Consider the following 113,736-nt stretch of genomic DNA (forward strand, 5'->3'; position numbering starts at 1 on the left):
TCGGCTACATCGTGCGGTGGGTCAACGACGGCGTCGGGTGTTCCAAGGTGCCCGACCTCCATGGCACGGCGCTGATGGAGGACCGCGCCACCTGCCGGATCAGTTCGCAGCACATCGCCAACTGGCTCCTGCACGGCGTCGTGACCGAGGACGAGGTGGAGGCATCCCTGCGCCGGATGGCGGCGGTGGTCGACGAGCAGAACGCAGCCGATCCCACCTACACGCCGATGTCCCCGGCCTTCGATACCGAAGCGTTCCTCGCAGCCCGCGAACTCGTTCTCGAGGGCGCGGCCCAGCCGTCGGGGTACACCGAGCCGATCCTGCATCGGCGACGCTCCCTGCACAAGCACACCGACACCATGACAAGGACCGCATCATGACCCTGACACTGACAACCGCCCAATCGATCATCGCCGACGCCCTGGACGCGGGCCGGCAGCACGGCTTCAAGCCGCTGACCGTCGTCGTGCTCGACGCCGGTGGTCACGTCATCGCCGCTGCCCGCCAGGACGGCGCGTCGAACAACCGCTTCGAGATCGCGCACGGCAAGGCGTACGGAGCATTGGCCCTCGGCATGGGGTCGCGGGCCATCATGGAGCGCGCGGAGCAGCAGGCGTACTTCATCGCGGCCGCGAGTGCCACCCTGGGAGGTCGGCTCATCCCGGTCCCCGGTGGCGTCCTGGTCCGCGACGACGGAGGCACCATCCTGGGTGCCGTCGGTATCAGCGGTGACAGTTCCGACAACGACGAGACTGCGGCGTCGACGGCGATCGAGGCGGCCGGCCTGAGCGCCCAGGTCTGACGCCTCGTCCCACAGACGAGGGGGAGGGAACCGGATCACTCCGGTTCCCTCCCCCTCGTCGTTCTCGCGCTCGATCTGTTCCCGCGCTCGGCCGCGGGAGTCATCGGAAGTGTCACACCTCGGGGCGCCCCCTGATGGAGGCGGGCCGGCAGCACGGCCTCGAGCCGCTGACCGTCGTCGTGCTCGATGCCGGTGGTCACGTCATCGCCGCTGCCCGCCAGGACGGCGCGTCGAACAACCGCTTCGAGATCGCGCACGGCAAGGCCTACGGAGCATTGGCCCTCGGCATGGGGTCGCGGGCCATCAGCGCGCGGAGCAGCAGGCGTACTCCATCGCCGCCGCGGCGGTCGGCCTGAGCGCCCAGGTCTGACGCCTCGTCCCACAGACGAGGGGAGGGAACCGGATCACTCCGGTTCCCTCCCCATCGTCGTTCTCGCGCTCGATCTGGTCCCGCGCCCGGGCTGCGGGCCGATCCGAGGTGTCACACCTCGGGGCAGCCCCTATCCGCCCTCATGACTGCGGTCTCACGCCGTTCCGGACCCTACGCTGCTCCGCTCCTCCAGCGGTACGTTCTTGCGCATCAGTACCCGGGCCAGCAGGGCCAGGCCGACGATGAGCAGCGCCAGGAGGATGGTGCCAGGGTTGAAACCGAGCCCGTAGATCGAGATGTACGCGACCGCGCCGCTCATGGCGCAGTAGTACATCGTCACCAGGACGGTCTTCCTCAGCAGGTCCCCCTCACGACCGAGGAGGCCCACGGTGGCCGCGGCCGCGACGATGTTGTGGATGGCCACCGGATTACCGCCGGCTCCGCCCACGGCCTGGGCGGCAACCACCAATTCGGGCGGCACGCCGATCCCCGCGCCGGTCGAGAACTGGAACTGGGCGAAGGTCAGGTTGGACACGGTGTTGGACCCGGCCACAAAAGCTCCGAGCGCTCCGATCCACGGTGCGATCAGGGGCCAGGAGCTGCCCGAGATCGCGGCGGCACCCTCCGCGAGGGTCACCGGCATGCTGGCGAGTCCGGATTCGTTGAGGGCCGGGCCCGATTGGATGAGGACCCGCACGAGCGGAACGGCGAAGAGCAGCGCAGCGGCCGTGCCGGCAAGCTGGCGTCCGGAGATCGCCAGGCTCTGAGCAATCTGGGGGCCCTTCATACGGTGCAGCAGGCAGGCGAAGACCGACGCCAGGATGAGGAGGAAGGCCGGTGAGTAGAACGGCTGGATGCTGGTGGTGATCTCGGTGCCGAGGATCCCCGCGAAGGGAATCTGTATCCCTGTCAGGAACTCCTTCAACGGTGCGATGACACGGGTCGCCACGAGGAGGACCGCCATGAGGACGTAGGGTGCCCATGCCCGCACCAGGCTCATCCGGGTGGAGATCTCGGTCGCTGCGGCAGGTTCGATGGTGCCCATCCAGCGCTCGGGCCAGGAGGTGCGGGGGCCGAAATCGAAGGTGTCCTTCGGCATCAGGAAGCCGCGGCTCGAGGTGAACATGACCAGCACCAGCCCGATGAGGCCGCCGAAGAGGGACGGGAACTCCGGTCCGAGGATCCGGGCCACCAGGACGTAGGGGACGGTCATGGCAAGGGACGCGTACACGGCGAACGGCCAGACCACGAGCCCGTCGCGGAATCGCCGCTGGGGGCCGAAGAAGCCGGTGAGCATGGTCACCAGGATCAGCGGGATCAGGATGCCGACGATCGCGTGGATGACCGCCACGTTGAAGCCGATCTCCGAGATGAACTCGGGCATCGTCAGGCCGAGAACACTCGCGCGCTCGGCCACGGCCGGGTCGCCGCCCAAGCCGTTGCCCACACCCACGAGAATCGGTGTCCCCACCGCTCCGAAGCTGACCGGGGTGCTCTGGATGATCAGGCCGACCATGACGGCGGCCATCGCGGGGAAGCCCATCGCCAGCAGAAGGGGAGCCACCACGGCAGCCGGTGTGCCGAAACCGGAGGCACCTTCGATGAACGAGCCGAAGAGCCACCCGATGATGATGGCCTGGACCCGTCGGTCGGCTGAGATGTTGTCGAAACCGGCCCGGATCGTCGCCATCGCTCCACCCACGGTGAGCGTTGAAAGCAACAGGAGCGCGCCGAACACGATGTAGAGAAGGGTCACGGCGACGATCAGGCCCTCGATGGTCGCGGCCATCACCCCGTTGAAGCTCACGCGCCACACCACCAGCGCCACGACGACGGCGACGACGTAGCCGAGGGGCATCGCATATTTGGCGGGCCAGCGGAAGCCCGCCAGGAGCACGCCCACCACGAGGATGGGTGACAGCGCCAAGAGACTAAGCACAGCGAGATTGTCCACAGGAAAGGCCTTTCTGACCTGGATAGGCGAGAGACGAGGTACGAGCTGGTGGGCGGGATGCCCGAGGTCAGATGGCTTTGCCCGGATTCAGAATGTTCTGCGGGTCGAGAGCATGCTTGATCCGGTGCTGGATGTCGCGGGAGACCTCACCGACCTCCGCCGTGAACCAGTCGCGCTTGAGCAGCCCGACCCCGTGTTCGCCGGTCAGGGTGCCGCCGAGGCTCTGGGCGAGCTCGAAGATCCGCCCCATCGCCAGTTTCGGCGCGCCGTCCGTGATGGATTCGTTCTCGTCGACGACGATCATCGGGTGCAGGTTGCCGTCCGCGGCATGCGCGACCGTGTAGAGGTCGACGCCGGTGTCCTCCGAGATGCGCTGGATCCCCGTCACGATCTCCGCGAGCCGATTGCGGGGTACTCCGACGTCGCCGATGGACGTCCGGCCCAGCTTCTCGAGCGAGGGGATCGCGTCCCGGCGCGCCTGGATGAGGGCTTCCGCCTCCGCCGGATCGTCGGCGATCATGACCGATTCCGCGAAGGGCTCGATGGCCTTCAGCACCACGTCGCGCTCGATCTCGGCGCCGAATCCATCGGTCTGAGCCAGCAGGAAGGCTTCACCGCGCCGGCGGTGATCGGTTCCGGTGGCGCGGTCGATCGCGCCCAGGGTGGGGCCGTCCACGAGTTCGAGCACCGAGGGGGTAGCTCGCGCCGCGACCACGGCCGAGGCCGCCGCTGCCGCAGCTTCCACGGTCCCGAAGTAGGCGGCGAGGGTGGCGGTTGCCACCGGCGCCGGGCGCAGCCGGAGCGTCGCCTCGACGACGACGCCGAGGGTGCCCTCCGAGCCGATGAACACCGCGTTCAGGTCGTAGCCGGTGACGGCCTTGATGGTCTGGGTGCCGGTGACCAGTACACGGCCATCAGCCAGGACCACCGTGAGGCTCAGCACCGATTCACGGGTCACCCCGTACTTCGCGCAACGCATTCCGCCGGCGTTGGTCGCGATGTTGCCGCCGATGGAGCAGATGGCGGTGCTGGCCGGATCCGGAGCGTAGAACAGGCCGTGCAGGGCGGCCGCTGCATTGAGCTCGGCGTTGAGTACCCCCGGCTCGACGACGGCGATCTGCTCGACGGGGTCGATACGCAGGATCCGGTTCATCCGCCGCACATCGAGGACGATCTCACCGGCCCTCGCGGCGGCACCGGCGGCAAGACCGGTTCCCGCTCCGCGCGGAACGACGGGAATGCGATGCTCGTTCGCCAGCCTGAGCGTCTCCACCACGTCCTCGACCGACTCGGCCTGGACCACCCCGTCCGGCAGGGTCGGCGGCACATAGCCGGACCGGTCGGTGCGGACGAGTGCGAGCTCCCGGGGGTCCTGGGTGAACCGGGGTAGGGCTGCGAACACCTCGGTCAGGCTGTGGGCGACGGTACTGCTGGTCATCGATCGTCTCCTTTGACGTAGTGCGTCTGCCATGGGCCGCGTCCGTAAGGGGCGGAGGCCACCAGGCCGCGCCTGCGAGGACGAACCCTCGCAGCCAGGGGCGGCAAGCATTGACAGGGGTCACTTCCGCATAACGGAATATCGCTTCTATCTGACGAAAACGCTAGGGGTGAAGGTTGCCGATGTCAATGGTCCGAGCCACCCGCCGTCGCCGAGCGGTCGATGGGCGCGACGAGCGTCCCGGCAGGACCGTCCGACCCCGGGGGAGATTCCCCCGGACACGAACCCGGGCCCTGCAGGGCCCGGCGTCCTGCCACACCTAGTCGGCGACGTTGAGATCGCCGGAGATGGCCTGTGCGGCAGCGGTCAGTAGGGGAACCACACGCTGGGCGAAATCCTCGTCCACGCGCGAGATGGGGCCGGAGACGGAGATGGCCGTCGGGGTCGGGGAGTCGGGCACGGCAACGGCGAAACACCGGACACCGAGCTCCTGCTCGCCGTCGTCGACCGCGTACCCCCGCCTGCGGACCACGGCCAATTCGTCGAGCAGCGCATCGATCGACGCGATGCTCTTCGTCGTCGGCGTGGGCATGCCGGCACGGCCGACGATGCGTCGCACCGACTCGTCATCCAGTTGGGCCAGGATCGCTTTTCCTACCCCCGTGTCGTGGGTGTGGGCGCGGCGGCCGACCTCCGTGAACATCCGCATGGAGTGCAGCGACGGCACCTGCGCTATGTAGACGACCATGTCGGAATCCAGCACAGCCATGTTGGCCGTTTCCCCGAGAGCATCGACCAGGTGTTTGAGCTGCGGGCGAGCGAGTGCGCCGAGCTGTCTGTTCGCGCCTTCCCCGAGACGGATCAATCGCGGGCCGAGGACGTACCTGCGGTTCGGCAGCTGACGGACGTAGCCCTTGCCGAGCAGTGTGCGGAGCAGACGGTGGATGGTGGGCAGCGGAAGATCGGTGGAAGCTGCGAGTTCACTCAGGGTGACCTCGCCCCCGGCGTCGTTGATCAGTTCCAGGAGCTCGAAGACACGCTCGACGGACTGCACGCCCCCGCTTCTGACCGGTGCCTCCATGATCCCTGCTCCTGACCTGTGTCCTGCGCGTAGCTGCCGTCCGATCCCAGCATATCCATATCGTGGAATCTCCCCGGAGGGCGATCCCCATGATCGGGCCGATACCTTCCACGGATGAGCCGGCCCGGTACACCACCAGGACCGTTACTGCCGTCGCCGAGGGCCGAGCCCTATGCCCTTGCCGCCTCCACCCTCGTCCGGACGTCGCACCGTCTACGAGGGACACGGCGCTGGAGGCAGGTCCTACTTTCGCCGTAGTCTCCGTGCCCGAATGCCCCTGGCCGTCGAGAGCGCTGCCTCGGGCTCCGCTTCCCCTCCCGGCACACTCCCGGACCCACGCCGCGGCACTGTCATGGCGGCAACCTCCGTGAGCCGGGGGTGGAGATGGTCGTCGCCGTCGACCGTTCCCGATTGCCACGACAGCGTGAGCCCGTCCGCGGTGTCCTCGAGCGACGCGAGGTTGTTGTCGAACCACGGTCCCCTGATGTTCCGCCAGCGGAACGGTGGGTTGGGGACTTTCACCGAGCGCGCCACGAGGGCCCCGAGAGGTGCCGCCACGGCGTAGGAGAGGATGGCGGTGGAGGAGCGCAGGAGCCGCGGCAGCGGATTGCGGATCGGGGAGCAGACCACCTGGAGGATACGGCTGCCCGACGTCCTGTCCACTTCCGCGACGTACGAGAAGTGGACGTCTCCCGACAGGAAGGTCACCGTCTCCGGTGCCGGGCCCCGGTTGCCGTCCGCCACGTCCGTCGCCATGAGGGCCACGGCGCGGAAGCTGTTCTGGAAGGCGGCCCAGTGTTCGAGATCCATGCCCTGCCGCAGCTTCTCACCCAGCCGCGCGCCCCGCGCGCCCCATGCACCCTGTGCGAGGGCCTCGTCCCACGACTCGATGTGATGGAGCCCCAGCGGCAGGAGGAACGGCAGCGAGGTTCCCACCAGCAGGTGCCGGAATCCGCCCACCATCTTGTCATCCAGCCACGCCGTCTCCTCCTCGCTGAGCAGGGCCCGCGCATCGGGTGTCAGCACGCGGGATACGCGGGAGTCGACCACGATCAGGCGTGTGTCATCGAAGTCGCGGCAGTAGCTCCAGCGGTAGCTGGCCGGGTCCTTGTCCGCCCGGTCGGCGAAGGCGTCGAGCTCCTCGCTCAGGTCGAGCTCGGCGGCGTCGTGATGGTGGACGATCCGTTGCCAGAGGCGGTCCTCCGCGCGCCGGTCCGGTGACAGGTTGCCGAGGTGCTGGTACACCCAGTACGACGCCAGGCCCGCAACGATCCGGTCCTGCCACCAGGAAGTGGCCTCCATCTCCTGCTTCCAGGAGGTGGAGGCGTTCCAGTCATCGCGGATGTCGTGGTCGTCGAAGATCATGGCACTGGGAAGGGTGGACAGCAACCAGCGGTTGGCGCTGTCGGACCAGGCCAGGTTGTACAGGTGGGCGTACTCCTCGTAGTCCTTCAGCTCGGCGCCGGGCTCCTCCTCGATGTCCCTCCGCCCGCGGATGAACTGCTGCATCTCCTCACTGGTGGAATCGGCGTACACCTGGTCGCCGAGGAAGAGCATCAGGTCCGGCCGCGGTGAACTGTCGTCCTTCGTCCGGTTGAGCGCGTACGCACGCATGGCATCGATGCCGTGGGTCCGATTGCCCTCCTTGGTGTGGGGGACGCTCGTGCGGCAGGACCCGAAGGCCAGTCGCAGGGGCTTCCCCGGGGTGCGTGTCGCAATGCTCGACGGCGGGAATTCGGGAACCGATCCAGGGTCCGGCCAGGCCTGGTGTCCGTCGATCTCCACCGTGTAGGGGGTGACGCTTCCCGGCTCGAGTCCGTCCACCTCGACGAGCGCGTAGTGGTGCCCGTGGACCGCGAACGTGCGTGCTTCCCAGGATCGCTGGGCAGCCCGGACGACGACGCGTGCCGCGGCGCCGACCTCCACCCAGACACTTGCCGAGGTGTCGTCGACGTACCGCAGTATGGGGCCAAGGACCAGGGGAGTTGGTGTCATACGTATGTTCTACCCCTCTCCCCGTCGGCCCGCAGGTCGATGTCGACGAGTTTGCCTTTGTGCTGGTCTGAGGACGAAGTGGGAGGCTTGGGGCTCATCCACACGAGAGAAGGTACGGCTCGATGGCTTCCGCTGTGACCCTGATCCGCTCGACCGCCCTTTCGGACATGGTGCAGTACGCCTATGCGGCTACCGCACCGGCTGACGCGCGGCTGGTGTTCCTTGCAGGATCGTGTCCCCTCGATGAAGCCGGCGTCACGGTGGGCGAGGGTGACTATGCGGTGCAGGCGGCGAAGTGCATCGACAACATGCTGGTGGCGCTGGGCGACGCCGGTGCGACTCTCGAGGACGTGATCAGTACACGCGTCCTCGTGGCATCGACCGATCGCGCCGACCTCGTAAGGGTATGGGGTGTTGTACGCGACAGGTTCGGCGGACACGACGTGCCGAGCACGCTACTCGGGGTGACAGTCCTCGGGTACGAGCACCAGCTCGTCGAGATCGAAGCCGTAGCTGCCGTCCGCGACTGATGCGGAGCAGCCCCGTCCACGGATCCTGCCCACCGCGCCCTATGAAGCAACGAACTCGCCGAGCGCGGCCAGGAGGCGGTCGACGTCGTCGTCGTCGTTGTACGGCGCCAAGCCGATCCGCAGGGCGGCGCTGTCCTCGAGATCGAGACGACGGAAGGCCTCGTACGCGTAGAAGGAGCCTGCCGGCGCGAGGATGTTCCGTTCCGCAAGGAACCGGTAGGCGTTCGCGGAGGACCGGCCCGGGAACGTCACCAGCAGTGTCGGTGTCCGATCCCGGGCTTTCGAGTGCAGCGTGACGGCATCACCCAGTCCGGCCAGCCCTGCCTCGATGCGGGAGCGCAACGCGAGCTCGTACTCATCGACCACGTGGGTGGATGCGAGAAGGCGCGCACGGCGGCCGGTTGCGGCGCCGGGCGCGATCGCTGCGAGGAAATCCACGGCCGCCGTGGCTCCGGCCATGATCTCGTACGGGAGGGTACCGAACTCGAACCGCTCAGGCACCTCGTTCGTGGACGGCAGCAGCTTGTCCGGCTGCAGTGATTCCAGCAGGTCCGGGTCGGCCACGAGAACACCGCAATGAGGCCCGAGGAATTTGTAGGGTGAACAGGCGAAGAAGTCGGATCCCAACGCCTTCACGTCGACCGCCGCATGAGCGGTGTAGTGCACCCCGTCCACGTAGACCAGTGCGCCGACCGCGTGAGCGGCATCGGCGATGCGGCGCACCGGCGGTTTGGTGCCGAGCAGGTTCGACGCGGCGGTGATCGCCACCAGCTTCGTGCGCTCGGTGATCGCGGCCGCGACGGACGCTTCGTCGATCTCCGTGGTGTCCGGGTCGAAATCGATCCAGCGCACAGTGGCGCCGACCGCGGCGGCTGCTTGCAGCCAGGGGCGGATATTGGAGTCATGATCCAGGCGTGACACGACGACCTCGTCACCCGGCTGCCAGGTCTTGGCGAGGTGGCGGGAGAAGTCATAGGCGAGCTGCGTTGCGCTTCGGCCATAGACGACACCGCGAGGATGCGCCCCCAGCAGGTCGGCCATCGCCGCCCGGAATCCGCCGACCGCCGATTCGGCGTTGCTCTCCGAGCCCATACCGAAGCCGCGGTTGGACAGCGGCCCGGTGATGGCGTCGGCTATCGCGGTTCCCACGACGGTGGGGGTCTGCGTTCCGCCGGGGCCGTCGAAATACGCGGTGCCGGTGAGCAGGGCGGGGAAGTGCGCGCGGAACGCCGCGATGTCCAGGGTCATGTCGTTACTTTCTCAGGTGAGGGTCGATCCGGAAAGACGCGGGGGCGAGAGCCGTCGTGGGTCAGTTCGAGAGGTTTGCCCTGATCGCGATGAGGGCCAGGTCGAGGAGCGGAGTGGGTTGCCGCAGCGCCGTGGCCCGGTGTGCGTAGTCGCCGAGGATGTGGTCGACCTCTGATGGCAGGCCTGCGGTGAGGTCCCGGTACAGCGATGTGGTGAAGGAGGATCCCGGTTCGGTCAGGAGCGCCACGGCTTGATGGTGCGCCGGACCCGACACGGGGTGTCCTGACCGGGTGGCGACGGCCTCGAGTTCCTCGATTGCCGCGCGTACCGCGCCTTCACCGCCCGCATCGAGGATGCGGCCCACGGGAGCATGGAACAGGCAGTTGATGACGCTGGCAGCGGCGATGAACGCCCATTTGTCCCACAGCGCGCCCACCACGTCATCGGCGACCGAGAAGTCGATGCCCGGGACGTCGAGGGCGTCGCGAATATCGTCCGCGACCGGAGCGTCTGTCAGGGAGCCCGCCATCAAGGAACTCATGGGGGTCCTCTGGTGGACGACGTCACCGTCGAGGGTCGCCACGATGCGGGCCAGCCCGCCCAGTACCTGTCCCGGGTACGCCGCCTGGAGCTGGTCGATGTGCGCCATGCCGTTGAGGACCGGGAGGATGCGCGTGGTCGCGTCGATGAACGGGTGGACGTCGATGACGGCGGAGGAGAAGGCTGTCGCCTTGACCGTGATGAGCACGAGATCGAAGGCGGGAGCCGTGTCCGTGGTCGTGATGACCTGCACCGGGTGAGTCCGGTCGGCATCAGGGGATACGAATCGTAAGCCGTCGCGGCGCAAGGCTTCTGCTTTGCGTTCACGGACGAGATAGGTGACGTCCCGCCCTGCCTCCTGCAGCAGGGTCCCGAAGGCGCCTCCTGTGGCTCCGGCCCCTACAACGAGTATCCGCACAACAACTCCTTCTCCCGGATGACGAACAGCATGACGAACACTCCACCATGATCTGCACGGTGAGCGACCGTCCTGACTGTGACCGTTCCGTGTCGCTGATGTCCTATGACGAGGAGGCGCGGCCGGTCCGGAAGCGGATCCTCCAACGGTCGGTGTCCTCTTCCACAGATATGGATCTGCAGATATGGACTCGCGATCCCGTGTCTGGTTCATGATCGCGGCATGAGAGTGCCTGGAATTCTCCCCGAGGACGCGCCCGACCCTCGGGTCGAGCAGGCCGAGCGCCTGAAACTCATGCCTGTCCCGGTGATGGGACTCGTATCCCAGCCCTCGCTGGGGGACAGGTGTACTGCCCTCGAGGCCTGAACCCGTTCGATGGAGGGCCGTCCGATACGGTACGCCGACCGGGTGATACCGGCGTCGTTCCCTCGCTACTCGCGCAGCTGCTGCACCATGTCGAGGACGACGGCGCGGAGGTCGCCGTCGTTCTCCGCCGCCACCCTGCGCTGGCGCTGGTACCCGGCGCCGCGCTGGAGGATGGTTTCCACGTCCGCGAGTTCGCTGCTGCATCCGAGCTTCGCCGCGATCGGCTCGAGGCGGTTCAGGACGTCGACGAGGTGCTCGGTGACGAGCCGCTCGTTGCCCGCGGCGTCGAGGATGATGATCGCGTCGAGGCCGTAGCGGGCCGCCCGCCACTTGTTCTCCTGGATATGCCAGGGCGGCATGGTGGGGATGCTCCCGCCGGCGTCGAGGGTCTCGGAGAACTCCTGCACCAGGCACTGGGTGAGGGCGGCGACCGCACCGACGTCCTGCAGGGTCGAGAGGCCGTCGCACACGCGCATCTCCACCGTGCCGAGGTTCCCGACCGGCCGGATGTCCCACCGGATCTCGCTGACGGAGTCGATCACCCCGGTGGTGAACATGTCCTGGACGTAGGACTCGTAGGCCGCCCAGTCGTCGAAGTGGAACGGCAGGCCCGCGGTGGGCAGCTGCTGGAACATGAGGGACCGCTGGGAGGCGTACCCGGTGTCCTCGCCGCCCCAGAACGGTGACGACGCCGACAGCGCCTGGAAGTGCGGGAAGTAGTTCGTCAGGCCGTCCACCACCGGCAGTGCCTTGTCGCGCGAATCGAGCCCCACATGCACGTGCACCCCGTAGATGACCATCTGCCGGCCCCACCACTGCGTGCGGTCGATCAGCTTCGCGTACCGCTCCCGGTCCGTGACCTGCTGGGCCTTCGGGGCGCTGAAGGGGTGCGAGCCGGCGCAGAACAGTTCCACGCCCATGGGATCGGTGACCTCGCGGACGGCGGCGAGGGAGCGGGCCAGATCCGCCTTGGCCTCACCGACCGAGGTGCAGATGCCCGTCACGAGCTCCACCGTGTTGAGGAGCAGTTCCTGCTTGATGTGAGGGTGCTCGTCGTCGTCCTGCAGCTCGGGGTGGTTCGTGCTGACCCCCCGCAGCACCTCACCCGCCACGGAGACGAGTTCCCCGTTGTAGCGGTCCACGAGGGCCAGTTCCCACTCGACGCCGAGGGTGGACTGGGCGGACTGCGCGAAGTCGATCTTCAAGGGCTTGCTCCTGGGGCGGTGCGGACGAGGAGGGTGACGTGGTGCCTCGGCAACGCGCCGTCGCGGGAGGGACTCGTCCCAATATTAGTGCCTTGCAGGTGGTCGGAGGGCGGCGGTTCGGGGCCTGCGGACGGGGTGCTGCTGGGATGATGGGGAGGTGCCCATCCTGAACAAAGACATGACGCTCTGCATCTCCCTGGCCGCGCGGCCCAGCAACATCGGCACGCGCTTCCACAACTACCTCTACGAGGAGCTGGGGCTGAACTACATCTACAAGGCATTCACCACCACGGACCTGCCGTCGGCGATCGCCGGACTGCGCGGCCTCGGCATCCGCGGGTGCGCCGTCTCGATGCCGTTCAAGGAGGATGTCATAGCCCTCGTGGACCACCTCGACCCGTCCGCGCAGGCCATCGACTCCGTCAACACCATCGTGAACGACGACGGCGTCCTCACCGCCTACAACACGGACTACCTCGCGATCGAGCGGCTCCTGCGCGAGCACGCCGTGCCGGCGACGCACTCGGTCCTCGTGCGGGGATCCGGCGGCATGGCGAAGGCCGTCGTCGCCGCGCTGAGGGACTCCGGCTTCACGCAGGTCACCGTCGTCGCCCGCAACGAGCGCACCGGCCGGGCGCTCGCGGACCTGTACGGCTTCGGCTGGCAGCCGGAGGTGGGGGAGTCGACGGCGGATCTGCTCCTCAACGTGACCCCGCTGGGCATGACCGGCCCCGACGCCGACGCCCTCGCCTTCCCGCAGGCGGCGATCGACGCCGCGCAGGTGGTGTTCGACGTCGTCGCCTCTCCCTCGGAGACGCCGCTGATCCTCGCCGCCCGTGCGGCGGGCCGGCCGGTCATCACGGGGGCGGAGGTCGTCGCGCTGCAGGCCGAGGAGCAGTTCGTGCTCTACACGGGGATCCGGCCCACCCCGGAGCAGGTCCGGGCGGCGGGGGAGTTCTCGCGCCGGCAGGCCTGAGGGCCGGTGGGGAGCGCAGGGGCTAGAGCCGGTACCACCGGATCCCGAGCGGCTCGAGGGTGATGCCTGCCTGCAGGAGCTCGGATCGGGCGCTGATCAGTTCTAGGGCGCTTGCCGGCAGGCCCGAGAGCGTCAGGGCGCTGATGCCCTGCGGCGTCTCCGCGAAGTTCGCGAACACGACGACGGTGGACTCCTCGCCGTCGAGCAGGCCGGGCCGCTGGTAGCCCAGGACATGCGGGTTGTCCGTGTGGAACGGCACGAGCAGGCCGCCCGAGAACTCCGGTGCCTGCCGACGCACCGTGAGCAGCCGCTGCAGTCCGGCGAAGACCGCGCCGGCGTCCGTCGTCGGGTCCGTCCGTGCGGCGTAGCGGTCCGCCGGGTAGGCGGGGCGGCCCACCCAGCGGCTGTCCTCGGCCTTCGCCGGATCGTCGAGGTAGGAGTAGTCGTTGAGCTGGCCCACCTCGTCACCGAGGTAGAGCAGCGGGATGCCGCCGGTGCTGAGGACGATCGAATGGGCGAGGAGGACCCGCGCCACGGCGGCGTCGTCGTGCGCTTCCAGCCCGGCGAGGGACGCCGTGGTGCCGGAGATCCGGCAGTCCCCGGTGCGGGGGTTGTCCTGGAAGGGCACGCCGCGCGCGAAGCTGCCGGGGAAGCGGTCGACGTAGAAGGCGTTGAGGAACCGGCGGTGGTCGTGGCCGTCGATGCCGAGCTCCGCGGCGTCCTCGTCGGAGAACGTCCAGCCGATGTCGTCGTGGCTGCGCACGTAGTTGACCCAGGCCGTGCCCTCCGGGATGTCGTGTCGGCGCTCGAGGGCCTGGGCGAGCAGCGAGACCTCCCGCGTGGCCAGTGAGTTCCAGATGAGCGCCATCTGCAGTGGGTTGTAGCTGAGCTGGCATTCGCCGCGGTCGATGTACTGCACCACCTCGTCCGGGTGCACGATCGCCTCCGACTTGAACAGCAGCGAGGGGGCGGCGAGGCGGCACACCGCGTTGAAGGCCTGCAGCAGCAGGTGCGCCTCGGGCAGGCTCTCGCAGGTGGTGCCGAGCTGCTTCCAGATGAAGGCGACGGCGTCCATCCGGATGATGTCCACCCCCTGGTTGGCGAGGTAGAGCATCTCGCCGGCCATGGCCCGGAAGACCTTCGGGTTGCGGTAGTTGAGGTCCCACTGGAAGGAGTGGAACGTGGCCCACACCCAGCGGCCGTCCTCGAGCTGCACGAACGAGCCCGGGTGGTCGTCGGGGAAGATCTCCCGGACGGTCCGCTCGTAGGCGTCCGGCATCTGCCGGTCGGGGTAGATCAGGTAGAAGTCTGCGTACTCGGGATCGCCGGCGACGGCCTTGCGCGCCCACTCGTGCTCGTCCGAGGTGTGGTTGAAGATGAAGTCGACCACGAGGGCTATCCCGTCCTCGCGCAGCTCCCGGGCGAGGTCGGCGAGGTCGTCCATGGTGCCGAGGTCCGGGTTCACGTCGCGGTAGCTCGAGACCGCGTACCCGCCGTCGGAGTTCTCCTCGGGAGCCCGGAACAGGGGCATGAGGTGCAGGTACGTGAGGCCGAGTTCGCGGAAGTAGGGGATCCGCGCGCGGAGGCCGGCGAGGTCCCCGGCATAGAGGTCCACGTAGCAGACACCGCCGAGCATCCGGTGCGACTGGAACCAGTCCGGGGCCATGGCACGGGAGGCGTCGAGGGCCTTGAGGTCCGCCGGCCGGTCCTGCCAGGAGGTTGCGGCGTCGAGCGCCACCTGCAGGAGTTCGCCGTCCGCCCCGGGACCGTAGATGCGGTGGAACAGCGCCTGCAGGCGGGGGAACTCCGTGTCGAAGCGGGCCTGGAAGGACTGCCAGTCGGCGTCCGACGTCGTGGGACGGCGGGCCGAGCGGAGCTCTGCCCGGATGCGGTCCTGGGGCAGGGTGTGCGCGGGATCCATCCTGCCAGCCTATTCCAGCGCGAGGGGCGGCGCGGGATGCGCGAAGCGCCGCGCCCCTTCCGGGACGCGGCGCTTCGTGGTCACTGTGGCGGGAACCGCCGGGGATTACTCCGAGACGGGGATGGACTGCGACGTGAGGGAGTCGATGGTCTTCTGCTGCCCGTTCTCGAGGGCCTCCATCAGGGTGCCGGAGCCGCCGATGGCGGCACCGAATCCGTCGGAGACGTCCGTGTAGGTCTGCGTCATGGTGGGGCCCCACGTGAAGTCGGGGTTCACCTGGGCGGAAGCCTCGGAGAAGACCTCGTAGATCTTCTGTCCGCCGTAGTACTCGACGCCGCCGGCGAAGGACTCGAGGTCGGCTGCGGACTTCGCTGCCGGGTACAGGCCGCCGAGCTCGTTGGCCAGGGCCAGCGCTTCGGGGTCCGTGTTCAGCCACAGCGCGAACTGCGCGGCCTCGGCCGGGTGCTCGGAGCCCTTCAGCACGGCCGTCGAGGAGCCGCCCCAGTTACCGGCGGTCTCGCCGCCGTCCTCCCACTGCGGCATCGGGGCGACGGCCCACTTGCCGGCCGTGTCGGGGGCGCCGGTCGAGAGCGTCGTCGCACCCCAGACCGCGGAGACCCAGGTCCACTGGTCGCCCTCGTTGAAGGAGGCGTTCCATTCGTCCGAGAAGGACGGCAGGGTGGAGACGAGGTCCTTGGACAGCAGGTCCTGCCAGTAGGTGGCGACCTCCTCGGACTCGGGGCTGGTCAGGTTGACGTCCCAGCTCTCGCCGTCGTTCGCGAACCACTGGCCGCCGTTCTGCCAGACCATCCCGGCGAACCAGTTCACGTCCGACTTCGGGAAGTTGGTGATGTAGGAGCCCTCGGCCTTGATCTGCTCGGCGGCAGCGGCGTACTCCTCCCAGGTGGTGGGCACCTCGATGCCGGCCTGCTCGAAGAGGTCGGCGCGGTAGTACATGGCCATGGGGCCGCTGTCCTGCGGGATCGCGTAGACGGCGTCCTCCTCGCCGAAGGTCACCTGGCCCCAGGTCCAGTCCACGAACTGGTCCTGGGCGTCGGCGACGCCCTCGCAGCCGGCGAGGTTCTCCAGGCCGTCTTGCACGCGGAAGTTCGGCAGGGCGTCGTACTCGATCTGGCCGAGGTCCGGCGCGTTGCCGGCCTGGATCTGGTTGAAGAAGTTCTGGTACGTGCCCGAGTTGCCGTTGGGTCCGGTCTGCACCTCGACCTGGATGTCGGGGTTGTCCGCGTTCCACAGCTCGACGACCTTGTCCATGCCGGGAACCCAGGTGGTGAACTGCAGGGTCACGGGCCCGTCGGAGGCCTCGCAGGCGCCCGCCTCGGCGCCTGCTTCAGAGCTGTCTCCGCCGGCTGAGCAGCCGGAGAGAGCCAGCGCAGAGATCATGGCAAAGGCCGCGGTGACTTTTCCGTAATGCGCGCGCATTGTCTTTCCTATCGGTTGATTGAGCAGTGCGGTGCGGGGGCGGACGCCCCGGCACCCGTGGTGCTGGTGGGGAGGATGAGGGGTGGCTATTTGACGCTGCCGGCGCCGAGGCCGCTGCTCCAGAACCGCTGGAGGGCGAGGAAGGCGATGATCAGCGGGACGATCGAGACCAGCGCCCCGACGATCACGAGGGACCGCAGCTCGGGGATCTGGCTGATCTGGCTGTTCCAGGCGTACAGCCCCAGGGTCACGGGGAAGAGCGCCTGGTCACGCAGCATGATCAGCGGCAGGAAGAAGTTGTTCCAGATCGCGACGAACTGGAACAGGAAGATGGTCACCAGGGCCGGTGCCATCAGGCGCGTGGACAGGCTGAAGAACGTCCGTATCTCCCCGGAGCCGTCGAGGCGTGCGGCCTCCAGCAGCTCGTTGGGGACACTCGCGGCCGCGTAGATCCGTGCGAGGTACACGCCGAAGGGGCTGACGAGGCTCGGCAGGAAGACGGCCAACATGGTGTTGGTGAGCTCCACCCGGCTGAAGATCAGGAACAGGGGGAGGGCCAGGGCGGTGGCGGGGACGAGCACGCCGCTGAGCACGACGTTGAAGATCGCCTCGCGGCCCCGGAACTCGTACTTCGCGAGGGCGTAGCCGCACATGGCCGCGATGATCGTCCCGATCAGGGCGCCGACGCCGGCGTAGAGGGCGGAGTTCAGCAGCCACCGGCCGAAGAGGCCGTCCCCGTAGGTGAAGAGCCGGCCGAGGTTGTCGAAGAACGTGCCGAGCGAGTTCGCGGTGAACCAGAGCGGCGCCGTGGAGGTGATCTCCCCGCCGGTCTTCGTCGAGGTGGTGAGTAGCCACCAGATGGGGGTCAGGAAGTAGAGGGTGAAGACACCCATGATGAGCATCGCCGCGCTGCGGGACATGATGCTCTGGCGGGGGCCGCGTCCGCGGTCCTCGGCGCTGCGCGCCGTCGCGCTCCCGCCGCGCGGGCGCTTGGGGGCGGTGGCTGGAGCTGCCATCACTGGGATACCTTCCGCTGGGTGGCCTTCAGGAAGACGAAGGAGAGGATGAACGTGGCGAGCGCCAGGACCACCGAGAAGGCGGCGGCCAGGTTGTAGTTGGGGATGGACGCCGTGGTGTAGACCGCGAGGTTCGGGGTGTACGTGCTGCTGATCGCGGAACTGAAGCTGCGCAGGGTCTGCGGTTCGGCCAGCAGCTGCAGCGTGCCGATGATCGAGAAGACCGCCGTGAGGATGATCGCGGGGACCACCAGGGGGATCTTGATGCGCCAGGCGATCTGGATGTTGCTGGCGCCGTCGAGCCGTGCCGCCTCGTAGATCTCGTGGGGGATCGCGAGCAGGGACGCGTAGATGATCAGCATGTTGTAGCCCACGTAGACCCACGTCACGATGTTCGCGATGGCCCACAGCACGAGCTCTGCACCCAGGAAGTCGATGGTCGAGGTCACGGGGCCGAACGGCGAGAGCGACGGCGAGTACAGGAAACCCCACATGATGGCAGCGATCACGCCGGGGACGGCGTAGGGCGCGAAGAACGCGAGGCGGAAGAACTTCTTGCCCCTGAGCAGTGGCGAGTCCAGCAGCAGTGCGAACAGCAGGGCGAGGCCCAGCATGATGGGGACCTGTACGGCACCGAACAGCAGCACCCGGCCCACGGACTGCCAGAAGGCGGTGTTCTGGAAGACCTGCTCGTACTGCACGAGGCCGCCGAAGACCTGCTGGGGCTTGCCGAACGTACCCTCCCGCTCGACGGTGAGCAGCGACTGGATGACCGCATAGACGATCGGGATGGCGTAGAAGGCGATGAAGAGCACCGCGAACGGGGCGATGAACATGGCCACGGCGCGGCGTTGCGCTCCCGAGGAGCGGTTCTTCCGCGCGGCCGGGCGCGCCTTCGGCGACTCGGCCGGAGTACTAATGACGGTCATTTCCTGCATCCTTTCGGCCCGGGGCGGAGCCGTCGGTGGGGATTACTGGGGTGGTGCGGACAACGCGCACTGCGCCCGCGGGAACGACGACGGCGTCGGCCACGGCCTCCGCGGTCAGCAGTTCCAGGCCGGTGACCCGGTGCTTGCGGTCCTCGGTGCCGTGGTTGATGAGGAAGAGGTACTCGTGTCCGTTGCCGCGGCGGGTGACCGTCTCGAGGCCGGACTGCACCTCGGGGACGGTGACTCCGGCGGCGACGGCGGCCCGCAGGAGCAGGTCCCGGAGGACACCGCCGTCGAGCACCGTGCTGACATACCAGGCAGCGCCCGCTCCGAACCGGTTGCGTGTGACGGCGGGGCCGCCGGCGTGGTGGCCGGTCGCGTAGCTCAGCACGGCCTCGGCCGTGGTGAGGCGGACGGCCTCGGACCAGAGGGACGCGGGTGAGCCGTTGTCCAGGGTGAGCGGGTGGGCCGGATCGAGCGGGAAGAACTCCTCGGACCGGAGGCCGAGCAGCTCCCTGAACGCTCCGGGGTAGCCGCCGGGGCGCACCCTCTCGTTCTCGTCGACGATCCCGCTGAAGAACGTGACGACGGCGGAGCCGCCGCCGGCCACGAAGTCGCTGAGGGTCGCGGCGTGCTCGTCGCGGATCAGGTACAGGTTCGGGACCACCACGAGGCGGTAGGCGGAGAGGTCCGCGCCGGGCGCCACGACGTCGACCGTGATGCCGGCGTCCCACAGGGCCTTGTAGGCGGCGTGCACCTGCTCGATGTAGCGGACGTCTCCCGAGGGGTGCGACTCCTGGTCGTGGGCCCACCATGCCTCCCAGCTGAAGACGAGCGCGACGTCCGCATGCACGGTGGTGCCCGCGAGTTCGCGCAGCTTGACCAGCGAGGAGCCGAGTTCGACGACGTCGCGCCAGACCTGCGAGTCCGTCCCGGCGTGGGGCACCATCGCGGAGTGGAACTTCTCGCTGCCCTGCAGCGACGCGCGCCACTGGAAGAAGCACAGGCCGTCCGCACCGCGGGCGAGGTGGGTCAGCGAGGTGCGGATCATCTCGCCCGGACCCTTGGCGATGTTGCGGGGCTGCCAGTTCACGGCGCCGGTGGAGTGCTCCATCAGCAGCCACGGCCGGCCCTGCGCGAGCCCGCGGGTGGTGTCCGCGGTGAAGGCGAGTTCGGTGAGCGGGGCGGCGAGGCGGTGATCCACGTAGTGGTCGTTGGCGATGACGTCCATGGAGGGCGCCCAGGTCCAGTAGTCCTGGTTACGGATGTGCGCGGCGACCATGAAGTTGGTGGTGACGGGAGCTGCGCTGTGGGCCCGCAGCACGGCTTCCTCGGCCGAGTAGTGCGCGAGGAGCTCGTCCGAGCTGAAGCGGTTGAAGTCGAGGGTCTGCGTGGGGTTGGTCGCCGAGAGCGTGAGCCGCGGGGGCAGGATCTGCTCCCAGCCCGAGTACCGCTGGCTCCAGAACGCGGTGCCCCATGCGGCGTTGAGGGCGTCGAGGCTCCGGTAGCGCGTACGGAGCCACCTGCGGAAGGCGTCGGCCGAGACGTCGCAGTAGCACAGGGAGTTGTGGCAGCCGAGCTCGTTGGAGACATGCCACAGGCGCAGCGCCGGGTGGCTGCCGTAGCGGGCGGCGACCTGCTGGACCAACGCGAGGGCGTGCTCGCGGTAGACGGGGGAGCTGGGGCAGAACGCCTGGCGGCCGCCCGGCCAGCGGGCCGTGCCGTCGGCGGCGCGGGGGAGGAGTTCAGGATGCGCGGTGGTGAGCCAGGCAGGGGTCGACGACGTGCCGGTGCCCAGGTTCACCCCGATGCCGTGCTCGGCGAGGAGGTCCATGACGGCGTCGAGGTTCTCGAAGCGGAAGACGCCCGGCTCCGGTTCCAGCTCCGCCCAGCCGAAGATGTTGACGGCCACGAGGTTGACGCCGGCCTCCCTCATCAGGCGGACGTCCTCCACCCAGACGGATGCATCCCACTGCTCGGGGTTGTAATCACATCCGTAGACGAGCTGCCCGTTCCCGGACAGTCCTGCGACGGTGGTTGCGTGTGCCAAACCTGCTCCTCGATGCTGCGGTGCCGATTCCCGGGCAGGTGCCGCAGGAGAGGCCGCGGGCGCGGTCTGTGAACGCTCCCACATTGAGGGGCCATGCTCTCCATCGAGAATCTGTGAACGTTCCCAGAGTAATGACCGTCACATTCCGTGTCAACGCCGGCAGCGCTGCGGAGGCTGCGCCGTCGCCGTCGTGCACGCCGCGTGGGCGGGCCGTCGCCCGGCCATCATCGGGGGATACCCTGCCGCGGGAATTGGCCACACATCGGTACCACGCGCAATGTCTTGCTAAGCAGGGTGATTGGTACCACAGTGAGGTGGAAAACTACGGGGAGGCCGTCCATGAGTACTTCTGCAGAGCATGTGTCCAAGGCGTCCGCCACGGAGGAACCCGAGCTCAAGCGGGTCCTCGGCCCGAAGCTGCTCCTCCTGTTCATCGTGGGCGACATCCTGGGAGCCGGGGTGTACGCGGTCACCGGGACCATGGCCGGGACGGTCGGCGGGCTGGTCTGGCTCCCGTTCCTCCTCGCCTTCATCGTCGCGACCATGACGGCGTTCTCCTACCTCGAACTCGTGACGCAGTACCCCCAGGCGGCAGGCGCGGCCCTGTACACCCATAAGGCGTTCGGCATCCACTTCGTCACCTTCCTGGTGGCCTTCGCCGTCGTCTGCTCCGGCGTCACCAGCGCCGCCACGTCCGCCAACGTGCTGGCGCAGAACCTGTTCGGCGGCTTCGTGGTCAACGGCTGGATGGAGGCGCCGGGGCAGGGGGTGCTCACCGCCGTCGCCCTGGGCTTCATGATCCTGCTCGCCCTGATCAACCTCCGCGGTGTGGGGGAGAGCGTCAAGTTCAACGTGGTCCTGACGCTCATCGAGGTCGCCGCGCTGTGCATAGTGATCGGCGTGGGCTTCTTCGCCATGGCGCAGGGCACCGGCAACGTGGGCCAGGTCTTCGTCTTCACCGACTACCAGGACAAGGGCCTGTTCCTGGCCGTCACGGCAGCCACCTCCATCGCCTTCTTCGCGATGGTGGGCTTCGAGGACTCCGTCAACATGGTGGAGGAGACGCAGAACCCGGAGCGCATCTTCCCCCGGACCATGCTCACGGGCCTCGGGATCGCCGTCATCTTCTACATGCTGGTGGCCGTCTCGGTGGTCACGGTGCTGAGTCCCACCGAGCTGGAAGGCATCCGGGAGGCGGAGGGTGCCGCGCTGCTCGAGGTGGTGCACAAGGGGTCACCCGATTTCCCCATCGACCAGATCTTCCCCTTCCTCGCGGTCTTCGCCGTCGCGAACACCGCCCTGATCAACATGCTGATGGCCAGCCGCCTGATCTACGGGATGGCACGGCAGGGGGTCCTTCCCCGATCGCTCGGCAAGGTGCTCCCCGTGCGCTGCACCCCGTGGGCCGGCATCCTGTTCTCGACGGTCCTGGCGCTCGCCCTGATCCTCTATGTGACCAGCGACCCGGACGGCAACATCGTCGCCAATCTCTCCGGGACCACCGCGTTCCTGCTGCTGTGCGTCTTCGCCGTGGTGAACATCGCGTGCCTGGTGCTCCGCCGCAAGCGGGACGTGAACCGGAAGGTGTTCTTCACCTCCCCGGGCCCGCTGCCCGCCGCGGCCGCGGTCCTGTGCCTGTTCCTCGCCGGGCCCTGGGTGGGACGCGACATCATCCAGTACCAGATTGCCGGGGGCCTCATGGTGATCGGCGTCGTGCTCTGGTTCGTCACCTGGCTGATCAACCGGAGGACCGACACCCCGACGGGGGACCCGGCGGCGATCGACGGGTGAGCGTCCCGCAGCCGCGCTAGCATCGCCTGCATGGAGATCCTTCGCTACGCAGCGTTCACCGACCGGCCCGACGGCGGGAACCCCGCCGGCGTGGTGCTCGACGCCGACGGCCTGGCGGCGCACGAGATGCAGGCCATCGCCGCGGACCTCGGGTACGCGGAGAGCGCGTTCCTCTCCGACCGCCTGCCGGGCCGTGCCACGGTCCGCTACTTCGCCCCCGAGGCGGAGATCCCCTTCTGCGGCCACGCGACGATCGCCACGGGCGTCGCGCTCGCCGAACGCGAGGGGCCCGGGACGCTGGCCCTCTCGACGCCCGTGGGAGTGCTCGCGCTCACCACGGACCGCGTGAACGACCGCCTCGTCGCATCCCTCGAGACGGTCGACCCGTGGGTCGAGGGGATCGACGCGGATTGCCGGGCCGACCTGCTGCGGCATCTCCGGCTCGCCGAGGAGGACCTGTCGGCCGACCTGCCCGTCCTGCTGTCCTTCGCCGGCAACATCCACCCCATCGTGCCCGTCCGTGACGCGGGAGTCCTGCGCGCCCTCGACTACGACTACGACGGACTCAAGACCCTCATGGCCGCGCAGGGCTGGGGCGCGACGGTCGCCGTCGTGCACCGGATCGGCCCGGACGTCTTCGAGGCCCGCAACCCGTTCCCGCCGGGCGGCGTCCGCGAGGACCCCGCGACCGGGTCGGCCGCGGCATCCCTCGGCGCCTATCTGCGGGCGCGGGACGAGCTCGTCCCGCCGGCCACGCTCACGGTGCATCAGGGCGCGGACGTCGGGCGGCCGTCCCTGATCACGGTCGGCATCCCCGAGGCCGGGGGCCTGACGGTCTCCGGCGGGGCGGTGCGGATCACCGCGTAGGAGGCGAGGTCGCGGCGCTCGCCGCCGATCTCCAGGTAGCTGCCGAGGAGCCCCTCGTAGGTGAAGCCGGCACGGCGGGCGGCGCCGAGGGACGCCGCGTTCCACGGCTCGATGTGCAGTTCGACGCGGTACAGGCCCGGCAGGGTCCACGCGAACGACGTCAGCGCCCGCAGGGCGTCGGTCGCGACCCCCCGCCCGCGAGCGGCGGGGGCGACGGCGTACCCGGCCTCGCCGCGCCCGAGGCCGTAGTCGCGCAGCCACAGGCCGATGACGCCCAGGGCCTCGTCCGTGCGGGCGTCGGCGATCGCGAAGGAGAAACCGGCCCCCTCCGGGTGCCGCTCACGCTGGCGGGCGATGTAGGCGAGGGCTTCCTCCGCGCCGGCCAGCGGAGGGAGCGTGCCGATGAGGGGCACGTAGGGATCGGTCGCGAGGTCCCGGACCATGCCGGCGTCCCGGTCCTCGATCTGCCGCAGGACCACGCCGCCGGACGCCGGCGGGATCTCGGGCCAGCCGGGCAGCAGCGGACGCTCCGGCCCGCTCACGGCCGGTAGCCGAACGCGGCCAGGCGGAGGTCGTCATGCGGCCGGAAGCCCAGGGCGCGGTAGAAGGGATGCGAGCGCTCCGCGTCCTCCGTGCCGGCGGCGTCCGTGGTCAGTGCCAGGAACGTGCAGTGGGCGTAGCGTCCCTGGATCTCCTCCAGCAGGGCACGGGCCACCCCGCGGCGCCGGGACGCAGGATGCACGAGGAGGTCCTGGATGTAGCAGATCGATTCCCCGTCGGAGACGGTGCGCGCCAGCCCCACCAGTCCGCCGTCGTCGTCCCACGCCGTCACCACCGAGTGGGACCCTGCGAGGCTCCGCGCGAGCCGGTCGGGATCACGCGTGTAGGCCGTCCACCCCACGGCATCGTAGAGCGCGAGCGCCCGGTCCAGGCCAGGGGTCTCATCCGCGGTGATCCTCACCGGTCCACCGTACCCCTGCGGCCCGCCCCGGCAGCAGTGGCCGGTCAGCGCTGCCTGCGCGCTCCGGCGAGGGCCTCACGGGTCCGCGGAACGACGTCGGGTACCCGCGATCGGCGCGATCAGTGCGTGCGTCACGGCGACGAGGTCCGCCGGGGCCAGCTCGACGTCCAGGCCCCGCTGCCCGCCGGACACGAAGACGGTGGGGTGGTCGAGTGCGGACCGGTCGACGACCACGGGGGATGCCTGCCGCTGGCCGATGGGGGAGATCCCGCCGAGGACGTAGCCCGTCCGTCGCCGGGCGGCGTCCGGATCGGCCATCGCGGCCTTCCGCCGGCCGAGCGCCGAAGCCAGGGCCTTGAGGTCCAGTGACCCGCTGACGGGGACGACGGCGGCGACCAGCGTCCCGTCGACGCTCGCCATCAGGGTCTTGAAGACCCGCTCCGGCTCGACGCCGAGAGCTGCAGCAGCCTCGAGTCCGTAGGAGGAGACGCCCTCCTCGTGGCTGTACGGGTGCGCCGAGAAGGGGACGGCTGCTTCCGTGAGGGCGGCGAGGGCGGGCGTACTGCGTGGTCCCGTGATCTTCCTGCCCACATCACTCCTGCCTGTCATGGCCCGTGCGTGCTAGCAGGCCGTCCCGGTGTCCAGCGCCGTCGCGGGTCCGTAGGCCGACGGATCGCCCCAGGCACCCGTGAACTCGCACGCGAGGATGAAGTCGATCACGAGGCCGCCGGTCAGGACAAGCCCTTCGACGTAATCCACGCCGTCGCGGGTCACGGGTTCCACGCCCTGCTGCTCGAGGGCGGAGACCACGTCCTCGGTGGCGGCGGGGTCCTGGCCGTTCAGGGAGCACCAGTACACGTAGAGGCCCTCGAGCTCGTCGAGGGAGACCAGCGCTCCGTCGGTGGTGACGGTGGTGGTGGCCCGGAGGAAGTGCTCGAGGTGCTGCGTCAGGGGGGAACGGTGCGGGGGACGGATCGAGGATCCGGCCGCGGAAGGTCGTGGGAGGAGGGCTTCCTGGTGGGTCATTGCTGCACGCCCCGATCGGGAATGGTGCTCTGCTGCAGGGTGCCGGGCACGGCGGCCGAGGCAAGGAGAAGAAGAGCCGGAGGAACAGCCGCCTTCTTCTAGACAACTTCCTCCACAGTACTCTGCCGGCACTCCCCTCCACGGAAACAGCCCGTGAACGCTCGGCTACAGTACACGTATGCCCCCGATCCGCACCCGTTCTCGCCGGGCGACCATCAACGACGTCGCCACCGCGGCCGGGCTGTCCCGAGGGACCGTGTCCCGGGTCGTCAACGGTGAACGGTACGTGTCCGACGAGGCGCGCATCGCCGTCGAGGAGGCGATCGCGCGGGTGGGCTACGTCCGCAACTCCGCGGCGAGGAACCTCGTCACGCAGGAGTCCCGGGCCATCGCCCTGATCATCCACGAGCCGCATTCGCTCCTGTTCGAGGACCCCAACATCGGCTCCATCCTCCTCGGGGCGAACGCCGTGCTCTCGAAGGCGGACTACCAGCTCGTCTCCCTCATCATCGACTCCGACCGGGACAGCCGCAGGGTCGCGGACTACCTCAGGGGCGGCCTCGTGGACGGCGCGGTCATCGTCTCCGCCCGGGCCTCGGACCCCATCGCCTCCGCGGTGCGCGACATCGGCGTGCCGGCCGCCTTCGTCGGCCACCCGCCCGGCACGCCGGACCTGCCGTACGTCGCGATCGACAACGCAGCCGCGGCCCGCGCGATCACGCGACGCCTCATGGACACCGGGCGCCGGAGGATCGGCATGATCGCCAGCGCCATGGACCGCGATTCCGGCTACGACCGCTTCACGGGGTTCCGCGACGCGATGGGGGACCGCTTCGACGCGTCCCTGGTGGTCGAGTACCCGCTCTACACCTACGCCGCAGGGCTCGAGGGCATGCAGGAGCTGCTGCGCCGGTGCCCCGGGATCGACGGCGTCTTCGCAGCCTCGGACGCCGTCGCCGCCGGCGCCATGACAGCCCTCCAGGAGTCGGGGCGGAAGGTGCCCGACGACGTCGGGATCGTCGGCTTCGACGACAGCAGCTGGGCCGTGAGGACCAGGCCCCAGCTGTCCACCGTCCGGCAGCCGGCCGACCTGCTGGGCAGTACGGCGGCGGAACTGGTGCTGGCCCAGATCCGCGGCCTTCCGAGCCCCGTGCAGGTGCTCGACACGACCGTCGTCTGGCGCGATTCGGCCTAGCCCGCCCGGGAGGCACGACGACGAGGAGGACGCTCATGTGGATCGGGTTCATCGAGTTCGACGTCCTGCTCGGCGACGTGCATTCGCTGAAGGGCAAGCGCTCGGTGGTGCGCCCGCTCGTGGCGGACCTCCGGCGGAAGTTCGAGCTGTCCGTCGCCGAGGTGGGCCACCAGGACCTGCACCGCCGCGCCCTCGTCGGGGCCGGCCTCGTCGGCGCCGACCGCCGGCACGTGGTGGACGTCCTGGACCGGGTGGAGCGGTACGTCGCGGCGAGGCCCGAGATCGAGCTCCTGAGCGCCCGGCGGCGGCTCCTCACCAGCGAGGACTAGCAGGAAGATCCATGACCTGTGGCTTACCACCCCGTAGTGGCTCTCATCTATTCCGGGACGTTCATCCTCGGGCTGCCACGTCTCGTGCTGTCCATGATTGGAGTGGGGGTCTGCTGCACCGGTAGGTTGCAGGGCTCATAGTGGGTGAGGTTCCGGAAGCCGAGGGCTGAGCCGCGGAGGTGTTCGCGGTGGCCGTTGATTGCTTCGGTGGGGCCGTTGCTGGTGCCTGGTCGGTCGAAGAAAGCGAGGACGTCAACGGCTCGCTGCTTCTGGGTTCGGCCGACCCTGCGGATCTCGATGAGTGCGGCAGGGACACCGCTGGTGATCGAGTCGATGAGGGGCTGCATCATCTGCTTCCCGCGAATCTTGGGCGGTTCCCGGTTCGCGGCGACGATCCGCTGGTAGACACCCAGGAGCACCGGCCGGAACGCGGATTAGAACGCTAACGCCACGAGCTGCCGCGCAACACTCCGCGCTCCTTGCCACCGGAGAATGGGGCCGGATCCCGTAACCCTGGCTCCGGGGCAAGGCCTACGGATGAGAATAACTACCGAGCTGACCTCCACCGTTGCCTGTCCGTCCTGCGGGCAGGAAACCACCATGCAGATGCCTACTGACGCATGCCGGTCTCCCATGAGTCTGGACCGCGGCGACGACGGGGTTCCGGGCTTCGGGTCTCGAGGCCTGCGGCGGCACGTCCCTTCGGGCCGAATGCAACGACAGCCGGTCAGGGGTCTAGCCCACGGAAGAGACGGTGCCCTTGTGTCAGGCGGTGATGAGCGGCAGGCCGCGAAGCAAACCCTGAAGGGCCAGGACGTTACGTGGAATGAACTCAGCCACCGTCAGCCCGACAACGTCGGCGGCGCCCGCCACATCCGCGACGACGCGCTGGACCTGCGCCCGGCTCAAACCATCGGGGACCATCCCCAAACCAAGGACCGCCTCATTGCTGTCCACGCTGTCAACGTCCAAATGGATGGCGACCTTGCTCGCTCCGGTAGCGGCGAGCCACTGCAGAAGCGGTTCGCTCGTCGTCCGCAGGTCTTCCGGGCTGAACGCGTGCAGGCCCCACGCGTCGATATTCGCGTAGGCGTCCTCAAACCACGAATGCAGTCCGGCCAGCGCAACCCGGGCCGGATCGATTGTCGCGGGGAGCATGCTGACGATGCCTTGGTCACCGTGACCGGTCAGAGTCGCCACGGCCATGGCGTGATACCCGTCGTACGCGGTGTCGGGGGTGTCGACGTCGGGGTGGGAGTCGATCCACACGACCGCGAGGTCCTTCCCGTACTTGTTCGCGAGCGCGGCGAACGGCGCCACACTGACAGAGCAGTCGCCTCCGAGGGTGAGGATGCGGTCTACGTCGTGCCGCCCCAGGGCCTCCAGGGCAGCGGCCAGGGAGGCGATGATCGCGGACCTCGACTCGATACCGTCCGTGGACCCCTCATCCGGGTTTCCTCCGTCGACCGGGACGATCTCGGTCGGCCCGCTGTGCGCGGGCAGGATGGCTTCGAGGACGCGGTTACCGACGGTGTAGGCGCGGCGGGCCTCCTCGATGGGAACCTCGGGCATCAACAGGGCAACCACGTCCCGGCCGGCGCCTTGCCACTGCGGCCATACCAGGCGGAGGGTGCGTGCACTGTTCATCGGGTCCGGCTCGGTGTCGGGCGTATTCATGGGAGTTCCCCTTCCCAGCGCTCCAATGACTTGTAACACAGGATTTCGAAAACAACCGTACTCCCCATTCGTTGCAGAATCGACGGTCCCGATCGAGAGGAGTCGAAGTATGCATCCACAGTCGTCCTGACGGCCGTGACCTGCGCTCCGACTGGATCGGCTCAGCCGGAACATGGAGGACGGGACCCGCCTGTTGGGCGACTCCCACCGGCAGGGCTGGTAGATCATCTGTCTGGATCTGGGAGTGGACACGGCAACGATCAGGAATGCGGGCATGTACAACATGGCCCTGGGCTTTGCCGAGATCGAACGTAGGTTCATGGGTCAGCGGGACGCCCGAAGCATGCGACTGACGCCGTATCCAAGTGCAATGAGACCGACGAGTGCGAGGAGAATCGTTCCTGGCCAACCAAGCGCCGGCTCCGACGAGCAGGTCGATACCGCGCCGGATTCGGGTACGTAGTCGATGCACTGCCCGGATCGAAGCCAGTGATTCAGGATGTTCACGAGAACGATCAGCCCGCAGAACAAGAGCCAGGGCAGCTTGGATCGGGGCGCTCGGTCGGGCTTCATGAGCGAAGGCTATGGTGCCGACTGGATGATTACCTCAACCGGTGCGGCTTCGGGATCAGATCGGAACGTAGCCAACCACCTTTTGGGCGTTCGGGGATCGTGCTGCGATCGGCATTCTGTGGACGGGGATCGGCGCGTAGGTTGGTGTGATGCGCGCGATAGAGGTGGATGAGCGGGATTCGACCTGGGAGCGGGACGATGCCCGCTATCGCGTGTACGTGTTCGAGGGAGCGGGCAACGCCGTCACCACGGTCGACCTTCTGGACGCCACGGTGGAGCAAGCGCTGGAAACTGCGACGGAGATGTCGAATGAAGATGCACTGCTGTGGGCTCTCGCACTGGTTGAACATGATTCCCGGGGCATGCGTGGTCTGATCTGGCTGTCGGGCATGGATTACAACGACACCCCCAGCTCGCCCCGCGAGTGGATGCGTCGAGGGCAGATGCAGGACCGGTACCTCAGGGCGAGACACAACCGTGGACTACAGGCGTTGCTTCCGACCGGTCTTCGAGTCGTCCGCGTATTCCCGGAGTGGGTATCCGGGTGGCCTCTTTGGGAGGACTTTTCGGACGAGTACCGCTTGACCGGTTCTGATCTGGGGCTCTCATCTGCGCTCAGTCGTGGACTCTACGAGTGGAACCAGACGTGGCGGGACCGGGGCGTAGATGATCCGGTGCCCACCGGTTGGCGTGCGGCCGGCGAAATCCTCACCCGGCAGCTCCAGGTTGAGTTGAGTGGTGTGGCGGAGGTCAGGCCCGAGTTCCTCACCCAATGAGGGCGTACCCCCGCATGGCGCGCAGTCTCACTACGGAATCGCTCTGCGGGATGGGCGCCCTATTCGCTCTCTGGCAAGAGGAACGCGACCCGCTGCTCTGGAGCCCAGACGTACGTGTCGTCGCAGCAGTATCCCCTGAGCCACGGTTGGCCGTCCACGACACGAAGGTAGAACCCTTTGGGGTACTCCACGTCCTCGCTCACGGACTTGGACGCAACATGAATCGCTCCGGCCGGGCTGCGACCTGCTGACAACACTGAATCCGGCGCGTTCCCTTGATCCATCAGCGACAGGCGCAGGTAAGGTCCGACCACCAAGGGGCAAAGTTCGAGACCCTGGTTCCTTGCAGCCGCGAAAACCTCGGACAGGACCGCACCTTCTGGGAGACCGAGTTGCTCTACGGTTCGCTCCACAATTCGTAGCGTTCGGCCCGCTGGGTCATCAAACATCGGGTGAGCGAGCAACGCCTCTGCATACGCGTTGAGCTGCACGCCCGCATCGCCCAGGGTTCTGACGAGTTGAGTTCGCGATTGCCCGCCTACCTCGACCGTGAAGCTTTCAGCCTCTGCCGCACTCACCATGAAGCCATTCTCCGTCAGTTGCACGGGGACAAGACCACTATTCGGCACCTGCCGATCGGCTCAGGTTCGTCAGCCGATTCCCTAGCGAACACCCCCGCGCCGGACCCGCGTCGTCTTCACCCAGACGGATCTCCAGTGCCCTCAAGAGAATTTCACCGACGGTGTCGAGAACGGGCTTGCTCGTTCGCTGTATGGGTGTAACGGTTTCACTGACGAAAGGACATCACCGTGAAGTACGTGATCATGTTCACCAGCATTCCCGCGCTCGACGCGCAGGTACCTGCGGACAAGCAGCAGGAGGCCTACGGCCGCATGTACCAGTGGTTCGGGGACAACGCGGCGCAGATCGCGGATGGCGGGGCGCAGCTGCAGCCGGTCGAGACGGCCACCACCGTGAAGTACAGGGAGGGCGGAACGGTGGTTGTCGATGGACCGTTCTCCGAGGCCAAAGAGGTTGTCGGAGGCTTCCAGGTCATCGACGTCCCGGACATGGACGCAGCGATCGCCCTGGTGAAGACGTGGCCGGGGCTGGAACTCCCCGGCGTCGGCGTGGAGATCCGCCCGATGGTGACGGACTACAGCCAACTCGAGCAGTGACCGAATCGGATGCCACGGCGGGGCCGAGCGGCGGGGCCGCGGCATCCGATCTTCTCCTCGCGCGGGTCGTGCGTGAGGAGTCCGGCCGGATCGTTGCCTCCTTGGCCGGGTCGCTCGGCCGCCTCGACATCGCCGAAGAGGCGGTGGCCGAGGCTGTCGAGGAAGCGCTGCGCGCGTGGCGGGGCAACGGGATACCGCCGAACCCCGGTGGGTGGCTCACCCAGGCTGCACGTCACAACGCCCTCGACCGGCTCCGCAGAGAGGACCGCTACCGCGAGAAGCTGGCGGGCATGGCACCCGAGGTCGAGTGGGGGTATGCGACTGCGGATCCAGCCGACACCGATTCGTCCGATGAGATCGACGACCGGCTGCCGCTGCTGTTCGGCTGCTGCCACCCCGCACTGTCGCAGGAGGCTCAACTCGCACTCACACTGAGAGCGGTGTGCGGCCTCACCACTGCTCAGATCGCACGTGCCACCTTCAGCACCGAGCCGGCTACAGCGCAGCGCATCGTGCGCGCCAAACGGAAGATCGGCGCCACCGGCATCCCGCTGCGCATCCCCGACGGGCCGGACCGGGCGGAGCGGCTCGACATTGTTCTCACGGTCGTTTCGGTGATGTACAACGAAGCTCATCTCGTTGCCGGCGGCGACGCCACCCCGAATCGCGACCTCGCCGACGACGCGCTGTGGCTGGCAGGCGTGATCGCGGCGGCGCTGCCGCGCGAGGCGGAAGCCCACGGCCTCCTCGCGTTGCTGCTGTTCCACCGCGCGCGCGAGTCGGCCCGGTCCGTGGACGGCGAACTGGTGCTGCTGGCCGATCAGGACCGGTCGAGATGGAACGAAACTCTCATCGTTCGCGCACGCGCCGAGCTGGAACAGGCCGCCCGGTTACGTCGCCCCGGCCGTTGGCAGCTGCACGCGGCGATCGCCGCGTGCCACGCGGATGCCGAGACCGCAGCGGAAACCGACTGGCTGCAGGTCCTCGTTCTCTACGACCTGCTCCTCGGCTACGACCCATCGCCTGTGGTGCGGCTCAATCGCGCCGTCGCGCTGGATCGGGTGGGAGCCCCCGCAGCAGCGCTCAGCGAGGTCGACGCCCTCCAGACACACCTGGGGCGTGCACACCTCTGGCACGCCGTCCGCGCGCACCTACTGAGGCGACTCGGCCGTGACCACGAGGCCCTTGCGGCGGACCTCCGCGCCCTGGAACTCACCGCGAACGACGCCGAGCGCCGACTCCTCGCAACGCGCACCCATCGGTGACCCGTGCCATCACAGGTCTGACAGTCAGCCCTCATCGCCGCCGGCGTGCCCGGGGAAAGACGTCATCCGGGCTCCGGAGGGCGGTGCCGACAGCGACGTAGGACGCGTAGGTGAGCCGGATGAGTCGTGGCACGAGCGCCCCGGCCTTCCCACACCGTCGCGCAAGCCGATCCTCCTCCGGTCACGTCAGAAACCGGCTGAAGGGCCGCCCGGTTGTTCGACACAGCAGTGTGTCGGATGCCGTGACGTGAGACTGGCAACTCGAGCTCCTCGGGACGATGCGTCGGGCTCATGGTTGGATAAGCCATGGGGATTCGGAGGAAAACGCTCATCGGCGCAGGCATCATCATGGCCATTGCCCTGGGGTCGACCGGGTGCACTCTCGACGACGGGGAACGTGAAGGTCCGCCTGTCGTGGTCGGTGAATCGGCGCCGGCGACAGCGGAGCCCATGGACCGTCTGGCCAATCGAATGGTCGGCCTCACCGATCTCCGGGGAGCCCCGCTCTACGTCATCCCGGAAGCCCAGACCCGCACCTACCTGGAGACCCTCGAAAAGCCGCCCCCGGCCGAGGAGTACACACCCTCCGAGTGCGCCCCGGACACACCATTGCCCCTACCGCCGGCTGATCTCGAAGCAGCGATCGGGCGCAACGATTTCGACGACGATGTCGACCTGATCGTGGAAATCTTCACTGCGCCCGACGCCGAAGGACTTGCCGCCTACCTCATCGGCACCGACCCTGAATCGCCGCCGCGCTGCATGGATTTCAGCGTGGCGACCGCCGCGTTCACGCATGACGTCTCCTACACGAGCGTGGAATCAGTGCCGATAGGAGACCGTGCCAGCAGCCTCCGCTACAGCACCACCCAGTACGGTTCGACCACACACCATCTGAGAGTCACAGCACTGAACGGCCCCCTCGCCGCATCGATCCTCCTCTCAACCGTGGAACCCGCGGATCAGACCATGACAGACGCCGTCCTTCGCCTCACCCAACAAGCCGTCAGCTAACGCGAGAGCCTCGTCAAGGAGCACCAGGACAGCCCGTGTAGGCATCGTTGAGCGGGGCGCCGCTGGTGCATCGTGGTGAGATGCGATCGGGTATGCGGAAGTGGAAAGCTTCGGTCACGTCAGTGCTGGCGTTGCTCAGCGAACGGGATCCGTACGGGCTGCAGCCCGGCACGCCGGAGGGTGCGCCCCACGATGAGTACGAGCTCGAGGCAGGCCCCATCGTGAGTCTGTTGCTCAAGAACGGATCAGTCCGTAGTGACGAAGTGGACGCTATCTGGGTGACATGGTTCGAAGAACCCTTGAGCGAGGTCATCGGTGCTGAGGAGATGGGGTCTGCTGCACGGATAGGTGACATCTGATCTGGCTTGCCGAATGATGTGTGCGGCCGGGCGCCAATGTGCCGATGACGTGGGGACTTACTCCCCGTTAGGGTGCGACGACATCGATGATGGCCTTGGTCTTCGACGCCTCACGTTCGGGACCGCCCGGTGCATCCGCGTGATAGGTCAGGACGCCATAGGCCCGCGGAGGAAGATCGGCCCCGACCAAGATCGTGAAGCTGTAATTCCCCGCGGCGTCGGCGATCGCCACCTGCTCATCCATCACCATGCCGTCGGACTGGTAGATGCCCATGTTGATGATGATCTGCTGTCCTGGCCGGTAATCGCTGCCGATGATCGTGAACGAGGACCCTTGGGTGACGGTGGCGCGCACCGCGCCCCACTCGCGCTGAGGCGTCACCACGGTGGTAGTGGGCACCTCGGGCTCGACGGCCGGCGGTGCCACAACGTCGGGCGCGGGCGCCGGCTCGATGGATGGTGCTACGGGCGGAGCCAGCGGCGGCATGGCAGGCGCCTCGACGGCCGGCGGTGCCACGGGAACTTCGGGCGCTGCCTCCTCTGCTGGCGGAGCCGACTCGGTCGACGGCGCGGCAGACGCTGTTGCTGAGGGTGAGGCGGACGGTGCTACGGATGGTTTCGCGGTGGCGCTGGGCGATGCCGAACCAGTCGTGGCAGCAGCGTCAGGAGCCGCGGCAGGCTCGTCGGCAGGGCTGGAACAGCCTGCGAGAAGAGCGGTGATCGCAGCGAGGGCGAGAAGGGAGGGCAGCTTGGTCACGGACGTAATTCCTTGGGACGAGGTGGCGTGGACGACGAGGAATCGCCCGGCAAGAACCCTGCCCTGCTTCATCCCCCGAGGCGGACATTACCTCCGAGTGATCACTCCGGGTATAGCGCGAGGGCGAGGTGTGCAAATCGTTATTCGCGGCGCCTCCAGGCAGTCCATCGCGTCGCCTTGTGACCCAACCGGTAGGCGGCGACAGGGGGTGGTGCTATGCACCGATGGCAAGGGCCCGCCGTCATATCCGACGTAACCGCTAGCTTCAGAGCTTCTTGTGTGACTCCAACAAGCCGTACCGGATGGCGATCCTCCTCGGGGACGCATGTTCCAGAAGCGGGATGGGTCACAAACCGCCCTTTGGGTGCTCAGAAGCAGGTGGTAGCGGCAAGCTCGATGGTCATCGTCGTGTCAGCCGTGTACTGCTGACCGTCAATGGAGTAGGTCACGCGAATTCCCTCCGCTGTTCCTTGCGCTTCGGTCGTCTTGTCGACGGCGACTACAACGTTCGCGGCGGCGTCCGGGGATAATTCGAACAGACCGGGCTGTTGCGCGGTCGCCCATGCAGCCTTTTCCTGTGGGTCCTCAGGTTCCGTTGATCCCGCCCCGAGGACGAAACCGTTCTCTCCATCTATGGGAAATATGTAGCCGTCAAGCAACTCGAGGTTATTCGCCTCAACGAGTGAAATGTCCTTCAGAATGAGTGTTTCATCCCCCTCATTGACGACGACATTGCCAACTGCTGCAGCTCCTTGAGGAGGCTGCACTATGCACAACTCGGAAGGGTCCCCTCCTGCGGAGAGAGGACCATTTTGTGCAGAGCCGCCGCCGGAATACGCGGCTTGTGTACGTATCAGCCCGAGGCAGACGATGACTGCAAGAAGTCTAGGAGCGGTCAGGGGTTGGGCCTTCTATTGAGGCGAGAGCGTAGTGAAGTAACAGTACGTTTAGCCGATCGGCACCAACGGGCGCCACGCGGTCAAGGGTCCCGTTGTGATCTCTCTAAGCGGAGCTAAGGGCGGCTCGGTGATACTGGGTCCTAAGCTCACAGGATGGGCCAAACACTATGGATTGTGTGCCAGGACGAAACGCCGCACAACACTATCTTGGGTGTGTTCGAGACGGAAGCGGAGGCGAGCAGCCTTGCCGACGAGGTTCAGGATCGCTTCCCAAACGGAGTGATCTATTTCAGTTGGGTAGTCGGGACGAGCTACGACGAGGGCACCCGTTACTCCACCTAGGACCTCGGTCGCTGTCGTTGCAACCGCCCGCAGAAGGATCGGTGAACGAAAGGTGTTGTTGGAGAGGGAGTAGCTCTAGTCCTCCTTCGGCATCTAGGGCACGCTGGGGTCCATGCGGAAGGGACGCTAAAAGCAACGACGCCCAACGAGGTGCAGTGTGGGCACGGATGGAACGAGCCGATCATCCGCCCCCTGCTTACCGGCATCGACTCCGAAGCGCCGACGCTCTTCTGACTATGGGAGGGCGCATTCGGCCACTTGGCTTGGTGGTCCGATTCGCGGGCATCCGTCCAGTCTCTGAGTCCCCGCGTCGATCGCCGTGTCAGGGCCGTGTTCTACGCTGTGTCGTGGAGTCCTGTCCGGGGCGTCGGTCGTACCCGACCTACCGTCGTTGGAGCATCATGCCTGTGAGCTCGATCCTGCGCCCCGCCGAGTTTGCTCACCGCGTCCGCAGCGCGTTCCGTGCCCGGGTCTCCGGAGACCCCACCGGGGCACCGGACTGGGTGCGCGACATTGCTCTGGTCGGGGAGGGGCCAGGCTTGTTCGAACCCGACGGCGTCGTCTGGCAGGTCCACGGTGGCCTTTCCACTTTGGTCGGCGGCGTCGCGGCCCTCCTCGGACAGGGCGCACACCCGCTCGCGATGGCCGGGGTCGCACGGCACTCCTCCTACCGCAGCGACCCCTGGGCACGCTGCGCGAGCCGACGAATCACGGTAATTCCAAGCGTCCCACCGATCGAAGTCATCGGAGACATCCTGTTGCGATGACCGCCAGAATCCACCGATCCCTCAGCGGGCGAACTTCGGTCGTCGTGACGGAATGTGCCCTTTGACCGGACGATCAATGGAGATTCGCCGCGCCCGTGCTTTCGACAGAGTTTTCCAACGGGATCAGCGGATCGGACCACTAGCAAGGCTTGTCGAATACGCCCTGGATGAACACCGTGCGCCCGGCGTCGGTGTTGCGCCCGGAGTTACTCATCTTGACGGCTGCCTGTTCTCCCAGCACGAGATGCATTCCAAGCGGAGGAGGGGCGCTGGAGCCGCTCGCACCCGACGCTTGCGCCTTCGCCTGCTGTGCCTTGCGCGCCGCCACGATGTCGGCGGTAATGTCGCGCCAGGTGCGCTCCAGGAGACCTGCACCGCGGATCAACCCGCGGAGGGATTCCGCATCGGCCAGATGGCTCTGGTTGGGGCGGCTCGCCCATGGGACCGGAAGCTCGATCGGCTCGCCGTTCCCAGCGCAGATTTCCTGGCAGACGAACAGCCCGCCCGGCCTGAGTACCCGGGCGATCCCGGAATACAGGCGGCGCTTGTCCCGGATGTTCATCTGCATTTGTATCGTCCACACCACGTCGAAGCTGGACGCGGCGAACGGAAGCTCCAGGGCATCACCCGCCTGAAAGCGGGTGCGATCGGACAACCGCGTCATCCGAGAAAGGGCGTTGGCCACCCCGCAGAATTCAGGCGAGAGATCGATGCCTGTCACGTCGCAACCCAAAGTTGCGGCGAGGTAACGCGCCGGGCCGCCCAACCCGCTGCCCACGTCGAGCACTCGCGATCCTGGCGGAATCTTTGCAAGCTCCACCAATGCGCGCGTGGCCGAACGTCCCGCGGAGTGAAACTCGTCGGCCGGCGCGAGATCTTCGTGCGTGAGCGAGTCCAGGTCCTTGCCGAGAGCTTGCAACCCCGCCACGATTCGCGGCAGAAGTCCGCCCGGCTCGTAGTGACGAAGCATTTCCTCGTGCGAGTCGCCCATGGACGCAAATCCTGCGCGGATTTCGGGGAGCCGTCAAGTAAGCGCTTGCTCCCACCACCCCGTCACCCTCCCTCCTCCGGCAGGAGGGAGGGTCTGGCCTGTGCCCGCGATGATCAGAATCATCCGCTGGTTGCTCACTGCAAGCACCCGCTGCAGCTACCTGTTCGTCAGCGCCATCCTCCACCTGCCGCTGCTGCGCCGCCCGCCTGCCAGCCGGCACGCACCGGCGCGCAACATCGCGCCGCCGGCACCGACGCCCTCACCGACGTCCTGATCTTCCGCAGACGCCCCGCTACGACGCCCCGCTACGACGCCGCGAGCCGGCGCAGCGGTCCGTCCTCGAACGCGTCGAGCAGGGCGCTGATGTCCTTGTAGACCTCCACCGCCCCGGCCTCCCGCAGCTCCGCCTCGCTCGTGCCGCCCGAGGCGAGCCCCACCGACGGGATCCCCAGTGCGGCCGCGGCCTTGACGTCCCAGATCGAGTCGCCGACGAACACGGTGTTCGCCGCGTCGAGCCCGCCGGCCTCGAGCGCTGCCGCCAGGATGTCCGGGGACGGCTTGCTGTTCTCGGCGTCGGAGGAGCTGGTGGCGGCGCTGATGGCGTCGTCGGCGCCGATGATGCCGCGGGACACGGCCACCTCCTGCTGCGAGGAGGAGGAGGCGAGGACCACGGTCAGTCCGTGGTCGGCGCAGCGGCGCAGGAGGTCGCCGGCGCCCTCGAAGGCGCGCAGGCCCGGCCAGTAGCTCGAGAAGAGGGCGCTGTGCGTGGCGTCGAGGTCGGCGTCCTGGCCGGTGTCGCGGTCGTCGCCGAGCAGGTGCGCCACGAGCTTGTCGCCGCCCATCCCGATGGCACGGTGGATCTCGGCCAGCGGCACGTCGTGGCCGAACCGCCGGAAGGCCTGCCACCAGGCCATGGTGTGCTGGTAGTTGGAGTCGACGAGGGTGCCGTCCACGTCGAACAGCACCCCGTGCCGTGTGTCCGCCGCTGTGCTGGTGCCCTCTGCCATGTGCTGCCTTCCGCCGGGGTGGATGTCCTCCCGACCGAGTCTAGGAACCCGGACACACCGGGGTCGTCGCGGATCTCCGGTTGCGGGGGGCGGGGAAGTGTGGCCGCGCTCAGGCGGCGGGGACGGGCTCGACGACGATCGCCACGCGGTCGTCCCCGATGCGCGTCAGGACGAGGGTGGCCTTCTTCCGGCCCTTGCCCGATCCGGTCAGCAGCTGCCGGCGGACCTCCTCGGGGGTCACCGAGGTGCCGCGCTTCTTGATGTCGAGCACCCCGATCCCCTCGGCACGGACCCAGGCCTTCAGCGCCCTGACGTTGTAGGGCCGGACCTCGAGGACCCGGTAGGCGCGTGCGAAGGGGGTGTCGGTGAACGTCGGCGCGCTGATGTAGGCGATCATCGGATCCAGCAGGTGCCCGCCCAGCTGCGCGGCGAGATCCGCCACGAGCTCGGCGCGGATGACGGCGCCGTCCGGCTCGTAGAGATACCCGGCGGGTTCGCCGACGGCGGGTGTGGGCCCGTCGCCGAAGTCCCGCTCCGACACCATCTCCGCGGCGCCCTGCGCCCCGAGGACGAGGGCGGCTCGCCGGACGCGCTCACGGCGGAGCGCGTTGAACCAGAGGGCCACCTCGGTGACGTCACCGTCCACGGAGACCCACTGCGCCTCGCAGGTCGCCGGGATGGACGCGTGCGGCATGCCCGGGCCCATCTTGACGCCCACCGGCATGCCGCCGTCCGCGAGTCCCTGCACGAAGGACAGCGGGGGTGAGAACGCCTCCGGGTCGAAGAGGCGGGACGTGCCCGACGTCGTCGTCGTCCTGCGCGCCGGGTCGAGCCAGACGCCGTCGAATGCCGTGGTGTCGACGGTGGACGCGTCCGCGTTGACGACGCGCGCGTTGGGGAAGGGGAGCAGGTTCATGGTCGCGGCCGCGGCGGTCGTCTCGTCGAGCTCGACGGCGGTGACCTCGCGCTCGAGGGTGGCCAGGGCCATGCTGTCCGCGCCCAGCCCGCAGCCGAGGTCGGCGATCCTGACCAGTCCGGCGTCCACGAAGCGCTGGGCGTGGCGGGCGGCGACCGTCAGGCGCGTGGCCTGCTCGAGGCCTGCGATCGTGAAGATCATGCGCTCCGCGAACGGGCCGAACTTTGCGGACGCCTTCGCGCGGAGCCGTGACTGCGTGAGGGCGGCGGCGACCACCTCGGGGGAGTAGCCGGCCTTCCGTAGCTGCCCGGTGAGGCGCAGGCTGTCGGCCTCGGTGTAGGGGCCGAGGGAGTTCAGCAGTTCCCAGCCCTCCGTGGTCAGGATGTCCGCGATGTTGTCCGACGCCATGCTGCCAGCCTAGGCGAAGTACACGCCGATCCTGTTGCCGCGGATCTGCTCCACCTGGATCTCGACGTCGTACACCTCGCGCAGCACGGCCGGCGTCATGATCTGCTCCGGGGCGCCCTGGCGGATGAGGGCGCCGTCGCGCATCGCGAGGATCGTGTCCGAGTAGCAGGAGGCGAAGTTGATGTCGTGGATGACCAGCACCACGGTCTTCCCGAGGTCGTCGGCGAGGCGGCGGAGCAGGCGCATCATGTCCACGGAGTGCTTCATGTCGAGGTTGTTGAGCGGTTCGTCGAGCAGGACGTAGTCCGTGTCCTGGGCCAGCACCATGGCGATGAACGCCCGCTGGCGCTGCCCGCCGGAGAGCTCGTCGACGAAGCGGTGGGCGAGGTCCGTCAGGTCGAGATAGTCGAGGGCGCGGTCGATGTGCTCGCGGTCCACGACGGTGGGGCGGCCGTTGTTGTGCGGGAAGCGGCCGAAGCCCACGAGGTCGCGGACGGAGAGCCGGACGGTCAGCTGGTTCTCCTGGCGCAGGATGGCCAGGGTCCGCGCGAGGGCGGGCCCCGCCGTCCTGCTGACGTCCAGCCCGTTCACCACCACCGACCCGGCGTCGAGGGGGAGGAGCCGGCTCATCATGGACAGCAGGGTGGACTTGCCCGCGCCGTTCGGTCCGATGATCGAGGTGACGCCGCCCCGGGGGATGGTGCAGCTGACGTCGTCGACCACCGTGGCGGCGCCGTAGCGCTTGGTGGCACGGTCGATGGTGATCATCGGGTACGGCCTTTCATCGGATACGGCCTTTCAGGAGGAGGACGAGGAAGACGATGCCGCCGGTGAACTCGATGACGATGCTGAGCGCGGTGTCGAACGCGAAGACCTGCTCGAGGACGAGCTGCCCGCCGACGAGCGCTATCACGCCGAGGAGGACGGCGACGGGGAGCACCACGGCGTGCCGGAACTGGCTGCAGAGCTGGTACGCGAGGGCTGAGACGAGCAGGCCGAAGAACGTCGCCGGGCCCACGAGTGCGGTGGAGACGGCGACGAGCACCGAGCAGATCACGAGGACGAGCGTCACGGTGCGCCGGTAGTCGACGCCCAGGCCCACCGCGGTGTCGCGGCCGAGGGCGAGGACGTCCAGCCGGTGGCGGAGCCGCCAGGCGGGGACGCACAGCCCGACGACGGCGACCGCGGAGATCAGCAGGAGCAGCGGGTCGACCCGGTTGAAGCTCGCGAAGAACAGGTCCTGCAGGATGATGTACTCGCTCGGGTCCATCAGCCGCTGCAGGAGCGAGGAGGCACCCCGGAAGAACACGCCGAACACGATGCCGACGAGCAGCAGCAGATGGAGGCTGCGCCCGCTGCCCAGGAACAGCCACCGGTACAGCAGCCAGGAGAAGCCGACCATGAGGGACACCTCGAGGGCGAAGCGGACGGGGGCACCCAGGGTGAGGAGCGTCCCGGCGCCGAGCACGAACGCCAGCACCGTCTGGATCAGGATGTAGAGCGCGTCCAGTCCCATGATCGACGGCGTGAGGATGCGGTTGCCGGTGACGGTCTGGAACAGCACCGTGGACACGCCCACGGCGACGGCGACGAGCACCATCGCGCCGACGCGGTTCAGGCGCCGGGGGAGCACGTACGCGAGGTTGCCCTCGAGGCCCACCAGGAGGAACGCCGCGACGAGGGCGGCAGCGGTGACGCCGAGGACCACCAGCCAGGCGGCGGGCGGGATGGACCGCACGGGTCTCCGCGCGGACTGCAGGACGGCGGTCGGCAGGGCGCTGGTCCTAGCGCGCACCGGCGTTCCTCCTCACGAGCAGGGTGATGAACAGGATGCTGCCCACCACGGAGACGATGACGCCCACCGGCACCTCGTAGGGGAACCGGATGATGCGCCCGAGGATGTCGCAGGCGAGGACGAAGACCGCTCCGACGACGGCGATCCAGGGCACGGCGCGGCGCACGTTGTCGCCGATCAGCAGGGACACGAGGTTGGGGACGATCAGCCCGAGGAACGGGATGGCTCCGACCACCACGACGACGACGGCGCTGATGAGGCTCACGAGCACCAGGCCGAGGTTCATGGTGCGCCGGTAGTCCAGCCCGAGGTTCGTGGTGAACTCCTCGCCCATCCCGGCGACCGTGAATCGGTCCGCGCAGAGGTAGCCGACCACGGCGAGGACGGCGACGATCCACAGCAGTTCGTAGCGGCCGCGGACGAGCCCCGAGAAGTCGCCGATCATCCAGGTGTTGAGGGTCTGCAGGAGATCGAACCGGTAGGCGACGAACGTGGTCACCGAGGCGATGACGCCGCCGAGCATGATACCCACGAGGGGGACGATCAGGGTGTTGCGCAGCGGGATGCGGCGCAGGACGGCCAGGAAGAGGGCGGTCCCGGCCATCGCGAAGACGGCGGCGACGAGCATCTTCCCCATGATCGGCGCTCCGGGCAGGACGAGCGTGGCCACGAGGATGCCCGCCGTGGCGGACTCGACCGTCCCCACCGTGGAGGGTTCCACGAACCGGTTCCGGGCCATGAGCTGCAGGATGAACCCGGCGATGCTGAGGGCGACGCCGGCCAGGACGAGCGCCAGCGTGCGCGGCACGCGACTGACGAGGACGGTCTGCCAGGCCCCTGCATCACCGGCCAGCAGATCGGCGGGCGAGACGTCGGAGACGCCGACGAAGAGGCTGGCGACGGCGAGCAGCAGCACGGTTCCGCCGGCCGGCCACAGGGCGGGTGACCGGCGGGAGCCGTGCTGCTGGACCGGCCGCTGCGGCCGGAGGGCGAGTGCTGCCATGGAGGCGCCTGCCGCGGTGCGGTGGGCGGTCAGTCCGTGACGGCGTCGTCGACGGCCGAGACCATGGCGTCGAGGTTGTCCAGGCCGTAGCCGATCAGGTACCAGCTCGCGGAGTCGAGGTAGGTGATGGCGCCGTTCCGCGCAGCAGTCGTCCCGTTCACGAGGTCGTTGTCGAGGACCGCCGCGCCGGCCGCTCCGGCCTCGCCGATGGCAGCGTCGCGGTCGATCACGAACAGGTGGGCGGGGTCGACCTCCGCGATGTACTCGAAGGAGACGGCCTCGCCGTGGGTCCCCTCGTGCGTCACTTCGGCGGCGGGTTCCACGCCGAGCACGTCGTGGATCAGGCCGAACCGGGAGCCGGCGCCGTACGCGGTGACCTCGCCCGCGCTGGTCATCAGGACCAGGGCGTCCCCTGCGGAGGCGGCGGCGTCCTTCGTCCCGGCGATCGCCGCGTCGAGGGCGGCCAGACGGTCGGCGACCTCCTCCTCGACGCCGAAGATCCGGCCGAGGGACTCCGTGTGCTCGGCGAAGCTCGCCATGGGGTCGGCCGCATCGATGCTCAGGTCGATGGTGGGGGCGATCGCGGAGAGGTCGTCGTAGGAGTCGGCGACGCGGCCCGAGATGATGATGAGGTCGGGGGCGGCCGCGGCGATCGCCTCGAAGTCGGGTTCCTTCATGGACCCGATGGCGGTGATGTCCCCTCCCTCGTAGGCCGAGAGCTGCGCGGGCAGGGTGCCCTGCGGGACACCGTCCACCTCGACGCCGAGCGCGTCGAGCGTGTCCAGGGCGCCGAGGTCGAAGGTGAAGACCGTCTGCGGGTCCACCGGCACCTCGGTGGTCCCCTGGGCGTGCTCGATCGGGACGGTCGGGGAGGCTGCGGGCTCGCCGGCGGCGTCGGAGGACCCGCCGCACGCCGTCAGGGCGAGGCTGGCTGCGGCGGCGGCGGCGGCGGAGAGGACGGCGAGGCGCACGTGTGACATGGATGGACTCCGGGGGGAAGGGGCCGGGCGGCCCGCGGACAGCGAGGTAAGGAAAGCCTTACCTCACCGAATGTAGGCGACGTGTGGGAAATTACGCAAACGAAGCGTGACGTATTAGGACGCGGGTCCGTCCCGGCCTGCGCGCACGGTCATGGGCTGGCACTCACCTTGACCGAGTGCCAGCCCTTGCATACAGTCGGAGTTGGCACTCGCTCATGGCGGGTGCTAATCCCGAGGGAAGCGTTCGCCGGCACCGCGACGACGGTTCACGCCCAGCCCGACGGCCCCCAGTCCATTGGTATCGAACGCAAAGGAGAGCCCGTGTCGGTCTCTATCAAGCCGCTTGAGGATCGTATCGTTGTCCGCCCGCTCGAAGCCGAGCAGACCACTGCTTCCGGCCTCGTCATCCCGGACACCGCCAAGGAGAAGCCCCAGGAGGGCGAGGTCGTGGCCATTGGACCCGGCCGCGTCGATGACAACGGCAACCGCGTTCCCGTCGACGTCGCCGAGGGCGACATCGTCATCTACTCGAAGTACGGCGGAACCGAGATCAAGCAGGGCGGCCAGGAGTACCTCGTGCTCTCCGCCCGCGACGTCCTCGCGATCGTCGTCAAGTAACACCCCGATTGGAGAAGCCCCGGCCCGAAGTGGCCGGGGTTTTTCTCGCTGCACAAGCCTGAAAGGAACCAACGAATGGCAAAGCAGTTGGAATTCAACGACGCCGCCCGCCGTGCCCTCGAGGCCGGCGTGGACAAGCTCGCGAACACCGTCAAGGTGACGCTGGGCCCCCGCGGACGCAACGTCGTGCTCGACAAGAAGTGGGGCGCCCCCACCATCACGAACGACGGCGTCACGATCGCCCGCGAGGTCGAACTCGACGACCCGTACGAGAACCTCGGCGCCCAGCTCGCCAAGGAGGTCGCCACCAAGACGAACGACGTCGCCGGTGACGGAACCACCACCGCCACGGTCCTGGCCCAGGCACTCGTCAAGGAAGGCCTCCGCAACGTCGCCGCCGGCGCCGCTCCGGGCCAGCTCAAGCACGGCATCGAGGTGTCGGTCCAGGCCGTCGCCAAGCGCCTGCTGGAGAACGCCCGCGAGGTCGTCGGTCAGCAGACCGCCGACGTCGCCTCCATCTCCGCCCAGAGCACCGAGGTCGGCGATCTCCTCGCAGAGGCCTTCGACAAGGTCGGCAAGGATGGTGTGATCACCATCGAGGAGTCCTCCACCACGCAGACGGAGCTCGTCCTCACCGAGGGCATGCAGTTCGACAAGGGTTACCTCTCGCCGTACTTCGTGACCGACGCCGAGCGCCAGGAAGCCGTCCTCGAGGACGCGCTCATCCTCATCAACTCCGGCAAGATCTCCTCGCTGGCGGAGTTCCTGCCGCTGCTCGAGAAGGCCCTGCAGGCCGGCAAGCCGCTGTTCATCATCGCCGAGGACATCGAGGGCGAGGCGCTCTCCACCCTGGTGGTCAACAAGATCCGCGGCACCCTGAACGTCGTCGCCGTCAAGGCTCCGGGCTTCGGTGACCGCCGCAAGGCCATGATGCAGGACATCGCCACCCTCACGGGTGCGCAGGTCGTCTCGCCGGACCTCGGCCTGAAGCTGGACCAGGTGGGCCTCGAGGTGCTGGGTTCCGCACGCCGGATCACCGTCACCAAGGACGCCACCACGATCGTGGACGGCACCGGCAGCGAGTCCGACGTCGCCGACCGCGTGGCGCAGATCCGCGCCGAGGTGGAGCGCACCGACTCCGACTGGGACCGCGAGAAGCTCCAGGAACGCCTCGCGAAACTCGCCGGCGGAATCGGCGTCATCAAGGTCGGCGCGGCCACCGAGGTGGAGCTCAAGGAGAAGAAGCACCGCATCGAGGACGCCGTGTCCTCGACGCGTGCGGCCCTCGAAGAGGGCATCGTGGCCGGCGGCGGGTCCGCGCTGGTCCACGCCGGCAAGGCACTCGACACCGATCCGGACGTGCTGGCACTCGAGGGCGACGCGGCCACCGCCGTCGGCCTCGTCCGCCGCGCGCTCGCCCAGCCGCTGCGCTGGATCGCCGAGAACGCCGGCCACGAGGGCTACGTCGTCGTCGCGAAGGTCTCGGACCTCGAGGTGGGCCACGGCTTCAACGCCGCCACCGGCGAGTACGAGAACCTCATCGAGGCCGGCATCATCGACCCCGTCAAGGTCACGCGCTCTGCGCTGCAGAACGCGGCCTCGATCGCGGCCCTGGTGCTCACCACGGAGACCCTCGTGGTCGAGAAGCCCGAGGAATCCGACGATGAGGGCCACGGCCACTCGCACTAGTCACAGGGGCTCCGGCCCGCTGCGTCCCTGAAGCACCCCGGCTCTGCGGAGCCGGGGTGCTTCTGCGTCCGGGCTGGTTGGCAGCCGGGCGGCGTCGCTCCTGCCCACCCGCCGCGGCCGCCCCGTGGGCATGGTCGAACATTCCCACCCGACGGGTGCAGCCAGTGGGATCAGGCCGGACAACGACGAGGCCCCGGCACCCAACGGGTACCGGGGCCTGCTCGTGGTGCTTCGGGTCAGGCGTCGACGACGATCGCGTTGACGACGGGCTGGCGGTTGTAGAACCGTCGCATCCAGTTCGCCGTGGCCCGCTCGATGATGTCCTCGGGGTCCTGGCGGCGGCCGCCCTGGCGGTTCGAGGCGGCATCGCGCAGCGCCTTCTCGACGGCGGCGCCGGCCTTGTCGAGGTCCTCGTCGGAGCAGGAGAAGCCCTTGGTGAAGAACTCGGGTGCCTCGACCATGTTGCCGTTGTCGGGGTCGATGATCGCGAGGATCGTGACGACGCCCTCCTCGGCCAGGCGGCGGCGCTCCACGAGGTCCTCCTCGGTGATGCCGCCCACGCTGTCGCCGTCGACGAAGACGAGGCCGGCGTCGACCTTGCCCGAGATGGTCGCACGGCCGCGGACGAGGTCCACGGTCACGCCGTCCTGCGCGAGGACCACGTTGCGGGGATCGACGCCGGTGGCGACGGCGATCTCCGAGTTGGCCCGCAGGTGCCGCCACTCGCCGTGCACCGGCATGACGTTGCGGGGCTTGACGATGTTGTAGCAGTAGGCGAGCTCGCCGGCGCTGGCGTGGCCGGAGACATGCACCTTCGCGTTGCCCTTGTGGACCACGTTGGCGCCGATCTCGGTGAGCGCGTTGATGATGCCGTAGATCGCGTTCTCGTTGCCCGGGATGAGCGAGCTGGCCAGCAGCACCGTGTCACCCTCGGTGATCCGGATGGCGTGGTCGTTGTTGGCCATGCGGGACAGCGCGGCCATCGGCTCACCCTGCGAGCCCGTGCAGATGAGGACCACCTTGTGGTCGTCGCTGCGCTCGAGCTTCTTGAAGTCCACGAGCAGGCCCTGCGGGATGTTCAGGTAACCGAGATCCGCGGCGATGGTCATGTTGCGCACCATCGAGCGACCCACGAAGGCCACCTTGCGGCGGTGGCGGTGGGCGGTGTCGATGATCTGCTGGATGCGGTGGATGTGGCTCGCGAAGCTGGAGACGATGATCCGGCGCGGGGCGGTGCGGAACACGGCGTCGATCGCGGGGCCGAGGTCCTTCTCCGACGTCGTGAAGCCGGGGACGTCCGCATTGGTGGAGTCGGTGAGGAACAGGTCCACACCCTCCGCGCCCAGCCGGGCGAAGGAGCCGAGGTCGGTGATGCGCTTGTCGAGCGGGAACTGGTCCATCTTGAAGTCGCCGGTGTGCAGCACCATGCCGGCCGCGGTGCGGATGGCGACGGCGAGGCTGTCCGGGATGGAGTGGTTCACGGCGACGAACTCGAGGTCGAAGCCGCCCATCGTGCGCCGCTCGCCCTCCTTGACCTGGATGGTCTTCGGGGTGATGCGGTGTTCCTTGAGCTTGGCCTCGATGAACGCCAGCGTGAGGCGCGATCCCACCAGGGGGATGTCGGCGCGTTCCTTGAGCAGGTAGGGCACACCGCCGATGTGGTCCTCGTGGCCGTGCGTGAGGACAACGGCCACGACGTCGTCGAGGCGGTCGCGGATGTAGGAGAAGTCCGGCAGGATCACGTTGATGCCGGGCTGGTGCTCCTCCGGGAACAGCACCCCGCAGTCCACGATGAGCAGCTTGCCCTCGAACTCGAAGACGGTCATGTTTCTGCCGATTTCACCGATACCTCCGAGAGCGACGATGCGCATGGCTCCCTTGGCCAGTTCCCGTGGTGCTTTCAGTGCGGCAGGTCTTTTATTCACAGATCAGGTTTCTCTCGTTGGTGGGGAGCGGCGGGGGATCGGCCGTCAGACGAGCGTCGTCGAGGCCGGTGGACCCGGCGATTCCGTTCTGGTGGTCCCCTGCGTTCGGGGAAGATACTCCTCCTAGAGTACGGGGTTCGGCGCGCGGGCGGGGTCCGGCGGGTCCGCCGCGATGCCGGACGACGACGGCCGGGCAGTAATCTGGAGCTTTGCGTCCCTTTCCCGTGCCCGTCCCGCAGAGGAGGAACAGCGTGGTCCCCACCCTGGTGAGCGCTGCTCCGGCAGGTCCGCCGGTGGCGTCCCGGACGTCGTCCGCCGGCGGCGACACCCGCCGTTTCCGCCCCGAGGTGCAGGGGCTGCGCGCCCTCGCCGTCGCGATGGTGGTGGTCTACCACGTCTGGCTGGGCCGGGTGTCCGGCGGTGTGGACGTCTTCCTGCTCGTCTCCGCCTTCCTGCTGACGGTCACGTTCACACGGAGGCTCGAGGCGCAGCAGCCCCTCGCGCTCGTCGCGTACTGGCTGAACCTGCTGAAGCGGCTGCTGCCCGCCGCCGTCGTGGTCCTCCTGTCCGTCCTCGCCGCGACGGCCGTGTTCGTGCCGAGCTCGCGGTGGCGTGCGGTGTTCGACCAGACGTGGGCGTCGCTGACGTACCGGCAGAACTGGGAGCTGGCGGGCAACGCCGTGGACTACTACGCCCTGGACCACAGCGCGGCCAGCCCGCTGCAGCACTTCTGGTCCCTGTCCATCCAGGGGCAGGTGTTCCTGCTGTGGCCGCTCCTCTTCGCGGCGGCCGGCGCGCTCGTCGCCGTCACGCGCCTGCGTCCGCGGCCCGTGCTGATGGCCCTGTTCGGCGCGCTCTTCGTGGTGTCGCTCGCGTTCTCGGTGTGGCAGACGGGGGCGGACCAGGCGGCGGCCTACTTCGACACGCGCGCCCGGCTCTGGGAATTCGCCCTCGGGTCGCTCGTGGCGCTCGCCCTGCCGTACGTGGTGCTCCCGCGGCGCGTGCGGGTGGTCCTCGGCTGGGCCGGTGTCGTGATGATGCTGGCCTGCGGTGTCCTCCTGCAGGTGCAGCAGCAGTTCCCGGGCTTCGTGGCCCTCTGGCCCACGCTGGCCGCGGCCGCGGTGATCGTCGCGGGCCGCACGGACAGCCCGGCGGGCGTGGACCGCTGGCTGTCCTCGGGGCCGCTCCTGCGGCTCGGCGGTGCGTCCTACGCCCTCTACCTGTGGCACTGGCCGATCCTGGTCGTCTGGCTCGTCGTCGCCGGCCGGCAGGAGGCCGGGCTGCTCGACGGCGCCGTCATCATCGGCGCCTCCCTCGTGCTGGCCGGGCTCACCACGCGCTTCGTCGAGGAGCCCGTGCGCTCGTGGTCCTGGCCCTCCGCGAAGCGCCGGCGCACGGGCCTCGTGGCCGCCCTGGCCCTCGCCCTCGTGGCCGTCCCGCTCTCCGGCTGGGAGTACCGGGTGCAGGCGCAGGAGGCGGCCGTGGAGCAGCAGACGCGCGAGGACAACCCGGGCGCCGAGGCCCTCCACCCCGACTTCGAGTACCGGGGCGCGGAGGACGCGCTGGTGACGCCGCTCGCGAGCAGCCTCGGCGCGGAGTGGGCCGCCGTGGACGGGCCGTGCTCGGACGCCCTGATGCCCGCCGACCCGCAGCTGTCCTCGTGCGTCCAGACGGGGGACGAGGCGACGGCGGAGCGGACCGTGCTGGTGCTGGGCGACTCCCACTCGCAGATGTGGATGACCGCGCTCGGTGCCATGGCCGAGACGAACGACTGGCTCGCCGTGTCCGTGCACCGGCCCAACTGCCGGTTCGTCGATGCACGCGAGAGCGTGGACCCGGAGTGCCACGCATTCAACGAGGCCGTCCGTGCCTACGCCCTGGACCTCGCCCCGGACGCGGTGCTCACCGTCGGGACGCGGACGGACTGGAGTTCACCGGCCGAGGAGGTCCCGGCCGGCTTCGAGGCGGGCGTCACGCCGCTCCTGGACGCCGGCATCCCCGTCGTCGCGCTCCGCGACACACCGCGCTTCGAGGAGGACATGGCCGAGTGCACGGCCCGCCACGCCGCCGACCCCGCGGCCTGCGACGTCCCGGCGTCGGAGGTGCTCGCGCCGTCGTCGCCCCTCCTGCCCCTGGCCGGACGGCTGCCCGGCCTCGACCACGTGGACCTGACCGACGTCGTCTGCGCGGGGGCGACCTGCCCCGGGGTGGTGGGGAACGTCCGCGTGTACATGGACCGCGACCACCTCTCCAGGACGTACGTGGAGACCACCGTCCCGGTCTTCGAGGACCGCTTCACGGCCGCCCTCGGCTGGTGACGTGAGCGCTGTCACCGGAATAGGGCACCTCCCCGATCCGTTCTAGACTGTCAGGGCCCGTCGGCGCATCCACACCGCCGCTCCAGAGCCCGGACACCACCCCCACCGGTCGACATCGAAAGAGGCGCAGCAGTGACCCAGCAGTCAGGCCAGAACGAGACCCACGACCCCTTCGGATTCATCGGCCTGACGTACGACGACGTGCTCCTGCTCCCCGGCCACACCGACGTCATCCCCTCCGAGGCCGATACGTCCTCCCGCATCTCCAAGCGCATCACGGTGAAGACGCCCCTGCTCTCCTCCGCCATGGACACCGTCACGGAAGCCCGGATGGCCATCGCCATGGCGCGGCAGGGCGGGCTCGGCGTGATCCACCGCAACCTGTCCATCCAGGACCAGGCGGACCAGGTGGACCGCGTGAAGCGCAGCGAGTCCGGCATGATCACCAAGCCGCTGACCATCGGCCCGGACGCCACGCTGCAGGAACTCGACGAGCTCTGCGGGCACTACCGCGTCTCCGGCCTGCCCGTCGTGGACGACGCGGGGCGCCTGCTCGGGATCGTCACCAACCGCGACACGCGCTTCGTCCTCGAGCGCGACTTCCCGCGCACGCTCGTCCGCGACGTCATGACGAGGATGCCCCTCGTCACCGGCGCCGTGGGGATCAGCGGCGACGACGCCATCAACCTCCTCGCGAAGAACAAGATCGAGAAGCTCCCGCTCGTCGACGACGAGGGGATCCTCCGCGGGCTCATCACCGTCAAGGACTTCACGAAGGCCGAGCAGTACCCCCTGTCCACCAAGGACGACGACGGCCGCCTCAGCGTCGGCGCGGCCATCGGCTTCTTCGGCGACGGCTGGGAGCGCGCCATGGCCCTCGTCGAGGCCGGCGTGGACGCCCTGTTCGTCGACACCGCCAACGGCCACAGCGCGGGCGTCCTCGAGATGATCTCGCGCCTCAAGGCGGAACCGTCCCTGGCGCACGTCGACATCATCGGCGGTCAGGCCGCCACCCGCGAGGGTGCGCAGGCCCTGATCGACGCCGGCGCCGACGGCATCAAGGTGGGCGTGGGCCCGGGCTCCATCTGCACCACCCGCGTGGTCGCCGGCGTCGGCGTCCCGCAGGTCACCGCCATCTACGAGTCGGCGAAGGCGGCCATCCCCGCCGGGGTGCCCGTGATCGCCGACGGCGGCCTCCAGTACTCCGGTGACATCGGCAAGGCCCTCGTGGCCGGAGCCGACACCGTGATGCTCGGCTCGCTCCTCGCCGGCTCCGCCGAGGCGCCGGGCGAGCTGATCTTCGTCAACGGCAAGCAGTTCAAGACGTACCGGGGCATGGGCTCGCTCGGCGCCATGCAGACCCGCGGCAAGAACACCTCCTACTCCAAGGACCGCTACTTCCAGGCGGACGTGGCCGGCGACGACAAGCTGATCCCCGAGGGCATCGAGGGCCGCGTCGCCTACCGCGGGCCGCTCGCCTCCGTGGCCTACCAGCTGGTCGGCGGTCTGCGCCAGACCATGTTCTACACCGGAGCCCGCACCATCCCCGAGCTGAAGGCCAAGGGGAAGTTCGTGCGCATCACCGCCGCCGGCCTGAAGGAATCCCACCCGCACGACATCCAGATGACGGTCGAGGCACCCAACTACGGCTCCAAGTAGGGCGCCGCGCGTGACCCCCCGGGCGGGAGGGGGCGCGTGAGCGGTCTGCCGCAGCCCCAGGTGGCCGCCCGCCGCAAGCTCCGGCTGGGACCGTACGCCCGCGCCGTCGGGCAGGTCCTGGTGGTCAGCGCGAAGGCGTCGCCGGGCGCCGTGGCGATGAAGGTCGCGGGCTCCCTGATCTCGGCGGTCCTGCCGCTGGTCACCACCTACTACGCCGCGCTGACGACGACGGCGCTGGCCGCCGCCTACGCGGGGGACCCGGATGCCGGGCGGTCCGCCGTCGTCTACGTTGTCGTCACGGCCGTCCTCGGGCTGCTCTGGGGGGCGTTCACGAGCGTGGACCGCTACATCCAGCAGGTGCTGAGCTTCCGCGTCGGCGCGATCGTGGGCGACCGCATGTACGAGCGGTTCCTCGCCCTGGAGTTCTGGCGGTACGACGACAAGGAGACGATCGACCTCTACGACCGCGCCCGCCGGTTTTCCGACTCCTACGCGCGCGTGCTCGACCGCATCGCCGCCATCTTCACGCAGCTGGTCTCCGTGCTCCTCGCCATCGGGGCGCTGCTCCTGGTCAGCTGGTGGATCGCCCTGATCGTGCTGGTGGCCATCATCCCCAGCGTCTACCTGCAGTTCCGGCTGGCGCGCGAGCAGATGGCGCACTGGAACACGCAGGTGGACTCCCGGCGGCAGCGGCGCATGATCGAGACCAACCTCATGAAGCCGCAGCACATCGCCGAGATGCGCCTCTACGGGATCGTCCGGTACCTCATGGACCTACGCTCCACCCTGCGGGACGCCGACGAGAAACGGCGCCTCGACTTCCAGAAGCGGTACATCCCCAAGCAGCTGCTGGCGGACGCCCTGCAGTACGGCGCCGAGCTGCTCGCCCTCGTGTGGATCGTGGGGCAGATCATCGCGCGCGCCCAGCCGGTGGGGCAGTTCCTCTACGTGCAGCAGATCGTCAGCCGGGCCCTCAGCACGGCCAACAGCCTGGTGTCCTCGCTGAGTTCCATCGACGAGGACCTCGCGAACCTGAAGGACTACGAGCAGTTCATGGACTTCCCGCTGTCCACGGCCGCGACGGGACGCCTGGCGGACGCGCCGTCCGCCGTGGAGCTCCGCGACATCCACTTCACCTACGCCGGCGGGGAGGCGGAGGTCCTCAAGGGCATCTCGATGACCTTCGAGCGGGGGACCCACGTGGCCGTCGTGGGCGAGAACGGGGCGGGGAAGTCCACGCTCATCCGGGTCCTCGCGGGCCTGTACCAGCCGAGCAGGGGCACGGTGCTGCTCGACGGCCGGGACCTGCGGGACATCCGCATCGACGACTGGCACCGGCACCTCGCGGTCATGTCGCAGGACTTCCTGCGGTACGAGTTCGCGACGGCGGAGAACAACATCTACTTCGGCGACGTCCACAGGCCGCGCGACGACGGGCGGGTGCGCCGGGCCGCGCGCGACGCCGAGGCCGCGGAGTTCATCGGGAAGATGCCGAACGGGTTCGGGAACTACGTCAGCAACTGGATGGAGGACCCCCGCGGGCGCAAGGGCAGCGGCCTGTCCGGCGGCCAGTGGCAGCGGCTCGCCATGGCCCGCAACTTCTACCGGGACGCGCCGTTCATCGTCCTGGACGAGCCGACGTCGGCCATCGACGCGCTCGCCGAGCACCGCATCTTCACGCGCCTGTTCGCCGACCGCTCACGGACGATCATCGCGATCAGCCACCGCCTGGCGACCATCGAGAAGGCCGACGCCGTGTACATGCTCGAGGACGGCCGGGTCGTGGAGTCCGGCACGCACCGCGAACTCGTGGCGCTGCGGGGCCGGTACTTCAGGATGTTCGAGAGCCAGCTGCCGGACACCTGACCGGTGCCCGGGACCGCGGCCCGGCGCGGGCTCCGCGGAGCTCACCCGGCGACGTCCTCCGCCTGCTCGTGGTCGTCCCGCTCCTCCTCATGGCCGATCGACCTCTCCTCGAGGAACTGGCACAGGGACGCCGCGACCAGGAGTTCCGCGGCGAGGCCATGCAGCTCCGCGGCGGCCAGCTCCGTGTCCTCGCTGCGGGCACCGAACGAGATCGACCACCGCGGGTCGCCCACGGCAACGGGCTGCATGTAGATCTCGGTGGTGTCGTTCCTGAGCGGCACGATCACGAGCCCGGTGTCGGCGCCACCGGCGCCGTCCTGCACCACGACCGAGATGAGTGCGCCGCCCTCCCGGGTGGTCCTGAACTCGTCGATCCAGGTCTCCAGGGTCTGCTTGCTCCGGAACGGCATCCCGTCGTCCTTCCTCGATAGTCCTCGTCCGGTCTCCAGACTATGGGGCCCGGCGTTCCCGCCCGACCGCGCTCGGGGACACGACACCGGCCTGGAGGGCGCGCTGGGCTAACCTAGAGCAGTGACTTACGAGATCGAGATCGGCCGAGGCAAGCGCGGACGCAGGGCATATTCGCTGGACGACGTGGCGGTGGTGCCCTCCCGCCGCACCCGTGATCCGCTCGACGTCTCGGTGCAGTGGCAGATCGACGCCTACCAGTTCGAGATGCCCGTCGTCGCGGCCCCCATGGACTCGGCGATGTCGCCCGCCACCGCGATCGCGATGGGCCGGCTCGGCGGCCTCGGTGTCCTGAACCTCGAGGGTCTGTGGACCCGCTACGAGGACCCGCAGCAGGCCCTCGACGAGATCGCGGGACTGAGCGCGGAGAACTTCAGCCCGGCCGCCACCCGCCGCATGCAGGAGATCTACGAGGCCCCGATCCAGGCCGAGCTCATCACGAGCCGCCTCGCCGAGATCCGCGAGGCCGGGGTGACGGTCGCCGGGTCGCTGACGCCGCAGCGCACCCAGCAGTTCTACAAGACGGTCCTCGCGGCCGGCGTGGACATCTTCGTGATCCGCGGCACCACGGTGTCCGCCGAGCACGTGTCCAAGAACGAGGAACCGCTCGACCTCAAGAAGTTCATCTACGAACTCGACGTCCCCGTGATCGTGGGCGGCGCGGCCGGCTACACCCCGGCCCTGCACCTGATGCGCACCGGCGCGGCCGGCGTGCTGGTCGGCTTCGGTGGGGGCGCGACGACGACGACCCGCCGCGCGCTCGGCATCCACTCGCCGCTCGCCTCCGCCATCGCCGACGTCGCCGGCGCACGCCGCGACTACATGGACGAATCCGGGGGGCGCTACGTCCACGTGATCGCCGACGGCGGCATGGGCGCCAGCGGCGACATCGTCAAGGCCATCGCCATGGGCGCGGACGCCGTCATGCTCGGCTCCGCGCTCGCCCGCGCCGAGGAGGCTCCCGGTCAGGGATGGCACTGGGGCCAGGAGGCCCACCACCCTGAACTGCCGCGCGGCGACAGGGTCAACATCGGCACCGTCGGGCCCCTGCAGGAAGTGCTGTGGGGTCCGTCCCACCACACGGACGGCACGTCCAACCTGATCGGGGCGCTGCGGCGCGCGATGGCCACCACCGGGTACTCGGACCTGAAGGAATTCCAGCGGGTGGAAGTAGTCCTCTCGCCGTACGTCTCGGTCGACTGAACCCCGAAAGGCACCCCGTGAGCGAGAAGCCGCTCGATCTGTACGACGCCGAACTCACCACCCCCGACCTCGTGATCCTCGAGATGGAGGCGGCCTCCAAGGAGGAGGCGGCCGCCCAGCTCGCCGGCCGCCTGTACGCGGCGGGCAGGATCTCGGACCTCCAGGCCTTCCTCGACCAGGTCAACTCCCGCGAGCACCAGATGGCGACGGGCCTGCCGGGCGGCGTTGGCCTGCCCCATGCGCGCAGCAAGTACGTCAACCAGACCTCGATCGCCGTCGGCGTGACGCGCTTCGGTCACAGCCTCGACTTCGGCGCCGTGGACGGTCCCGCCACCCTCGTCCTCCTCATGGCCACGCCCGCGCAGTCCTTCTCGGAGCATCTCGAGGTCCTCGCGACGATCGCCCGCAGCCTGTTCAAGGAGAACTTCCGGGAGTCGCTGCGCCGTGCGCACGACGCAGAGGTGATCGCCGAACTGATCAACTCCTCGCTGGTCTTCTTCGACCACTAGCCGCGGGCGGCCTGTCCGTCAGTCGCTCCGCCACGAGTGCCACAGGGATGCGTACGCGCCGTCGAGCGCGAGCAGTTCCTCGTGCGAGCCGAGCTCGGCGATCCGCCCGCCCTCGACGACGGCCACGCGGTCGGCGTCGTGCGCCGTGTGCAGCCGGTGCGCGATGGCGATGACGGTCCGCCCCTCGAGGACCGCGTTCAGCGAGCGTTCGAGGTCGCGAGCGGCCTGCGGATCGATGAGGGACGTCGCCTCGTCGAGCACCAGGGTGTGCGGATCGGCGAGGATGAGCCGCGCCAGGGCGAGCTCCTGGGCCCGGGCGGGGCTGAGCTCGAACGCCCCCGAGCCCACCTCCGTGTCCATGCCCTCGGGCAGCTGCTTCACCCAGTCGAGCGCCCCGACGCTGCGCAGGGCGTCCTCGATCTCGCCGTCGCCCGCGTCCGCCCGGCCGAGGCGCACGTTGTCGGAGACGGAGCCGACGAACACGTGGTGCTCCTGCGTCACGAGCGCCACCTCGCGGCGCAGGTCGTCCAGCGGCCGGTCCACGAGCGGCACGCCGCCCACCGTGACCGAGCCCGACGTCGGCGGGTGGATCCCGGCGATCAGGCGCCCCAGCGTCGACTTGCCGGCCCCGGAGGGCCCGACGACGGCGAGCCGCTCGCCCCGCACGAGCGTGAGGTCCACGCCGTGCAGCACGTTGTGGCCCGGACGGTAGGCGTATGTGGCGGCCGACACGACGATGTCCTCGTTCGCCGGTTCCGCCGCCGTCGCCTCCCGGTCCGGCTCCACGCCCTTGATGCCGACGATCCGGGCCAGCGACGCGGCGCCCACCTGGATCTCGTCGGTCCACATGATGAGCAGGTCCACCGGGTCGATCAGCCGCACCGCGAACAGTGCGACGGCGGCCACGGCGCCCGGCGTCACCAGGTCCTGGCCCGCGAGCCAGCCACCCCACAGGAGGACGGCCGCGGCGGGCAGCCAGAAGGCGATGTCCGCGGCCGGGAACAGCACCGAGCGCAGCCACAGCGTGTAGCGCTCCGCCCGGTAGCTGGTGCCGAGGGCGTCGTCGAGGTCCGCGCGGCGCAGTCCGCCGAGGCCGAGGGCGTCCACGGTACGGGCGCCCTCGATGGTCTCGGTGATCGTCCCGTTCACGACGGCGTAGGTCTCGCGTTCGCGCATGTACCCGCCGGCACTGCGCCGGAGGTACCAGCGCGTGACGGGCCAGAGCAGCGGCAGCCCCACGAGGAGGGCCAGCGACAGGATCGGGGAGGTGACGACGGCGGCGCCGAGCGTCAGGACGATGGTCACCACCGAGACGACGACCTGCGGCACGCCGAAGCGCACCGTGTGGGACACGGCGTCGATGTCGTTGGTGGTGCGGGCCACCAGATCGCCGGTGCCGGCCTTCTCGACCGTGGAGAGGGGGAGCGCGGTGACGTCCTCCATGAAGTCCTCGCGCAGTTCGGCGAACACGCGTTCGCCGAACACCATGCCGGAGCGGACGGCGTACCGTCGCAGCACCGACTGCACCGCGAGGAACGCGAGCATCCCGAGCGACACGGTCGCCACGAACCCGGGCGTGGTGCCCGCCGCCACGGCGTCGATGAGGAGCCCGAGCAGCAGCGGCCCGGCGAGCCCCGCGACGGCCGATCCGATGTACAGGGCGATCACCATCCCGAGGCCCCGCCGGTGGTGGCGGATCAGGCGTGCGGCTTCGTCACGCACCGCCTTCGGGGCGGCGACGGGAAGCGTGGCCCTACTACTCACTGCGGATCACCACATCTCGATAGGCGGGCGTGCCGGCCATGAGCTCCGCGTGGCCGGCCTGTGCGGCGACGCGGCCGTCCTCGAGGAAGATCACGCGGTCCATGGCCCGCAGCAGGAGCGGGCTCGCGGTGACCACGACGGTCGTCCGGCCGTCCCGGCGCCGCGCCCCGGCCAGCCGGGACGCGATGCGCTGCTCGGTGTGGGCGTCGACGGCGCTCGTCGGTTCCACCAGGACGAGGGTCTCGGCGTCGGTCAGGTACGCGCGGGCCAGGACCAGGCGCTGGCGCTGCCCACCCGAGAAGCTCCGGCCCCGCTCGGTCACCGCGTGGTCGAGGCCGTCCTCGAGGCCGTCCAGGATGTCCAGGGCGCCGGCGTCCTCGAGGGCCGCGAGGATCGCGGCGTCGTCGTGCCTGCCGTGCGGGTCGAGCTGCCGGCGCAGCGGCCCGCTGAAGAGCTGCGGGCTGGCCTCGCTGACCACGATGCGCTCGCGGATGGCAGCGAGCGGCACATGCCGCAGGTCGGCGGTACCCCACCGGACACCCGCCTCCTGGAGGACGGCGTCCTCGAAGCGGCCGAGGCGCGTGACGGCATCCGTCGCGTCGGCGGGGTCCTTCGCGACGACCGCCGTCAGCAGGCCGGGCTCGACGACGACGCCCGAGCGCTCGTCGACGAGCACGGAACCCGACGGCGGGGCGGGGGCCGGCGTCGGGCTCTCGGCGACGTTCGCCCGGACCGCGAGCACGGCGAGGATCTTCCGGGCGCCCACGTGCGCGCGGATGAAGCGCGCCACGGAATCGGCGGCCGCCCGGATGGGGGTCATGAGGAAGATCGAGAAGCCGTACAGCGCCACCAGCTCGCCGGGCGTGATGTCGCCCGAGAGGACCAGAGACGCCCCGACCCACGTGAACACCACGCTGAAGGTGCCCGCGATGAAGACCTGCGACGCCTCGAGGTCCGCGAGGGAGCGCGCCACGCGGATGCCCGAGTCGCGGGTCTCCGCGGACCGGGCCCGGTACCGGTCCACGAAGATGTGCTCGCCGCCGATGCCGCGCAGTACACGCAGCCCCGCCACGGTGTCCGCACCGACCGCCGTCATCCTGCCGGACGCCTCGCGCTGTTCGCGCTGCCGCGCCTGCAGGGGGCGCACCACGAACAGGAGCAGTCCGCAGCACACGGGGACGCCCGCGAGCACCACGACGCCCAGTACGGGCGAGGTCTGCCAGATGAGGGCCGTCACCACGAGCCAGGCCGCGGCCGCGCCGGCGAGGCGCGTCAGGACCTCGTAGACCTCGCCGAGGCGGAAGGCGTCGGAGGCCGCGGTCGAGACGACCTCCCCGGTGGACAGCGCCGTGGGCAGGGCGTCGCCGGTCCTGCTGATCGTGTGGCCCACGAGGCGGACGGAACGGAACGCGGCCTGCATCCAGTTGCTGACCCCGGCGCGGTGCGTGGCGGTGTCGGAGACCGCCTGGACCACCATGAGGCCGAGCAGGGCGCCGGCCCACGCGACGAGCGCCGCGTAGTCACCGCCGATGACGCCGTCGTCGATGGCCCGGCCGAGCACGAAGGGCATCACGGCCTGCGACGTCATCCACACCGTGCCGAGCAGGATCCCGGCGGCCAGCGTGGCCTTCTGGTGGCCCGCGAGCCACAGCAGGTAGCGCGCGGGCGAACGCAGGTCCGGGGGGCCGGTGAGGGGGTAGGGAAAGGAGCGCACGAGGACCAAGCCTAGACCGGATCCGGGTCGAGTGATAGAGATTTCCCAATCAGTTTTCCCGGCCCGGTCCCGGGGCGTTCGATCCGGGCACCATTCGTTGTTCTACAGAGGCACGAAGTACCGTTGAGGTGTGTTGAAGACCGCGCTCAAGCCCCGATGGATCCTCCTGCTGGTCCTCGCGATGGCGATCGCCTCGGTCTTCGTGCTCCTCAGCCAGTGGCAGTTCAACTCCTCGCGACAGGCCCCGCCGCCTGCGCCGAGCACCACCGAGGACGTCCGGCCCCTGACCGACGTGCTCCAGCCCCTCACGCCCCTGTACGCCTCGGGCGCCGACCAGATGGTCTCGCTCGACGGCACGTTCCTGCCGGACACCCGCACCCTGGTCCAGGACCGCGTGCGCGACGGCGAGGAGGGCCTCTGGGTGATCCAGGCGTTCGCCGTCGACGGCGCGGCGACGCCGGCCGGGGATGCCGGGCAGGATGCCGTCATCCCGATCGTGCTCGGCTGGGTGCCCGCCGCCGAGGACGCCTCCTCCCTGCCCGAGCAGGAGGGGCCGGCCGCCGTCGTCGGACGCCTCCTGCCGCCCGAGGCGCCCCTGGTGCAGCGGCCCGTCGAGGGCCAGGTGCCCTCGCTGTCCACCGCCGAGCTGGCCAACCGCTGGGACGCCCGCGCCTACGCGGCGTTCGTGGTGGCGACGACGGTGACCGCCGGGGGAGTGGATGTGCCCTTCGCCGCCGGCATGGAGCCGGTGGTCGTCGGTCCGCAGCCGCAGGAGACGCCCATCAACTGGCTCAACATCTTCTACGCGATCGAATGGTTCGTCTTCGCGGGCTTCGCATTCTTCCTGTGGTGGCGCCTCGTCGCCGACGACCACCGCCGCGCGCTCGAGGACGCCGAGGACGCCGCGGAGGCAGGGGCACAGCCCTCGCCCGGCACCCGATCCGACGCGATGCCCGCAGCAAGCTCCGAGATGAGACCCGACACCGAAGGCGGAATGCACCGTGACTGAGCCAGCTCTCGACCCGACCACCGGATCGGGCCGCACGCCCGCGAAGGGCACGCCGAAGCGGCGGTTCGGCGGCACGCATGCGCAGATCCGCGCCGCCCTCAGGTTCTACAAGGTCCTCGCGTACGCGACCGGTGTGATGCTCCTGCTCGTGGTCGTGGAGATGGTCGCCAAGTACGGGTACGGGACGGAGATCGTCGCCGGGGGCGGCGCGCCCCTGCAGTTCCTGCCCGAGACCGTCGCGGCGACGGCCGGGGGACTGAACCTCTCGACCACCGTGCTGATCGTCCACGGCTGGCTGTACGTGGTCTACCTCATCGCCGACTTCCGCCTCTGGCAGATCATGCGCTGGCCCTTCGGCCGCTTCATCCTCATCGCCCTCGGTGGCGTGGTGCCGCTGCTGTCCTTCGTCGTCGAGAAGCGGATCCACCGGCAGGTGGAGGAGGACCTGGCGGCGCACCCCGAGGCCGCGCCCCGCTACTGAGCGGCTTCACAGAGGCCCGCTGATGCAGCCCGGTCCGCGCGCGCAGACTATTGTTGACGGGTGACTACCCCCGAGAACGGCTCCGAACACCGACCTGTCCTCGTCGTGGACTACGGCGCACAGTACGCCCAGCTGATCGCGCGCCGCGTCCGCGAGGCCGACGTCTACTCCGAGATCGTGCCGCACACCCTGAGCACGCAGGAGATCCTCGCGAAGAACCCGGCGGCGATCATCCTCTCCGGCGGGCCGTCGAGCGTCTACGCCGAGGGCGCGCCCCGCGTCGAGGCCGACCTCTTCGAGGCAGGCGTGCCGGTCCTCGGCATCTGCTACGGCTTCCAGGCGATGGCCGATGCCCTCGGCGGCACGGTCGCGAAGACCGGCCTGCGGGAATACGGCTCCACGGACGTGCGCTCCGACGGCGCGGCCCGCTCGATCCTCAGCGGGACCCCGGAGCACCAGAACGCGTGGATGAGCCACGGCGACAGCGTGCAGTCCGCCCCCGAGGGCTTCGACGTCCTCGCCAGCACCGCCGGCGCGCCCGTCGCGGCCTTCGCGAACGAGGAGAAGGGCCTCTACGGCGTGCAGTGGCACCCCGAGGTCAAGCACTCCCAGCACGGCCAGGCCGTCCTCGAGAACTTCCTCTTCCGGGGTGCCCGCCTGGCCCCGAACTGGACCACCGGCGACATCCTCGAGGAGCAGGTGCAGGGCATCCGCGAGCAGGTCGGGGACGCCCGCGTGATCTGCGGGCTCTCCGGCGGGGTGGACTCCGCCGTGGCCGCAGCCCTCGTGCAGCGCGCCGTCGGTGACCAGCTCACCTGCGTGTTCGTGGACCACGGACTGCTGCGCGAGGGCGAGGCCGAGCAGGTGGAGCGCGACTTCGTCGCGGCGACCGGCGTCAGGCTGTACGTCGCCAACGAGCAGCGCCGGTTCCTCGACGCGCTGGCCGGCGTCTCGGACCCGGAGACCAAGCGCAAGATCATCGGCCGCGAGTTCATCCGCGCCTTCGAGGAGGCGGAACGCGCCATCATGCGCGAGGCGGAGGCGGACGGCGAGTCCATCCGTTTCCTCGTGCAGGGCACCCTCTACCCCGACGTCGTCGAATCGGGCGGCGGCGAGGGCGCCTCGAACATCAAGAGCCACCACAACGTGGGCGGCCTGCCCGAGGACCTGCAGTTCGAACTCGTCGAACCCCTCCGGGCCCTCTTCAAGGACGAGGTGCGCGCCGTCGGCGCCCAGCTCGGCCTGCCGGCGGAGATCGTGGGACGGCAGCCCTTCCCCGGGCCGGGGCTGGGCATCCGGATCGTCGGGGAGGTCACGGAGGAGCGGCTCGAACTGCTGCGCACGGCGGATGCGATCGCCCGCGCCGAACTCACGGCGGCCGGACTCGACAACGAGGTGTGGCAGATGCCCGTGGTCCTGCTCGCGGACGTCCGCAGCGTCGGCGTGCAGGGGGACGGCCGCACCTACGGGCACCCCATCGTCCTGCGCCCGGTGTCGAGCGAGGACGCCATGACCGCGGACTGGTCCCGCCTGCCGTACGACCTGCTCGCGCGGATCTCGAACCGGATCACCAACGAGGTGGACGGCGTCAACCGCGTGGTGCTCGATGTCACGAGCAAGCCGCCGGGAACCATCGAATGGGAGTAGTCGCGCTCCGGGGCGGGCATCGGCCCACTCCGGTCCGCCCGGGCCGCGTTGCTATCCGCGGGGTCCGGACGCTTTTCGGATAGCTTGGAAGACATGCCCATCTGGTCGAGATCAGCACGTGACAATGCAGGGAAGAAGGCGGCGGTGCCGGAGCAGGACCAGCGTGATGCGGCAGGAGAGCCGGCGGATCAGCCGCAGGACGGCGGGCCGGTCGCGGCATCGCAGCAGCAGCCGGCGTCGGCGCCCCAGGCCCCGGCCGCCGGGGACTTCCTCGAGCCATGGCTCGACGGGCTAGGGTCGCAGGCCAGCGGGGACACGCTGCTCCACTTCCGGCCCTCCGCCGGCACCAGCATCGACCTGACCCATGCGCACCCCTCGGGCCTCGCGCAGCTTCTCGCAGGACGGCGGACGAGGCTGTCGACCCTCCTCCGGGACCCGGTGCAGTACAGCGCGGCCAAGGCGGCCGCACGCGCGCTCCGGGCGAAGATCTTCGAACTCGGGACCGAACGCGGGATCGACGTCGGGTACCTGGCCGCCGGCACGGCGTCCTGGCGCTCCGTGGACGATTCCGGGCGGTCGCAGACCCTCAACGCCCCCGTGCTCCTGACCGCCGTGTCCCTGACCGTCCATGCGTCGCAGGACGACTACGAGCTCCAGATCACCGAGCAGGCCCGCATGAACCCGGCGCTGGTCCGCCACCTGCGGTACCAGCAGGGCCTCCAGGTGGACCCGGCGGGCATCGCGCGCCTGGCCTACGGGACGGCCCGGATGGACCCGCATCCTGTCCTCGAGCGTATGCGCGTGCTCAGTGACGGCGTGCGCGGCATGTCGATCGAGCACCGCATCCTCGTGTCGACCTTCGCGGACCTGGCCGGGGTGAAGGGCGATCCCGCCCTGCGCCCCGAGCACCCTGTCCTGGCTGCACTCCTGGCGTCGGCGCGGGGCGACGAGGAGGCTGCGGCATCGCTCACGACGGCGGCCGACGGACTCTCGTTCCCGGCACCCGATGAGCGCGACCCCCAGGACGAGCTCCTGATCCTCGACGCGGACGGCGCCCAGCAGGAGGTCCTCGATCTCGCATCCGCCGGGGTGAGCGTCGTCGTGGCCGCTCCGCCGGGGACGGGCCAGACCCAGACGGCGCTCAACCTCGCGGCCCGGTCCGCGGCCGCCGGTCGCCGCGTGATCGTCGCCGCCGAGCGTCGGGGCACGCTCAACGAATTCGTCCAGGACCTCGACGGCCTGAACCTCGGCTCCCTCGTGCTCCAGCTCGGCAGCCAGACCGGTTCCGCCCAGTTGCGGGAGGCCGTCATCCGCGCCCTGGTGCGGAACGAGAAGGCGGCCGAACCGTCGCTCGACACCCTGCACTCCACGCTGACCGAGCACCGGCACCAGCTGGTCGAGCACGTGCGCAGCCTGCACGACGTGCGCAGCCGGTGGAGGTGCTCGCCCTACCAGGCGATGCAGTCCCTGGCCGGCCTCACGGCGCTCGATCCGGCGCCGTCCACCACGGTGCGCCTCAAGCGCAGCGTCCTCGACTCCATCGCCGACCGCCGGGAGCTGACGGAGCGGCTCCAGCGGGCCGCCGAACTGGGCAGCTTCAGCAAGGCCTCGACCGAGAGCCCCTGGTACGGCGCGCAGCTGCTCAACCGCAAGGAGACCGAGCACGCGCACGGCCTCGCCGAGGAGCTCGCCACCGGGATCCCCGAACTGCGCGGCGAGGTGCAGCGCGTCGCGGAGCACTCGCACATCACCCTCGGCGACAGCTTCAGGGAGTGGGGCGAGCAGCTCGAACTGCTCGTCGCCGTGCGGGGCAGCCTCGACAAGTTCACGCCCGACATCTTCGACCGCCCCGTGACGGACCTGATCTCGGCCACGGCGCCGTCGGCGTGGCGCAAGGAACGCGGCATCGAGATGAGCTCGATGACGCGCTCCCGGCTGCGGCGCGTGGCCAAGGAGTACATCCGGCCCGGCGTCCAGATCTCCGACCTCCACAGCTCGCTGCTCGAGGTGCAGCAGCAGCGCACCCTGTGGACGCGGTACGCCCTCACCGAGCGGCACCCCTCCGTGCCCACCGGGCTGGCCGAGATCCATGCGTCCTACCGCGCCGTCGAGGGACGCCTCGCGGAGCTCACGGCGATCCTCCGGCCCACGGCGGAGCACCCGGACCTCGCCGGACTGGTCCTGGACGGCCTCGAGGCGCGGCTGCGCGACCTCGCCGCGGACAAGGACACCCTAGAGACGCTGCCCGAGCGCACGCTGCTCCTCGACGAGATGCGCGAGCAGGGCCTCGCCGAGCTGCTCACCGACCTCGCCGCCCGGGAGGTGCCCGCCGAGCGCGTGGGCGCCGAGCTGGAACTCGCCTGGTGGCAGTCCGCCCTCGAGGCCATGATCAGCGGGGACGACTACCTCGCGATGTCGGACGGGGCGAGTCTCCGCAAGCTCGAAGCGGAGTACCGGCTCGCCGACAACGCGCACATCGCCTCGGGATCCGCCCGCGTCCGCTGGATCCTCGCGGACCGCTGGCGGGCCGCGGTCGCGAGCCACCCCGAGGACGCCGCGACGCTGCGTCAGGGGCTGAAGGACGACACCCTCACCCTGGAGGTCTTCGCCGCGCTCCACCGCGACCTCGTGGCGGCACTGCTGCCCATCTGGGCCGTGAGCCCGCTGACCATCAGGGGTGCCGTGCCCGGGGACTACCGGTTCGACACCGCCGTCCTCCTCGACGGCGAGTCGATGTCCCTGCAGAGCGCGGTGCCGTGCGTGGCGCGTTCCGCGCAGACCGTGATCTTCGGCGACGACCGCCTGGCCGCTCCCACCCGCTTCAGCATCGAGGTGCAGTCCGCCGACCGCGCCTCGGCCCTCGAGCCCCTGCCCAGCGCCTTCGACGCGCTGCGGTCGGTCCTGCCCGTGCGCGGGCTGACGGCGGTGTACCGGGGTGTGGACCGCGGCCTGGGGACCTACCTGAGCGAGTCGTTCTACGACGGCAAGCTCACCCGCCTGCCGCAGGCCTCCGAGGTCACGGGGGAGGGCCGCGGTCTCGTGGTCGAGTACCTGCCGAACGGTACGGGGATGCCGAGCTCCGAGCACGACGGCGTGGAGAGCGTCGACGTCGAGGTCAAGCGCGTCGTCGAACTCGTTTTCGAGCACATCCGGCACCGCCCGCGGTCCTCCCTCGCCGTCGTCACCGCCAGCGCCCGGCATGCCGCCCGGGTCGGGGAGGCGATCCGCCTGCAGATGGCCGAGTTCCCCTGGGCCGCCGGGTTCTTCACGCCGGGACGGGAGTCCTTCCGGGTCGTGCCCGTCGAACGCGCCGGAGGCCTCGTCCGCGACGACATCATCTTCTCGCTGGGCTACGGCCGGACCCCCCACGGGCGTGCCCTGCACTCGTTCGGTCCGCTGTCCGGTCCCGACGGGCGCCGCAACTTCGTGATGGCGATGACCCGTGCCCGCCGGCTGCAGCACGTGCTGACGTGCTTCCAGCCCGCCGACCTCGACCCGGATCGCCTCACCGCCGGTGCCCTGGACTTCTTCGAGCTGCTCCAGCGCGAACTCGGCGGCGACGCCGGCGGAAGCCGCCCCGTGTCCGGGAGCAACGAGGACCCGCTCGTCGCCGACCTGGTGGACCGGCTGCGGCACCGCGGGGCCGAGGTATGGGACCACTACGCCGGCGTCCTCGACATCGTGGCGGTGCGGCCCGCCGATCTCCGCGCCGACGGGAGTGCTGCCGCTGCGCAGGACGAACGGCCGGCCCCGCTGGCCATCGAATCGGACGGCACCAGCCGCTACAAGTCCATGTCGGTGCGGGAGCGCAGCAGGCTCAGGCCGCAGATCCTCGAACGCATGGGGTGGCGCTACATGCCGCTGTGGACCATCGAGGTCTTCACGGACCCGGACGGCTGCGCGGAACGCGCGTCGGCGCTCATCGGCCTGCCGCCCCGCGAGCCTGCGGACCAGCCGTAACCACGGAAGGACCGCGACAGGATGAGCCACGACGATCAGCCGCCGGCCCGCGAGGCGGCGCCGGGCCAGGCTGTCCCGAAGGACCCCGCGCCCGCGACTGCGCCCGCCATCCCGGTGACCGCGGGCGAGGACGACCCGCGGTCGTGGGGCGACACCCCGGACGATCACGACGCGTGGCTCAGGGAGCAGCGCCCGCCGCACTGGGGGTGAGCCCCACGTCCGACGGCAGCGCGGGCTGCGCCGCGTGAGCGCCGGCTCGTGCTCATGAGCCTGTCGTGAGGACGAGGTGCACGTCCCCGGCGCTGGAGGCTCCGGCGAGCGTCGCGGCGTCCTCCGGGCCCGCCGCGACGACGACGAGCCCGCCGTCGTCCCCGGCGCCCGGCCAGGACCCGCCGCCTGCTTCCGGCGCGGTCCACAGGACGGGGACCGACCGCGCGAGGACCGTCGAGTCGCCCGGGACGTCGAACCCGTTGCCGGTACTGAGGATCACGTCCACGCGCTGTCCGGGAGCGAGGAGCTGGACCGTGGCGGCATCGGCCGGACGGAGCGGGACCGCGACGGTGCCGTGCGCCATCCCGGTCAGCAGGCCCTCACCGACGAAGGCGGTCGCCGGGAACGGGAAGCCTTCCGGCAGGGGAGTGGCCAGCTGCCGGCCCACCACCTCGTCGGCGCGGCGGAGGGTCCCGGCGACGACGGCCTGGTCGGGCACCCGGACGATCGAGACATCCGCGTCCGTCAGGACGGTCCCGACGGCGAGGTCGCGGGCGGCACTGACGACCGCCGTCGTCGGGTAGTCGTCTCCGACGGTCGCTTCGACGGCGACGCCGGCGGCGGCACACAGGAGCAGGCAGGCGAGAAGCCTCCGGCGGCGATGCACCATCCGGTGCAGGCGGTACCGGAGAGGGGCGACCCGGGGGCGGCGGACGGTGTGCATGGACCGACGCTAGGCGGCGGTGAGCCGCCCACGGGGTGGTGCCGCTGCTATGTGGACATCAGCCGCCGTGCACGGCCCGCGGACCGACGATCAGGATGCAGCGCGGTCGGCGCCCGCCGGGGCCGGGGTCGCCGCAGCGCCGGAGGACGAGCCCGCGGACGCGCCGGCGGTACTGGGCGCACCGGAGGCCTCCGAGGACGACGACGGCGTCGCGGGGGCGGAGGTGGCATCCGTGCTCGACGTCGTGGCGCGGGAGTCGTTGCGGTAGAAACCGGAGCCCTTGAAGACCACACCCACGCTGTTGAACTTCTTCCGCAGCGCGCCGTCGCAGACGGGGCAGACGGTCAGGGAGTCGTCGGAGAAGGACTGCTGGATGTCGAAGGTGTGGCCGCAGTCCTTGCAGGCATAGGCGTACATGGGCATGGAGATCCTCCTGGACAGGCTTCGTGGTCCCCGACCGGCACGCTTCCAGCACACGCTGTTGGCACTCTCCGGGGTCGAGTGCCAGTCTACACCGGAGGGTGGGGTGCCCCGACGTCCAGGAGCCCGTCCGCTGTGAAGACGCCCTGGAGGGGCTGGTCGCAGGGCTCGGCCGGGACGGCACCGACGGGCAGGACCTCGGAGCGGTAGACGGCGCCGAGCCGAGGCGGGGCACCGGGCCGCCCGAGCGGATGCCGCGCCAGGAAGCGGTCGTAGTAGCCACCGCCCTGGCCGATGCGCTGCCCGGACCGGTCCACGGCCAGGGCCGGAACGAGGATCAGGGCGACGTCCGGCAGCTCCTCGAACGGCCACCGTGGGCCGACGGGTTCGAACACCGGGGCGCGCACGGAACGCTCGAGCGGGATGCCGGGCGTCCACGCGGTCCAGGACAGCTGGTACCCCGGCTCGCAGACGGGGACGGCCACCCCGAAGCCGAGGCGGTGCAGTTCCCCGAGCAGCGGTGCGGTGTCGGGCTCCGGGTCGACGCCGAGGTAGGCCGCGATCGTGGGGCGGCGGGACGCGGCGCCTCCGGACGGGGCGGCGGTCCTCCCGAGATGCCGTGTCACGGCTAGGGCGAGTGCCTCCGACTGGTCCCGCCGATCCGCCGGGTCCAATGCGGCGCGGGCCTGCCGGAGCGCGCGGCGCAGCCGGGCCTTGGCCGCGCCTGCCTCCGCAGCGGGTCCGGTATCACGGGGAGAAGGGGTCATTCGACCATTGTGCCGACTTCCCGGGAACAGGGGGCCCGTTATGTAGTGTGGTTCCCATGACTTTGCGATCACGCGTGACTAAGGCCGTCATCCCCGCGGCCGGGCTGGGAACCCGCTTCCTTCCCGCGACCAAGGCGATGCCGAAGGAGATGCTCCCGGTCGTCGACAAGCCGGCCATCCAGTACGTGGTGCAGGAGGCCGTGGACGCCGGACTGTCCGACGTCCTGATGATCACCGGCCGCAACAAGCGCGCTCTCGAGGACCACTTCGACCGCGTGCCCTTCATCGAGCAGACCCTCGAGGACAAGGGCGACCACGACAAGCTCGCCGCCGTGCGGCGCCCCTCGGAGCTCGGCGACATCCACTACCTGCGCCAGGGCGATCCGAAGGGCCTCGGCCACGCCGTGCTGCGTGCCAAGCTGCACGTCAACAACGAGCCGTTCGCCGTCCTGCTCGGCGACGACCTGATCGACGAGCGCGATCCCCTGCTGGAGACCATGATCGAGGTGCAGGCGAAGACCGGCGGGTCCGTCATCGCCCTCATCGAGGTGGATCCCCAGCAGATCAGCGCCTACGGGTGCGCGGACATCACCGAGATCGAGGGCGAAGGCCACGTGCGCGTGAACCACCTCGTCGAGAAGCCCGCCGTCGAGGACGCGCCGTCCAACCTCGCCGTGATCGGCCGCTACGTCCTGCACCCCCGCGTGTTCGACGTCCTCGAGACCACCGCGCCGGGCCGTGGCGGCGAGATCCAGCTGACCGACGCCCTGCAGACCCTCGCGAGCGCCGAGGGCGAGGGGTCCGGCGTGTACGGCGTCGTGTTCCGCGGCCGCCGCTACGACACCGGCGACAAGCTGAGCTACCTGAAGGCCGTGGTGACGCTCGCCTCGGAGCGCGAGGACCTCGGTCCGGACCTCCGTGCCTGGATCAAGGACTTCAGCAAGAACATCCCGGAGTAGTCCGCCGTGTGGTCGGCAACCAGCTGGCCCGTGAACCTCAGGACCGGCTCGCTGGTTCTGAGGCCCATCCGCCACAGGGACAAGGCAGCCTGGATGGCGTTGCGGCAGCGCAACGCCACCTGGCTCGCGCCCTGGGAGGCCTCCAATCCGGATCCGGAGGGTTTCCTGCCCACCTACCGCCAGATGGTGCGCTCCCTGACCTCCCAGGCCCGGGCCGGTACGGCGCTGCCGTTCCTCATCACGGAGCAGCAGCCCGGGTCCCGGGACGCCCGCCTCGTGGGGCAGCTGACGGTGTCGGGCATCACGTGGGGCTCCGCGATGACGGCCACCCTCGGCTACTGGGTCGACGCCGAGCGGGCCGGCCGGGGGATCGCGCCGACGGCGGTCGCGCTGGCGACGGACTACTGCTTCCGGGACCTCGGACTCCACCGAATGGAGATCAACATCCGCCCCGAGAACCGGGCGAGCCTGCGCGTCGTGGAGAAGCTGCATTTCCGCGACGAGGGGCTGCGCCCGCGGTTCCTGCACATCGCCGGACAGTGGGCGGACCACCGGAGTTTCGCGCTGACCGCCGAGGACGTACCACGGGGTCTGCTCGGCCCGTGGCTCGAGAGCAGGCGGGCGCCCTAGCGCCGAAGGGCGGGGTGGATGCCGAGGGGGGCATATTAGCCGCCGACACACCGCCGGCAATACAGGAGCCGGGCAGGGATTGCTTCTACGGTTCAGAGTGTGGTCTTCTCCCTGGATAGCTCGTTGGTACTTGCAGCAATCGTCGGCCTGTGGCTGCTGTGGGTGGCACCGTTCGTCCTCGGCAGGACCACCCCGGCGTTCGCCGGGACCAGACGCCAGACGCCGACAACCGGGACCAGCCGTCCCGGGGGGAGCATGATGACAATGACCGCGCCGCAGGACGATCCACGCCACCCGGAGACCACCTGGGACGCGCCCGGGACGACGCGCGGGACGACGGCCGGCACGGCCGTGGTCCGGTCCAGCACGACGACGTCCGGCCAGCAGTCCTTCACCCCCCGGTGGGGGCGGATCGCCGTCGCCCTGGCCGGCCTCCTGTGCCTCCTCGGCACCCTGGTGACCCTCGTGCTCGGCGTGATCGGCGTCGTGTCCCTCCTCGTCCCGCTGGCATGCCTCGGCGGGACGGCCGCGTCCGTCGCGGTCCTGAGGCTGCTCGCCGTGCGTGCCCGCCGGGACCGCGTGAACCGCGCGTTCGCCGACGCCATGGCGCCGGTCCGGGACTTCGGCCCCGAGGAAGCCCCCCGAACAGTTCCGGTGGACCCGGCACCCGCCGCACCCACGCGCCCCACCGTCCTGTTCGACGCCGATGAGAGCCCCGGACGCGGCCTCACCGCGATGGAGCAGCGGACTGCCGCGCTCGCCGGACTCCACGGCTCGTCCGCCGTGGACGTCCGTGACGCAGAACCGGCCGAGGGCGGGCCGGTTACGCTGCCCATCGAGCCGGCCGGGTCCGCCGCACCGGGCGTTCCGGCGCCGGGGTCCACGGCCTGGGCGCCGGTCGACGTGCCGCGTCCCACGTACGTCGGTGCTGCCAAGGCCGAACGCCAGGCCCCTGCACCGCTCGACCTGCCGGAAGCCCCGAAGGCGGCGTCGCGGATGCCCATCAAGGCAGCGGAGGCCGCCGCGCGGGTCGCCGCGACCGCTGCCGAGAGCCTCGACGTCACCGACACCGCTGCACCGACGGATGACGCCACCCCCGCGACGGGTCGCATCAACCTCGACGACGTGCTGCAGCGTCGGCGCGCCTGACGGGTCCGGCATGACACCGGCTGCGACCGCGCACCTGCGCCCGTAGGGCCCGCCGGGCATCGCATGAGGGCACGGGACGCACACATCATCCGCGAGCAGGACGCCATCGCGCTCCTCGGCTCGGACGCGCCGGAGGACCTCCTGCGGCGTGTGCTCGCCACGGCGGGGTGGGAGCTCGGCGCCTGGCAGCTCGCGTCCCTGCACCACCGCCCCGGCGTCGGAGCCACGGGTGTCTTCTCCGTGGACGCCATCCCGCACCCCGCAGCACCCGGCCGAGCAGCGCGTTCCGGGCCCGCACCCACCCACGCCTGCATCACCTCCTGTCCGCTCCCGCATGGCCCGGCCCGGGTCACCGTGGTCCACCGGCGCGGCGCCGACACCCTCGCGGCGTGGGTGCACCCCCACGACCCGCTCCTGCCGGGGCTTCCCTCCGCCCTCGACCCCGCAGCGGCCACGCCGTTCGCCTTCGGGCCCGGGCGCGACGCCGGGGCGACGCTGCTGGAGCTCCGGAGCTACCGACCGCTGCGCCGCGCCGTGGTGCTCGCGCGGAACGGGGACGAGCGCCGCTACCTGAAGGTGCTCCGGCGCGACGCCGCGGGGCCGCTCGCCGAACGGCACCGGATGCTCCGGGCCGCCGGTGTCCCGGCCCCCGCCCTCGCCGCCGGGCCGGTGCAGGACGTCGTCGCCATGCAGGCTGCTCCCGGTACGCCGCTCGCCGAACTCCTCATGCTCGACGGCGCGGAGGGCGTCGAGCCCGACGCCCTGCTGCGGGTCCTCGCCTCGCTGCCGGTCGAGGTCATGGCGCTGCCGAGGCGCCCGCCGTGGTCGGCCAGGGTCCGGGACTACGCGGAGGGGGCGGTGGCGGCCCTGCCGGAGGAGGCCGATCGCATCCGCCGCCTCGCCGCGGACATCGACGCCGAGGTCCGCTCCAGCGACGGCGGCCCCCTCGTGCCGACGCACGGGGACTTCTACGAGGGGAACCTCCTGGTCGCGGACGGATCGGTGTCCGGGCTCCTGGACGTCGACGCGCTCGGGCCCGGGCATCTCGTGGACGACCTCGCCTGCTTCCTCGGGCACCTCGCCGTCCTTCCCGCGCTGCACGCCGGCTACGCGCGGGTGCCGCAGGCCCTGCCGCGCTTCGCGCAGGCCTTCGACCGCCGCGTCGACCCGGTGGCCCTCAGGAGCCGTGCGGCCGCCGTCAGCCTCACGCTCGTCGCGGGAGCACGACGCCGCGCGGACGTCCGGGAGGGCGCGGACGGTTCCGCCGGCAGGGACGGCACGCCCGAGGCCGTGTCCCGCCTGGAGGTCGCCGAGCGGTTCCTCGCCGAGGCGCAGGAGCTCCGGACCGCGCCCCACCGCGGGCGGACCGCCTAGCGGCCCGGGAGGGGGGGGATCCTCAGCGCGGCGCGGGAACGCCCACCCGGGTGTCCATCTGCAGCACCGGCGTCCCGTCCGCGTCGCCGAGCGCGAGCCGGACGGTCACGTCCACACCGGCGAGGGAGGCCAGGTGGGTGCCGCCACAGGGGATCTCCGCCCGCTCCCCGGGTAGGTCGCAGACCCAGCGGCGCCGGTCGGTGAGCCCACCGCCGTCCGCCACGACGCTGATGGGGGCTCCCGTGGCCGTCCAGGCCGCGAGCGTCGCGTTCACCGCCGCGGCCGTGGCCGGCAGGTCGAGGTCCTCGACGGTGAAGCCCTTCCGCCGGAGGGACTTGCCGAGGCGGTACCGGTCGACGGATCCGAACTCGCCGATGGCCGTCGTGTCGATCGCGAGCGCGTCGAAGTTCGGTGCACCGAGGGCGTCGGGCGCCACGTCCTTCTTCCAGCGGCCGGCCAGCGCCCGGTTCAGCGCGAGCGAGGCGAGGTGGCACCCGGTGTGCCCGGCGGACACGGCGGCGCGATGGGCGGCGTCGACCCGCACCACGGCGTCGTCGCCCTCCGCCGGAGCGTCACCGGCCGCGCCCTCGATCAGATGCGCGACCACGAACGCCCACCCCTCGGTGCCCTTGCGGACGGGGGAGTCCGCCCCGAGGTGCAGCGTGGTGCCGTCGGTCGCCCCGACCACGCAGCCGGTCACGGTCCAGCGGCGCGTGCCGATCTCGAGCACACCCCGGTCCGCGCCCTGGTCCGGCCAGGCGTGGTCCACCGGGTGGAAGGCGGTGGTGTCGAGCAGGACGGCGTGTCCGCCGCCGCGGGCCTCGACGTGCAGGACCCGGGAGAGCGCCTCGGTGGCCCCCGCAGGGTAGGTGACACGGGTGTCGGTGGTGGGCAGGGTCATGGGATCTCCTCGACGTGGTTCGTGGTGGGGCGCGCGGCTCAGGTGTCCGCGGGACGCTGGGCGAGACGCTCGAGCAGGGGCTCGGTGCGGTAGGGGATGTGCTCGTGCAGGGCGAGGACGGTCTCGGTGCGGATGACGCCCTTGATCCTCAGGACGGAGCGCAGCGCGGCCTGCAGGTTGTGGGTGTCGGTGGCCGCGACCCTGCACCACACATCGCCCCGGCCGGAGATCTCATGGACCTCGAGGACCTGGTTCAGGGTGCGGAGCCCGGCGATGACGCCGTCGAGCTCGCGGTGGGACACCTCGATGGTGATGAACGCGACGACGTCGTAGCCCAGCGCCTCCAGGTCCAGTTCACGGCCGCTGCGGCGCAGCGCCCCGGTCCGCAGGAGCCGGCGGATACGGGCCTGCGCCGTGTTGCGGGCCACGCCGAGCAGTTCGCTCAGTTCGCTCACCTGCGCGCGGGGGTCCCTCACCAGCGCGAGCAGCAGCCGCAGGTCGAGATTGTCCAGCTTGCTCACGACGCTCACTTCCCATCAGTCGGTCTCCGCTGTGTTGCGCACAACGCTCAAATATCAGCACCGCAAAACAGCACTGCGGTCAATCCGCCCCATCCTAGAGGGGGCCGTGCACGAGCGTACCCGGGAAGTGCCGGCAAGGCGCGCGAGCGAGGAAAAGTGGTGGGATGAGCGTCATCGACGAGCTGCGGATGAGACCGGCGGCGGTCGGGGCACGGCGGTGGGATGCATCGCTCGCCGTCCGGCTCGTGCTGGCCGTGACCGTGATCTCCACCCTCCTGATCGGCGCGAATCTCGCGACCCCGCTCTACCCGCTCCTCCAGGCCGAGCTGGGGCTCTCCTCCTTCGCCGTCACGGTGGCGTTCGCGTCCTACGTCGTGGCCCTGATCGGCGGGCTCGTCCACGCCGGCCACTGGTCGGACCACATCGGACGGCGGGCCGCCCTCGTCCTCGCCGTGGTCCTCGGGCTCCTCGGCGCCGCCCTGTTCGCCGTCGCCACCTCGCTGCCCATGCTCGCCGCCGGGCGCATGCTCCAGGGCGGCGCCGTCGCCCTGGCGACCGGTGCCAGCGCCGCCGCGCTCCGCGACCTGCTCCCCACCCGCCCGGACTGGGCGTCCCGGTTCACCCTCATGGCCTCCGCCGGAGGGGTCGCCGCAGGGCCCGTGATCGGTGGTCTGCTCTCCCTCCTGCCCTCGCCGACGAGGACCCCCTTCGTGGTGTACCTCGTGGTGCTCGCGAGCCTCCTGGTCCCCCTCGTGCTGCTCCGCGCGCGCCCGGCGATCAAGCCCGCCGCGGCGGGCAAACCCCTGGCCGTCCTGCGGCCCCGCAAGCCGGCCGTGTCGAGGGAGGCGCGCCGGTCCTTCTGGACGGCGTCGTCCGTCGGGTTCCTCAGCTTCGCGGTGTTCGGGTTCACCCTGAGCCTCGCCCCCACCTGGTTCGCGGGCATCGCCGGGACCACCTCCCGCCCGCTGATCGGCCTCCTCGCCGCGCTCGTGCTCGGCTCGTCCGCCATCAGCCAGCTCGTCTCGCCGCGCGGACGGTTCGTGGTCCCGGCCGGACTCGCCGCCATGGCGCTGGGTGTGGGCCTGCTGCCCGCCGCGCAGGCGTCCGGCAGCCTGCCCCTGCTCATCGGGGCGTGCGTCGTCGCCGGCTTCGGCCAGGGCATGGCCTTCCGGGTGGTCTTCAACGAGGTGTCGATGAAGGTGGACCCGGCCCTGCACGCACAGACCGTCAGCGCCGTGTACGTCATCACCTACCTCGGCAGCGCCGTCCCGGTCCTCGGCCTCGGCGCCGCGGCAGGCGTCTGGGGCCTCAACGCCTCGGTCACCGTCTTCGCGCTGGCCATCTGCGCGGTCTGCGGCGTCCTCGCCGCGGGCTCCCTGGTCCTCCGGGCCAGGGCCCCGCGCTGACCCTGCCGACCCTGCCGACCCGCGTCCGATCCTGCCGGACTTGGCGGCGGCCGCCCGCCGGCCTGTTTGTAGGCTGTAGGCATGTCCGAGACCCCCGCGCAGCCCGCCCCGCACCCCTCCGCCACCGACGGGGGTCCCGGAGCGGGCGGCGGGTCCGCGACGCTCGTCGTCGGCCTCGACATCGGCGGCTCCAAGACCCACGGCGCGCTCTGGCGCGGCGGACGGCTCGTCGCCGAGGCGAAGGCGGGAAGCGCCAACGTCCAGAACGTCACGCCGGACGACGCCGCCCGCAGCCTGGGTGAGCTGTTCCACGACCTCCTCGCGCACGCGGACGCGGGCCCGGTCGCCCGCGTCATCGCCGGCTCCGGGGGAGTGGACACCGCGGCCGACGCCGATCGCCTCCGCGCCCTGATCGCACAGCACGCGCCGCACGCGGCCATCGACGTGGTGCACGACACCCGCCTCATCCTCGCCGCGGGAGGCGCCCACGCGGGGATCGCCGTCATCGCCGGCACCGGATCCGTCGCGTGGGGTACCACCCGCGACGGCCGCGAGGCCCGCTCCGGCGGCTGGGGGTACCTCCTCGGCGACGAGGGCAGCGGGTACTGGGTGGCCCGCGAAGCCGTCCGCCGGGCCCTGCACCGCCACGACGTCGGGCTGGCCCCCGATGCCCTCGACGCCGCGGTCCTCGCCCTCAACGGCGTCGCCACGCCCACCGAACTCATCGGCCTCTTCCATTCGGGCGCGGGGCGCACCTACTGGGCGGCGCAGTCCCGGGCCGTGTTCGACGCCGCGGGGGAGGGTGATCCCGACGCCGCCGCCATCCTCGACCGCGCAGCCGCCGACCTCACGCGCCTCGTGCTCGACGTGGCCTCCGTGATCGGGATGCCCGGGCCCGTGGTGCTGGGCGGCGGGCTCGCGATGCACCAGCCGGCACTGCAGGAACGCCTGCGCGCGCGGCTCGCGGCGGAGGGCATCGAGGACGTCGTGGTCCTCCACGAGGACCCCGTGATGGGCGTCCGGTTCCTCATGTGACGCACACGCCACCAACCCGCGGTGTCCTCTGCTCCGAACGCATGGTTAGACTCAGAACCTCCGAACGCTTGAACTGACCGCTGCGCGTCCCGCGCAGCGACATACCAGACGGCAAGCCGGAACCGCATGGGCGGTCCGTGGGCGCAGCCCGGCCGAGAAGCTCCTGCCACGAAAGGCACAGCTGCCATGACATCCCCCGAGCAGGCCGCCACCCGGCACCAGATCGAATTCCGCGGCGTCACCAAGACCTACGATGGCGGCCGCCCCGCGGTGGACGACCTCACCATGGACATCGAGCGCGGCAAGATCACCGTCTTCGTGGGCCCCTCGGGCTGCGGCAAGACGACCTCCCTGCGCATGATCAACCGCATGGTGGAGCCGACCTCGGGCCGGATCCTGGTGGACGGGCAGGACGTCTCGACGCAGAAGGCCTCCGACCTCCGGCGTTCGATGGGCTACGTCATGCAGTCCTCGGGCCTCCTGCCGCACCGGTCCGTGCTCGACAACATCGCGACGGTCCCGCGCCTCAACGGCGTCCGGAAGGCCGAGGCACGCACGCGCGCGAAGGAGCTCCTCGCCGTCGTCGGCCTCGCCCCCGAGCTGGGCGCACGGTATCCGGGGCAGCTCTCCGGTGGGCAGCAGCAGCGCGTCGGCGTGGCACGGGCGCTCGCGGCCGATCCGCCCATCCTGCTCATGGACGAGCCGTTCAGCGCCGTGGACCCCGTGGTCCGCGCCGAGCTGCAGGAGGAGCTGCTGCGCCTGCAGCGGGACCTCGCCAAGACCATCGTGTTCGTCACCCACGACATCGACGAGGCGACCGTCCTCGGCGACAAGGTGGCCGTCTTCGCCGTCGGCGGCCGGCTTGCGCAGTACGCCGCCCCGGAGGAGATCCTCCGCGCTCCCGTCGACGACTTCGTGGCGGGCTTCGTGGGACGCGACCGCGGCTTCCGCCACCTCTCCTTCCAGCCGGGCGCCGGCGTCACCATCCACCCCGTCGAGACCATCGGGGTCGACCAGCTCGCGGACCCCACCGTGTCGGTGCGCTCGCCGTGGACGCTGCTGGTCGACGCCGACGGCCGCCCGCACGGCTGGGTGCCGCAGGCGACCCGCGGCAGCATCGCGCGGCAGGCCGACGCCGTCCCCGGAGGCTCCCTCTACACGCGCGGCGACACCCTGCGGCGGGCGCTCGACGCCGCCCTCTCCTCGCCGTCGGGCCTGGGTGTGACGGTCGACGACGACGGCCGCGCGGTGGGCGTGGTGCATGCGGCCGAGGTCTTCGAGCTCATCGAGGCCGCGCGGCTCGACCGGGGCCGCGCCGACCACAACACGGCGGTCTAGCCATGGACTGGTTCCTCGCAAACCTCGACTTCGTCTGGCTGCACACGCGCCTGCACCTTTTCCAGGCCGTCGTGCCGCTGCTCCTCGGGCTGCTCGTCGCGGTGCCCGTCGCGCAGCTCGCCCGGCTCAACGCCGTCGTGGGATCGGTCCTGCTGACCGGCTCCTCGATCCTCTACACGATCCCGTCCCTGGCCATGTTCGTGTTCCTGCCCGTGGTGCTGGGCACCCGGGTCATCGACCCCGTCAACGTCATCGTGGCCCTCGCGATCTACGCCTTCTCGCTGCTCGTACGGGCCACGCTCGACGCCCTGAACTCGATCGACGACGGCGTCCGGCAGGCCGCCGTCGCCATGGGCTACACGCCCGTCCGCCGGTTCCTGACCGTGGACCTCCCGCTCTCGCTGCCCGTGCTGTTCGCCGGGCTGCGCGTCGTCTCCGTCACCAACATCTCGCTCGTCAGCGTCGGTGCGCTGATCGGCGTCCCGAGCCTCGGGACGCTGTTCACGGACGGCCTGTTCCGGTCCTTCCCGACCGAGATCGCCGTCGGGATCATCATCATCCTGCTGCTCGCGCTGGTCATGGACCTCCTGCTCGTGCTCGCCGAGCGGCTCCTGACGCCGTGGACGCGGAAGGCCGCGGCCGGCGGCGCACCGGACGCGGAGATCATGGCCCTCGAGGCGAAAGCGGCGGGTGCCTGATGGACTACACGAGTGACAACCTCTTCGTGCAGATGTGGGAGTGGCTGACCGCCCCCGCCAACTGGGAGGGCGAGCGCGGCATCCCGGTGCGCGTCGCCGAGCACCTCGGCTACACGGGCCTGACCATGCTCATCGCCCTGGTGATCGCCGTCCCGATCGGCCTCTACGTGGGCCACACGGGCCGCGGCCGCGTCGTGATCGTCTCCGGCGTCGGCATCCTCCGCGCCCTGCCCACGCTCGGCCTGGCGTTCCTGTTCGTCCTGCTCGCCGGCCTCGGCCTCATGCCGCCCATCTGGGCGCTCGTGCTGCTCGCTGTGCCACCCCTGCTCACCGGCATCTACGCCGGGATCTCCTCGGTGGACCGCTCGGTGGTGGACGCCGCGCGGAGCATGGGCATGGGGGAACGGCAGATCCTGCTGCGGGTCGAGGTGCCCAACGGGCTCCCGGTGATCCTCGGGGGAGTGCGCGCCGCCCTGCTGCAGGTCATCGCCACCGTCGCCGTCGTCGCCTTCATCAACCTCGGCGGGCTCGGGGTCTACCTCGTGGAGGGGACGCAGCTCGCCGACTACGGGCGCCTGTTCGGCGGCGCCGTGGTCATCACGGTCCTCGCGATCGCCGTCGATCTGCTCATGGGACTGCTGCAGAGAATCGTCATCTCACCCGGACTCCGGACCTCGGACCGGGTGAGGGCTCAAGGATCTGGCCGGCAGAAGGCCGTCGCCAGTGCACAAGGAGGAACAACATGAAGAACCTGTCAGCACAACGCGCCGGACGGCGCGCTTTGATGGGACTGGCTGGCGGCCTGACGGCCGCGCTGGCGTTGACTGCCTGCGGTGCCAACAGCGACCCCCAGGGGGAACCACAGGAATCGGCTGCTGCGGACGGCGGGTCCGTCGTCGTCGGATCGGCTGATTTCCCCGAGAGCCAGATCGTCGCCGAGATCTACGCCGGAGCGCTCAACGCAGCCGGCGTCGAGGCCACCACCAAGCTCAACATCGGGTCGCGGGAGATCTACTACACCGCCCTCGAGGACGGCTCCGTGGACATCATCCCCGACTACAGCGGCAACCTGCTGCTCTTCGCCGACCCGGAGGCCACCGCGGAGTCCGCCGAGGACATCTTCGCAGCGCTCCCGGACGCCCTGTCCGCGAAGTCGCCGGACGTGAACCTCGGGGTGCTCGAACCCTCCGAGGCGGAGAGCAAGGACGCCCTCGTGGTGACCGCGGCGACCGCCGAGAAGTACGGCCTCACCTCGATCGAGGACCTCGCGGAGGTCTGCGGCGAGATCACCATCGGCGCGCCCAGCACGTTCCAGGAACGCGCCTACGGCCTGCCCGGCCTCAAGGCGAAGTACGACTGCGAGCCCGGCGGGTTCGAGGCCATCAACGACGGCGGCGGGGACATCACGCTGAACGCCCTCCTGGACGACACCGTGCAGGCCGCGGACATCTACACGACCACGCCGTCGATCGACGACAACGACCTCGTGGTCCTCGAGGACCCGGAGAACAACTTCATCGCGCAGCAGGTCCTCCCGCTCATCAACACCGACACGGTGAACGAGGAGGCGCAGACCGTCCTCAACGAGGTGTCGGCCCAGCTGACCACGGACGACCTGCTCGCCCTGAACCGCGAGGTCAGCGGCGACGAGAAGCGGAACCCCGCGGACGCGGCGGCCGACTGGCTCGCCGAGAAGGGCCTCGCCGGCTAGGCCTCCGGCAGGTGGCTCCAGCTCGGCAGGGGCCCGCTGCACGGCATTGCTATGCCGCGCAGTGGGCCCCTGCTGTGGCATCCTGAAGAAATGGCCACCTACAAGCAGTCCGGCAAACTCCAGAACGTCCTCTACGACATCAGGGGGCCGCTGCTCGAACACGCCATGACCATGGAGGCCCAGGGCCACCGCATCCTCAAGCTCAACATCGGCAACCCGGCGCCGTTCGGCTTCGAGGCGCCCGACGCCATCCTCGTGGACATGATCCGCAACCTCCCCGAGGCGCAGGGCTACAGCGACTCCCGCGGCATCTTCTCGGCGCGCACCGCCGTCGTGCAGTACTACCAGAGCCGCGGCATCAACTCGATCGACGTCGACGACGTGTACCTCGGCAACGGCGTCAGCGAACTCATCACGCTGTCCATGCAGGCCCTGCTGAACGCGGGCGACGAGGTGCTGATCCCCACCCCGGACTACCCCCTCTGGACGGCGTCCGTGGCCCTCGCCAGCGGGACGCCCGTCCACTACCTCTGCGACGAGGACAACCACTGGTGGCCGGACCTCGAGGACATCGCGGCCAAGATCACGCCCAACACCAAGGGCATCGTGCTCATCAACCCGAACAACCCCACCGGGGCGGTGTACCCCCGGAGCATCCTCGAGGGCATCGTGAGGCTGGCACGCGAGCACGAGCTCATCGTGTTCGCGGACGAGATTTACGAGAAGATCCTCTACGACGACGCCGTGCACATCAACGCCGCGTCCGTCACGGGCGACGACGTCCTGTGCCTGACCTTCAGCGGCCTGTCGAAGGCGTACCGGATCGCCGGCTTCCGCAGCGGCTGGATGGCCATCTCCGGCCCCAAGCGCGACGCCGCAGACTACATCGAGGGCATCAACCTCCTCGCCAACATGCGCCTGTGCGCGAACGTCCCGGCGCAGCATGCCATCCAGACCGCGCTCGGCGGGCACCAGAGCATCAACGACCTCATCCTGCCCGGCGGCCGCCTGCGCCAGCAGCGCGACAAGGCCGCGCAGATGCTCAACGCGATCGACGGTGTGAGCTGCGAACTGGCGCAGGGGGCCCTGTACCTCTTCCCCCGGCTCGACCCCGAGATCTACCCCATCAAGGACGACGAGCAGTTCGCCCTGGACCTCCTCAAGCAGCAGAAGATCCTGATCTCGCACGGCAGCGCGTTCAACTGGGTCGCCACCGACCACTTCCGCATGGTGACGCTGCCGAGCGTCGAGGTGATCGAGGACGCGATCGGGCGCCTCGCGGACTTCCTGTCCACCTACAAGCCCTGAGCATCCCCGACCCCGCAGGAGACCCCATGCCGAACGGATCCACCACCGCCGCCGAGACGCGGAGGCTCCTGCTCGCGGGGCCGGACTTCTCGCTCGGCGCCGTCGACCCCCGGTCCACGCCCGGTTTCGACGGCGGCAAGAAGCAGGGCGCCGAGGCCCTCGCCGCGGGGGCGGACACGCTCGCGTCGCTGCAGGAGAAGCTCTTCGCCGAGAGCCGGGCCGGCAGCGAGATCGCCGTGCTGCTGATCCTGCAGGGGATGGACACCTCCGGCAAGGGCGGGGTGGTCCGTCACGTCGTGGGGCAGGTGCACCCGCAGGGGGTGCAGCACTACGCGTTCAAGGCCCCGACGGAGCAGGAACAGCGGCACAGCTTCCTCTGGCGCGTGCGTCGCCAACTGCCGGCGCCGGGCATGATCGGGGTCTTCGACCGGTCGCACTACGAGGACGTCCTGATCCACCGCGTACGCGCCCTGTCGCCGGCGGCGGAGGTGGAGAAGCGGTACGGGGCCATCTCGAGGTTCGAGGGCCAGGTGGTGGGTGCGGGCACCCGCGTGCTCAAGGTGATGCTGCACATCAGCCAGGACGAGCAGAAGGCGCGGCTCGCCGACCGCCTCGAGCGCAAGGACAAGTTCTGGAAGTACAGTCCCGACGACATCGAGGACCGCGCCAACTGGCAGCAGTACCAGGACGCCTACCAGGTGGCCGTCGAGAGGACAAGCACCCCGGATACCCCCTGGTACGTCGTCCCCGCCGACCGCAAGTGGTATGCCAGGCTCGCCGTGCAGCACCTGCTCACCGCGACGCTGGAGGACATGCAGCTGAGCTGGCCGCGGGCATCGTTCGATGTCGCCGCCGAGCAGGAGCGCCTGCACTCGTCCTGAGCCGCCGATCCGGCAGCCCGGGAGACGACGACGGATCCCGGGAGGACACATGAGCGAGGAACGCAGGCGGGAACTCGGTGCATCGGATGCGCCGGTCGAGGACGAACTCAAGGAGTCGTTCGACGCGACGGTGGACGAGGGCGCCGACCGGCTCCAGCGGACCATGAGGACCATCATCGTCACCGGACTGTTCGGCGGTTTCGAGATCGGGCTCGGCATCATGGCGTACCTCGCCGTGCTGCACCAGACCGGGGACGCGCTGCTGGCGGGGATCGCCTTCGGCGTCGGGCTCGTGGCGCTGCTCCTGGCCCACAGCGAGCTGTTCACCGAGAACTTCCTGATGCCGGTCGCCGCGGTGGTCGCGAAGGAGGGCACCCTCGCGCAGCTCGCGAAACTCTGGGGTGGCACGCTCGTCGCGAACCTCGTGGGCGGGTGGATCTTCGTCTGGATCGTCATGCAGGCGTTCCCCCAGTGGTCGCCGACCGTGAGCGAGAGCGCGCACCACTTCGTCGACGCGCCGTTCTCCCTGCAGACCGTGGCCCTGGCCGTCCTGGGCGGGAGCACGATCACGGTGATGAGCCGCATGCAGCAGGGCACGTCGAACGATGTCGCGAAGATCGTGGCGACGATGATCGGCGGCTTCCTGCTCGCGGGCCTGCAGCTCTTCCATTCCATCCTCGACTCGCTGCTGATCTTCGCCGCGATCCACTCCGGCGCGGACATCGGCTACGACCAATGGCTCGGCTTCTTCGGCTACACCCTGCTGTTCAACATGCTCGGCGGACTCGTCCTCGTGACCCTGCTGCGGCTCGTGCGCACGAAGGAACTGATCCAGCAGCGGCGCGACGAAGCACCCGAGGACCCCGACGCACCGCGCGGCCGGTGAACTCCTCCGGTCGGCCGATCCGGGACCTCGGCGCGGGTTCATGCGGACCGGTCCTGACCGCATCTCCTCCTACCCTTGAAGCTCCACCACCGAGGAGGGGGAGACCCATGGACTGGAAGATCGAACTCGTGGCCGTGCCGGTCGGCGACGTGGACCGCGCCATCGCGTTCTACCGCGACCGGGCCGGTTTCACGCTCGACCACGACCACCGGGTCGGCGAGGGCGTGCGCTTCGTGCAGTTCACCCCGCCCGGCTCCGCCTGCTCCATCGCCTTCGGCGAGGGGATCAGCGAGATGCCACCCGGATCGCAGCGCGGCCTCCAGATCGTCGTGGCCGACGCCGAACGCGCCCGGACCGAACTCCTCGGCCGCGGCGTGGACGCGAGCGACGTCGACGACCAGCCGTGGGGGAGGTTCGTGTACTTCGCCGACCCCGACGGCAACACCTGGGCGCTGCAGGAACTGCCGGCGAGGCCCTACTCCTAGGGCGGTGCGCGCGGGCCAGTATCCCCGGCGCTACTTGCCCTCGGCCTTGTCGCGTGCTGCCGCCAGCCTCACCTTGGCGCCCTCGAGCCACGCCTCGCAGCGGTCGGCGAGGGCCTCGCCGCGCTCCCACAGCGCGAGGGACTCCTCGAGGCTCACGCCTCCGGCCTCGAGCCGCGAGACGACGGCGACGAGTTCCTCCCGTGCCTGTTCGTAGGACAGCGTGTCCACCGCGGTGGGGCCTGGGTCAGGTTGCTGGGTGTCCGTCATGGCATGGTCCTCGTCTGCTGGGTGGCCCGTGCCCGTGCCCGGGCCCGGGTGTCTGTCAGGGGATCGTCACCGGTAGGGCCCGGGACGCCCGTGCTCTCCTGCGCCCTGGTCACGACGCCTCCCGCGGTGCCGGCGGATCGCCGATGACCGCGCCGAGCTGCCCGCCGGCAACACGGATCCGCACGGCGTCCCCGCGCTCCACGTCGTCGGGGGTCCTCACCACGTGCCTGTCGGCGCGCTGCACCACGGCGTATCCGCGGTCGAGCGTGTTCTGGGGAGAGAGGGAGCGCACGCGCTCGCGGAGGTGGTGGACGGCGTCCGCGTCACGGTCCACCGCGGACGTGGTGGACCGCAGGGCCCGTGACCGCAGACGCTCGACGTCGGCCTGCCGCACGTCGATCATGCCCTCCGGCCGCGCCAGGGACGGGCGGGAGCGCAGGTTCGCGAGGCTCTCGCCCTCGCGGTGCACGAGGACGCGGATGGACCGCTCGAGTGCCGTGCGCGCCTGGCCGATCCTGCCGAGCTCCTCCGTGACGTCGGGGACCACGCGCTTCGCGGCGTCCGTGGGCGTGGAGGCGCGCAGGTCCGCCACCTCGTCGAGCAGGGGGCGGTCCGCTTCGTGCCCGATGGCGCTGACCACGGGCGTGGCGGCCAGGGCGACGGCCCGCACCAGGGACTCGTCGCTGAACGGCAGGAGGTCCTCGAGGGCTCCGCCGCCCCGGGCGATGATGATGACGTCCACGTGGGGGTCGGCGTCGAGTGCCGCCAGCGCCGCGGTCACCTGCGCCACACTGTTCACGCCCTGGACGGCGACCTCCCGCACGTCGAACTCGACGGCCGGCCACCGGAGCGCCGCGTTCCGCATGACGTCCTTCATGGCATCCGAGTCGCGGCCGGTGATGAGCCCGATGCGGTGGGGGAGCAGCGGCAGGCGTTTCTTGCGTGCGGACGCGAACAGGCCCTCCGCCGCCAGCGACTGCCGCAGCCGTTCGATCCGCGCGAGGAGGTCGCCGATCCCGACGGGCCGGATGTCGATGGTCTGCATGGACAGCCGCCCGGTCTTGACCCAGAAGTCCGGCTTGAGGCGCGCCACCACCCGGGAGCCCCTGTCCAGGGGGGAGGACACGCGGTCCATGACGCTGCCGTACACCGACAGGGAGAGCGAGACCTCGGTGTCGATGTCCCGCAGGGTGATGTAGCACATGCTGGAACGGCGGTTGAGTTCGATGACCTGCCCCTCGACCCACGCCGCCGGGGCCCGCTCGATGTGCGCCTTCAGCTTCTCCGACAGCAGGTGGAGCGGCCACGGGGAGTCCGGTGACGTCTCCGCCGCCGTGGCGGGGATGGTCGACGCCGCCCGCGCGTCACCGGCGTCACCGGCGGGCCGCGCCCTGATGCCCTCGCTCGTCATGGGTGTCCTGTCCTCGGGGTGGGTGCTGCCCCGTCGGCTTCGTGGCACCCGCACTGTCCATCTCTACCATCCCTCACCCCCGGCGACGGGGACCGCCGGGGGTTTGTGCGCCCACCGGACGAGGGGAGGAGGGCGGGATCCCGGGACGGCCCGAGCAGGCGTTATCGTGAATCCCACCCCACCCTAAGGATTCCATGCGGACCGTCGTCTCTGCCCTGCTGGCCCTGCTCGCGCTCGTCGTCCTCACCGGCGGTCTGGCGTGCGCGTGGGTGGACCGGAACCTCGTGGAGGAGTCGGGGTTCGTCGCGCTCGCAGCGCCGCTCGGTCAGGACCCGGACTTCCAGGCGGCGCTCACGGCGTCCGTCGCCGAGGACTTCTCCGCGCAGAGCGGTCTCCCGGACCCGATCGACGCCCTCGTGGAACCGCTCATCAGGGACGCCACGGCAGCTGTCACGGCGTCCTCCGGGTATCCCGGAGCCTGGGCCGAGGTGCTCCGCCGATCACATGCCGTCACCCTGGCGCACGCCGCCGACCCCTCGGAACCGGCACCGGCTCTCCTGGTCCTCGACCTGGCGCCGGTCGCGGATCTCGTGGCCGACAGCGTGGGGGGAAGCCTGGGCCTCGAGGTCCCCGTCCCCGAGGACACCACCCTCGCCATCGGCTCGATCGAGCGCAACGGGGTCTTCGGCGGCGTCGTGGATGCGGTGCAGTCCTGGCCGCTGTACCTCGCCGGTGCGGGCGCGCTGGCACTGCTCGCCCTGATCATCGCCCGACGACGCGGCACCACCCTCGCCCTGCTGGGACTCGGCGTGGTGGCCATCGGCGTCCTCGGTGCCCTCGCCGTGGGCTGGGTCCCCGCCGCAGCGGCCCGACTGCCGGGGACGGGTGCCGCCGCCGACGTGTTCCTCGGCGGTCTGGCCCACCGGGTCGGCACCGCCGTTGCCGCCGACAGCGTGCCCGTGATCGTCGCAGGGCTCGTCGCGGTGGCCCTCGGCGTGGTGGGGCAGTTCGCCGTCGGTCGCGGGCGCAGGGCTTAGCTCACAGCGGAGCGGCTCCGGATCACGCGGGCGCGGGTCCCCGAGCCGGTAGAATCGGCGCATGACCAGCACCGCCGTTCAGGTCCCCATGCCCACCATCCCGCGCAGGCGCCGCACGCCTGCCGACGTGCTCGCCGCTGCGCCGGTGGCGGGGGAGAAGTCGGTGCTGCTCGCGGCCCCCCGCGGGTACTGCGCAGGTGTGGACCGGGCGGTCATCGCCGTCGAGAAGGCCCTCGAGCACTACGGGCCCCCGGTGTACGTGCGGAAGCAGATCGTGCACAACCTCCACGTCGTCTCGACCCTCGAGGCGAAGGGTGCCATCTTCGTCGACGAGACGGACGAGGTCCCCGAGGGGGCGCTCGTCGTCTTCTCGGCCCACGGCGTCTCGCCCGCCGTCGTGCAGTCCGCGGAGGACCGCGGGCTGCGCACCATCGACGCCACCTGCCCCCTCGTGACGAAGGTCCACAAGGAGGCCCAGCGCTTCGCCCGGGACGACTTCGACATCCTCCTGATCGGCCACGAGGGTCACGAGGAAGTGGAGGGGACGGCCGGTGAGGCCCCCGACCACATCCAGATCGTCAACGGCCCCGAGGACGTCGACAAGGTGCAGGTGCGCGACCCCGAGCGGCTCATCTGGCTCTCGCAGACCACGCTCAGCGTCGACGAGACGATGCTGACCGTGAACCTGCTCAAGGAGCGCTTCCCCACGCTGCAGGACCCCCCGAGCGACGACATCTGCTACGCCACCTCCAACCGGCAGGCGGCCATCAAGAAGATCGCGCCGGAGACGGACCTCGTCATCGTGGTGGGATCGGCGAACTCCTCGAACTCGGTCCGCCTGGTGGAGGTCGCGCTCGAGTACGGCGCGAAGGCGGCGCACCGCGTGGACTTCGCGAACGAGGTGGACGAGTCCTGGTTCGAGGGCGTGGCGACCGTCGGCATCTCCTCCGGAGCCTCCGTTCCGGAGAACCTCGTGCAGGACGTGCTGCGGCTGCTCGCCGAGTACGGCTACGGGAAGGTCGAGGAAGTCGTCACCGCACAGGAGGACATCATCTTCTCCCTCCCCAAGGAGATCCGCGCGGCCCTCAAGGCGATGGGGGACCCGTCGCAGGGCCGGGGCGGACGCGGTCAGGACCGCACCTCGCTGAACTGACGGTCCCGCGGGACGGACCGCCCGATCCCAGCAGGGCGCGACCGGCCGGTCGCCGTGGTCCTAGCCCGCCGTCCCGTCGAGGAGTTCATGGGCGGTGAGGGAACGCGGCGTCGCGTCGATCGAGGCGGCCGGTTCGCCGGAGGCGGCCGGGCTGCCGATCCGCTGCACCCGGGCGGTGCCGAGCAGACTCACATCGGCGCCGGGTCCGCCGGCGTCGGACCCCTCGGCTGCCGCGTCGACGACGTCGAGTGATGCCGAGTCGAACGCGCCGATGCGCCGGGCGGTGGGCAGGACCCGCGACTCGAGGGCGCCGACGAAGGAGTTGTACCGCTCCACCGACGTCTTCAGGGAGGACCCGAGGCGGGTGACGTGCCCGCCCATGGTGCCGAGGCGCTCGTACAGCTGCTTGGACAGGTCGAACAGTTCCCGCGCGTTGTCGGTGAGGACGGCCTGGCGCCAGCTGAAGGCGGCACCCTTGAGGATGCCGAGCAGGGACACCGGTGAGGCGAGGGCCACGCTGCGGCCGAAGGCGTAGTCCAGCAGCTCGGGATCCGCGCGCAGGGCCTCGGACAGGACGGACTCGACCGGGATGAAGCAGATGACCAGCTCGGGGGAGTTGGTCGCCCCCTCCCAGTACTTCTTGCGGGCCAGGGCGTCGATGTGTGCCCGGAGCGCCTTCCCGTGCTGTTTCAGCAATTCGGTACGCCGTGCCTCGAATCCGGCCACGGCGCCGGCGTCCGCCGTGCCGTCGACCGCGCCCGCCAGTTCCTGCGCGGCGAGGAAGGCGCTCAGCGGGACCTTGGCGTCGATGACGATCTGCTTGTCGCCCGGAAGCTGCACCACCATGTCGGGCCGCGCCGTCTCGCCGTCGCTGCCCGCGGAGACCGAGACCTGCTCCAGGAAATCGACCCGCGACAGCATGCCCGCCGCCTCGACGACGCGCCGCAGCTGGATCTCGCCCCACTGGCCGCGTGCGCTGTTGCTGCGGAGCGCCCCCGCGAGCGAATGCGTCGTCGACAGCAGCAGGGCGTCCGCTTCGCGTGACTCCTCGAGCTGCCGGGCGAGCTGCCCGTACTGCTCCACGCGGTCGCGCTCCAGCAGGCCCACCTGCCGCTGGACCTGCGTGAGCTTCTCGGCGACGGGGGCGAGGGCCCGCAGGACGTCGTTGTCCGTCGACGTCTTGCCGGTCAGCTCGCGATTGTGCTGGTGCAGGAGGTCCCGCTGCGCGGCGGCCGCCGCGAGGTCCGTCGTCGTGCGCCCGAGACGGGCTGTCGCGTCGTCGAGCTCCACCCGGAGCTCCTCGGCGCGCGGCCGGAGGGAGCGCGCCACGAGGAAGGCGCCGACGGCGCACCCGAGGACGAAGGCGAGGATGACCAGGAGGACGGCGGTTGTGCTCATGCCCACACTGTGGCAGGAACCTACGACATTCCTCCCATTGCGTATCGGCACCACCGCCGAGGGGTTGCCCGAGGCCCGGTAGACTTGTCTCCCGTGGCTCTTACTATCGGCATCGTCGGACTGCCCAACGTCGGCAAATCAACCCTCTTCAACGCGCTGACGCGCAACAACGTCCTGGCGGCGAACTACCCGTTCGCGACGATCGAGCCGAATGTCGGGGTGGTCAGCCTGCCCGATCCCCGTCTCGCTCAGCTCGCCGAGGTCTTCGGCTCCAAGCAGATCCTGCCGGCGACCGTGTCCTTCGTGGACATCGCCGGCATCGTGAAGGGCGCGTCCGAGGGCGAGGGCCTCGGCAACCAGTTCCTCGCGAACATCCGCGAGGCGGAGGCGATCGCCCAGGTCATCCGCGTGTTCGACGACCCCGACGTCATCCACGTCGACGGCAAGGTGGACCCGCGCTCCGACATGGAGACCATCAACACCGAACTGATCCTGGCCGACCTGCAGACGCTCGAGAAGGCCATCCCGCGCGTCGAGAAGGAAGTGAAGATCAAGAAGCGCGAGGCCGCGCAGCTCACCGCCATGCAGGCCGCGCAGTCCGTCCTCGAGCGCGGCGACACGATCTTCGCCTCGGTCACCAGCGACAAGCTGGAGATGGAGCACCTCCGCGAGCTCAGCCTCCTCACGGCCAAGCCCTTCATCTACGTGTTCAACGTCGACGACGCAGTGCTCGGCAGTGAGGAGCGGCAGGCGGAGCTGCGCCGGCTCGTCGCACCCGCCGACGCCATCTTCCTCGACGCCAAGCTCGAAGCCGACCTCGTGGAACTCGACGAGGCCGAGGCCCGCGAGATGCTCGAGATGAACGGCCAGGACGAGTCGGGCCTCGACCAGCTGGCCCGCGTGGGCTTCCACACCCTCGGCCTGCAGACCTACCTCACCGCGGGGCCCAAGGAGAGCCGGGCCTGGACCATCAAGAAGGGCGCGACGGCGCCCGAGGCCGCCGGCGTCATCCACTCCGATTTCCAGCGTGGCTTCATCAAGGCCGAGGTGGTCCATTTCGTGGACCTCATCGATGCCGGCTCCATGAGCGAGGCCAAATCCCGCGGCAAAGTCCGCATCGAAGGCAAGGAATACATCATGTCCGACGGCGACGTGGTGGAGTTCAGGTTCAATGTCTAGTGTCCTGTTTCCGTAGAGAAGAAAATGCAGCTCAGTCGATCGAAGTCGACTGAGCTGCATTGTTTTGTGCCCGCACGACGACGGCCCGTGCGGTTGGCCGGCACCGAGACGCACAACCGCTCACCACGCTTTTCCTTGAGCGCTGGTTCGGGGTTCACCGCCGGTTCGGCCGAATCTGCAGAACAGTGACTTCCCGGCCGGGACGTCAGCCTTCCGGGACCGTGCCCACCTGCTTCGCCGGCACACCAATCACCACTGCCCCCGCGGGAACGTCCTTCGTGACGACTGCGCCGGCGCCCACCACCGCCCCATCGCCGATCGTCACGCCCGGCAACACCGTCACGTTGGCCCCGAACCACACGCCCGAACCGATCACCACGCGGGCCGGGTGCATATCGGCCCGTCGGCCTGGCGCCAGGTCGTGGTTCAAGGTCGTGATGACGGCGTTGTGGCCGATGAGCGACCCATCACCGATATCGATACCGCCCTGGTCCTGAAACCGGCAACCGCTGTTGACGAATACATCCGCGCCGAAGCGGATGTTCCTGCCGAAGTCGGCGCTGAACGGCGGGAAGAGTTGGAAGGATCCGGGGACCTCGCGCCCGGTCAGTTCGCTCATCAGGGCCCGCACCTCTTCGGGGGAGTGGTACCGCCCATTGAGTTCGGCGGTGATGCGCAGCGACTCCTGGCTCGCGGCGTGCATCGCCTCATGGTGCGGTGAAGCTCCGGGAATCGTCTCCCCGGCGTTCAGTGCGGTCAGGAGCCTGTCGAGACCTGGAATGTCGGCCATATACCCAACGGTATCGTGCCCTTGCAGCACCCTCGGGGCGCAACCAGGGGAACACAACGGACGCCCGTTGATTGCCGGATCGCTGAGACCTTCTGCCATCGGGATGTCGCGAGTCGTAGTGCCGGTACGGCCCGCCGCCAGACCGTACCGCAGGGCCTGTGCCCCGGTGCCCCCGGCGCTCATGGGTATGAGGTTCTTCGGCAGCGGAACGTGGTGGATCCACGTCGGATGGATGGACGCTTCGCCTGAACCAGTACAGTGCCGAAGGCCGGCCGCACGCCAATGGGCCGTCCCGCCATGATGTGCCACACGCTGGGGTCGACGCCCGCCGCCCGGACACGGATGAGGACCTGTTGGCGTCCGGGCTCCGGCCGCTCGACCTGCTCGAGGCGCAGCACATCCGCGTCTCCGTATGTGTCCTGCACGATTGCCCTCATCTGGATGCTCCTTCGTCGGTGTCCGGATATTGGAAGACGGCGTCGAGTCCGACGCCGAAGACTCGCGCGATCTGGAACGCGAGCTCGAGCGTGGGGGAGTAGCGGCCCTGCTCGATGGCGATCACGGTCTGGCGGGTGACACCGATCCGGTCTGCGAGCTCGGCCTGGGTCATCTCACCGTGCGTGGCGCGCAGGGCGCGGATGTTGTTGCGTACGCGGGTGGGTTTCACCATTCCGGCAGCCCCCGCCGGTAGCCGACGATCTTGGTGATCGATGCGAGGACCGCGGACAGCATGAACCCCAGGTAGATGACGTTCGCGATCCAGAAGGAGTCGGCCTCGAGCATCGCGAGCAGCAGCGCCGAGACGGCGCCGAGGATGACGAACGACTGGCCGACCCGGTCGCCGAATCGTGCGATCTGCCGGTCCCGCTGGTCGACGCGCGCGGCATCGCGCCGAAACATGCCGGAGATGATGCCGACGAGGATGTTGATCACGATGCCGGCAACGATCCCGCCGCCGATGGTCCAGAGCATGATCGGCGCGTAGGGGCGCTCCGTCAGTGCGCCCAAGCCGCTGCCGAGCAGCAGGCCGAGGTAGACCGCGTACCCGAGCACCGCGACCATTCCGAGAATCCAGGCGTTCTTCTCCTGCGCTGACACGACCACTCCCCTGTAAAAGATTATTGACACGCACAAGCTATGCCTGCCGAGGAAGCGCGTCAATAATTTTTTACATTGTCGGGTGTACCCATCTGCGTTCAGTCCACCTCCAGGAGTGGTCGACTGTGCGGGTGCCGACCGATGGAGAATAATGGATATTTTCCCTATCGGATAGCAGTGATATCTGTATCATTCAGGTATGACAACTCTCTCCTTATGGGTGCCGAGCGCAGGATGAAGATCTCTCGACTCAGCGAGGTGACCGGCATCCCCGTGCCGACTATCAAGATGTATCTGCGTGAGGGATTGCTCGCGCCGGGAGAGAAGTCGCGCCCGAACCAGGCCGACTACGGTGATGCGCATGTGCGTCGGCTCAAACTCGTGCACGGGCTCCTGCGCGTCGGGGGCCTCAGCATCGCCTCGACCCGGGAGGTGGTCGCGGCGATCGAGTCCGACGTCGCTCTCGTGGAGACCTTGGGTGTCGCCCAACGGGCAGCCACCGCGGTTGTCGACCCCGCTTCCGCTTCGGAACACGCCTATGAGGTCGTCGACGACCTCACCGCTGGCTGGGCTAACGACCCGCGCGGTCCTGGACGGGCCCTTGCCGCTACCTCGATTACTGCCTTCGAGGCTGCCGGTCAGCGCAACTCGGCGCAGTGGTACGAGCGTTACGCCGCGGCGGCACTCCTCCTCGCCGAGGCCGACCTCGATCTGATCGAAGCCCGGGAGGGTCGGGCCGAGAAGGCCGAAGCCGTTGTACTCGGAACGCTTCTCGGCGACACCCTGCTTGCAGGGCTACGCCGTGCGGCTCAAGAGCACGTCTCGAACGTGCGTTATCCGTTGCCGGATGCAACGGGGCACCACCATCGGATTCCACTGTAGGAAGGTATCGACTCATGACCGCGACGCTCGATCCACTACCTCGTACACTCCTCTCGGCACCTCGACCCGTTCGTTGGCACCGCCCGCTCCTCGGTTTTGCTGCTCTCATGCTGGTGTTCTCAGTCTTTGCCCTGGTCGTTCGCTTCATCGATCCGGTCGAGGTCACTGGGCTCAACCAATGGGACAAGCCGCTGAAGTTCTCACTCTCGATGGCGATCTACGCTGTCACGTGGTCGTGGCTCATCGGTCAGCTGGAGCGCTTCCGCCGCGTGGCCCGGGTTGCCGGAACAGTCATTGTGGTCACCCTGATCGCCGAAATGGTCGTCCTCATCGGTGCCGCGGCCCTCGGCACCACGAGTCATTTCAACGTCTCGACACCAGCCCACGCTGCCGCGTGGGGGGTCATGGGCGCGGCGATCAGCGTGCTGTGGATCGCGACCCTCGTCGCTGCTCTGCTGCTGTTCTTCAACCACCTGGGCGACTCTGCCCGCGCGGTGGCGATCCGATCGGGCGCGGCGCTCTCGCTCGTCGGCTTGGGCCTCGGCTACCTCATGACGGGTCCGACCTCGGCGCAGTTGGCCGATCCGCAAGGAATCGTCGGCGCCCACACAGTGGGCCTCGCCGACGGTGGGCCGGGGCTGCCCATCCTGGGCTGGAGCACAAGCGGGGGGGACCTGCGCATTCCGCACTTCGTCGGCATGCACGCCTTGCAGGCGATTCCGCTCGCGCTCATCGCGATGGAGCTCCTCTCGCGCCGAGTGTTGGTGCTGCGCGATGTCACGGTGCGTACGGGCCTGGTGTGGGTCGCTGCCGCGTCGTACGCGGGTTTCATGGCTTTGGTTACGTGGCAGGCGCTGCGCGGCGAATCGATCGTGTCGCCGGGCGTGGAGACCCTCACCGCGAGCATCGCGCTGATGATCGCTGCGCTCCTCGCGGGCGTTGCTGTTGTAGTCGTCGGGCGCGCCCGTATCGTCGCACAGGTACGCCGATGAGCGTCGAGCCGACGGCCGCCTCAAGCTCAACGGCGGCGCAGCGACCGGCCCGCCGTCTCCTCGTCGTGCTCTACTGCACTGCCGCGATCGTCGGTCTGATCGGAACCTGGTCGTTCAACCTCGCCTTCGTCCCAACGCCCGAAGCGCCGTCCTACTTCGAAGGCTGGTGGGTGAACGCCGCCTCCTCTTCGATCGCCGTCGATGTCATCGTCGTGGCGGTCGTGGCCTGCATCTTCTTCGTTGTCGAGGCCCTGCGGCTGGGAAGGACCTGGCTGGTCGTGACTGCCGTCATCCTGATACCGCTCTCGTTCGCCGTAGCAATCGCTTTCACCTTCCCCCTCTTCCTGGGGCTTCGCGAGGTCGTTCTTCTTGACCGTCAGTCTCGAAAGGGACGACTCTGACGGACACTTCCGGAAGCTACCGCCCGCGTATCCCTCAGGGTGTGCATCGCAGCGGTACCTGACGTTGTCCACGCAGCAACACCTGGTCCGCGAAAGTCCCATCCAGTGTGCTCGGCTCTGCGCACCGGCGCCCTGATCATCCTGTCGAGCGGCGGTCATGTCCGGCTGTTGCTGCACGCCGCTCCTCAGGCCGGGAGATTCGTCACCGAGATCGGCGCGAGCCGGAGATGATGCTCGTTCTACAGAAGGCGCAGTAGGTGATCCTCGATCGCGCGACGTAGCAGAGCCCACCAGTGACCGTCAGCCGGTGAGATCTCGCTGCATGGCGGTCCGTGGCCACTCATCCAGCCCTATGGCGGCTTCATGCTCCCGGACCTGTCTCAACCCCGGCGACAGGTGGTTCACCGGGATAGCTTCGAAGCCGAGGCGTGCATAGTAGGGAGCATTCCAGGGCACCTCGGTGAAGGTTGTCAGGGTCAGTGAGGAGAACCCTTCCGACCTTGCCCACTCGGCGACGGCTTCTATGAGCTGACGCCCTCTACCCTGGCCCGCATGGCCCGGGTCTACCGAGACCTGCTCGATGTGGGGAACCCCGTCCAGAACATCGAGGAGGAGATATGCCACGACATGGCCGAGATCATTCGTGTCGACCCATGCCCTGCCACTGCGCAGATAGCTGCGAAGATCGTCAGCCGGCATCGGCTCATCGTCCGCGACGGCTGCCATGTCCATGTCACGGAAGACTGCCCCGGCGGCACGCTCGATGATGATCATCGACTCGATGTCGTCGTCCTGCGCCACACGAATCATGCCCCCCATTAGAGCAAACCCACCGCAGTGGACCCTTCATCTTCCCGCTCAGGGGTTACATCCGACACTTCTCGGTTCGCGGCCGGAGGTGCCAGTCTTCCATCCGGTTATCGTTGCTGGCATGAGCGACGACGCACTGACGGTAGGGAAGCTGCACCCGAAACTCGAGCGGATCCGCGCACGAGCGGTCGCACGACGTGTGCCTTTCGAGGAAGTCACTGCCACCGAGCTGGTAGTCCACGGCGCGGTAGGCCCAGGCTTCCTGTCGCAAGCGGCCACGCTCGTCTGGGGCGTCCTGGGTCTACGCGGGGCGCTGGAGGCTCCTGAGGCGCAGCAGCCCTACGCGTATGTGTACTCGGTGAAACCCGACGGGCATGTCCGGAAAGAGCGGCTCTGGGCTCCGTACCGCCCTCCGTCCGCGTGAGCCTCTCTTCGGAAGCGGGGGCTGCGGCAGGACGACAGTGCTCCGAAACTCGCTGTCGTGGCCGTGGTTGGATGAATCATGGGGAACAGAGGAAAGGCGCTGATACGCACCAGCATTACGGTGTCCGCAGTCCTGTCGCTGGCAGCGTGCACCGGTGACACCGGAGAGGCGGAACGTGACAAGCCGTCGACTGTCGTCAGCGCATCGACAGCCGCAGCCGCGGAGCCCATGGACCGTTTGACCAACCGTCTGGTCGGCCTCACGGACCTGCAGGGACGACCGCTGTACATCGTGCCGGAGGCCCGGACGCGCAGCCACCTGGAGGCGTTGACGAACCAGCCACTCTTCGAGCGGGTGTACACGCCCGCAGACTGCGCACCGGACGAGGCATTCACTCCGCCACCCGCTGGGCTCGAGGGTGTGCTGGGGCGCAGCAACCTCAGCGACGACCACTCCGGACTGGGGGTGGAGATCCACACCGCGCCAAATGAAGCAGAACTGGTCGACTACTTCGTCGGCGCCGGCCCGGAGCCTCTGGTGAGGTGCACGGATTTCGAGGTGACGGTCGGCGACGTCAGGCAGGGTTTTTCCTACACCCGCGTCGATGCACCGCCTATTGCCCCGCATTCCCGCGTGACCCAGTACAGCGTCACGCAGGACGGCTCGACCACCCACCCCCTGAGGGTGACGGCGGTCGACGGACTCCTCGCGGCATCGGTCATTCTCTCCACCGTTGAGCCTGCGGACGAGGGGACGACCGACAGGATTCTGCGCCTCACCCAACAAGCGGTCAGTTGATCTGAATCGGCGCCTCAAGCGAGTTCTTGGCCGGGCGGTCCGGACCGAGAACCGAATGCTGAATTGTTCAGTTCGGTTCGGTTCAGCAGCACGGTGTCTTCGCTTCGCAGTAGTTCGCCCGATCGGGTTACCTGGAGGAGGTGACGGTGGGTCGGGCGACAAGCAGGCCGATGATGCAGGCCACCGACGTCACCAGTAACGCAAGGAAGCCGAGCATCATCAATCCGAAGGCGCCGATGTCGCCGTAGGAGGCTTCCACGGACCCGAAGGAGAACAGGTAGATCCCGTTGGCGATGAGCAGGGGTAGTGCCGCGATCGCGAGGAGGACGGCGCCGAGCCTCAGGAGATCCGGGCGGCAGCGCGTCAACCGGCCGACCAGGACGAACGCACCAGGGACCGCGATGCACAGCACCGCTGAACCCGTATGGGCAGCGGCGAACAGTGACGGGTAGTCGGGTCCGGAGTAGTGCCAGAGGTGCACTGTGAGGAAGGACAGCATCAGCGCTGCCAGGCCAGGGGCCATACGGTGATACGCGGTCACGATGTCAGGACCTACGTCGTCGGGGGCGCGTACTCGTCCCTGCGCAGCGACATGATCGCCTGCGCACCGAGGACGACTGCCGCGATGGCTGAGATGCACGAACCTGTCCGTTCGTCCCCATTGTCATGCCCGTGAGTCCAGAGCGAGATGCCAATCCGTATGCACTGTCTGGCTTTCGTGGGCGACGAAGGCCCCGCATCTGGTGCAGGTCAGCTGGGCGCCACGCTCGGCCTTCCGGTACTGATCGAACACCGGCGCCGGCTCAAGTCCCAGGTACTGCTGAATCTTCGTGAAGAACCCCATGGATCGATTCTGCCAGTGGATCACGATCTGCCCGGGCCCATCAGGTATAGGCACGATACGGAGTCGGAGCGGCTGTCGGACTCCTCGGATTACAGTCAGTATCGGCAATCTTCTTGAGACGTGGGTGATTCGCATGGCAGTGCTGGGAGAGCAGTGTCCCAGGGTGGTAGGACACACACAGTCCGGGTTGTTCGGTCTCAAGCATCGGTGGACGTATCAGCTGACCGACGGTCACGGGGAGGAGCGGAGACTGCACGGTACACCGGAGGTAGGGGGTGAGTCCTCTGCCCAACCGGTGAGGGCGGACAACGTCGCGGCGACCCCTGTGGGAGTGAGTCCGTCCGTATCGATCCTTCGCACGGAGGTCGGGGATTCGCTATCGAGCCGGTCAGCCATGGCTCCACTGCGCGCGAGGGTGGCCGGGTCGACTGCGCCGTGATTCCGCCGCGCCAACCGTGAGCCGGTGTGACCGTCACTGCTGCGCAGCAGGACAGCCGTCACGAGCGGGCTGTCTCCCATCGCGGCCACCAGGCCGGGCAGTGAGAGGACAGCCGCCGTGTTCGTGTAGATCAGTCGACGGTAGCCGAGCGACCGATAGGCGGACCACATGGCGGCCAGGTTCCGCTCGGCGAGCTCGGCTTCGGGGAAGGCCAGATGCGGTGCCGGATGGGCGAGGTCGAGGTAATCACCCTCGATGACCGCGTGATGGAGGTCCTCACCGATGAGTCGTTCGTGGAGGGCCAGCGCGGCGGTGGACTTGCCGACACCTGAGCGGCCGCTGATGAAGAGCACGTGGGAGCGCATCTGCTCCACTCTCCCGGCCGGCACCCGGGGCGCGCAAGAGGTATCCGGCGGCGGGTCCTCCACAGGGCGCCGCCCTCCATGCCCCGCTGACCCGGGAGCCCCGTGGTCCGCGGCTTCCCCGGCCGGAGCGGAATGGGAAGGCCGTCACCACATCCGGCTGGTGGTCTCCGCTACGAAGCCACGCCCGTCCGAGAACCAGTGGATCGTCGGGCTGTTGCGCGCCGTCGGCGTCGTGAGCTCGGCGAACAGGTCGGCGTTGAAACGGTTGTTGAGCTCGGGGGAGCTGAGCACGGTGTCGCGCGTGATGACGAACACCGGCCCCTTCAGGCCCTTGCTCTGGATGGACAGGTGCACCTCGACGTGCTCGTCGAGGCGCGCCTTGAGGGCTCCGATCGCCGCCTGGACATTCGCGTCGTCGTCCCAGACCGCCGCGTGCTTGTCCACGAACAGCCAAGCCATGGTGCTCCTCGTCCGTACCGCGTGCCAGGTCCAGGGTGCCGCCCGGTCCGCGCCCGCCGGGCGTCGGTCCTGCGGTCCCCGTCCAAGCAAAGCATCGGGTCCAATGCGTTATCAAGCACCGCTCGGTGGGCGCCCTGCGGGTCGACGGCGCCACCGGGTCGGTGCCGCCTGGATCCATAGGTCGCTGGGGAACTGCTGGGGACTACCTGTGAGCCTTTGGTTGCAGCTCGGTAACAACACCTAACTGGCCCCTCGACGGGATACCTGTTGGTAACAAAGTCCACTTAGGCTTTTGCTCACGTGAGAAGCGTCACCCCCCAGGGGTGACGTGCCGGCTGTCATGCAACACCGCCTGAAGCCGCAACCACACTACGAAAGAGGAGGCGGAATGCGTTTCGGACGTACTTCCAAAGCTGTGGGAGTGGCTGCAGTCGCAGCGCTCGCATTGAGCGCCTGCGCTGCCAACACGGGAACTGAAACCACCGACGAGGGCACCGAGGGCGAAGCAACCGGCGGGAACATCCGCGTCGTCGAAGTCAATGCCTTCAGCTCGTTCAACTCGAGCACCTCCGAAGGCAATGTGGACATCAACGGAAAGATCGCCTACGCGACCCACTCCGGCTTCGTCTACATCAACAACGACCTCGAGGTTGTGAAGAACGAGGACTTCGGCACCATGGAGGTCCTCTCGGAGGACCCGCTGAGCGTCAAGTACACGGTCAACGAAGGCGTCAACTGGTCCGATGGCGAACCGGTCGACGGCGGAGACCTGCTGCTGGCCTGGGCCATCGAGTCCGGCTACTTCAACGACTCCACCACCGACGACGCCGGTGAGGTCGTCTCCGGTGCCACCTACTTCGACTACGCGGGCGACACCGGTGGACTCGGGCTCACCGAACTCCCGGAGATCGGTGAGGACGGCCGATCCATCACCCTGAACTACTCGGAGCCCTTCGCCGACTACGAGGTGGCCTTCGGCCTGATGAGCGAGGGCGGCATCGATACGCCCGCCCACGTCCTCGCCGAGAAGGGCGGCCTGGCGGACGAGGATGCGCTGATCGAGCTCATCACGACGACGCCCGCCGGCGATCCGGAGTCTCCCGTGGAGCGTCCCGAGATCCAGGCACTGGCGGACTTCTGGAACACGGGCTTCGACACCAAGTCGCTGCCCACCGACCCGTCGCTCTTCCTCTCCAACGGTCCCTTCATCGCCTCGGCCATCACACCGGACCAGTCGATGACGCTGACCCGCAACGAGGACTACGACTGGGGCCCCATCCCGAAGGTCGACGAGATCACCGTCCGCTACATCGGTGAAGCTCCCGCCCAGGTGCAGGCCCTGCAGAACGGCGAGGTGGACATCATCGCCCCGCAGGCGTCCGCCGACACGGTCGAGCAGCTCGAGGGCCTCGAGGGTGTCACGGTGGAGCAGGGCAACCAGCTCTCCTACGACCACCTGGACCTCAACTTCAGTGGCGTGTTCGAGGACGAGAACGTCCGCGAGGCGTTCATGAAGACCGTCCCGCGCCAGCAGCTCGTGGACACGATCGTCAAGAAGATCAACCCCGACGCCGAGCCGCTCGATTCGCAGCTGTTCCTCACGGACCAGGAGCCCTACGAGGAGACCGCCGCGAACAACGGGTCGGAAGCCTACGCCGAGGTCGACATCGAGGGCGCGAAGGAACTCCTTGCCGGGGCGACCCCCGAGGTCCGCATCATGTACAACCGCGACAACCCGAACCGCCTCAACTCGTACACGCTGATCGCTGAGTCCGCCGCCCAGGCCGGGTTCAAGATCGTCGACGGCGGCCTCGGATCCTCGGACTGGGGAGCCGCGCTCGGCAACGGGACCTATGACGCCACCATCTTCGGCTGGATCAACTCGGGCGTCGGCGTCTCCGGCGTTCCGCAGATCTTCAAGACCGCCAACGGCTCCAACTTCAACGGGTTCTCGAGCCCCGAGGCCGACGCGCTGATGGACGAGCTGATCGTGACCACGGATCCGGCCGAGCAGGACAGGATCCAGGTCGAGATCGACAAGCTGATCTGGGACTCGAAGTACGGACTGCCGCTCTTCCAGGTGCCCGGAGTGGACGCCTACAGCGCCAACGTGACCGGCATCGAGTACATGCCGAACCAGACCGGAGTCTGGTGGAACTTCTGGGACTGGCAGGTAGTCCAGTAGTTCCGACGCCGGAACTCGCTCGACCGTAGGGGGAAGGCGCCGGAACGGGGACCCACCCGTCCCGGCGCCTTCTTCTGTGTCACTGAACTACACTCTGCGTAAACCCGGGAACCCCCTACCCGATCCAATCTTGAGGCCTGAAACCCATGGTGACCTACATCGTTCGGCGTCTGGTGACTGCCGTCCTCATCCTGTTCGGCGCATCGTTCGTCGTGTATCAGCTCACCGCCCTGTCCGGCGATCCGCTCGAGGATCTGCGGGCGAGCAACGCCCCGAACAGGGATCAGCTCATCCAGGCGCGTACCGAGCTCCTCGACCTGAACACGCCGGCGCCCCTGCGGTACTTCGGCTGGCTCGCCGGGGCCGCGAAGTGCATCGTCCCCTTCGCCGCCACCTGCGATCTCGGGTCCAGCATCCAGGGCGAGGCCGTCACCACCTCGCTCAGTCGCGCGATGGGCAACACCATCACGCTCGTCGCGACCGCCACGGTGCTCGCCATCATCATCGGGATCTCGCTCGGCATCATCACGGCACTGCGCCAGTACAGCGGTCTCGACTACGGCGTGACCTTCATGTCCTTCCTCTTCTTCTCCCTCCCGATCTTCTGGCTGGCCGTCCTCCTCAAGGAATTCGGCGCCATCGGCTTCAACAACTTCCTCGCCGATCCCGATATACCGCCCACCACCATCGCCGTCGTCGCCATCGCGAGCGGGCTGATCTGGGCGCTCTTCGCCAGCAAGTCCTGGAAGCGGAAGGGGATCGCCTTCGTTCTCGGCGCCGCGACCGCCGCCGCCCTGCTCTTCCTGCTCGACCTCGTGGGCTGGTTCGCCGCCCCCGGCCTCGGGCCGATCGTCATCCTCGTCACCGGCGTCGGGATCGCCTTCGGGATCGTCCTGCTCACCGCGGGCCTCCGGAACCGCAAGGCCCTGTACTCCTCGCTGATCATGGTGGCCCTGGGCCTCGTCGCGTACTACGCCGTCAACCCGGTCCTCAACGCCGCGACCATCTGGATGATCATCATCCTCGCGATCGTCACCGTGCTCGTCGGGATGGGTGTGGGCTACGCCATGGGCGGGTACGACCGCAGCCAGAGCATGCGTGCGGCAGCGCTCACCGGCCTGCTCATGGGCTTCCTCATCGTGGTGGACCGCTTCATGGTCACCTGGCCGTCCTACGTGAGCAACCCGCGGGTCCGGGGCAGGCCGATCGCCACGGTCGGCGCGGAGACGCCGGGGCTGGAGGGGACGTTCTGGGTCAACGGTTTGGACACCTTCACGCACCTCCTGCTCCCCACCCTCGCGCTGCTCCTCGCGTCCCTCGCCAGCTACAGCCGCTACTCGCGCGCGTCGATGCTCGAGATCATGAACATGGACTACATCCGCACGGCCCGGGCCAAGGGGCTCAGCGAGCGGACGGTGGTCATGCGGCACGCGTTCCGCAACGCGCTGATCCCGCTCGCAACGCTCGTGGCCTTCGACATCGGCGCACTGATCGGCGGCGCCATCATCACCGAACAGGTGTTCGCCTTCTCCGGCATGGGCCAGCTCTTCGTGCAGGCCCTCCAGCGGACGGATCCCGACCCCATCATGGGCTTCTTCCTGGTGGCCGGCATCCTGGCGCTGGTCTTCAACCTCGTCGCCGACATCGCGTACTCGGTCCTCGATCCTCGCGTAAGGGTAAAAGCATGAGCATCCAGACACCCTCCGACGTCCCCAGCGCGGAGCCGGCCACCGTCACCGGGCCCGGGCATCCGGCGCCCGAACCCGAGGCGAAGGGCCTGTCGCAGGGCCAGATCGTCCGGAAGAAGTTCTTCGACAACACCGCGGCGATCATCAGCCTCATCGTGTTCGCCGTCGTGTTCCTCCTTGCGTTCACGTCCGTCGGGTTCGCGGGCATCCCCGGATGGTGGAAGTACAACCACACCGAGTTCCTTCCCCTGCTCAACGGGGGCGCCCCGACCGTCACCGGCCCGTTCAGCTGGGGCGAGCACCCGTTCGGCCAGGACTCGATCGGCCGCGACTACTTCGCCATGACCATGCGCGGCACGCAGAACTCGATCATCATCATGTTCATCATCGGGTCCCTCGCCGGCCTGGTCGGGGTCATCGTCGGCGCCTGCTCCGGGTATTTCCGTGGCTGGCCCGAAGCCGTGCTGATGCGGTTCACGGACATCATCATCATCATCCCCGTGGTCCTCGCCGCCGCGACCCTCGGCGAGGCGGTCACCCGGTTCGTCGGGTCCGGCTCGCAGATCTGGCTCCTGGGGCTGTTCCTCGGACTCGTGCTCTGGACCGGACTGGCGCGCCTGGTCCGCGGTGAGTTCCTCACGCTGCGCGAGCGCGAGTTCGTCGACGCCGCGAAGATCGCCGGCGCCTCGAACACCCGCATCATCTTCAAGCACATCCTGCCGAACGCCGTGGGCGTCATCATCGTGAACACCACCCTGCTGATGTCCTCGGCCATCCTCCTCGAGACCGCGCTGAGCTACATCGGCTTCGGTGTGAAGGCGCCGGACGTCTCCCTGGGCCTCATCATCAGCCAGAACCAGGAGGCGTTCCAGACGCGGCCGTGGCTGTTCTGGTTCCCCGGCCTCTTCATCGTGCTGATCTGCCTGTGCATCAACTTCATCGGCGACGGCCTCCGCGACGCCTTCGATCCGCGGCAGAAGAAGTTCAGGGCAAGCCGGGCCAAGGAATCAGGGAAGCCCGCAGCCGCGTGAACAGGAGCCTAGGAACCCAGGGCCGGCGCAGCCGCGCCGACCGCCACCAGCAGGAGCGCGCCGGCGATGCAGGGCCAGTTCCACCGGCGGTCGACGCCGCCCGGGTCGTCGACGTCGATCCGGCCGCTCTCCACGAGGTCCTGCCAGCGTGTCCGTACCTCGTACGCGGCGTACCCCGAGTCGGTGTTCGTCATGTCGCCCGGGCGGACGGAGCCGCCGGGACCGTAGCTCGTGGAGGGCAGGTTCCTGATGTGCTCGGGTTTGCCCGCGTGCGTCCCCCACACCCCGGGAGCCGGCGCCGCCCAGGCGGTGTACGCGCCCGACGGCGTGACGAGCTTCAGTGCGTACTTGGTGTCGACGTCGATCAGCGCGGACCAGGGGACCCTGATGGTCGCCAGGGGGTTGCGGAGGGTGACGGCGTCCTCCGTGAACACCACCGCCGGGTACCAGAACAACCACCAACCCGCGTAGGCGACGCCGACCAGCGGCCAGCCGGTGAGCAGACCGGCGGCACCCTGCTCGACGATCACGGTCGCCAGGCCGCCGAGAGCGACCACCACGGCCACACCCGTGAACCAGACACTGGTGCGCGGCCTGAACACGGTGGCCCCGGCCACCCTCGAGCTCTTCATGGCTCAATGATCCCAGCACGGCCGCCGCTCGCGGCAATCCAGGAGGGGCCGCGATCCCGCGGCGCCTCCATCACGAAGGAGGACCCCTCATGAGTACCCAGGTCATCGGCGGCACGGGAGACACCGGAGCGGACCTACCGGCACCCCAGGGTCCCGTGCTCGAGGTCCGGAACCTCAGTGTGGACTTCGGCGTCGACAAGAAGTGGGTCCCCGCGGCCATCGACCTCAACTACGAGGTGAGGGCCGGCGAGGTGCTCGCCATCGTGGGGGAGTCCGGTTCCGGCAAGAGCGCGAGTTCCATGTCGCTGCTCGGGTTGCTGCCCTCGAACAGCCGCGTCACGGGCGAGGTGCTGCTCAACGGGAAGTCCGTGCTGACCATGTCGCCGGCCAAGCTGCGCCAGATCCGCGGCAACGACGTCGCCGTCATCTTCCAGGAACCCATGACGGCCCTGAACCCCGTCTACACCGTCGGATTCCAGATCGTCGAGACGCTGCGCCTGCACAACGAGATCTCGCCCGACGAGGCGAAGCAGCGCGCGCTGCGCCTCCTGCAGATGGTCGAACTGCCGGATCCGGACAAGGCCTTCCGGTCCTACCCCCACCAGCTCTCCGGCGGCCAGCGCCAACGCGCCATGATCGCCCAGTCGCTGTCCTGCGACCCCAAGCTCCTCATCGCCGACGAACCCACCACGGCCCTCGACGTGACGGTGCAGGCCGAGATCCTCGACCTCATGCGCAACCTGAGGACCCAGCTCAACAGCGCCATCGTCCTGATCACCCATGACATGGGCGTGGTCGCGGACCTCGCCGACCGCATCGCGGTGATGCGCCAGGGCCGCATCGTGGAGACCGGCACGGCGGAGCAGATCTTCAGGAACCCCCAGCACGAGTACACCAGGGCGCTCCTCGCCGCCGTGCCCCACCTCGGGCAGGGGGACGGGAACGACGACGTCGACATCACCGCGGCGGTCGCGGCGGCGACCCATACGGAACTGCAGACGGTCGACCACGACGAGCTCGAACGGCGCGCACAGGACGTGCTCGCCCAGCTCGCCGAGGCCGAGCACGAGGTCGCCGTGCACGCGACGCCCGGGGTGGAGCCCGTCCTCGAACTGATCGACGTCGCCATCGAATACCCGAAGCAGGGGCGCGTCCCCGCGTTCCGCGCCGTCGAGGGCGCGAACCTGACGGTGTACCCCGGGCAGGTCATCGGCCTCGTCGGGGAGTCGGGCTCGGGGAAGACGACGATCGGCCGGGCCGCCGTCGGGCTGCTGCCCGTCGCCGCGGGATCCCTGAAGGTCGTCGGCACGGACGTCTCCGGGTTCCGCCCCACCTCCAGGGAGCTCGCCAAGGTCCGCCGCCATGTCGGCATGGTGTTCCAGGACCCGTCGTCGTCGCTGAACCCCCGGCTGCCCATCGGTGAGAGCATCGGTGAGCCGATGTACCTCGCGGGCGAGGCGAAGGGCGGCGAGCTGCAGAAGCGCATCGAGGCGCTCCTCGACCAGGTGGAGCTGCCGCGCTCCTACCGGAACCGGTATCCGCACGAACTCTCGGGGGGCCAGAAGCAGCGGGTGGGGATCGCCCGGGCGCTCTCGCTCAAGCCGAAGCTCATGGTCGCGGACGAGCCGACGTCCGCCCTCGACGTCTCCGTGCAGGCCAAGGTCCTGGAGCTGTTCCAGAACCTGCAGCGCGAGCTCGGCTTCGCCTGCCTGTTCGTCACGCACGACCTGGCGGTCGTCGACGTGCTCGCGGACTACATCTGCGTGATGCAGCGCGGGCGGATCGTGGAGCAGGGCGCCCGGGACCAGATCCTGCGCAATCCGCAGAACCCGTACACGCAGCGGCTGCTGGCGGCGGTCCCCCTGCCCGATCCCGAGAAGCAGCGGGAACGCCGGGAGCTCCGCGCCAAGCTGCTGGCGGTCACCGACTGACCCGCGGATCGACCCGCCGCCCCGCCTGCGGCCCGAAGCCCGTCCTGCCTCCGCAGGGCGGGCTTCTCCGTGCATGCGGAGGGGCGTCGGCGGGCGTCCACCCCGCCTGATGTTCAGAGAAGCAACAGAACGGGCATATGATTTCTCGGTGTGAGTTGGCTCTCGCTCTCTGCGGGGGCCACTGAACCGGCCGGATCCGGGCCGGTACGACCCAATTATTAGGAGGCGGAATGCGTTTCACGCGCACTTCCAAGATGCTCAGCGTCGCGGCCCTGGCTGCCCTGTCGCTCAGCGCATGCGGCGGCGGAGACACCGAATCCGGCGCCGAGGGTGGCAACACCGAAGCCGTGATCGTGGTGGACGGCTCCGAGCCCCAGAACCCCTTGATCCCCACCAGCACCAACGAGGTGGGCGGCGGAGCGATCCTCGATCTCGTCTTCGCGGGCCTCGTCAGCTACGACGCCGACGGCAAGCCCCAGAACGAGATGGCCGAGTCCATCGAGACCGAGGACGCCCAGAACTACACCATCACGCTCAAGGAGGGCAAGACCTTCACCAACGGTGATCCGGTCACCGCGAGCTCCTTCGTCGACGCCTGGAACTACGGTGCCGCCGCGAAGAACGCCCAGCTCTCGAGCTACTTCTTCGAGAGCATCGAAGGCTACGACGAGGCCAGCGCTGAGGGCTCCACCGTGGAGGCCATGAGCGGCCTGAAGGTCGTGGACGACCGCACGTTCACCGTCGCGCTGTCCCAGCCGGAATCCGACTGGCCGCTGCGCCTGGGCTACAGCGCCTTCTACCCGGTGCCGGCCGCCGCCCTCGAGGATCCGGCTGCGTTCGGTGAGAACCCGATCGGCAACGGACCCTACAAGTTCGCCTCCGAGGGTGCCTGGCAGCACAACCAGCAGATCGAGCTCGTGCCGAACGACGAGTACGAGGGCCCGCAGGCCGCCCAGAACGGCGGCGTGACGTTCAAGATTTACCAGAACGACACGACGGCCTACCAGGACCTGATCTCGGACAACCTGGACGTCCTGAAGACCATCCCGACGAGCGACATCAAGAACTTCGAGAGCGATCTCGGGGAGCGTGCCATCGAGTCGCCGTACGCGGGCAACCAGACCATCGCCGTGCCGTACTACCTCCCGAACTGGGAGGGCGAGGCCGGCAAGCTGCGCCGCCAGGCGCTGTCGATGGCCATCAACCGTGACGAGATCACCGACGTCATCTTCAACGGTGGCCGCGAACCGGCGAAGGACTTCACCGCTCCCGTCCTGGAGGGCTTCAGCGAGGACCTGCCGGGCAGCGAGCACCTCGAGTACAACCCGGAGGAAGCCAAGAAACTCTGGGCCGACGCCGAGAAGATCTCGCCCTACGACGAGTCGGAGCCCCTGACCATCGGCTACAACGCCGACAAGGGCGACCACAAGACGTGGGTCGAGGCCGTGGTGAACAACATCAAGAACAACCTCGGCATCGAGGTCGCGGGCAAGCCCTACGCGACCTTCAAGGAAGCCCGCACCGAGGCGACGGACGAGACCCTCACCGGTGCGCTCCGCTCCGGCTGGCAGGCCGACTACCCGTCGCTGTACAACTTCCTCGGACCCATCTACGCCACCGGCGCCGGGTCCAACGACGCCCGCTACAGCAACCCCGAGTTCGACCAGCAGCTGACCGACGGACTCGCCGCCGACTCCGTCGAGGAGGGCAACGAGGCCATGAACAAGGCCCAGGAGCAGCTCCTGGAGGATCTCCCGGCCATCCCGCTGTGGTACCAGGTCGCCCAGGGCGGCTGGAGCAACAACGTGGACAACGTCGAGTTCGGCTGGAACGGCGTCCCGCTCTACTACGCCATCACCGGCAAGTAACCCGTCACGGTCCCGGGGCCTGCCCGCACAGGGCAGGCCCCTTTTCCGTGCTCCAACGAAAAGGTCCGACACCCCATGAGCAACCCCCACCCGCATCCCGTCCGGATGCATGCCGCACCGGGAGGTGCGCGCTGATGGTCTGGTACATCGTCCGGCGCGTCCTGCAGCTGATCCCCGTCTTCCTCGGCGCCACCCTGCTGGTGTACTTCCTCGTCTTCAGCCTCCCCGGTGACGCCACCGCCGCCATCTGCGGCGAGCGTGGCTGCACGCCCGCCGTCGTCGCCGGACTGCGCGAGCAGTACAACCTCGACCAGCCCTTCTGGGTCCAGTACCTGCTGTACCTCAAGGGCGTGCTGACCTTCGACCTCGGCACGAACTTCTCCGGCCGCCCGATCGCGACGATCATCGCCGAGGTCTTCCCGACCACCGCGAAGCTCGCCGTCATGGCCCTGGTCATCGAGGCCGTCTTCGGCATCCTCTTCGGCCTCATCGCCGGGCTCCGCAAGGGCCGGATCTTCGACTCGTCGGTCCTCGTCGTGTCCCTGATCGTCATCGCCGTGCCCATCTTCGTGCTCGGCTTCCTGATGCAGTTCCTGATCGGCGTCAAGCTCCAGTGGACCAACCCGACCGTGAGCGGCGACGCCACCGTCACGGAGCTCCTGCTCCCGGCCGTGGTCCTGGGACTGGTGTCCTTCGCCTACGTGCTGCGCCTCACCCGGACCAGCATCATCGAGAACGTCAACGCGGACTACGTGCGGACCGCGACGGCCAAGGGCCTCAGCCGCCGCCGCGTCGTCGTGGTGCACGTCCTCCGCAACTCCCTGATCCCCGTCGTCACCTTCCTCGGCGCCGACCTCGGCGCCCTGATGGGCGGCGCGATCGTGACCGAGGGCATCTTCAACGTCAACGGTGTCGGCAACACCCTGTACCGCGCCGTGCTGAACGGTGACGGACCGATGGTCGTCTCGATCGTCACGTTCCTCATCCTCATCTTCTGCCTCGCGAACCTGCTGGTGGATCTCCTGTACGCGTGGCTGGACCCAAGGATTCGATATGCCTGAACCAACATCTCCCCCCGCCACCAGCGGGACCCTCACCGAGGTCCCCGCACGCGTGGTGCGCACCAAGACCTCCGCCTACCCGATCGAGCACTTCGTCGCCGATCCCGACGAGACGCCGGTCCGGGCCACGGACAGCGCCGTGTCCGACGCCGCTCCCCGCGGCCTGTGGGGCGAGGCGTGGGGCAGCCTGCGGAAGCAGCCGCTGTTCATCATCAGCGCCCTCCTGATCCTCGCGGTCGTCGTCGTGGCGCTGTTCCCCGGCGTGTTCACCAACGAGCCGCCCAACGAGAACTGCCTGCTCGAGAACTCCGACGGCGGACCGGCCCCCGGCCACCCGCTCGGCTTCACCGTGCAGGGCTGCGACATCCTCTCCCGCGTGGTGTACGGCACGCAGTCCTCGCTGACCGTCGGCCTGTTCGCCACCCTCGGCGTCGTCCTGATCGGCGGCCTCATCGGCGCGCTGGCCGGCTTCTTCGGCGGCTGGGTCGACGCGATCCTCGCCCGCGTGGGAGACATCTTCTTCGCCCTCCCGCTGATCCTCGGCGCCATCGTCGTCGTGCAGCTTCCCGTGTTCCAGCAGAACCGGAACGTGTGGACGCTCGTCGTCATCCTCGTGGCGTTCGGCTGGCCGCAGATCGCCCGCATCACCCGGGCGGCGGTGATCGAGGTGCGCAACGCGGACTTCGTGACCGCGGCCCGCTCGCTCGGCGTCTCGCCGCTGGGGGCACTCGTCAAGCACGTCATCCCGAACGCGCTCGCGCCGGTCATCGTCATCGCGACCATCTCGCTCGGCACCTTCATCGTGGCGGAGTCGACGCTGTCCTTCCTCGGCATCGGGCTGCCGCCGGACGTCATGTCCTGGGGTAACGACATCTTCTCGGCGAAGCCGTCCCTGCGCAGCAACCCCATGGCGATCTTCTGGCCGGGCCTCGCCCTGTCGATCACCGTTCTGAGCTTCATCATGCTGGGCGACGCCCTGCGTGACGCTCTCGACCCGAAGGCACGCAAACGATGAGCCACACCACGCATACCGGGACGCGCAACCCCGCGGCCCCGGACGGCACAGGCGTACCCCGGCCGCTGCTCGAGCTCCGGGACCTCGCGATCACCTTCTCGACGTCGAACGGGGAGGTCCCCGCGGTGCGCAACGCGCACCTCACCGTGATGCCCGGGGAGACCGTCGCGATCGTAGGGGAGTCGGGCTCCGGCAAGTCGACGACGGCGCTCGCCGCCATCGGCCTCCTGCCCGCCAACGGCCGCGTGTCCCACGGCAGCATCATCTTCGACGGCGAGGACATCACCCACGCCTCCGAGAAGCGCATCGTCGCACTCCGCGGCTCCTCGATCGGCATGGTGCCCCAGGACCCGATGTCCAACCTGAACCCCGTCTGGAAGATCGGGTTCCAGGTCCGGGAGACGCTGAAGGCCAACGGGCTGCCCAGCGGACCCCAGGACGTCGCCACGGTGCTCTCGGAGGCGGGCCTGCCCGACGCGGCGTCCCGCGCCAACCAGTACCCGCACGAGTTCTCCGGCGGCATGCGCCAGCGCGCGCTGATCGCGATCGGGCTGTCCTGCCGACCGCGGCTGCTCATCGCCGACGAGCCGACGTCGGCCCTGGACGTCACCGTGCAGCGGCAGATCCTGGACCACCTGGACACCATGACGGAGGAGCTCGGCACCGCGGTGCTGCTCATCACCCACGACCTCGGCCTCGCCGCCGAGCGGGCGCACAAGGTGATCGTCATGTACAAGGGGCAGGTCGTCGAGGCCGGTCCGGCCCTCGAGCTGCTCACCAACCCCCGCCACCCCTACACGCAGAAGCTCGTGGCGTCCGCGCCGTCCATCGCGTCGCGCCGCATCGAGTCCGCCAAGAAGGCCGGCGTCGCGACCGACGACCTCCTCGCCCCCGCGGCGCCGGCCGGCGCCGTGCCGGACACGGTGATCGAGGTCGAGGACCTGACGAAGGTCTTCAGGATCCGCGGGAACTGGGGCAGGTCCACCGGCTTCACCGCCGTGGACAAGGTGTCCTTCTCCATCGCCCGCGGCACCACCACCGCCGTGGTGGGGGAGTCGGGCTCGGGCAAGTCGACCGTGGCGAAGATGGTCCTCGGTCTGGAGGGCGCGACGTCGGGCAGCATCCGGTTCGACGGCGTGGACATCACCACGCTCGGACGGAAGGAGATGTTCGACTTCCGCCGCCGCGTGCAGCCGATCTTCCAGGACCCCTACGGCTCGCTCGACCCGATGTACAACATCTACCGGACCATCGAGGAGCCGCTCCGCGTCCACGGCGTGGGGGACGCCAGGAGCCGGGAGAAGAAGGTCCGCGAGCTGCTCGACCAGGTGGCGCTGCCGTCCGCGATGATGCAGCGCTTCCCCAACGAGCTCTCGGGCGGGCAGCGGCAGCGCGTGGCGATCGCGCGTGCGCTGGCGCTCGACCCCGAGGTGGTCATCTGCGACGAGGCCGTCTCGGCGCTCGACGTGCTGGTGCAGGCCCAGATCCTGGCCCTGCTCGCCGACCTGCAGTCGGAGCTCGGCCTCAGCTACCTGTTCATCACCCACGACCTCGCGGTGGTCCGGCAGATCGCCGACCACGTGGCCGTCATGGAGAAGGGCCGGCTCGTGGAACAGGGCACCACGGACGAGGTGTTCGACGACCCCCGCACGGCCTACACGCAGGCCCTGCTCGCGGCGATCCCCGGCGCGGGCCTGGTCCTGCCTCCCGGGGTCGCCTGAGGCCCGGCGGGCCCGACCCGGCAGCGCGCGTCGTCGCGTGGACCGGTGTGAAGGACAGCAGGCGGTCCCCGGTGCGGGGGCCGCCTGCTGCGTCCGGGGAGGTGAGACGAGTCACGACCATAACGATGCGCGCACGATCTCCGGCTGCGCGCTCCGGGGGCGTCTGCCGCCCCGCATCCCCGTGCTGGTGCCGATCCCGCCGTGCGAGGGGGAGGAAGTGTACGACGTCGGAACCGGGTGCGGTCTCCTGACTTCCGCCTCTTGACGCGGTGATCCTCTGTAGGCTTGGGAGTTGCCCTGTGACGCGGCGCCAGCGCCACGCGTCACGACGCATCACCGAAGGAGACGATTCATGAGTATCAAACCCCCGGACGAGGCTGTGGCCAGTCCACCCACGCCGAACGAGCAGACCAATGAAACGAGCACGGGACAAAGAGCGCGATTGGCCCTGCCGGTGTTCATCCCGGCCGCGGCACTGATCGTGGTTTTCGTCGCGTTCGTCCTCGTTTCGCCGGATACCGCGTCCACCCTGTTCGCGGGCATCCAGGAGAACGTGATCGGCGCCTTCGGCTGGTACTACGTGGCCATCGTGGCCTTCTTCGTGGCCTTCTCGCTGTGGGTCGGTTTCAGCCGCTACGGTGACATCCGCCTCGGCAAGGACGACGACAAGCCCGAGTTCTCCGCCATGTCCTGGTTCGCACTGCTCTTCGCCGCGGGCATGGGTATCGGCCTGGTGTTCTGGGGCGTGGCCGAACCGCTCAACCACTTCGCCAGCCCCCGCCCCGGCGTCACCGGCACCGACGTGCAGCTCGGCCAGCGGGCCATCACCCAGACCTTCCTGCACTGGGGGCTGCACGCCTGGAGCATCTACGTCGTCGTGGGCCTGTCGATCGCCTACGCCGTGCACCGGCGCGGCCGCCCGATCTCCATCCGCTGGACCCTCGAACCCCTGCTGGGCGACCGCGTCAAGGGCGCCTGGGGTCACGCCATCGACGTCGTCGCGCTCGTGGGCACGCTGTTCGGCGTCGCCACCTCGCTGGGACTCGGCGTGCTCCAGATCTCCTCGGGACTGGACAGTGCCGGCATCCTCGCCGCTACCAAAGCCACCCAGGTGGGCCTGATCCTCTGCATCACCGCGCTGACGATCGTGTCGGTGATCTCCGGCGTCGGCAAGGGCATGAAGTGGCTCTCGAACATCAACCTCGTCCTGGCCGGGGTGCTCCTGCTCGTGGTGCTCTTCGCGGGTCCCACGCTCTTCCTCCTGCGCGAGTTCGTCCAGTCCATCGGCAACTACTTCCAGAACGTCGTGGGCCTGACCTTCAACACCCTGGCGTTCTCCGGTGCGGAGGGTGAGGCCTGGCAGGCGGCCTGGACCACGTTCTACTGGGGCTGGTGGATGTCCTGGGCACCCTTCGTCGGCATCTTCATCGCCCGGATCTCCAAGGGGCGCACGGTCCGCGAATTCGTGGCCGGTGTCCTCCTCGTCCCCACCACGCTCGGCTTCCTGTGGTTCTCCGTGCTGGGCGGCTCCGCCATCTACCGCGAGATCTTCGGTCAGGGCGGCCTGATCGCGGAGGACGGCTCGGTGGACACCGAGAACGCCCTCTTCGGCCTGCTGGGTGGACTCCCGGGCGGGCCCGCGCTGCTCATCGGGGCCATCATCCTGATCGCCATCTTCTTCATCACGTCCGCCGATTCCGGTGCCCTCGTGATGAGCATGATCTCCACGGGCGGCGACCCGAACCCGAGGCACTGGATCCGGGTGTTCTGGGCGGTACTCGCAGCGCTCGTCGCCATCTCCCTGCTCCTCGTCGGTGATACCGGCCTGAGCTCCATCCAGACGGCGGCGATCCTCACCGCCCTCCCCTTCAGCGTCGTCATGCTCGCCATGTGCGTGTCCACGGCGAAGGCGTTCCACGGGGAGCACCGCGCCTGGCAGGCCACGCAGCGGAAGCTCGCCGCGACGGCCATGGCGGACCGCGTGACCGATCAGGTCCACGAGTCGATGTCCGATCGGGTGGAGCGGCAGGTGCAGGACCACCTCGACGATCACGCGGACACGCTGGCCGAGGGCGCCGCCGGCGCCGGCCAGGATGCGGGTCGGAACGGTACCCCGCGCTTCAAGTGGGCCCGCCGGCCGTAACCGGATCCCACGCACGACGGCGGCGGCCCTTCCCCCGGGGAGGGCCGCCGCCGTCGTCTGCGCAGCGTCTCCGGACGCCGGTTGACAGGGTGCATTAGGTCTGTTTTTGCCGTGTCCCCTAGACTGGTAAGAGGGCGTGCACTGTAGCCGCCGTCAATTTTCCCGCAGTAGATACCGAATTGAGTAATAACGCATGTCTGAAACCACAGGCAACACCGCTGTTCGCAGCGACCTCCGCAACGTAGCCATCGTGGCCCACGTTGACCACGGAAAAACCACCCTGGTCGACGCCATGCTGAAGCAGACCAACTCGTTCGCTGCGCACG

Annotated in this window: 108 protein-coding genes and 1 pseudogene (2 of these 109 only partly in view); 60 read left to right on the forward strand and 49 right to left on the reverse strand. The window is 69.3% G+C overall.

Going from position 1 to position 113,736, the window contains the following annotated elements; translation table 11 throughout:
- The 3 genes from RY94_RS01395 to RY94_RS01405 all read left to right on the forward strand — a co-directional run.
- Positions 1-380, forward strand: partial view of a malate synthase G gene (locus RY94_RS01395; protein ID WP_043440796.1) — the final stretch only. It extends 1,807 nt beyond the left edge of the window; the window shows 380 of its 2,187 coding nt (coding positions 1,808-2,187); the start codon falls outside the window, past its left edge; it ends in the stop codon at positions 378-380.
- Positions 377-802, forward strand: coding sequence for a GlcG/HbpS family heme-binding protein (locus RY94_RS01400; protein WP_043440797.1), 426 nt, complete (start codon positions 377-379; stop codon positions 800-802). Before RY94_RS01395 ends, RY94_RS01400 begins: the two co-directional genes overlap by 4 nt.
- 134 nt (positions 803-936) lie before the next feature.
- A complete protein-coding gene (locus tag RY94_RS01405) occupies positions 937-1,158 on the forward strand; it encodes a GlcG/HbpS family heme-binding protein (protein WP_197060560.1) in 222 nt (73 codons plus the stop codon).
- A 168-nt stretch (positions 1,159-1,326) separates the two neighbouring features.
- Here RY94_RS01405 and RY94_RS01410 read toward each other — a convergent pair whose 3' ends face one another.
- From RY94_RS01410 to RY94_RS01425, 4 genes are all read right to left on the reverse strand, one after another.
- Positions 1,327-3,111: an L-lactate permease gene (locus RY94_RS01410; protein ID WP_231554366.1), complete on the reverse strand. Its 1,785-nt coding sequence runs from the start codon at positions 3,109-3,111 to the stop codon at positions 1,327-1,329.
- An 82-nt stretch (positions 3,112-3,193) separates the two neighbouring features.
- Positions 3,194-4,564 (reverse strand): FAD-binding oxidoreductase, encoded by a 1,371-nt coding sequence (locus tag RY94_RS01415; RefSeq protein ID WP_043440801.1) that lies wholly within the window; start codon positions 4,562-4,564, stop codon positions 3,194-3,196.
- A gap of 319 nt (positions 4,565-4,883) precedes the next feature.
- Positions 4,884-5,645: an IclR family transcriptional regulator gene (locus tag RY94_RS01420; RefSeq protein ID WP_043440803.1), complete on the reverse strand. Its 762-nt coding sequence runs from the start codon at positions 5,643-5,645 to the stop codon at positions 4,884-4,886.
- Positions 5,646-5,888: 243 nt separating this feature from the next.
- On the reverse strand, positions 5,889-7,640 hold the full coding sequence (locus RY94_RS01425) for an alkaline phosphatase D family protein (RefSeq protein WP_043440805.1): 1,752 nt from the start codon (positions 7,638-7,640) through the stop codon (positions 5,889-5,891).
- Positions 7,641-7,762: 122 nt separating this feature from the next.
- On the opposite strand from RY94_RS01425, the gene RY94_RS01430 reads away from it, so the two are divergent.
- On the forward strand, positions 7,763-8,170 hold the full coding sequence (locus tag RY94_RS01430; RefSeq protein WP_043440807.1) for a RidA family protein: 408 nt from the start codon (positions 7,763-7,765) through the stop codon (positions 8,168-8,170).
- Positions 8,171-8,209: 39 nt separating this feature from the next.
- Here the strand turns inward: RY94_RS01430 and RY94_RS01435 are convergent, their stop codons facing one another.
- The 3 genes from RY94_RS01435 to RY94_RS01445 form a co-directional block, all read right to left on the reverse strand.
- The gene (locus RY94_RS01435; protein WP_043440810.1) at positions 8,210-9,418 is read right to left on the reverse strand and encodes a cysteine desulfurase-like protein; all 1,209 of its coding nucleotides are present in this window, start codon (positions 9,416-9,418) and stop codon (positions 8,210-8,212) included.
- A gap of 61 nt (positions 9,419-9,479) precedes the next feature.
- Positions 9,480-10,376 carry a ketopantoate reductase family protein gene (locus RY94_RS01440; protein WP_043440813.1) on the reverse strand — a complete coding sequence of 299 codons (897 nt, stop codon included), beginning with the start codon at positions 10,374-10,376 and terminating at the stop codon, positions 9,480-9,482.
- A 431-nt stretch (positions 10,377-10,807) separates the two neighbouring features.
- Positions 10,808-11,947 carry a glutamate--cysteine ligase gene (locus RY94_RS01445; RefSeq protein ID WP_043440816.1) on the reverse strand — a complete coding sequence of 380 codons (1,140 nt, stop codon included), beginning with the start codon at positions 11,945-11,947 and terminating at the stop codon, positions 10,808-10,810.
- A 157-nt stretch (positions 11,948-12,104) separates the two neighbouring features.
- Here RY94_RS01445 and RY94_RS01450 point away from each other — a divergent pair, with 157 nt between their 5' ends.
- Positions 12,105-12,923, forward strand: a complete 819-nt coding sequence (locus tag RY94_RS01450; protein ID WP_269429720.1) for a shikimate 5-dehydrogenase — start codon at positions 12,105-12,107, stop codon at positions 12,921-12,923.
- 22 nt (positions 12,924-12,945) lie between these two features.
- On the opposite strand, the gene RY94_RS01455 is transcribed toward RY94_RS01450, so the two are convergent.
- The 5 genes from RY94_RS01455 to RY94_RS01475 form a co-directional block, all read right to left on the reverse strand.
- Complete coding sequence (locus RY94_RS01455; RefSeq protein ID WP_043440818.1) at positions 12,946-14,844, reverse strand: alpha-amylase family protein; 1,899 nt, start codon at positions 14,842-14,844, stop codon at positions 12,946-12,948.
- A 105-nt stretch (positions 14,845-14,949) separates the two neighbouring features.
- The gene (locus tag RY94_RS01460; protein ID WP_043440820.1) at positions 14,950-16,284 is read right to left on the reverse strand and encodes an ABC transporter substrate-binding protein; all 1,335 of its coding nucleotides are present in this window, start codon (positions 16,282-16,284) and stop codon (positions 14,950-14,952) included.
- 86 nt (positions 16,285-16,370) lie between these two features.
- Positions 16,371-17,204: a carbohydrate ABC transporter permease gene (locus RY94_RS01465; protein ID WP_043441331.1), complete on the reverse strand. Its 834-nt coding sequence runs from the start codon at positions 17,202-17,204 to the stop codon at positions 16,371-16,373.
- Between the two features lie 95 nt (positions 17,205-17,299).
- Positions 17,300-18,238: a carbohydrate ABC transporter permease gene (locus tag RY94_RS01470; protein ID WP_043440822.1), complete on the reverse strand. Its 939-nt coding sequence runs from the start codon at positions 18,236-18,238 to the stop codon at positions 17,300-17,302.
- Positions 18,216-20,363: a beta-galactosidase gene (locus tag RY94_RS01475; RefSeq protein ID WP_082045969.1), complete on the reverse strand. Its 2,148-nt coding sequence runs from the start codon at positions 20,361-20,363 to the stop codon at positions 18,216-18,218. Before RY94_RS01475 ends, RY94_RS01470 begins: the two co-directional genes overlap by 23 nt.
- Before the next feature lie 255 nt (positions 20,364-20,618).
- On the opposite strand from RY94_RS01475, the gene RY94_RS01480 reads away from it, so the two are divergent.
- Positions 20,619-22,070: an APC family permease gene (locus RY94_RS01480; protein ID WP_043440825.1), complete on the forward strand. Its 1,452-nt coding sequence runs from the start codon at positions 20,619-20,621 to the stop codon at positions 22,068-22,070.
- A gap of 30 nt (positions 22,071-22,100) precedes the next feature.
- Entirely contained in the window at positions 22,101-22,937 is an 837-nt protein-coding gene (locus tag RY94_RS01485; RefSeq protein WP_043440828.1) for a PhzF family phenazine biosynthesis protein, read from the forward strand.
- Here RY94_RS01485 and RY94_RS17055 read toward each other — a convergent pair.
- The 4 genes from RY94_RS17055 to RY94_RS16545 all read right to left on the reverse strand — a co-directional run bounded on the left by RY94_RS17055 (position 22,838) and on the right by RY94_RS16545 (position 24,924).
- Positions 22,838-23,479, reverse strand: a complete 642-nt coding sequence (locus RY94_RS17055) for a GNAT family N-acetyltransferase (RefSeq protein WP_082045970.1) — start codon at positions 23,477-23,479, stop codon at positions 22,838-22,840. The genes RY94_RS01485 and RY94_RS17055 overlap by 100 nt on opposite strands.
- Positions 23,476-23,898, reverse strand: a complete 423-nt coding sequence (locus RY94_RS01495) for a GNAT family N-acetyltransferase (protein ID WP_043440834.1) — start codon at positions 23,896-23,898, stop codon at positions 23,476-23,478. The genes RY94_RS17055 and RY94_RS01495 overlap by 4 nt, the downstream gene beginning before the upstream one ends.
- A 75-nt stretch (positions 23,899-23,973) precedes the next feature.
- Positions 23,974-24,507 carry a Cys-tRNA(Pro) deacylase gene (gene ybaK / locus RY94_RS01500; RefSeq protein ID WP_231554368.1) on the reverse strand — a complete coding sequence of 178 codons (534 nt, stop codon included), beginning with the start codon at positions 24,505-24,507 and terminating at the stop codon, positions 23,974-23,976.
- A gap of 12 nt (positions 24,508-24,519) precedes the next feature.
- Positions 24,520-24,924, reverse strand: coding sequence for a hypothetical protein (locus RY94_RS16545; protein ID WP_052273806.1), 405 nt, complete (start codon positions 24,922-24,924; stop codon positions 24,520-24,522).
- A gap of 178 nt (positions 24,925-25,102) precedes the next feature.
- Here RY94_RS16545 and RY94_RS01515 point away from each other — a divergent pair, with 178 nt between their 5' ends.
- A complete protein-coding gene (locus RY94_RS01515) occupies positions 25,103-26,119 on the forward strand; it encodes a LacI family DNA-binding transcriptional regulator (RefSeq protein WP_043440844.1) in 1,017 nt (338 codons plus the stop codon).
- Between the two features lie 35 nt (positions 26,120-26,154).
- On the forward strand, positions 26,155-26,448 hold the full coding sequence (locus RY94_RS01520) for a DUF503 domain-containing protein (protein WP_043440847.1): 294 nt from the start codon (positions 26,155-26,157) through the stop codon (positions 26,446-26,448).
- 47 nt (positions 26,449-26,495) lie between these two features.
- Here RY94_RS01520 and RY94_RS01525 read toward each other — a convergent pair.
- Together RY94_RS01525 and RY94_RS01530 are read right to left on the reverse strand one after the other, a co-directional pair.
- A pseudogene (locus RY94_RS01525) lies at positions 26,496-26,858 on the reverse strand (transposase); the annotation flags it as partial.
- A 355-nt stretch (positions 26,859-27,213) separates the two neighbouring features.
- Positions 27,214-28,125: an arginase family protein gene (locus tag RY94_RS01530; RefSeq protein WP_197060561.1), complete on the reverse strand. Its 912-nt coding sequence runs from the start codon at positions 28,123-28,125 to the stop codon at positions 27,214-27,216.
- 722 nt (positions 28,126-28,847) lie between these two features.
- Between RY94_RS01530 and RY94_RS16550 the strand changes: the two genes are divergently transcribed.
- Entirely contained in the window at positions 28,848-29,474 is a 627-nt protein-coding gene (locus RY94_RS16550) for a hypothetical protein (protein WP_156134967.1), read from the forward strand.
- Between the two features lie 59 nt (positions 29,475-29,533).
- On the opposite strand, the gene RY94_RS01540 is transcribed toward RY94_RS16550, so the two are convergent.
- Complete coding sequence (locus tag RY94_RS01540) at positions 29,534-30,079, reverse strand: hypothetical protein (protein ID WP_231554369.1); 546 nt, start codon at positions 30,077-30,079, stop codon at positions 29,534-29,536.
- 204 nt (positions 30,080-30,283) lie between these two features.
- Here RY94_RS01540 and RY94_RS01545 point away from each other — a divergent pair, with 204 nt between their 5' ends.
- From RY94_RS01545 to RY94_RS01555, 3 genes are all read left to right on the forward strand, one after another.
- Positions 30,284-30,652, forward strand: coding sequence for a YciI family protein (locus RY94_RS01545; RefSeq protein WP_043440851.1), 369 nt, complete (start codon positions 30,284-30,286; stop codon positions 30,650-30,652).
- Complete coding sequence (locus RY94_RS01550; protein WP_043440853.1) at positions 30,649-31,917, forward strand: RNA polymerase sigma factor; 1,269 nt, start codon at positions 30,649-30,651, stop codon at positions 31,915-31,917. Before RY94_RS01545 ends, RY94_RS01550 begins: the two co-directional genes overlap by 4 nt.
- A gap of 450 nt (positions 31,918-32,367) precedes the next feature.
- Complete coding sequence (locus RY94_RS01555; protein ID WP_156134968.1) at positions 32,368-32,931, forward strand: hypothetical protein; 564 nt, start codon at positions 32,368-32,370, stop codon at positions 32,929-32,931.
- Between the two features lie 426 nt (positions 32,932-33,357).
- Here RY94_RS01555 and RY94_RS01565 read toward each other — a convergent pair whose 3' ends face one another.
- Entirely contained in the window at positions 33,358-33,807 is a 450-nt protein-coding gene (locus tag RY94_RS01565) for a hypothetical protein (protein WP_156134969.1), read from the reverse strand.
- Positions 33,808-34,415: 608 nt separating this feature from the next.
- A complete protein-coding gene (locus RY94_RS17595) occupies positions 34,416-34,823 on the reverse strand; it encodes a hypothetical protein (protein ID WP_156134970.1) in 408 nt (135 codons plus the stop codon).
- A gap of 297 nt (positions 34,824-35,120) precedes the next feature.
- Here RY94_RS17595 and RY94_RS01570 point away from each other — a divergent pair, with 297 nt between their 5' ends.
- Both RY94_RS01570 and RY94_RS01575 read left to right on the forward strand, forming a co-directional pair.
- Positions 35,121-35,288 (forward strand): hypothetical protein, encoded by a 168-nt coding sequence (locus RY94_RS01570; RefSeq protein ID WP_231554370.1) that lies wholly within the window; start codon positions 35,121-35,123, stop codon positions 35,286-35,288.
- A gap of 407 nt (positions 35,289-35,695) precedes the next feature.
- Entirely contained in the window at positions 35,696-36,055 is a 360-nt protein-coding gene (locus RY94_RS01575) for an oxygenase MpaB family protein (RefSeq protein ID WP_043440862.1), read from the forward strand.
- 139 nt (positions 36,056-36,194) lie between these two features.
- Here RY94_RS01575 and RY94_RS01580 read toward each other — a convergent pair whose 3' ends face one another.
- Positions 36,195-37,046, reverse strand: a complete 852-nt coding sequence (locus RY94_RS01580; protein WP_043440864.1) for an SAM-dependent methyltransferase — start codon at positions 37,044-37,046, stop codon at positions 36,195-36,197.
- Positions 37,047-37,176: 130 nt separating this feature from the next.
- Here RY94_RS01580 and RY94_RS17600 point away from each other — a divergent pair, with 130 nt between their 5' ends.
- On the forward strand, positions 37,177-37,320 hold the full coding sequence (locus RY94_RS17600; RefSeq protein WP_197060562.1) for a hypothetical protein: 144 nt from the start codon (positions 37,177-37,179) through the stop codon (positions 37,318-37,320).
- Positions 37,321-37,351: 31 nt separating this feature from the next.
- On the opposite strand, the gene RY94_RS01585 is transcribed toward RY94_RS17600, so the two are convergent.
- The 6 genes from RY94_RS01585 to RY94_RS01610 form a co-directional block, all read right to left on the reverse strand.
- Positions 37,352-38,053, reverse strand: a complete 702-nt coding sequence (locus tag RY94_RS01585; RefSeq protein ID WP_043440865.1) for an HAD family hydrolase — start codon at positions 38,051-38,053, stop codon at positions 37,352-37,354.
- A 109-nt stretch (positions 38,054-38,162) separates the two neighbouring features.
- The gene (locus tag RY94_RS01590; protein ID WP_043440868.1) at positions 38,163-39,377 is read right to left on the reverse strand and encodes a class I SAM-dependent methyltransferase; all 1,215 of its coding nucleotides are present in this window, start codon (positions 39,375-39,377) and stop codon (positions 38,163-38,165) included.
- Positions 39,378-39,386: 9 nt separating this feature from the next.
- The gene (locus RY94_RS01595; protein WP_043440870.1) at positions 39,387-40,145 is read right to left on the reverse strand and encodes an iron ABC transporter ATP-binding protein; all 759 of its coding nucleotides are present in this window, start codon (positions 40,143-40,145) and stop codon (positions 39,387-39,389) included.
- 13 nt (positions 40,146-40,158) lie between these two features.
- Entirely contained in the window at positions 40,159-41,172 is a 1,014-nt protein-coding gene (locus tag RY94_RS01600) for an iron chelate uptake ABC transporter family permease subunit (RefSeq protein ID WP_197060563.1), read from the reverse strand.
- Positions 41,162-42,175, reverse strand: coding sequence for an ABC transporter permease (locus RY94_RS01605; protein ID WP_052273810.1), 1,014 nt, complete (start codon positions 42,173-42,175; stop codon positions 41,162-41,164). Before RY94_RS01605 ends, RY94_RS01600 begins: the two co-directional genes overlap by 11 nt.
- 29 nt (positions 42,176-42,204) lie before the next feature.
- Entirely contained in the window at positions 42,205-43,155 is a 951-nt protein-coding gene (locus RY94_RS01610) for a siderophore ABC transporter substrate-binding protein (protein ID WP_043440872.1), read from the reverse strand.
- A gap of 321 nt (positions 43,156-43,476) precedes the next feature.
- On the opposite strand from RY94_RS01610, the gene groES reads away from it, so the two are divergent.
- Both groES and groL read left to right on the forward strand, forming a co-directional pair.
- Positions 43,477-43,773, forward strand: coding sequence for a co-chaperone GroES (gene groES / locus RY94_RS01615; protein ID WP_043440874.1), 297 nt, complete (start codon positions 43,477-43,479; stop codon positions 43,771-43,773).
- Positions 43,774-43,848: 75 nt separating this feature from the next.
- On the forward strand, positions 43,849-45,462 hold the full coding sequence (gene groL, locus RY94_RS01620) for a chaperonin GroEL (RefSeq protein ID WP_043440877.1): 1,614 nt from the start codon (positions 43,849-43,851) through the stop codon (positions 45,460-45,462).
- 236 nt (positions 45,463-45,698) lie between these two features.
- Here groL and RY94_RS01625 read toward each other — a convergent pair whose 3' ends face one another.
- Complete coding sequence (locus RY94_RS01625; RefSeq protein ID WP_082045971.1) at positions 45,699-47,333, reverse strand: ribonuclease J; 1,635 nt, start codon at positions 47,331-47,333, stop codon at positions 45,699-45,701.
- 305 nt (positions 47,334-47,638) lie between these two features.
- Between RY94_RS01625 and RY94_RS01630 the strand changes: the two genes are divergently transcribed.
- The 3 genes from RY94_RS01630 (at position 47,639) to RY94_RS01640 (ending at position 53,230) form a co-directional block, all read left to right on the forward strand.
- A complete protein-coding gene (locus RY94_RS01630; protein WP_231554371.1) occupies positions 47,639-49,705 on the forward strand; it encodes an acyltransferase family protein in 2,067 nt (688 codons plus the stop codon).
- A 132-nt stretch (positions 49,706-49,837) separates the two neighbouring features.
- Entirely contained in the window at positions 49,838-51,364 is a 1,527-nt protein-coding gene (gene guaB / locus RY94_RS01635; protein ID WP_043440879.1) for an IMP dehydrogenase, read from the forward strand.
- A gap of 36 nt (positions 51,365-51,400) precedes the next feature.
- Entirely contained in the window at positions 51,401-53,230 is a 1,830-nt protein-coding gene (locus RY94_RS01640) for an ABC transporter ATP-binding protein (RefSeq protein WP_052273811.1), read from the forward strand.
- A gap of 41 nt (positions 53,231-53,271) precedes the next feature.
- Here the strand turns inward: RY94_RS01640 and RY94_RS01645 are convergent, their stop codons facing one another.
- On the reverse strand, positions 53,272-53,640 hold the full coding sequence (locus tag RY94_RS01645) for a hypothetical protein (protein ID WP_052273812.1): 369 nt from the start codon (positions 53,638-53,640) through the stop codon (positions 53,272-53,274).
- A 121-nt stretch (positions 53,641-53,761) separates the two neighbouring features.
- Here RY94_RS01645 and RY94_RS01650 point away from each other — a divergent pair, with 121 nt between their 5' ends.
- The gene (locus RY94_RS01650; protein WP_043440882.1) at positions 53,762-54,901 is read left to right on the forward strand and encodes a GuaB3 family IMP dehydrogenase-related protein; all 1,140 of its coding nucleotides are present in this window, start codon (positions 53,762-53,764) and stop codon (positions 54,899-54,901) included.
- Between the two features lie 17 nt (positions 54,902-54,918).
- Positions 54,919-55,410, forward strand: a complete 492-nt coding sequence (locus RY94_RS01655) for a PTS sugar transporter subunit IIA (RefSeq protein ID WP_043440883.1) — start codon at positions 54,919-54,921, stop codon at positions 55,408-55,410.
- An 18-nt stretch (positions 55,411-55,428) separates the two neighbouring features.
- Here RY94_RS01655 and RY94_RS01660 read toward each other — a convergent pair whose 3' ends face one another.
- Both RY94_RS01660 and RY94_RS01665 read right to left on the reverse strand, forming a co-directional pair.
- Complete coding sequence (locus tag RY94_RS01660; protein WP_043440885.1) at positions 55,429-57,174, reverse strand: ABC transporter ATP-binding protein; 1,746 nt, start codon at positions 57,172-57,174, stop codon at positions 55,429-55,431.
- On the reverse strand, positions 57,167-58,888 hold the full coding sequence (locus tag RY94_RS01665) for an ABC transporter transmembrane domain-containing protein (RefSeq protein ID WP_043441361.1): 1,722 nt from the start codon (positions 58,886-58,888) through the stop codon (positions 57,167-57,169). Before RY94_RS01665 ends, RY94_RS01660 begins: the two co-directional genes overlap by 8 nt.
- 130 nt (positions 58,889-59,018) lie before the next feature.
- On the opposite strand from RY94_RS01665, the gene RY94_RS01670 reads away from it, so the two are divergent.
- The 5 genes from RY94_RS01670 to RY94_RS18250 all read left to right on the forward strand — a co-directional run bounded on the left by RY94_RS01670 (position 59,019) and on the right by RY94_RS18250 (position 66,195).
- Positions 59,019-59,897: an SURF1 family protein gene (locus tag RY94_RS01670; protein ID WP_043440887.1), complete on the forward strand. Its 879-nt coding sequence runs from the start codon at positions 59,019-59,021 to the stop codon at positions 59,895-59,897.
- Positions 59,890-60,378, forward strand: a complete 489-nt coding sequence (locus RY94_RS01675) for a DUF3817 domain-containing protein (protein ID WP_043440890.1) — start codon at positions 59,890-59,892, stop codon at positions 60,376-60,378. Before RY94_RS01670 ends, RY94_RS01675 begins: the two co-directional genes overlap by 8 nt.
- Before the next feature lie 60 nt (positions 60,379-60,438).
- Positions 60,439-62,025 carry a glutamine-hydrolyzing GMP synthase gene (guaA, locus tag RY94_RS01680; protein WP_043440892.1) on the forward strand — a complete coding sequence of 529 codons (1,587 nt, stop codon included), beginning with the start codon at positions 60,439-60,441 and terminating at the stop codon, positions 62,023-62,025.
- A gap of 93 nt (positions 62,026-62,118) precedes the next feature.
- Positions 62,119-65,985, forward strand: a complete 3,867-nt coding sequence (locus RY94_RS01685; protein WP_231554372.1) for a DUF4011 domain-containing protein — start codon at positions 62,119-62,121, stop codon at positions 65,983-65,985.
- A 21-nt stretch (positions 65,986-66,006) separates the two neighbouring features.
- Entirely contained in the window at positions 66,007-66,195 is a 189-nt protein-coding gene (locus RY94_RS18250) for a hypothetical protein (RefSeq protein ID WP_231554373.1), read from the forward strand.
- A 52-nt stretch (positions 66,196-66,247) separates the two neighbouring features.
- Here RY94_RS18250 and cpaB read toward each other — a convergent pair whose 3' ends face one another.
- The 3 genes from cpaB to RY94_RS01700 form a co-directional block, all read right to left on the reverse strand.
- Positions 66,248-66,919 carry a Flp pilus assembly protein CpaB gene (gene cpaB / locus RY94_RS01690; protein WP_082045973.1) on the reverse strand — a complete coding sequence of 224 codons (672 nt, stop codon included), beginning with the start codon at positions 66,917-66,919 and terminating at the stop codon, positions 66,248-66,250.
- 90 nt (positions 66,920-67,009) lie between these two features.
- The gene (locus RY94_RS01695) at positions 67,010-67,342 is read right to left on the reverse strand and encodes an FmdB family zinc ribbon protein (protein WP_043440896.1); all 333 of its coding nucleotides are present in this window, start codon (positions 67,340-67,342) and stop codon (positions 67,010-67,012) included.
- Positions 67,343-67,428: 86 nt separating this feature from the next.
- The gene (locus RY94_RS01700) at positions 67,429-68,106 is read right to left on the reverse strand and encodes a 5-formyltetrahydrofolate cyclo-ligase (protein ID WP_082045974.1); all 678 of its coding nucleotides are present in this window, start codon (positions 68,104-68,106) and stop codon (positions 67,429-67,431) included.
- 56 nt (positions 68,107-68,162) lie between these two features.
- On the opposite strand from RY94_RS01700, the gene galU reads away from it, so the two are divergent.
- The 4 genes from galU (at position 68,163) to RY94_RS01720 (ending at position 72,218) form a co-directional block, all read left to right on the forward strand.
- On the forward strand, positions 68,163-69,065 hold the full coding sequence (galU, locus tag RY94_RS01705; protein WP_043440897.1) for a UTP--glucose-1-phosphate uridylyltransferase GalU: 903 nt from the start codon (positions 68,163-68,165) through the stop codon (positions 69,063-69,065).
- 6 nt (positions 69,066-69,071) lie between these two features.
- A complete protein-coding gene (locus RY94_RS01710; RefSeq protein ID WP_043440899.1) occupies positions 69,072-69,695 on the forward strand; it encodes a GNAT family N-acetyltransferase in 624 nt (207 codons plus the stop codon).
- 123 nt (positions 69,696-69,818) lie between these two features.
- Positions 69,819-70,844, forward strand: coding sequence for a hypothetical protein (locus RY94_RS01715; protein ID WP_156134972.1), 1,026 nt, complete (start codon positions 69,819-69,821; stop codon positions 70,842-70,844).
- Between the two features lie 63 nt (positions 70,845-70,907).
- A complete protein-coding gene (locus RY94_RS01720; RefSeq protein WP_231554374.1) occupies positions 70,908-72,218 on the forward strand; it encodes an aminoglycoside phosphotransferase family protein in 1,311 nt (436 codons plus the stop codon).
- 22 nt (positions 72,219-72,240) lie between these two features.
- On the opposite strand, the gene RY94_RS01725 is transcribed toward RY94_RS01720, so the two are convergent.
- Positions 72,241-73,119 carry a hypothetical protein gene (locus RY94_RS01725; protein WP_043440902.1) on the reverse strand — a complete coding sequence of 293 codons (879 nt, stop codon included), beginning with the start codon at positions 73,117-73,119 and terminating at the stop codon, positions 72,241-72,243.
- A 38-nt stretch (positions 73,120-73,157) separates the two neighbouring features.
- Positions 73,158-73,640, reverse strand: coding sequence for an Lrp/AsnC family transcriptional regulator (locus tag RY94_RS01730; protein WP_197060574.1), 483 nt, complete (start codon positions 73,638-73,640; stop codon positions 73,158-73,160).
- 164 nt (positions 73,641-73,804) lie between these two features.
- Here RY94_RS01730 and RY94_RS01735 point away from each other — a divergent pair, with 164 nt between their 5' ends.
- The 10 genes from RY94_RS01735 to RY94_RS01780 all read left to right on the forward strand — a co-directional run bounded on the left by RY94_RS01735 (position 73,805) and on the right by RY94_RS01780 (position 83,388).
- Complete coding sequence (locus tag RY94_RS01735) at positions 73,805-75,046, forward strand: MFS transporter (protein ID WP_043440907.1); 1,242 nt, start codon at positions 73,805-73,807, stop codon at positions 75,044-75,046.
- An 81-nt stretch (positions 75,047-75,127) separates the two neighbouring features.
- Complete coding sequence (locus RY94_RS01740) at positions 75,128-76,081, forward strand: N-acetylglucosamine kinase (RefSeq protein WP_082045975.1); 954 nt, start codon at positions 75,128-75,130, stop codon at positions 76,079-76,081.
- 186 nt (positions 76,082-76,267) lie between these two features.
- Positions 76,268-77,419, forward strand: a complete 1,152-nt coding sequence (locus RY94_RS01745) for an ABC transporter ATP-binding protein (protein WP_052273815.1) — start codon at positions 76,268-76,270, stop codon at positions 77,417-77,419.
- A 2-nt stretch (positions 77,420-77,421) separates the two neighbouring features.
- Complete coding sequence (locus RY94_RS01750; protein ID WP_043440910.1) at positions 77,422-78,117, forward strand: ABC transporter permease; 696 nt, start codon at positions 77,422-77,424, stop codon at positions 78,115-78,117.
- A complete protein-coding gene (locus RY94_RS01755; RefSeq protein WP_043440913.1) occupies positions 78,117-78,863 on the forward strand; it encodes an ABC transporter permease in 747 nt (248 codons plus the stop codon). Before RY94_RS01750 ends, RY94_RS01755 begins: the two co-directional genes overlap by 1 nt.
- Positions 78,860-79,828, forward strand: coding sequence for an ABC transporter substrate-binding protein (locus tag RY94_RS01760; RefSeq protein ID WP_043440916.1), 969 nt, complete (start codon positions 78,860-78,862; stop codon positions 79,826-79,828). The genes RY94_RS01755 and RY94_RS01760 overlap by 4 nt, the downstream gene beginning before the upstream one ends.
- Positions 79,829-79,918: 90 nt before the next feature.
- Entirely contained in the window at positions 79,919-81,136 is a 1,218-nt protein-coding gene (locus RY94_RS01765) for a pyridoxal phosphate-dependent aminotransferase (RefSeq protein WP_043440918.1), read from the forward strand.
- 26 nt (positions 81,137-81,162) lie between these two features.
- Positions 81,163-82,017, forward strand: coding sequence for a PPK2 family polyphosphate kinase (locus RY94_RS01770; protein WP_052273816.1), 855 nt, complete (start codon positions 81,163-81,165; stop codon positions 82,015-82,017).
- A gap of 49 nt (positions 82,018-82,066) precedes the next feature.
- Positions 82,067-82,903 (forward strand): formate/nitrite transporter family protein, encoded by an 837-nt coding sequence (locus tag RY94_RS01775; protein ID WP_043440920.1) that lies wholly within the window; start codon positions 82,067-82,069, stop codon positions 82,901-82,903.
- Between the two features lie 107 nt (positions 82,904-83,010).
- Entirely contained in the window at positions 83,011-83,388 is a 378-nt protein-coding gene (locus RY94_RS01780; protein ID WP_043440922.1) for a VOC family protein, read from the forward strand.
- 30 nt (positions 83,389-83,418) lie between these two features.
- Here RY94_RS01780 and RY94_RS01785 read toward each other — a convergent pair whose 3' ends face one another.
- Together RY94_RS01785 and xseA are read right to left on the reverse strand one after the other, a co-directional pair.
- A complete protein-coding gene (locus RY94_RS01785; protein WP_043440925.1) occupies positions 83,419-83,655 on the reverse strand; it encodes an exodeoxyribonuclease VII small subunit in 237 nt (78 codons plus the stop codon).
- A 109-nt stretch (positions 83,656-83,764) separates the two neighbouring features.
- Positions 83,765-85,066, reverse strand: coding sequence for an exodeoxyribonuclease VII large subunit (gene xseA, locus RY94_RS01790; protein WP_052273817.1), 1,302 nt, complete (start codon positions 85,064-85,066; stop codon positions 83,765-83,767).
- Positions 85,067-85,260: 194 nt separating this feature from the next.
- On the opposite strand from xseA, the gene RY94_RS01795 reads away from it, so the two are divergent.
- Positions 85,261-86,103, forward strand: a complete 843-nt coding sequence (locus RY94_RS01795; RefSeq protein ID WP_043440928.1) for a hypothetical protein — start codon at positions 85,261-85,263, stop codon at positions 86,101-86,103.
- A gap of 61 nt (positions 86,104-86,164) precedes the next feature.
- Positions 86,165-87,256 (forward strand): 4-hydroxy-3-methylbut-2-enyl diphosphate reductase, encoded by a 1,092-nt coding sequence (locus tag RY94_RS01800; protein ID WP_043440930.1) that lies wholly within the window; start codon positions 86,165-86,167, stop codon positions 87,254-87,256.
- A 60-nt stretch (positions 87,257-87,316) separates the two neighbouring features.
- On the opposite strand, the gene rmuC is transcribed toward RY94_RS01800, so the two are convergent.
- Complete coding sequence (gene rmuC, locus RY94_RS01805; RefSeq protein WP_043441381.1) at positions 87,317-88,654, reverse strand: DNA recombination protein RmuC; 1,338 nt, start codon at positions 88,652-88,654, stop codon at positions 87,317-87,319.
- A gap of 93 nt (positions 88,655-88,747) precedes the next feature.
- On the opposite strand from rmuC, the gene ychF reads away from it, so the two are divergent.
- Complete coding sequence (gene ychF, locus RY94_RS01810) at positions 88,748-89,833, forward strand: redox-regulated ATPase YchF (protein ID WP_043440933.1); 1,086 nt, start codon at positions 88,748-88,750, stop codon at positions 89,831-89,833.
- Positions 89,834-90,038: 205 nt separating this feature from the next.
- On the opposite strand, the gene RY94_RS01815 is transcribed toward ychF, so the two are convergent.
- The 3 genes from RY94_RS01815 to RY94_RS01825 all read right to left on the reverse strand — a co-directional run bounded on the left by RY94_RS01815 (position 90,039) and on the right by RY94_RS01825 (position 91,721).
- Complete coding sequence (locus RY94_RS01815) at positions 90,039-90,623, reverse strand: DapH/DapD/GlmU-related protein (RefSeq protein WP_043440935.1); 585 nt, start codon at positions 90,621-90,623, stop codon at positions 90,039-90,041.
- A 433-nt stretch (positions 90,624-91,056) separates the two neighbouring features.
- Entirely contained in the window at positions 91,057-91,293 is a 237-nt protein-coding gene (locus RY94_RS01820) for a helix-turn-helix transcriptional regulator (protein WP_043440937.1), read from the reverse strand.
- Entirely contained in the window at positions 91,287-91,721 is a 435-nt protein-coding gene (locus RY94_RS01825; protein ID WP_043441383.1) for a hypothetical protein, read from the reverse strand. Before RY94_RS01825 ends, RY94_RS01820 begins: the two co-directional genes overlap by 7 nt.
- Positions 91,722-91,937: 216 nt before the next feature.
- On the opposite strand from RY94_RS01825, the gene RY94_RS01830 reads away from it, so the two are divergent.
- From RY94_RS01830 to RY94_RS17605, 3 genes are read left to right on the forward strand one after another with little or no spacing between them, the layout of a single operon-like run.
- The gene (locus RY94_RS01830; RefSeq protein WP_052273818.1) at positions 91,938-92,603 is read left to right on the forward strand and encodes a MerR family transcriptional regulator; all 666 of its coding nucleotides are present in this window, start codon (positions 91,938-91,940) and stop codon (positions 92,601-92,603) included.
- 14 nt (positions 92,604-92,617) lie between these two features.
- The gene (locus tag RY94_RS01835; protein ID WP_043440939.1) at positions 92,618-93,595 is read left to right on the forward strand and encodes a hypothetical protein; all 978 of its coding nucleotides are present in this window, start codon (positions 92,618-92,620) and stop codon (positions 93,593-93,595) included.
- Positions 93,592-93,996 (forward strand): DUF2834 domain-containing protein, encoded by a 405-nt coding sequence (locus tag RY94_RS17605; RefSeq protein WP_052273819.1) that lies wholly within the window; start codon positions 93,592-93,594, stop codon positions 93,994-93,996. Before RY94_RS01835 ends, RY94_RS17605 begins: the two co-directional genes overlap by 4 nt.
- A gap of 300 nt (positions 93,997-94,296) precedes the next feature.
- Here the strand turns inward: RY94_RS17605 and RY94_RS01845 are convergent, their stop codons facing one another.
- Complete coding sequence (locus RY94_RS01845; RefSeq protein ID WP_043441390.1) at positions 94,297-94,806, reverse strand: GNAT family N-acetyltransferase; 510 nt, start codon at positions 94,804-94,806, stop codon at positions 94,297-94,299.
- Between the two features lie 121 nt (positions 94,807-94,927).
- Here RY94_RS01845 and RY94_RS17610 point away from each other — a divergent pair, with 121 nt between their 5' ends.
- Together RY94_RS17610 and RY94_RS01855 are read left to right on the forward strand one after the other, a co-directional pair.
- Positions 94,928-95,230, forward strand: coding sequence for a hypothetical protein (locus tag RY94_RS17610; RefSeq protein ID WP_156134973.1), 303 nt, complete (start codon positions 94,928-94,930; stop codon positions 95,228-95,230).
- 78 nt (positions 95,231-95,308) lie between these two features.
- Complete coding sequence (locus tag RY94_RS01855) at positions 95,309-96,028, forward strand: hypothetical protein (RefSeq protein ID WP_156134974.1); 720 nt, start codon at positions 95,309-95,311, stop codon at positions 96,026-96,028.
- A 127-nt stretch (positions 96,029-96,155) separates the two neighbouring features.
- On the opposite strand, the gene RY94_RS01860 is transcribed toward RY94_RS01855, so the two are convergent.
- From RY94_RS01860 to RY94_RS01875, 4 genes are all read right to left on the reverse strand, one after another.
- Positions 96,156-96,551 carry a hypothetical protein gene (locus RY94_RS01860; protein WP_043440945.1) on the reverse strand — a complete coding sequence of 132 codons (396 nt, stop codon included), beginning with the start codon at positions 96,549-96,551 and terminating at the stop codon, positions 96,156-96,158.
- A 141-nt stretch (positions 96,552-96,692) separates the two neighbouring features.
- Positions 96,693-96,872, reverse strand: coding sequence for a hypothetical protein (locus RY94_RS01865; RefSeq protein ID WP_043440947.1), 180 nt, complete (start codon positions 96,870-96,872; stop codon positions 96,693-96,695).
- Positions 96,873-97,103: 231 nt separating this feature from the next.
- Positions 97,104-97,676: an ATPase gene (locus RY94_RS01870; RefSeq protein ID WP_043441391.1), complete on the reverse strand. Its 573-nt coding sequence runs from the start codon at positions 97,674-97,676 to the stop codon at positions 97,104-97,106.
- A 144-nt stretch (positions 97,677-97,820) separates the two neighbouring features.
- Positions 97,821-98,135 carry a hypothetical protein gene (locus tag RY94_RS01875; RefSeq protein ID WP_043440949.1) on the reverse strand — a complete coding sequence of 105 codons (315 nt, stop codon included), beginning with the start codon at positions 98,133-98,135 and terminating at the stop codon, positions 97,821-97,823.
- Positions 98,136-98,556: 421 nt separating this feature from the next.
- Here RY94_RS01875 and RY94_RS01880 point away from each other — a divergent pair, with 421 nt between their 5' ends.
- From RY94_RS01880 to RY94_RS01890, 3 genes are all read left to right on the forward strand, one after another.
- Positions 98,557-100,320: an ABC transporter family substrate-binding protein gene (locus RY94_RS01880; protein WP_231554375.1), complete on the forward strand. Its 1,764-nt coding sequence runs from the start codon at positions 98,557-98,559 to the stop codon at positions 100,318-100,320.
- 146 nt (positions 100,321-100,466) lie between these two features.
- Complete coding sequence (locus RY94_RS01885; RefSeq protein ID WP_043440954.1) at positions 100,467-102,008, forward strand: ABC transporter permease; 1,542 nt, start codon at positions 100,467-100,469, stop codon at positions 102,006-102,008.
- Positions 102,005-103,039, forward strand: coding sequence for an ABC transporter permease (locus tag RY94_RS01890; RefSeq protein ID WP_052273820.1), 1,035 nt, complete (start codon positions 102,005-102,007; stop codon positions 103,037-103,039). Before RY94_RS01885 ends, RY94_RS01890 begins: the two co-directional genes overlap by 4 nt.
- 8 nt (positions 103,040-103,047) lie before the next feature.
- Here the strand turns inward: RY94_RS01890 and RY94_RS01895 are convergent, their stop codons facing one another.
- On the reverse strand, positions 103,048-103,671 hold the full coding sequence (locus RY94_RS01895) for a PH domain-containing protein (protein WP_043440956.1): 624 nt from the start codon (positions 103,669-103,671) through the stop codon (positions 103,048-103,050).
- Positions 103,672-103,760: 89 nt separating this feature from the next.
- On the opposite strand from RY94_RS01895, the gene RY94_RS01900 reads away from it, so the two are divergent.
- The 7 genes from RY94_RS01900 to typA form a co-directional block, all read left to right on the forward strand.
- On the forward strand, positions 103,761-105,602 hold the full coding sequence (locus RY94_RS01900) for an ABC transporter ATP-binding protein (RefSeq protein ID WP_043440958.1): 1,842 nt from the start codon (positions 103,761-103,763) through the stop codon (positions 105,600-105,602).
- A 230-nt stretch (positions 105,603-105,832) separates the two neighbouring features.
- Entirely contained in the window at positions 105,833-107,470 is a 1,638-nt protein-coding gene (locus RY94_RS01905; protein ID WP_043440960.1) for a peptide ABC transporter substrate-binding protein, read from the forward strand.
- Between the two features lie 134 nt (positions 107,471-107,604).
- Positions 107,605-108,531 (forward strand): ABC transporter permease, encoded by a 927-nt coding sequence (locus tag RY94_RS01910; RefSeq protein ID WP_043440962.1) that lies wholly within the window; start codon positions 107,605-107,607, stop codon positions 108,529-108,531.
- Entirely contained in the window at positions 108,524-109,546 is a 1,023-nt protein-coding gene (locus RY94_RS01915; protein WP_082045977.1) for an ABC transporter permease, read from the forward strand. The genes RY94_RS01910 and RY94_RS01915 overlap by 8 nt, the downstream gene beginning before the upstream one ends.
- Positions 109,543-111,267, forward strand: a complete 1,725-nt coding sequence (locus RY94_RS01920; RefSeq protein WP_052273821.1) for a dipeptide ABC transporter ATP-binding protein — start codon at positions 109,543-109,545, stop codon at positions 111,265-111,267. The genes RY94_RS01915 and RY94_RS01920 overlap by 4 nt, the downstream gene beginning before the upstream one ends.
- 352 nt (positions 111,268-111,619) lie before the next feature.
- Positions 111,620-113,410, forward strand: a complete 1,791-nt coding sequence (locus RY94_RS01925) for a BCCT family transporter (RefSeq protein WP_043440965.1) — start codon at positions 111,620-111,622, stop codon at positions 113,408-113,410.
- Between the two features lie 193 nt (positions 113,411-113,603).
- A protein-coding gene (gene typA, locus RY94_RS01930; RefSeq protein ID WP_043440968.1) for a translational GTPase TypA crosses the window boundary here: on the forward strand, positions 113,604-113,736 show its beginning. The gene runs 1,784 nt beyond the window's last position; the window shows 133 of its 1,917 coding nt (coding positions 1-133); its start codon is at positions 113,604-113,606; its stop codon lies off the right edge, out of view.

Origin of the sequence: Arthrobacter sp. L77 (assembly GCF_000816565.1) — a bacterium.
Lineage (GTDB): Bacteria > Actinomycetota > Actinomycetes > Actinomycetales > Micrococcaceae > Arthrobacter_D > Arthrobacter_D antioxidans.

What these genes read in the sequence shown, in the direction of transcription:
- RY94_RS01700 (WP_082045974.1), bottom strand. Translation starts at nt 68,106, where the DNA reads ATGACCCCTTCTCCCCGTGATACCGGACCCGCTGCGGAGGCAGGCGCG.
- RY94_RS01815 (WP_043440935.1), bottom strand. Translation starts at nt 90,623, where the DNA reads ATGGCCGACATTCCAGGTCTCGACAGGCTCCTGACCGCACTGAACGCC.
- RY94_RS01920 (WP_052273821.1), top strand. Translation starts at nt 109,543, where the DNA reads ATGAGCCACACCACGCATACCGGGACGCGCAACCCCGCGGCCCCGGAC.
- RY94_RS01480 (WP_043440825.1), top strand. Translation starts at nt 20,619, where the DNA reads ATGAGTACTTCTGCAGAGCATGTGTCCAAGGCGTCCGCCACGGAGGAA.
- RY94_RS17605 (WP_052273819.1), top strand. Translation starts at nt 93,592, where the DNA reads ATGAGCGTCGAGCCGACGGCCGCCTCAAGCTCAACGGCGGCGCAGCGA.
- RY94_RS01820 (WP_043440937.1), bottom strand. Translation starts at nt 91,293, where the DNA reads ATGGTGAAACCCACCCGCGTACGCAACAACATCCGCGCCCTGCGCGCC.
- RY94_RS01900 (WP_043440958.1), top strand. Translation starts at nt 103,761, where the DNA reads ATGAGTACCCAGGTCATCGGCGGCACGGGAGACACCGGAGCGGACCTA.
- RY94_RS01885 (WP_043440954.1), top strand. Translation starts at nt 100,467, where the DNA reads ATGGTGACCTACATCGTTCGGCGTCTGGTGACTGCCGTCCTCATCCTG.
- RY94_RS01580 (WP_043440864.1), bottom strand. Translation starts at nt 37,046, where the DNA reads ATGGGCGACTCGCACGAGGAAATGCTTCGTCACTACGAGCCGGGCGGA.
- RY94_RS01685 (WP_231554372.1), top strand. Translation starts at nt 62,119, where the DNA reads ATGCCCATCTGGTCGAGATCAGCACGTGACAATGCAGGGAAGAAGGCG.
- RY94_RS01520 (WP_043440847.1), top strand. Translation starts at nt 26,155, where the DNA reads ATGTGGATCGGGTTCATCGAGTTCGACGTCCTGCTCGGCGACGTGCAT.
- RY94_RS01625 (WP_082045971.1), bottom strand. Translation starts at nt 47,333, where the DNA reads ATGCGCATCGTCGCTCTCGGAGGTATCGGTGAAATCGGCAGAAACATG.
- RY94_RS01780 (WP_043440922.1), top strand. Translation starts at nt 83,011, where the DNA reads ATGGACTGGAAGATCGAACTCGTGGCCGTGCCGGTCGGCGACGTGGAC.
- RY94_RS01460 (WP_043440820.1), bottom strand. Translation starts at nt 16,284, where the DNA reads ATGCGCGCGCATTACGGAAAAGTCACCGCGGCCTTTGCCATGATCTCT.
- RY94_RS01870 (WP_043441391.1), bottom strand. Translation starts at nt 97,676, where the DNA reads ATGCGCTCCCACGTGCTCTTCATCAGCGGCCGCTCAGGTGTCGGCAAG.
- RY94_RS01400 (WP_043440797.1), top strand. Translation starts at nt 377, where the DNA reads ATGACCCTGACACTGACAACCGCCCAATCGATCATCGCCGACGCCCTG.
- RY94_RS01865 (WP_043440947.1), bottom strand. Translation starts at nt 96,872, where the DNA reads ATGGGGTTCTTCACGAAGATTCAGCAGTACCTGGGACTTGAGCCGGCG.
- RY94_RS01405 (WP_197060560.1), top strand. Translation starts at nt 937, where the DNA reads ATGGAGGCGGGCCGGCAGCACGGCCTCGAGCCGCTGACCGTCGTCGTG.
- RY94_RS01890 (WP_052273820.1), top strand. Translation starts at nt 102,005, where the DNA reads ATGAGCATCCAGACACCCTCCGACGTCCCCAGCGCGGAGCCGGCCACC.
- RY94_RS01910 (WP_043440962.1), top strand. Translation starts at nt 107,605, where the DNA reads ATGGTCTGGTACATCGTCCGGCGCGTCCTGCAGCTGATCCCCGTCTTC.
- RY94_RS01835 (WP_043440939.1), top strand. Translation starts at nt 92,618, where the DNA reads ATGACCGCGACGCTCGATCCACTACCTCGTACACTCCTCTCGGCACCT.
- RY94_RS01785 (WP_043440925.1), bottom strand. Translation starts at nt 83,655, where the DNA reads ATGACGGACACCCAGCAACCTGACCCAGGCCCCACCGCGGTGGACACG.
- RY94_RS01605 (WP_052273810.1), bottom strand. Translation starts at nt 42,175, where the DNA reads ATGGCAGCACTCGCCCTCCGGCCGCAGCGGCCGGTCCAGCAGCACGGC.
- rmuC (WP_043441381.1), bottom strand. Translation starts at nt 88,654, where the DNA reads ATGAGCACAACCGCCGTCCTCCTGGTCATCCTCGCCTTCGTCCTCGGG.
- RY94_RS01455 (WP_043440818.1), bottom strand. Translation starts at nt 14,844, where the DNA reads ATGGATCCCGCGCACACCCTGCCCCAGGACCGCATCCGGGCAGAGCTC.
- RY94_RS16545 (WP_052273806.1), bottom strand. Translation starts at nt 24,924, where the DNA reads ATGACCCACCAGGAAGCCCTCCTCCCACGACCTTCCGCGGCCGGATCC.
- RY94_RS01645 (WP_052273812.1), bottom strand. Translation starts at nt 53,640, where the DNA reads ATGCCGTTCCGGAGCAAGCAGACCCTGGAGACCTGGATCGACGAGTTC.
- RY94_RS01740 (WP_082045975.1), top strand. Translation starts at nt 75,128, where the DNA reads ATGTCCGAGACCCCCGCGCAGCCCGCCCCGCACCCCTCCGCCACCGAC.
- RY94_RS01415 (WP_043440801.1), bottom strand. Translation starts at nt 4,564, where the DNA reads ATGACCAGCAGTACCGTCGCCCACAGCCTGACCGAGGTGTTCGCAGCC.
- RY94_RS01695 (WP_043440896.1), bottom strand. Translation starts at nt 67,342, where the DNA reads ATGCCCATGTACGCCTATGCCTGCAAGGACTGCGGCCACACCTTCGAC.
- RY94_RS01485 (WP_043440828.1), top strand. Translation starts at nt 22,101, where the DNA reads ATGGAGATCCTTCGCTACGCAGCGTTCACCGACCGGCCCGACGGCGGG.
- RY94_RS01860 (WP_043440945.1), bottom strand. Translation starts at nt 96,551, where the DNA reads ATGGCCCCTGGCCTGGCAGCGCTGATGCTGTCCTTCCTCACAGTGCAC.
- groL (WP_043440877.1), top strand. Translation starts at nt 43,849, where the DNA reads ATGGCAAAGCAGTTGGAATTCAACGACGCCGCCCGCCGTGCCCTCGAG.
- RY94_RS01800 (WP_043440930.1), top strand. Translation starts at nt 86,165, where the DNA reads ATGACCAGCACCGCCGTTCAGGTCCCCATGCCCACCATCCCGCGCAGG.
- RY94_RS01475 (WP_082045969.1), bottom strand. Translation starts at nt 20,363, where the DNA reads ATGTGGGAGCGTTCACAGACCGCGCCCGCGGCCTCTCCTGCGGCACCT.
- RY94_RS01555 (WP_156134968.1), top strand. Translation starts at nt 32,368, where the DNA reads ATGGACCGTCTGGCCAATCGAATGGTCGGCCTCACCGATCTCCGGGGA.
- RY94_RS01585 (WP_043440865.1), bottom strand. Translation starts at nt 38,053, where the DNA reads ATGGCAGAGGGCACCAGCACAGCGGCGGACACACGGCACGGGGTGCTG.
- RY94_RS01770 (WP_052273816.1), top strand. Translation starts at nt 81,163, where the DNA reads ATGCCGAACGGATCCACCACCGCCGCCGAGACGCGGAGGCTCCTGCTC.
- RY94_RS01465 (WP_043441331.1), bottom strand. Translation starts at nt 17,204, where the DNA reads ATGTCCCGCAGCGCGGCGATGCTCATCATGGGTGTCTTCACCCTCTAC.
- RY94_RS01530 (WP_197060561.1), bottom strand. Translation starts at nt 28,125, where the DNA reads ATGAATACGCCCGACACCGAGCCGGACCCGATGAACAGTGCACGCACC.
- RY94_RS01795 (WP_043440928.1), top strand. Translation starts at nt 85,261, where the DNA reads ATGCGGACCGTCGTCTCTGCCCTGCTGGCCCTGCTCGCGCTCGTCGTC.
- RY94_RS01470 (WP_043440822.1), bottom strand. Translation starts at nt 18,238, where the DNA reads ATGCAGGAAATGACCGTCATTAGTACTCCGGCCGAGTCGCCGAAGGCG.
- RY94_RS01925 (WP_043440965.1), top strand. Translation starts at nt 111,620, where the DNA reads ATGAGTATCAAACCCCCGGACGAGGCTGTGGCCAGTCCACCCACGCCG.
- RY94_RS17610 (WP_156134973.1), top strand. Translation starts at nt 94,928, where the DNA reads ATGAGCGACGACGCACTGACGGTAGGGAAGCTGCACCCGAAACTCGAG.
- RY94_RS01745 (WP_052273815.1), top strand. Translation starts at nt 76,268, where the DNA reads ATGACATCCCCCGAGCAGGCCGCCACCCGGCACCAGATCGAATTCCGC.
- RY94_RS01760 (WP_043440916.1), top strand. Translation starts at nt 78,860, where the DNA reads ATGAAGAACCTGTCAGCACAACGCGCCGGACGGCGCGCTTTGATGGGA.
- RY94_RS01765 (WP_043440918.1), top strand. Translation starts at nt 79,919, where the DNA reads ATGGCCACCTACAAGCAGTCCGGCAAACTCCAGAACGTCCTCTACGAC.
- RY94_RS01725 (WP_043440902.1), bottom strand. Translation starts at nt 73,119, where the DNA reads ATGACCCTGCCCACCACCGACACCCGTGTCACCTACCCTGCGGGGGCC.
- RY94_RS01420 (WP_043440803.1), bottom strand. Translation starts at nt 5,645, where the DNA reads ATGGAGGCACCGGTCAGAAGCGGGGGCGTGCAGTCCGTCGAGCGTGTC.
- RY94_RS01855 (WP_156134974.1), top strand. Translation starts at nt 95,309, where the DNA reads ATGGGGAACAGAGGAAAGGCGCTGATACGCACCAGCATTACGGTGTCC.
- galU (WP_043440897.1), top strand. Translation starts at nt 68,163, where the DNA reads ATGACTTTGCGATCACGCGTGACTAAGGCCGTCATCCCCGCGGCCGGG.
- RY94_RS18250 (WP_231554373.1), top strand. Translation starts at nt 66,007, where the DNA reads ATGAGCCACGACGATCAGCCGCCGGCCCGCGAGGCGGCGCCGGGCCAG.
- RY94_RS01875 (WP_043440949.1), bottom strand. Translation starts at nt 98,135, where the DNA reads ATGGCTTGGCTGTTCGTGGACAAGCACGCGGCGGTCTGGGACGACGAC.
- RY94_RS01590 (WP_043440868.1), bottom strand. Translation starts at nt 39,377, where the DNA reads ATGGCGTCGGACAACATCGCGGACATCCTGACCACGGAGGGCTGGGAA.
- RY94_RS01595 (WP_043440870.1), bottom strand. Translation starts at nt 40,145, where the DNA reads ATGATCACCATCGACCGTGCCACCAAGCGCTACGGCGCCGCCACGGTG.
- RY94_RS01425 (WP_043440805.1), bottom strand. Translation starts at nt 7,640, where the DNA reads ATGACACCAACTCCCCTGGTCCTTGGCCCCATACTGCGGTACGTCGAC.
- RY94_RS01915 (WP_082045977.1), top strand. Translation starts at nt 108,524, where the DNA reads ATGCCTGAACCAACATCTCCCCCCGCCACCAGCGGGACCCTCACCGAG.
- cpaB (WP_082045973.1), bottom strand. Translation starts at nt 66,919, where the DNA reads ATGCACACCGTCCGCCGCCCCCGGGTCGCCCCTCTCCGGTACCGCCTG.
- ybaK (WP_231554368.1), bottom strand. Translation starts at nt 24,507, where the DNA reads ATGACAGGCAGGAGTGATGTGGGCAGGAAGATCACGGGACCACGCAGT.
- RY94_RS01735 (WP_043440907.1), top strand. Translation starts at nt 73,805, where the DNA reads ATGAGCGTCATCGACGAGCTGCGGATGAGACCGGCGGCGGTCGGGGCA.
- RY94_RS01830 (WP_052273818.1), top strand. Translation starts at nt 91,938, where the DNA reads ATGGGTGCCGAGCGCAGGATGAAGATCTCTCGACTCAGCGAGGTGACC.
- RY94_RS01430 (WP_043440807.1), top strand. Translation starts at nt 7,763, where the DNA reads ATGGCTTCCGCTGTGACCCTGATCCGCTCGACCGCCCTTTCGGACATG.
- RY94_RS01435 (WP_043440810.1), bottom strand. Translation starts at nt 9,418, where the DNA reads ATGACCCTGGACATCGCGGCGTTCCGCGCGCACTTCCCCGCCCTGCTC.
- xseA (WP_052273817.1), bottom strand. Translation starts at nt 85,066, where the DNA reads ATGACGAGCGAGGGCATCAGGGCGCGGCCCGCCGGTGACGCCGGTGAC.
- RY94_RS01905 (WP_043440960.1), top strand. Translation starts at nt 105,833, where the DNA reads ATGCGTTTCACGCGCACTTCCAAGATGCTCAGCGTCGCGGCCCTGGCT.
- RY94_RS01515 (WP_043440844.1), top strand. Translation starts at nt 25,103, where the DNA reads ATGCCCCCGATCCGCACCCGTTCTCGCCGGGCGACCATCAACGACGTC.
- RY94_RS16550 (WP_156134967.1), top strand. Translation starts at nt 28,848, where the DNA reads ATGCGCGCGATAGAGGTGGATGAGCGGGATTCGACCTGGGAGCGGGAC.
- RY94_RS01610 (WP_043440872.1), bottom strand. Translation starts at nt 43,155, where the DNA reads ATGTCACACGTGCGCCTCGCCGTCCTCTCCGCCGCCGCCGCCGCCGCA.
- RY94_RS01775 (WP_043440920.1), top strand. Translation starts at nt 82,067, where the DNA reads ATGAGCGAGGAACGCAGGCGGGAACTCGGTGCATCGGATGCGCCGGTC.
- RY94_RS01845 (WP_043441390.1), bottom strand. Translation starts at nt 94,806, where the DNA reads ATGATTCGTGTGGCGCAGGACGACGACATCGAGTCGATGATCATCATC.
- RY94_RS01720 (WP_231554374.1), top strand. Translation starts at nt 70,908, where the DNA reads ATGAGGGCACGGGACGCACACATCATCCGCGAGCAGGACGCCATCGCG.
- RY94_RS01750 (WP_043440910.1), top strand. Translation starts at nt 77,422, where the DNA reads ATGGACTGGTTCCTCGCAAACCTCGACTTCGTCTGGCTGCACACGCGC.
- RY94_RS01895 (WP_043440956.1), bottom strand. Translation starts at nt 103,671, where the DNA reads ATGAAGAGCTCGAGGGTGGCCGGGGCCACCGTGTTCAGGCCGCGCACC.
- RY94_RS01755 (WP_043440913.1), top strand. Translation starts at nt 78,117, where the DNA reads ATGGACTACACGAGTGACAACCTCTTCGTGCAGATGTGGGAGTGGCTG.